Origin of the sequence: Microcoleus sp. FACHB-1515, assembly GCF_014696105.1 — a bacterium.
In the GTDB taxonomy this organism is placed as follows: Bacteria; Cyanobacteriota; Cyanobacteriia; order Elainellales; family Elainellaceae; genus JAAUTJ01.
Genome location: NZ_JACJPO010000064.1, coordinates 1 through 89,685, shown reverse-complemented (window position 1 = coordinate 89,685; position 89,685 = coordinate 1). Strand labels below are relative to the sequence as shown.

Annotated in this window: 84 protein-coding genes, 1 tRNA gene and 2 pseudogenes; 44 read left to right on the top strand and 43 right to left on the bottom strand. The window is 52.3% G+C overall.

Translation table 11 applies throughout. From position 1 onward, the window contains the following. Positions 1 to 592: 592 nt before the first annotated feature. Positions 593 to 663 (bottom strand) — tRNA-Cys (locus H6F67_RS22150). A gap of 437 nt (positions 664 to 1,100) precedes the next feature. Between H6F67_RS22150 and H6F67_RS22145 the strand changes: the two genes are divergently transcribed. The 4 genes from H6F67_RS22145 to H6F67_RS22130 all read left to right on the top strand — a co-directional run bounded on the left by H6F67_RS22145 (position 1,101) and on the right by H6F67_RS22130 (position 5,183). After that, entirely contained in the window at positions 1,101 to 2,360 is a 1,260-nt protein-coding gene (locus H6F67_RS22145; protein WP_190768815.1) for an ABC transporter substrate-binding protein, read from the top strand. Positions 2,361 to 2,465: 105 nt separating this feature from the next. Then, positions 2,466 to 3,464 (top strand): ABC transporter ATP-binding protein, encoded by a 999-nt coding sequence (locus H6F67_RS22140; protein ID WP_199304572.1) that lies wholly within the window; start codon positions 2,466 to 2,468, stop codon positions 3,462 to 3,464. Continuing rightward, a complete protein-coding gene (locus tag H6F67_RS22135) occupies positions 3,461 to 4,393 on the top strand; it encodes an ABC transporter permease (protein WP_190768814.1) in 933 nt (310 codons plus the stop codon). The genes H6F67_RS22140 and H6F67_RS22135 overlap by 4 nt, the downstream gene beginning before the upstream one ends. Further along, positions 4,383 to 5,183 carry an ABC transporter permease gene (locus tag H6F67_RS22130; protein WP_190768813.1) on the top strand — a complete coding sequence of 267 codons (801 nt, stop codon included), beginning with the start codon at positions 4,383 to 4,385 and terminating at the stop codon, positions 5,181 to 5,183. The genes H6F67_RS22135 and H6F67_RS22130 overlap by 11 nt, the downstream gene beginning before the upstream one ends. Here H6F67_RS22130 and recF read toward each other — a convergent pair whose 3' ends face one another. From recF to H6F67_RS22110, 4 genes are all read right to left on the bottom strand, one after another. After that, on the bottom strand, positions 5,184 to 6,317 hold the full coding sequence (gene recF, locus H6F67_RS22125) for a DNA replication/repair protein RecF (RefSeq protein WP_190768812.1): 1,134 nt from the start codon (positions 6,315 to 6,317) through the stop codon (positions 5,184 to 5,186). It lies immediately after the preceding gene. An 87-nt stretch (positions 6,318 to 6,404) separates the two neighbouring features. Further along, the gene (locus tag H6F67_RS22120; RefSeq protein WP_190768811.1) at positions 6,405 to 7,589 is read right to left on the bottom strand and encodes a GUN4 domain-containing protein; all 1,185 of its coding nucleotides are present in this window, start codon (positions 7,587 to 7,589) and stop codon (positions 6,405 to 6,407) included. A gap of 2 nt (positions 7,590 to 7,591) precedes the next feature. Beyond that, a complete protein-coding gene (locus H6F67_RS22115) occupies positions 7,592 to 7,960 on the bottom strand; it encodes a hypothetical protein (protein WP_190768810.1) in 369 nt (122 codons plus the stop codon). An 88-nt stretch (positions 7,961 to 8,048) separates the two neighbouring features. Beyond that, the gene (locus H6F67_RS22110) at positions 8,049 to 10,856 is read right to left on the bottom strand and encodes a cation-translocating P-type ATPase (RefSeq protein ID WP_190768809.1); all 2,808 of its coding nucleotides are present in this window, start codon (positions 10,854 to 10,856) and stop codon (positions 8,049 to 8,051) included. A 470-nt stretch (positions 10,857 to 11,326) separates the two neighbouring features. Between H6F67_RS22110 and H6F67_RS22105 the strand changes: the two genes are divergently transcribed. After that, the gene (locus H6F67_RS22105; protein ID WP_190768808.1) at positions 11,327 to 12,487 is read left to right on the top strand and encodes an AI-2E family transporter; all 1,161 of its coding nucleotides are present in this window, start codon (positions 11,327 to 11,329) and stop codon (positions 12,485 to 12,487) included. 42 nt (positions 12,488 to 12,529) lie between these two features. Here the strand turns inward: H6F67_RS22105 and H6F67_RS22100 are convergent, their stop codons facing one another. Then, positions 12,530 to 13,120 (bottom strand): peptidase C15, encoded by a 591-nt coding sequence (locus H6F67_RS22100; RefSeq protein WP_190768807.1) that lies wholly within the window; start codon positions 13,118 to 13,120, stop codon positions 12,530 to 12,532. A gap of 145 nt (positions 13,121 to 13,265) precedes the next feature. Here H6F67_RS22100 and H6F67_RS22095 point away from each other — a divergent pair, with 145 nt between their 5' ends. Continuing rightward, positions 13,266 to 13,526 (top strand): DUF3146 family protein, encoded by a 261-nt coding sequence (locus H6F67_RS22095; RefSeq protein ID WP_190768806.1) that lies wholly within the window; start codon positions 13,266 to 13,268, stop codon positions 13,524 to 13,526. 26 nt (positions 13,527 to 13,552) lie between these two features. Here H6F67_RS22095 and H6F67_RS22090 read toward each other — a convergent pair whose 3' ends face one another. Beyond that, positions 13,553 to 14,734, bottom strand: a complete 1,182-nt coding sequence (locus tag H6F67_RS22090; RefSeq protein ID WP_190768805.1) for an aldo/keto reductase — start codon at positions 14,732 to 14,734, stop codon at positions 13,553 to 13,555. Positions 14,735 to 15,012: 278 nt separating this feature from the next. On the opposite strand from H6F67_RS22090, the gene H6F67_RS22085 reads away from it, so the two are divergent. Beyond that, entirely contained in the window at positions 15,013 to 16,053 is a 1,041-nt protein-coding gene (locus tag H6F67_RS22085) for a DUF2325 domain-containing protein (protein ID WP_190768804.1), read from the top strand. A 159-nt stretch (positions 16,054 to 16,212) separates the two neighbouring features. Here H6F67_RS22085 and H6F67_RS22080 read toward each other — a convergent pair whose 3' ends face one another. Both H6F67_RS22080 and H6F67_RS22075 read right to left on the bottom strand, forming a co-directional pair. After that, positions 16,213 to 16,662 carry a hypothetical protein gene (locus tag H6F67_RS22080; protein WP_190768803.1) on the bottom strand — a complete coding sequence of 150 codons (450 nt, stop codon included), beginning with the start codon at positions 16,660 to 16,662 and terminating at the stop codon, positions 16,213 to 16,215. 183 nt (positions 16,663 to 16,845) lie between these two features. Beyond that, positions 16,846 to 17,469, bottom strand: a complete 624-nt coding sequence (locus tag H6F67_RS22075; RefSeq protein ID WP_190768822.1) for a precorrin-8X methylmutase — start codon at positions 17,467 to 17,469, stop codon at positions 16,846 to 16,848. Between the two features lie 307 nt (positions 17,470 to 17,776). Between H6F67_RS22075 and H6F67_RS22070 the strand changes: the two genes are divergently transcribed. After that, positions 17,777 to 17,968 (top strand): hypothetical protein, encoded by a 192-nt coding sequence (locus H6F67_RS22070; protein WP_190768802.1) that lies wholly within the window; start codon positions 17,777 to 17,779, stop codon positions 17,966 to 17,968. Between the two features lie 131 nt (positions 17,969 to 18,099). Here the strand turns inward: H6F67_RS22070 and H6F67_RS22065 are convergent, their stop codons facing one another. The 4 genes from H6F67_RS22065 to H6F67_RS22050 all read right to left on the bottom strand — a co-directional run bounded on the left by H6F67_RS22065 (position 18,100) and on the right by H6F67_RS22050 (position 22,609). After that, the gene (locus H6F67_RS22065; RefSeq protein WP_190768801.1) at positions 18,100 to 20,571 is read right to left on the bottom strand and encodes a CHAT domain-containing protein; all 2,472 of its coding nucleotides are present in this window, start codon (positions 20,569 to 20,571) and stop codon (positions 18,100 to 18,102) included. Between the two features lie 112 nt (positions 20,572 to 20,683). Beyond that, positions 20,684 to 21,085: a hypothetical protein gene (locus tag H6F67_RS22060; RefSeq protein WP_190768800.1), complete on the bottom strand. Its 402-nt coding sequence runs from the start codon at positions 21,083 to 21,085 to the stop codon at positions 20,684 to 20,686. Next, the gene (locus H6F67_RS22055) at positions 21,082 to 22,371 is read right to left on the bottom strand and encodes a PrsW family intramembrane metalloprotease (RefSeq protein ID WP_199304571.1); all 1,290 of its coding nucleotides are present in this window, start codon (positions 22,369 to 22,371) and stop codon (positions 21,082 to 21,084) included. The genes H6F67_RS22060 and H6F67_RS22055 overlap by 4 nt, the downstream gene beginning before the upstream one ends. 13 nt (positions 22,372 to 22,384) lie before the next feature. Next, positions 22,385 to 22,609 carry a hypothetical protein gene (locus tag H6F67_RS22050; RefSeq protein WP_190768799.1) on the bottom strand — a complete coding sequence of 75 codons (225 nt, stop codon included), beginning with the start codon at positions 22,607 to 22,609 and terminating at the stop codon, positions 22,385 to 22,387. A 179-nt stretch (positions 22,610 to 22,788) separates the two neighbouring features. Between H6F67_RS22050 and H6F67_RS22045 the strand changes: the two genes are divergently transcribed. The 8 genes from H6F67_RS22045 (at position 22,789) to fba (ending at position 33,315) form a co-directional block, all read left to right on the top strand. Further along, entirely contained in the window at positions 22,789 to 23,688 is a 900-nt protein-coding gene (locus H6F67_RS22045; RefSeq protein ID WP_190768798.1) for a hypothetical protein, read from the top strand. A gap of 26 nt (positions 23,689 to 23,714) precedes the next feature. Beyond that, complete coding sequence (locus tag H6F67_RS22040; protein ID WP_190768797.1) at positions 23,715 to 24,629, top strand: DUF1822 family protein; 915 nt, start codon at positions 23,715 to 23,717, stop codon at positions 24,627 to 24,629. A 32-nt stretch (positions 24,630 to 24,661) separates the two neighbouring features. Then, entirely contained in the window at positions 24,662 to 25,282 is a 621-nt protein-coding gene (locus tag H6F67_RS22035; protein ID WP_199304570.1) for a hypothetical protein, read from the top strand. A 72-nt stretch (positions 25,283 to 25,354) separates the two neighbouring features. Beyond that, complete coding sequence (locus H6F67_RS22030) at positions 25,355 to 27,682, top strand: CHASE2 domain-containing protein (protein ID WP_190768796.1); 2,328 nt, start codon at positions 25,355 to 25,357, stop codon at positions 27,680 to 27,682. A gap of 2 nt (positions 27,683 to 27,684) precedes the next feature. Further along, entirely contained in the window at positions 27,685 to 28,476 is a 792-nt protein-coding gene (locus H6F67_RS22025; RefSeq protein ID WP_190768795.1) for a DUF928 domain-containing protein, read from the top strand. A gap of 410 nt (positions 28,477 to 28,886) precedes the next feature. After that, a complete protein-coding gene (locus tag H6F67_RS22020) occupies positions 28,887 to 30,050 on the top strand; it encodes a serine/threonine-protein kinase (protein WP_190768794.1) in 1,164 nt (387 codons plus the stop codon). Between the two features lie 82 nt (positions 30,051 to 30,132). Then, positions 30,133 to 32,034, top strand: a complete 1,902-nt coding sequence (locus tag H6F67_RS22015; RefSeq protein WP_190768793.1) for a serine/threonine-protein kinase — start codon at positions 30,133 to 30,135, stop codon at positions 32,032 to 32,034. Between the two features lie 201 nt (positions 32,035 to 32,235). After that, entirely contained in the window at positions 32,236 to 33,315 is a 1,080-nt protein-coding gene (gene fba, locus H6F67_RS22010) for a class II fructose-bisphosphate aldolase (protein WP_190768792.1), read from the top strand. A gap of 125 nt (positions 33,316 to 33,440) precedes the next feature. On the opposite strand, the gene H6F67_RS22005 is transcribed toward fba, so the two are convergent. The 3 genes from H6F67_RS22005 to H6F67_RS21995 form a co-directional block, all read right to left on the bottom strand. Next, positions 33,441 to 33,983: a response regulator gene (locus tag H6F67_RS22005; protein WP_190768791.1), complete on the bottom strand. Its 543-nt coding sequence runs from the start codon at positions 33,981 to 33,983 to the stop codon at positions 33,441 to 33,443. Between the two features lie 88 nt (positions 33,984 to 34,071). Continuing rightward, positions 34,072 to 34,500, bottom strand: coding sequence for a heavy metal-responsive transcriptional regulator (locus H6F67_RS22000; RefSeq protein ID WP_190768790.1), 429 nt, complete (start codon positions 34,498 to 34,500; stop codon positions 34,072 to 34,074). Between the two features lie 12 nt (positions 34,501 to 34,512). Next, positions 34,513 to 34,794 (bottom strand): hypothetical protein, encoded by a 282-nt coding sequence (locus tag H6F67_RS21995; RefSeq protein WP_190768789.1) that lies wholly within the window; start codon positions 34,792 to 34,794, stop codon positions 34,513 to 34,515. A gap of 332 nt (positions 34,795 to 35,126) precedes the next feature. Here H6F67_RS21995 and H6F67_RS21990 point away from each other — a divergent pair, with 332 nt between their 5' ends. The 5 genes from H6F67_RS21990 to H6F67_RS21970 are packed head-to-tail and all read left to right on the top strand — an operon-like array spanning position 35,127 to position 38,335. Beyond that, the gene (locus tag H6F67_RS21990; RefSeq protein WP_190768788.1) at positions 35,127 to 36,041 is read left to right on the top strand and encodes a hypothetical protein; all 915 of its coding nucleotides are present in this window, start codon (positions 35,127 to 35,129) and stop codon (positions 36,039 to 36,041) included. Positions 36,042 to 36,056: 15 nt separating this feature from the next. After that, positions 36,057 to 36,473: a hypothetical protein gene (locus H6F67_RS21985; protein ID WP_190768787.1), complete on the top strand. Its 417-nt coding sequence runs from the start codon at positions 36,057 to 36,059 to the stop codon at positions 36,471 to 36,473. 16 nt (positions 36,474 to 36,489) lie between these two features. Beyond that, positions 36,490 to 36,900: a hypothetical protein gene (locus tag H6F67_RS21980; RefSeq protein ID WP_190768786.1), complete on the top strand. Its 411-nt coding sequence runs from the start codon at positions 36,490 to 36,492 to the stop codon at positions 36,898 to 36,900. Further along, positions 36,897 to 37,361: a GNAT family N-acetyltransferase gene (locus H6F67_RS21975; protein ID WP_190768785.1), complete on the top strand. Its 465-nt coding sequence runs from the start codon at positions 36,897 to 36,899 to the stop codon at positions 37,359 to 37,361. The genes H6F67_RS21980 and H6F67_RS21975 overlap by 4 nt, the downstream gene beginning before the upstream one ends. After that, positions 37,358 to 38,335: a hypothetical protein gene (locus H6F67_RS21970; protein WP_190768784.1), complete on the top strand. Its 978-nt coding sequence runs from the start codon at positions 37,358 to 37,360 to the stop codon at positions 38,333 to 38,335. Before H6F67_RS21975 ends, H6F67_RS21970 begins: the two co-directional genes overlap by 4 nt. On the opposite strand, the gene H6F67_RS21965 is transcribed toward H6F67_RS21970, so the two are convergent. From H6F67_RS21965 to H6F67_RS21950, 4 genes are all read right to left on the bottom strand, one after another. Next, the gene (locus tag H6F67_RS21965) at positions 38,332 to 38,946 is read right to left on the bottom strand and encodes a DUF924 family protein (RefSeq protein ID WP_313926907.1); all 615 of its coding nucleotides are present in this window, start codon (positions 38,944 to 38,946) and stop codon (positions 38,332 to 38,334) included. The two genes, H6F67_RS21970 and H6F67_RS21965, sit on opposite strands and share 4 nt — an antisense overlap. 124 nt (positions 38,947 to 39,070) lie before the next feature. Then, the gene (gene crtO, locus H6F67_RS21960) at positions 39,071 to 40,783 is read right to left on the bottom strand and encodes a beta-carotene ketolase CrtO (RefSeq protein ID WP_190768783.1); all 1,713 of its coding nucleotides are present in this window, start codon (positions 40,781 to 40,783) and stop codon (positions 39,071 to 39,073) included. A gap of 20 nt (positions 40,784 to 40,803) precedes the next feature. Further along, positions 40,804 to 41,973 carry a zinc-dependent alcohol dehydrogenase gene (locus tag H6F67_RS21955; protein ID WP_190768782.1) on the bottom strand — a complete coding sequence of 390 codons (1,170 nt, stop codon included), beginning with the start codon at positions 41,971 to 41,973 and terminating at the stop codon, positions 40,804 to 40,806. Positions 41,974 to 42,158: 185 nt separating this feature from the next. Further along, positions 42,159 to 42,350: a hypothetical protein gene (locus H6F67_RS21950; RefSeq protein WP_190768781.1), complete on the bottom strand. Its 192-nt coding sequence runs from the start codon at positions 42,348 to 42,350 to the stop codon at positions 42,159 to 42,161. A gap of 251 nt (positions 42,351 to 42,601) precedes the next feature. Here H6F67_RS21950 and H6F67_RS21945 point away from each other — a divergent pair, with 251 nt between their 5' ends. Continuing rightward, complete coding sequence (locus tag H6F67_RS21945; protein ID WP_190768780.1) at positions 42,602 to 42,868, top strand: hypothetical protein; 267 nt, start codon at positions 42,602 to 42,604, stop codon at positions 42,866 to 42,868. Between the two features lie 66 nt (positions 42,869 to 42,934). Here the strand turns inward: H6F67_RS21945 and H6F67_RS21940 are convergent. Beyond that, positions 42,935 to 43,183, bottom strand: a pseudogene (locus H6F67_RS21940) (aspartate aminotransferase family protein); the annotation flags it as partial. Positions 43,184 to 43,295: 112 nt separating this feature from the next. Between H6F67_RS21940 and H6F67_RS21935 the strand changes: the two are divergent. After that, positions 43,296 to 44,108 carry a hypothetical protein gene (locus tag H6F67_RS21935; RefSeq protein ID WP_190768779.1) on the top strand — a complete coding sequence of 271 codons (813 nt, stop codon included), beginning with the start codon at positions 43,296 to 43,298 and terminating at the stop codon, positions 44,106 to 44,108. On the opposite strand, the gene H6F67_RS21930 is transcribed toward H6F67_RS21935, so the two are convergent. The 4 genes from H6F67_RS21930 to H6F67_RS21915 all read right to left on the bottom strand — a co-directional run bounded on the left by H6F67_RS21930 (position 44,109) and on the right by H6F67_RS21915 (position 49,452). Next, positions 44,109 to 45,482 carry a DNA methyltransferase gene (locus tag H6F67_RS21930; protein ID WP_190768778.1) on the bottom strand — a complete coding sequence of 458 codons (1,374 nt, stop codon included), beginning with the start codon at positions 45,480 to 45,482 and terminating at the stop codon, positions 44,109 to 44,111. It lies immediately after the preceding gene. Between the two features lie 153 nt (positions 45,483 to 45,635). Then, positions 45,636 to 46,997, bottom strand: a complete 1,362-nt coding sequence (gene hemL, locus H6F67_RS21925) for a glutamate-1-semialdehyde 2,1-aminomutase (RefSeq protein WP_396798745.1) — start codon at positions 46,995 to 46,997, stop codon at positions 45,636 to 45,638. 85 nt (positions 46,998 to 47,082) lie between these two features. After that, entirely contained in the window at positions 47,083 to 48,522 is a 1,440-nt protein-coding gene (locus H6F67_RS21920; RefSeq protein ID WP_190768777.1) for a glycoside hydrolase family 13 protein, read from the bottom strand. Between the two features lie 84 nt (positions 48,523 to 48,606). Continuing rightward, complete coding sequence (locus tag H6F67_RS21915; RefSeq protein ID WP_190768776.1) at positions 48,607 to 49,452, bottom strand: neutral zinc metallopeptidase; 846 nt, start codon at positions 49,450 to 49,452, stop codon at positions 48,607 to 48,609. Positions 49,453 to 49,752: 300 nt separating this feature from the next. Here H6F67_RS21915 and H6F67_RS21910 point away from each other — a divergent pair, with 300 nt between their 5' ends. Continuing rightward, entirely contained in the window at positions 49,753 to 50,970 is a 1,218-nt protein-coding gene (locus tag H6F67_RS21910; RefSeq protein ID WP_190768775.1) for a family 10 glycosylhydrolase, read from the top strand. On the opposite strand, the gene prmC is transcribed toward H6F67_RS21910, so the two are convergent. Both prmC and H6F67_RS21900 read right to left on the bottom strand, forming a co-directional pair. Next, positions 50,967 to 51,848: a peptide chain release factor N(5)-glutamine methyltransferase gene (gene prmC, locus H6F67_RS21905; protein ID WP_190768774.1), complete on the bottom strand. Its 882-nt coding sequence runs from the start codon at positions 51,846 to 51,848 to the stop codon at positions 50,967 to 50,969. The two genes, H6F67_RS21910 and prmC, sit on opposite strands and share 4 nt — an antisense overlap. Further along, positions 51,848 to 52,612 (bottom strand): Tic22 family protein, encoded by a 765-nt coding sequence (locus H6F67_RS21900; RefSeq protein WP_242020751.1) that lies wholly within the window; start codon positions 52,610 to 52,612, stop codon positions 51,848 to 51,850. Before H6F67_RS21900 ends, prmC begins: the two co-directional genes overlap by 1 nt. 484 nt (positions 52,613 to 53,096) lie before the next feature. Here H6F67_RS21900 and H6F67_RS21895 point away from each other — a divergent pair, with 484 nt between their 5' ends. After that, entirely contained in the window at positions 53,097 to 54,419 is a 1,323-nt protein-coding gene (locus H6F67_RS21895; RefSeq protein WP_190768773.1) for an ABC transporter substrate-binding protein, read from the top strand. 55 nt (positions 54,420 to 54,474) lie between these two features. On the opposite strand, the gene H6F67_RS21890 is transcribed toward H6F67_RS21895, so the two are convergent. Then, a complete protein-coding gene (locus tag H6F67_RS21890) occupies positions 54,475 to 55,977 on the bottom strand; it encodes a cryptochrome/photolyase family protein (protein ID WP_190768772.1) in 1,503 nt (500 codons plus the stop codon). Between the two features lie 109 nt (positions 55,978 to 56,086). Between H6F67_RS21890 and H6F67_RS21885 the strand changes: the two genes are divergently transcribed. Then, the gene (locus tag H6F67_RS21885) at positions 56,087 to 56,461 is read left to right on the top strand and encodes a hypothetical protein (RefSeq protein WP_190768771.1); all 375 of its coding nucleotides are present in this window, start codon (positions 56,087 to 56,089) and stop codon (positions 56,459 to 56,461) included. On the opposite strand, the gene H6F67_RS21880 is transcribed toward H6F67_RS21885, so the two are convergent. The 3 genes from H6F67_RS21880 to H6F67_RS21870 are packed head-to-tail and all read right to left on the bottom strand — an operon-like array spanning position 56,452 to position 57,310. Further along, positions 56,452 to 56,622, bottom strand: coding sequence for a hypothetical protein (locus H6F67_RS21880; protein ID WP_190768770.1), 171 nt, complete (start codon positions 56,620 to 56,622; stop codon positions 56,452 to 56,454). The genes H6F67_RS21885 and H6F67_RS21880 overlap by 10 nt on opposite strands. Positions 56,623 to 56,664: 42 nt before the next feature. Next, on the bottom strand, positions 56,665 to 56,862 hold the full coding sequence (locus tag H6F67_RS21875; RefSeq protein WP_190768769.1) for a hypothetical protein: 198 nt from the start codon (positions 56,860 to 56,862) through the stop codon (positions 56,665 to 56,667). A 46-nt stretch (positions 56,863 to 56,908) separates the two neighbouring features. Next, a complete protein-coding gene (locus H6F67_RS21870) occupies positions 56,909 to 57,310 on the bottom strand; it encodes a hypothetical protein (RefSeq protein WP_190768768.1) in 402 nt (133 codons plus the stop codon). Positions 57,311 to 57,486: 176 nt separating this feature from the next. On the opposite strand from H6F67_RS21870, the gene thrC reads away from it, so the two are divergent. The 7 genes from thrC to argB all read left to right on the top strand — a co-directional run bounded on the left by thrC (position 57,487) and on the right by argB (position 65,157). Beyond that, entirely contained in the window at positions 57,487 to 58,776 is a 1,290-nt protein-coding gene (thrC, locus tag H6F67_RS21865) for a threonine synthase (RefSeq protein WP_190768767.1), read from the top strand. Positions 58,777 to 58,817: 41 nt separating this feature from the next. Further along, a complete protein-coding gene (locus H6F67_RS21860; RefSeq protein WP_190768766.1) occupies positions 58,818 to 59,093 on the top strand; it encodes a ubiquitin-like small modifier protein 1 in 276 nt (91 codons plus the stop codon). Between the two features lie 110 nt (positions 59,094 to 59,203). After that, positions 59,204 to 59,938 (top strand): DUF2996 domain-containing protein, encoded by a 735-nt coding sequence (locus H6F67_RS21855; RefSeq protein WP_190768765.1) that lies wholly within the window; start codon positions 59,204 to 59,206, stop codon positions 59,936 to 59,938. Between the two features lie 177 nt (positions 59,939 to 60,115). Further along, positions 60,116 to 60,601 (top strand): hypothetical protein, encoded by a 486-nt coding sequence (locus tag H6F67_RS21850; protein ID WP_190768764.1) that lies wholly within the window; start codon positions 60,116 to 60,118, stop codon positions 60,599 to 60,601. A 34-nt stretch (positions 60,602 to 60,635) separates the two neighbouring features. Beyond that, positions 60,636 to 62,648, top strand: a complete 2,013-nt coding sequence (locus tag H6F67_RS21845) for a pentapeptide repeat-containing protein (RefSeq protein ID WP_190768763.1) — start codon at positions 60,636 to 60,638, stop codon at positions 62,646 to 62,648. A 158-nt stretch (positions 62,649 to 62,806) separates the two neighbouring features. Next, positions 62,807 to 64,096, top strand: a complete 1,290-nt coding sequence (locus H6F67_RS21840) for a glucose-1-phosphate adenylyltransferase (RefSeq protein ID WP_190768762.1) — start codon at positions 62,807 to 62,809, stop codon at positions 64,094 to 64,096. Positions 64,097 to 64,263: 167 nt separating this feature from the next. Further along, on the top strand, positions 64,264 to 65,157 hold the full coding sequence (gene argB / locus H6F67_RS21835; protein ID WP_190768761.1) for an acetylglutamate kinase: 894 nt from the start codon (positions 64,264 to 64,266) through the stop codon (positions 65,155 to 65,157). A gap of 306 nt (positions 65,158 to 65,463) precedes the next feature. Here the strand turns inward: argB and H6F67_RS21830 are convergent, their stop codons facing one another. Further along, positions 65,464 to 66,057: a hypothetical protein gene (locus H6F67_RS21830; RefSeq protein ID WP_190768760.1), complete on the bottom strand. Its 594-nt coding sequence runs from the start codon at positions 66,055 to 66,057 to the stop codon at positions 65,464 to 65,466. Between the two features lie 234 nt (positions 66,058 to 66,291). Then, positions 66,292 to 67,050 carry a HEAT repeat domain-containing protein gene (locus tag H6F67_RS21825; RefSeq protein WP_190768759.1) on the bottom strand — a complete coding sequence of 253 codons (759 nt, stop codon included), beginning with the start codon at positions 67,048 to 67,050 and terminating at the stop codon, positions 66,292 to 66,294. Positions 67,051 to 67,396: 346 nt separating this feature from the next. Between H6F67_RS21825 and H6F67_RS21820 the strand changes: the two genes are divergently transcribed. Beyond that, on the top strand, positions 67,397 to 69,391 hold the full coding sequence (locus H6F67_RS21820) for a DICT sensory domain-containing protein (RefSeq protein ID WP_190768758.1): 1,995 nt from the start codon (positions 67,397 to 67,399) through the stop codon (positions 69,389 to 69,391). 50 nt (positions 69,392 to 69,441) lie between these two features. Here the strand turns inward: H6F67_RS21820 and H6F67_RS21815 are convergent, their stop codons facing one another. Together H6F67_RS21815 and H6F67_RS21810 are read right to left on the bottom strand one after the other, a co-directional pair. Continuing rightward, positions 69,442 to 70,806, bottom strand: a complete 1,365-nt coding sequence (locus H6F67_RS21815; protein WP_190768757.1) for a cytochrome P450 — start codon at positions 70,804 to 70,806, stop codon at positions 69,442 to 69,444. 12 nt (positions 70,807 to 70,818) lie between these two features. Further along, positions 70,819 to 71,556 carry an ROK family protein gene (locus H6F67_RS21810; protein ID WP_190768756.1) on the bottom strand — a complete coding sequence of 246 codons (738 nt, stop codon included), beginning with the start codon at positions 71,554 to 71,556 and terminating at the stop codon, positions 70,819 to 70,821. Between the two features lie 104 nt (positions 71,557 to 71,660). Between H6F67_RS21810 and H6F67_RS21805 the strand changes: the two genes are divergently transcribed. After that, positions 71,661 to 72,077: a hypothetical protein gene (locus H6F67_RS21805; RefSeq protein WP_190768755.1), complete on the top strand. Its 417-nt coding sequence runs from the start codon at positions 71,661 to 71,663 to the stop codon at positions 72,075 to 72,077. Here H6F67_RS21805 and H6F67_RS21800 read toward each other — a convergent pair. Beyond that, complete coding sequence (locus H6F67_RS21800) at positions 72,074 to 72,307, bottom strand: hypothetical protein (protein ID WP_190768754.1); 234 nt, start codon at positions 72,305 to 72,307, stop codon at positions 72,074 to 72,076. The two genes, H6F67_RS21805 and H6F67_RS21800, sit on opposite strands and share 4 nt — an antisense overlap. 129 nt (positions 72,308 to 72,436) lie before the next feature. On the opposite strand from H6F67_RS21800, the gene H6F67_RS21795 reads away from it, so the two are divergent. Beyond that, positions 72,437 to 74,518 carry an NAD(P)/FAD-dependent oxidoreductase gene (locus H6F67_RS21795; RefSeq protein ID WP_190768753.1) on the top strand — a complete coding sequence of 694 codons (2,082 nt, stop codon included), beginning with the start codon at positions 72,437 to 72,439 and terminating at the stop codon, positions 74,516 to 74,518. 120 nt (positions 74,519 to 74,638) lie between these two features. Here the strand turns inward: H6F67_RS21795 and H6F67_RS21790 are convergent, their stop codons facing one another. Next, positions 74,639 to 77,398: an AAA family ATPase gene (locus H6F67_RS21790; protein WP_190768752.1), complete on the bottom strand. Its 2,760-nt coding sequence runs from the start codon at positions 77,396 to 77,398 to the stop codon at positions 74,639 to 74,641. 321 nt (positions 77,399 to 77,719) lie between these two features. Between H6F67_RS21790 and H6F67_RS21785 the strand changes: the two genes are divergently transcribed. Continuing rightward, complete coding sequence (locus H6F67_RS21785) at positions 77,720 to 78,523, top strand: tryptophan-rich sensory protein (RefSeq protein WP_190768751.1); 804 nt, start codon at positions 77,720 to 77,722, stop codon at positions 78,521 to 78,523. Here the strand turns inward: H6F67_RS21785 and mraY are convergent. After that, entirely contained in the window at positions 78,477 to 79,568 is a 1,092-nt protein-coding gene (mraY, locus tag H6F67_RS21780; protein WP_190768750.1) for a phospho-N-acetylmuramoyl-pentapeptide-transferase, read from the bottom strand. The two genes, H6F67_RS21785 and mraY, sit on opposite strands and share 47 nt — an antisense overlap. 62 nt (positions 79,569 to 79,630) lie before the next feature. Continuing rightward, complete coding sequence (locus H6F67_RS21775) at positions 79,631 to 79,873, bottom strand: DUF3134 domain-containing protein (RefSeq protein WP_190768749.1); 243 nt, start codon at positions 79,871 to 79,873, stop codon at positions 79,631 to 79,633. A gap of 241 nt (positions 79,874 to 80,114) precedes the next feature. Between H6F67_RS21775 and H6F67_RS21770 the strand changes: the two genes are divergently transcribed. The 6 genes from H6F67_RS21770 (at position 80,115) to H6F67_RS28210 (ending at position 85,430) form a co-directional block, all read left to right on the top strand. Beyond that, a complete protein-coding gene (locus tag H6F67_RS21770) occupies positions 80,115 to 80,702 on the top strand; it encodes a PAP/fibrillin family protein (protein WP_190768748.1) in 588 nt (195 codons plus the stop codon). A 22-nt stretch (positions 80,703 to 80,724) separates the two neighbouring features. Further along, positions 80,725 to 81,480, top strand: coding sequence for a PD-(D/E)XK nuclease family protein (locus tag H6F67_RS21765; RefSeq protein ID WP_190768747.1), 756 nt, complete (start codon positions 80,725 to 80,727; stop codon positions 81,478 to 81,480). 521 nt (positions 81,481 to 82,001) lie between these two features. After that, positions 82,002 to 83,210 (top strand): sodium-dependent bicarbonate transport family permease, encoded by a 1,209-nt coding sequence (locus H6F67_RS21760; protein WP_190768746.1) that lies wholly within the window; start codon positions 82,002 to 82,004, stop codon positions 83,208 to 83,210. A 78-nt stretch (positions 83,211 to 83,288) separates the two neighbouring features. Next, on the top strand, positions 83,289 to 83,621 hold the full coding sequence (locus tag H6F67_RS21755) for a P-II family nitrogen regulator (protein WP_190768745.1): 333 nt from the start codon (positions 83,289 to 83,291) through the stop codon (positions 83,619 to 83,621). A gap of 205 nt (positions 83,622 to 83,826) precedes the next feature. Beyond that, a complete protein-coding gene (locus H6F67_RS21750; protein ID WP_190768744.1) occupies positions 83,827 to 85,236 on the top strand; it encodes a cation:proton antiporter in 1,410 nt (469 codons plus the stop codon). Positions 85,237 to 85,295: 59 nt separating this feature from the next. Continuing rightward, positions 85,296 to 85,430 carry a hypothetical protein gene (locus H6F67_RS28210; protein ID WP_277874621.1) on the top strand — a complete coding sequence of 45 codons (135 nt, stop codon included), beginning with the start codon at positions 85,296 to 85,298 and terminating at the stop codon, positions 85,428 to 85,430. A 33-nt stretch (positions 85,431 to 85,463) separates the two neighbouring features. On the opposite strand, the gene H6F67_RS21745 is transcribed toward H6F67_RS28210, so the two are convergent. Further along, positions 85,464 to 85,913: a hypothetical protein gene (locus H6F67_RS21745; protein WP_190768743.1), complete on the bottom strand. Its 450-nt coding sequence runs from the start codon at positions 85,911 to 85,913 to the stop codon at positions 85,464 to 85,466. Between the two features lie 220 nt (positions 85,914 to 86,133). Between H6F67_RS21745 and hisC the strand changes: the two genes are divergently transcribed. Next, entirely contained in the window at positions 86,134 to 87,252 is a 1,119-nt protein-coding gene (hisC, locus tag H6F67_RS21740; RefSeq protein ID WP_242020750.1) for a histidinol-phosphate transaminase, read from the top strand. Positions 87,253 to 87,320: 68 nt separating this feature from the next. Here the strand turns inward: hisC and H6F67_RS21735 are convergent, their stop codons facing one another. From H6F67_RS21735 to H6F67_RS21725, 3 genes and pseudogenes are all read right to left on the bottom strand, one after another. Continuing rightward, complete coding sequence (locus tag H6F67_RS21735) at positions 87,321 to 87,740, bottom strand: photosystem I reaction center subunit II PsaD (RefSeq protein ID WP_190768742.1); 420 nt, start codon at positions 87,738 to 87,740, stop codon at positions 87,321 to 87,323. Positions 87,741 to 87,913: 173 nt separating this feature from the next. Further along, entirely contained in the window at positions 87,914 to 88,924 is a 1,011-nt protein-coding gene (locus tag H6F67_RS21730) for a YdcF family protein (protein WP_190768741.1), read from the bottom strand. Positions 88,925 to 89,544: 620 nt separating this feature from the next. Continuing rightward, positions 89,545 to 89,685, bottom strand: a pseudogene (locus H6F67_RS21725) (photosystem II protein D2); the annotation flags it as partial.

The window sequence follows — 89,685 nt, the reverse complement described above, 5'->3', positions numbered from 1 at the left end:
ATGGACGATGCCGATTCGAGACTGGAAGCCTGCACTCAATCGATTTGCGATCGAGTTTGAAGGCAGGTTTCCCCTCTAACTTTTACCCTTGACACAAAAAGATTGACATATCCCCAAATTAGATTTTGGCGACTGGTACGCGCTTAACACTAGGTTGAGTGCGTATCACTTTTTGAGGCTGCACTCGCTTGGCGTAACAATCCACGCTGTCAAAGCTGGCTTCACGCTTAAAGAAACAAATCTTGATCCAACTTCTGGATTGCGCCATCAATTTGCTAATCCATCAAAATTTGCGTCATCAATTTGCTAATTGCTAAATTAACGCCATCAATTTGCTCAAAACTTAGGTTACTAGGAATACCAATAACTGGCTTTGCGCCTGACTTTGAACACAGTAGGTTCAGGTATCAAACAAGGTCGATTATGATCGCGCCACTGATTTTCTAATCTAGCCCACACTGATCTCAGCATTCCCCAACGCGGCAAAATGAACGCAAAATGGCGATCGCGCCACCAATTTGCTCATCGCGCCATATTATTTGCTCACCCACATTTGCTCACCCACATAAATCGTGCGATCGTACATCTGTAAAGGCGGCACCCAGATTCGAACTGGGGGTGAAGGTTTTGCAGACCTCTGCCTTACCACTTGGCTATGCCGCCTAGCCTTGCGCTTTCTCAATCTCCTGTCTCACTATATCAGCTTCTACTCTTTCTTGAGATATGAGAAGCATGAGGTAGCAGAGCAAAGGCATGGAACTGAGAGCCGACGATCGAGCCATCCTGCCCCTGCCTATCTATGTTTGGCTCGAATAATCATTGGGCTTCGATTGCCTCATGCCAACCTATGCAGGGCGATCGATACCTAACCATGCTTATTGCTCATTTTAGTTGTCCACGCAGACAAAGTGAATCGGACTGCTTGCAGCGCTGAGTGGGTTCAGAATGGGCTACCTGTTGACTGAGAGCCGAGAGCCGACGCTCATTTGAAATGCGGTTGCCATTGCCGATCGCTAACTCCCAACACCCGACAGCCGAATTGCTGTGATAAGCTGAAGCATCGAAGCCAGGGACATTCCCGCTTTTGCCCGATCGAGGGGATGCCCTGCACCTCACCCACTACCCCTCAAACGATCGTGATTCGACTTCAGCAATTACAACTGCGCTTCTTCTTTGAGCGAGTCAAACGAATTTGTTCAGCCGCCTTCTTAAGTGCCATTCTGCTGCTGACAACAAGCTGTGCCGCCTCGACCGCAACAACGCCGAGCGTGGTTCAGCCGCTTGCGGAACTGGGTGAAGGAGAAGGTGAACTGGCGATCGTCTCGTGGCCAGGATACATTGAGCGCGGTGAAACCGATCCGGCTTATGACTGGGTGACGAAATACGAGCAGGAAACAAGCTGCAAGGTCAACATCAAAACGGCTGCCACGTCTGACGAGATGGTGGCGCTGATGAACCAAGGTGGCTTTGACCTGGTAACGGCGAGCGGTGATGCTTCTTTGCGACTGGTGGCAGGTGGCAAAGTGCAGCCAGTTAATCTGGATTTGATTCCGAGTTGGGGGACGATCGACCCCCGTCTGCAAAATGCGCCTTGGCACACCGTCAACGGCCAGCACTACGGCGTTCCCTACCAGTGGGGATCAAACGTGCTGCTCTACAACACGCGAACCTTCAAGACTGCGCCGACAAGCTGGAACGTCGTGTTTGAAGAGCAAATCTTGCCTGACGGCCAATCGAACAAAGGCCGAGTCCAAGCGTATGACGGTGCGATCTACATTGCCGACGCTGCGCTTTACCTGAAGGAACATCAGCCGGAACTGGGCATCGACGATCCGTATGAACTGAACCGCGAGCAATTTGACGCCGCCGTTGCCTTGCTGAAGCAGCAGCGTCAACTGGTCAGCCGCTACTGGCACGACGCCAACGTGCAGGTGGATGACTTCACGAATGAAGGCGTGGTTGCCTCTAGCGCATGGCCGTTCCAGGTGAATTTGCTCAAGGCCAACCATCAGCCTGTGGATAGCGTGATTCCAGTTGAAGGCGCAACGGGCTGGGCAGACACGACGATGCTGCATGTCAACGCGCCGCATCCGAACTGCGCTTATTTGTGGATGGAGCATTCCATTTCGCCCAAGGTGCAAGGCGACATTGCCGCTTGGTTTGGTTCAGTTCCCACCGTTCCCGCCGCCTGCGAAGGCAACGAACTCCTGGGTGCGGACGGCTGCAAAACCAACGGAGCCGACAACTTCGGGAAAATTCGCTTCTGGCGCACTCCGGTTGCTGCCTGTGGCGATGGCAAGGAGTGCGTTCCGTATTCGGAATGGAGTTCTAACTATCTGGCGATTATCGGCGGGCAGTAGGAGTTTGGGTGTTGGGAATCAGCGAAAGGCAGCATTCCCACACCGCCGTCTTGAAACTCACTCTGCCGCTTTCCCTGCTATGCCGACACCCGACACCCGACACTCATGATTCCTGCTGTCGAATTCCTTAACGTAACGCGCCACTTTGACGAAGTACGAGCCGTCGATGACCTCAGCTTTACGATCGATCCGGGCGAATTTTTCTCGCTGCTGGGACCATCCGGATCAGGAAAAACCACCTGTCTGCGCTTGATTGCCGGATTCGATCAGCCGACATCGGGCAGCATTCGCCTCTCAGGTCGCGAAGCCGCGCAACTGCCGCCCTACGATCGCGACGTGAACACGGTCTTCCAAGACTACGCTTTGTTTCCGCACATGAGCGTCGGGCAAAACGTCGGCTACAGCTTGATGTTGAAGAAGGTTCCGAAGGCTGAGCGCGATCGCCGCGTCATGGAAATGCTCGATTTGGTGCAGTTGGGCAATTTGGTCGATCGCCGTCCCAGTCAGCTTTCGGGCGGACAGCGGCAACGAGTCGCCTTGGCGCGTGCCCTGATCAATCAGCCAAAGGTGCTGCTGCTCGATGAACCGCTGGGCGCGTTGGATTTGAAGCTCCGGCAGCAGATGCAGACGGAACTCAAGGCGATTCAGCAACGGTTGGGGATCACGTTCATTTATGTGACGCATGACCAAGAGGAAGCCTTGACGATGAGCGATCGCATGGCCGTCTTTAACCTGGGCAAAATCGAACAGGTCGGCTCTCCGATCGAAATCTACGAGCATCCCAAAACGCCGTTTGTCGCAAATTTTGTTGGCGTCTCCAATTTGATTCAGGGATCGCTGGCCGAGCGCTTGACCGGATCACCTCAGCCGATCGCCCTGCGGCCAGAAAAAATTCAACTGCATTCGATCGACGCTGAGGACGGCGTAATCGGCAAAATTCAAGAACTCCTCTATCTGGGAATGTACACGCGCTATCGCGTCCAGCTTGATCCCGCAGGCGAACTCATTGTGGTTGAGCAAAATTTAACAACGCCACGCTTTCAAACTGGCGATCGCGTCCGCCTCACCTGGCAGTCGCAGCATATTTCTCCGGTGGCGTCATGACCCTACAAAATGAACAAGTTGGGATTGTGCGATCGATCGCTACCTACCTCTATCAGCGTCCGCGCCTCGTTCTTGTGCTGCTGCTGACTCCGCCTTTGGTGTGGTTTGGTGGCGTCTATGTGGGATCGCTGGCAACGCTGCTGATTCAAAGCTTTTTTCACCTGGATGATTTCACGGGGCAGGTGGTTCGAGCATTCACGCTGCAAACCTATCGCCAACTGCTGACACCTGCGAGTTTGCGAATTGTGCTGCGGACAGTGACGATGGCCGCATGCGTGACGGTGACATCGATCGCCCTTGCCCTACCGCTGGCCTACTACATGGCTCGCTATGCGACGGCTCGGATTAAGGCAATTCTCTATCTCGCCGTCGTCCTGCCGCTGTGGGCAAACTATCTGGTGCGCGTGTATGCCTGGAAGCTCATTTTGGCGAAAGAAGGAATTTTGACCTGGTTTATCCGTCAGCTTCATCTGGAATGGCTGCTCGATCGCGTCCTGCAACTGCCGATCGTCGGGGGATCGTCCTTGTCCGTGTCTGCGATCGGCATGTTTCTCGCGTTTGTCTATCTCTGGCTGCCCTACATGATTTTGCCGATCGAAGCGGCTCTAGAGCGCGTCCCCGCGTCGCTGATTGAAGCCTCTGCGGACTTGGGCGGACGACCCTGGAAGACGTTTCGTAATGTAACGCTGCCGCTGGCTTTTCCCGGCATCGTGGCGGGATCGATCTTCACCTTTTCGCTCACTCTGGGAGACTTCATCACGCCGAGCATTTTGGGAAATTCCAGTCCGTTTATTGGGCAAGCGGCGTATGTGTTGCAGGGCACGGCAGGCAATATTCCGCTCGCGGCGGCGTTTACGGTTGTGCCGATCGCGATCATGACCGTCTACCTGCTCGTCGCAAAGCGGCTAGGAGCGTTCGATGCGATCTAAAGCACCTTTTTCACTCAAGCTGGCCGTCGGCGGCGTCTTATTTTTCCTCTACTTTCCCTTCGCCGTGATTTTGCTGTATGCCTTCACGATCGAAGATGCCGCTTTCACCTTTCCGCCGCCCGGACTGACGCTGAACTGGTTTCACGTCGCTTGGCAGCGGCAAGATTTGTGGCGGGCGCTTTGGCTGTCGGTTCGCGTCGCCAGCATTGCAACGGCGATCGCGCTGATTTTTGGAACTTTGGCGGCGGCAGCGGTGTATCGGACGCGCTTTTTTGGTCGTGAGACGATTTCGTTTCTGCTGCTGCTGCCGATCGCGCTGCCGGGAATTGTCACGGGGATCGCCCTGCGATCGGCCATCAGCCTTTTCGGACTGCCGTTTAATTTTTGGACGATCGTGATTGGACACGCCACCTTTTGCATCGTTCTGGTTTACAACAATGTGCTGGCGCGATTTCGACGGACGGCGCGATCGCAAACCGAAGCCTCGATGGACTTGGGAGCCGACACATTCCAAACCTTTCGCTACATTCTTTTGCCCACCCTTTCAACTGCGCTTTTGGCAGGTGGAATGCTCGCGTTCGCCTTGTCGTTTGACGAGGTGATTGTCACCGTATTTACAGCTGGACAGCAGCGGACATTGCCAATTTGGATTCTCGATCAGCTGACGAAACCGCGCCAGCGTCCGGTCACAAATGTGGTTGCCGTGTTTGTAGTTGGCCTAACGTTTGTGCCAATTCTGGTGGCGAACTGGCTGACGAATGATGAGGCGATGAGCGATCGCGCCCGCTAATTACAGTTGAATTTTTCCCGATTCAACCGTCAAAATCTGCGACGACTTGAGCCACTGATTATCAAACGCGCCTAAGTGCGTCGTCGTGATAATCGTTTGGAAACGGTCTTGAATTGTTTCGAGCAGTTTATCTTGGCGGTTGAGGTCGAGTTCGGCCAAAACATCATCGAGCAGCAAGAGCGGCGGTTCCCCGATCACGGCTTCAATCAGCTTCAGTTCGGCCAGCTTCAGGGCAAGCACCAATGTCCGCTGCTGACCTTGTGAACCATATTGACGAGCGGGCGTTTCGTTGATCGTGAATTCCACTTCGTCGCGATGGGGGCCAACTAGTGTTGTGTGCTGCATCTGTTCCGCGATCGCCCGCTGCTGAATTTTCTCCAAAAACGCCTGCTGCACGATCGCGGGATCGTCCTGCTCGATCGGCACGTTGGGCGCATAGCGGACGGTCAGGACTTCGCGACTGTTGCTAATCGACTGATGCCAATGTTGCGCGTAAGGGGCGAGGCGATCGAGGACGCGGGCGCGGCGGCGAATCACTCGCGCTCCCAAGGCGGCCAGTTGCGAATCCCAAATCGCAAGCTGTTCCGGGTCAAGTTCGGCGTCGGGCGATCCTGTTTCGGGAGCGCTGCGCCGCTGCTTGAGAAGGGCGTTGCGCTGTCGCAAAACGACGTTGTACTGCTGCAAAATATGCGCGTAAACAGGTTCAAGCTGCGTCAGGAGCGTATCGAGCCAGTTGCGTCGTTCGCTGGGTGCGCCGCGTACCAAGTCCAGATCGAGGCTGGAGAACTGCACGGCGTTCATCGTTCCTAAAAAATCAAGCTGGCGGCGCAAGGCTTCGTGGTTGATCGAAACCGTGCGCCGTCCGCTGCTGCGAAAGGTGATTCCCAAATCGACGATTCCGGTTTCGCGCTCCAGCACAGCCGTAATTTGGCTGGCGGCTTCTCCGTCGAGAACCAGTTCGCGATCGCGCACGGCTCGATGCGATCGCAGCGTTGCCAGCAGTTCAACGGCTTCAAGCAAGTTCGATTTGCCCTGCGCGTTATCGCCCACCAAGATCGTCTTGGGAGCCAAAAACTCCACCTGCTGATCTTGGTAGTTGCGAAAGTAGCGCAGATGCAGCGACTTGAGGTACATCAATACTCAGTCACTATAGATAGTGACTTGATTAGTAACTTGCAATCACAAATAGTTAAATTCTACAAAATCCTACACTACATCAGTTCAAGAGTTGTATTGACGAGTAATAAAGATACGGAAGATGTCTTTATCTAAACTGAAGCGATTTGGCAACTGAGACGAGTGCGATAGCATTACCTTTGCAGGCAGGTGTCCTACCTTCGCTCTACTTGAATAGTTAATGTCAGCACGATATATCCATCTGTTATTTACATACCAGCCAACAGCCTCACCAAAAGCTTCAAGAGCCTCGTCATCCATGTCATCATTTTCAGGAAGTAGATTATACGCAAAATCATTTTCTTCCACGTATTCAAAAATCTGCTTCTGTACACTAAAGCCAAACCGCCCACCACTATAGACAACCCAAAGGTTATCAATGATACTTAAATTTTTCCTTGAAATGTTGACAATATCGTCAGCAGTCAAATTATCTGAAATATAACTGCCAAATACAGTTCTATTATCGAAATTCAAAGCCTCTTTTCCACAGAGACTTGCAATAATTGATTCTGTCTCTTCATCTGCTTCCTGCCATTGATTCGCCTTAAGCAAGTCACGTAGTCTCTCATAACCTTCTGGAATTGCTGATGTTGGCTCGCCCAACATAGCTTCGGAGGAAGCAGCAAATTCAATGACCGCTCTAGCCATTTCAAATTCATCAGATTGGGTAGGAATTTGATCTAACAAAGCCTTCCACCTAAATAGACTATTTTTAAGATCAGAAGCATCATGGGCTTGACTCGCTAGATCTCTTGAGATACGACTCACTGCATCTCGTGTGTTGTATCCCTGCTCTAGTAGATGAGCTAATACTTCTTCGATCTCATGGACTGCGGCGGCTAGTTCGTTATCTAAAATTGAATAATTATAGTGATTGTCAATATCGTCACCTTGTACATATCGTTGAACAAACTCATTGTAGTTTCCGCTAGCTAAGTTGATATGGCGATCGCCTTGGCTAGAACTATCTTGAATGGTTGTTCTATGAGTATTAGCTTCTCCACTTTTAGAGCTTAAATGTCCAAAATAAAGGCCGACTGCAATCAATCCACAACCAAGAAACAAACTTGCTAATCCGAAAATCCAGAATCTAATAATAAGAATGCCGATTACGCCCAGTACTAAACCAAGGAAATAGTATTTCAGCAGTGTTCTACCCGATAGCCATCGGCTTAAGAAATTGAACATTTCTTTCCACTCTTGCTTTTGTGAGTTCTGCTCCCACATTCCTAGAAAAATTGAATGCCCAACATGCCTAAAGTAAGCTTGATAACTTCTACTGCTACCTCTCCAACAGCACCGTTCGCAGCAGCATCAGCTAAATATTTAGCTCCTCTGACCAGAGTGTTTCTGAACTTGAAGTCATTTCTTGCGAGATTTGCCAGAGCGACTGCCTTTTCCTGAGTAGTATTCTTACCCTGTACTTCAAGTTTCTGAATTTGAGATACAATCTCACTCAAATCTTGATTCAAGTTTGTATTGTTTCCCTGAATGTATGTGCCTTGATTGTTCTGAACATAGTTGCCTTGTACATAATTACCTTGGTTGTTCTCGATGTAATTACCTGTGCCCATATTAATGTTGCGGTTGCCACTCATAATATCTTCCTAAGGAAAAGCGCTGGACGTATAAACTATAACATCCAGCGCTTTTTAGTGTAGCTATTACTTTGAGAAAGTTATCTATTTACCGATTTCGGTAGAAGAAGCGGAAGAAAATTTTCTCCAGTTCAATCCACACGAACATTAAGGAACTGAAGCCAAAGCAAATGGCAAGTTCGGTTCCCGTCAGGTAGTGCGTTCCGAAGAAGTTCCGCAGGGGTTCCACGTAGATCAGCAGCAGTTGCAAAATCGTGGTCAGCCCGACAGCGGCAATGATGTAGGGATTCGAGAACGGGTTGAGTTCGATCGTCAGTCGGCTGTTCGATCGAATTGCCAAAGCATGACCCATCTGCGCCAAACACAGCGTCGTAAACACCATTGTCTTCCAGCGATCGGGACCACCAGGAGCCTCCACAGTCTGCGCGTAGTTGAACGACCAAACCATCAGTGAGATTGCGATAATCGCCAGCACAATCCCGATGCGAATCATGTACAAGCCCAAACCACGAGCAAAAATGCTTTCGCCCGGATCGTGCGGCGGACGGTTCATCACGTTCGGCTCGGCAGGTTCAACCGCCAAGGCCAGCGCGGGCAAACCGTCTGTCACCAAGTTCATCCACAGAATTTGCAGCGGCGTCAGGGGAACGCCACCCGCACCCACCACGATCGGGGAGGCGGCGATCGTCAAGACTTCCCCGATATTCGAGCCGAGGATGTACTTGATGAAGCGGCGAATGTTCGTGTAGACGGTGCGGCCTTCTTCGGCAGCAGCGACGATCGTGGCGAAGTTGTCATCCAGCAGCACCATATCGCTGGCTTCTTTGCTCACGTCCGTTCCCGTAATTCCCATTGCAATGCCGATGTCGGCTTGCTTCAGGGCGGGCGCATCGTTCACGCCGTCTCCGGTCATGCCAACGACACGGCCTTGGTTTTGCAAGGCTTGGACGATTCGCAGTTTGTGTTCCGGCGCAACGCGAGCGTAGATGCTGACCTCGTTGACCTCGCGCTGCAAGTCTTCCGGCGAGAATTTTTCCAGTTCTCTTCCGGTGAGGACGCGATCGCCGTCTCTGGCAATTCCGAGATCTTGGGCGATCGCCTTGGCCGTCAACTGGTGATCCCCGGTAATCATGACCGGACGAATGCCCGCCGTTTTGCAGCGAGCAACCGCATCGCGGACTTCCGGGCGCGGCGCATCCAGCATATCCACCAGCCCGATCCAGACGAGATCGCGCTCATACTGATCGTCCGCGCCCTCTGGCGGCTGTTCGTTCAGCGGACGATAGGCAAACCCAAGGACGCGCAGACCGTTTCCAGCCAGTTCGTTATTTTTGTCCAAAATTTGCTGGCGGTGCGCTTCGGTAATCGGCTGGGGCGACTCTCCGATTTGAATTTGCGAACAGCGCTCCAGCACCAGTTCGGGCGAACCTTTGGAAAACAGCATGAACGGCGCGGTAGGCAAAAAGTTGAGCTTGTCGCCGCCCTGCACAATCACACTCATTCGCTTGCGCTCAGACGAAAAGGGAAACTCACCGACACGCGGCAGATCGATCGCCCACTGGTCGCCGCGAATGTCCGCTTTGGCCGCGACAACCAGCAACGCGCCCTCGGTTGGATCGCCCAGAATTGCCCACTGGCCGTTTTCCTTCTGGAGAACCGAGTCATTACAGAGCGCACAGGCAACAAGGAGAGTTTTTAGTTCGGGATTGGCGATCGCCTCCACAGGCTGATTGTCTTTGCGAAATTCACCTTCGGGAACGTAGCCTTCTCCAGTGACAGCGATCGAGCCGCTCGGCGGATGCACGGACTGCACGACCATTTTGTTTTGGGTCAAAGTTCCGGTTTTGTCGGAGCAAATCGTTGTCACCGATCCCAAGGTTTCCACAGCAGGCAGCTTGCGGATTAAAGCGTTGCGTCGCACCATCCGCTGCGTTCCCAACGCCAGCGTCACCGTAATTACAGCAGGCAGACCTTCCGGCACAACCGCAACGGCCATACTCAGCGCCACTTCCAAAAGCTGCTCTAGCGGCGAAAAGTTGCCAGCCCGCAGCACGCCGCCGATCACCACGAGGGCGACGAGCGCCAGCGATCCCGCGACCAGCACATTGCCCAACTGCGTCATCCGCTGCTGAAGCGGCGTCGGTTCCGACTCGACCGCTTGCAGCATTTCGGCAATCCGGCCAATTTCGGTTTTCATTCCCGTACTGGTCACTTCCACCGTACCGCGACCCTGCACGACTTCCGTACCTTGAAACACCATGTTGATGCGATCGCCCAGCGGCGCATCTTCGGGTAATTTCGCCTTTGCACTTTTATCAACCGCTTGCGCTTCTCCGGTCAGGGCAGCTTCGCGCACCTGCAAATTCGCTTCTTCCAGCAGGCGACCGTCAGCGGCGATTTGCACTCCGGCCTCCAGCAGCATCACATCGCCGGGAACCAGTTCTTTGGAATCGACTTCGCTAATTCTGCCGTCGCGAATTACGCGCACCTTCGGCGAAGAGAGTTTCTTGAGCGCCGCCAGCGCTTTTTCCGCCCGACTTTCCTGAATGTAGCCGAGTGCGCCATTGAGAATCACGATCGCAAAAATCGAAATTGCATCTTTGGGAAACGGCGTTTCGCCGCTTGCCAGCGCTCCACGAATATCGATAAATGCCGAAATAATCGCAACGGCAATCAGCATGATCAGCATGATGTTCTTAAACTGATCGAGCAAAATTGCCCAACTGCTGCGTCCTGCTCCTTCCTCTAGCTCATTGAGTCCATAGCGTTCTCGCCGTTCGCGCACCTGATCATTTGTGAGTCCCCGCTGGCGATCGCTTTGCAGGATCTCCAAGGCTTTCTCAGGTTCAATACTGTGCCATGCCGTCGCCGTTGAATCTGCCGCAGAATAAGCCATGCACTCACCAGAAAACACGCAATCTATTTTTACAGCCTTCGATCATAGAGCTTAATCTAGATCGCAGAACACTAGCCAAGGGAAGGGTTGTTAGGCATTCGGCATTGAGCATCGGATATTGGGTTGTTGGCAAAGGCTGAAGGGGAAGCAAGCCACACAATCATCGCGGACAACCACCAATGCCAAGACCACATCGACAATTACCAGATATGCCTTTTGGGAGTTTCAGAGTGGAACCCTCTGAGTAGGGTTGGAAGGGTGTGGGTAGTCCTACCCTCGATCGGCTCGAAAACCGAAAGAAAATTAAGCCTGAGAAAATTTTCAGGCGATCGCTTCTTCCACTTCCAACAGAATCCGTCAATATCGGTAGAGACGAACCTCCCGCCACTCCTTAAAATGACCTGATGCAATCTCTTGTCGATCGATCGCTGTTCGATCTAACGTTGAGCATGTCTTGAGGAGTTCGCACGGTGAAATTTGGGCAGTGGCTCGGCTTATTTGCGCTAATCGTTTCGCTCGTTATTTTGTGGCAGTTCCGACAAACCCTACTGCTACTTTTTACCGCTGTTGTACTCGCAACCGCCTTCAACCGTGTTGCACAACGCCTGCAAAAATCCGGCGCCAAACGCGGAATTGCCCTGCTGCTCACGCTGAGCATCATCTTTTTCATCAGCCTGTTCATCATCTTGCTAATTGTGCCGCCCTTCGTCGGACAATTCGTACAGCTCATTAGCCTTGTTCCCGCAGGAGCCGCCCAAGTCCTCGAACAGCTACAAATTCTCAACGCAAATCTACCTCCTTGGTTTCCTCGCTTCGCCATTCCGGATTTCAGCGACTTTCAAACGCTTGAGCCAATTTTGCGGAACTTTCTCAATCAGTTCTTTGGCTTTTTTGGCAACTCAATCAATACGCTGATTAGCTCACTTGCCATTCCCCTACAAGGATTGCTCGTGCTGGTCTTGACGATTATGATGCTTGTCAATCCTTCGGCGTATCGGCGCGTATTTCTGCTGCTATTTCCCTCGTTTTATCGCAGGCGAGCCGATGAAATTTTAACCCGCTGTGAGCAGGATCTCGGCAATTGGGCAGGCGGCGTTTTAGTCAGTTCACTATGCATTGCGCTGTTGAGCGGCATTGGCTTGTGGATACTGCGAATTAAGCTGGTTTTAGCTCAGGCACTTTTGGCTGGACTGCTAAATATTATTCCTAACATTGGCCCAACGCTGAGCTTAATCTTTCCAGTGACGGTTTCCTTAATTGACGAAAACGGTGTGTTTAAAGCGATCGCCGCCGTCATTCTCTACATCATCATTCAGCAGCTTGAAAGCTATTTGATTACGCCAACAATCATGGCAAATCAGGTGTCTTTGCTGCCTGCGTTGACCTTGGTTTGTCAGCTATTTTTTGCAAGCCTTTTTGGTTTCTTGGGCTTGGTGCTGGCGCTGCCGTTAACGATCGTATTTCGTGCCTGGATTGAAGAAGCTTTGGTCAAAGATGTCCTCAATCATTGGGACAATGATGCGACTCGCGCTGAGCTAGTCACGGCTCCGATTTTGGCGATCGAACCTGCTGACCCAACCGCCCTGCCAACCGAAACAAAACCGCAAGAGCCGCAAGATTCAGATGAATAATTTGGAGCGATCGAATTGTCGGTTCATCTAGTCGTTCGACACTTAGAATAAGTTGGAAATTCGCTGCAAGAGCGTCGCAAAATCGCTGACGATCGCTTCGCAATTTGCCTCAGTCAAAATTGGCACATGTACAAACAAACCCAGACCAGATGAATGCTGCAAATGTTCTAAAACAGCGAAATATGTTGCATTGCAGACAAAGCGGCCTGCATCATGACTAATTTCAGTCAACGGTAATCCGTTCACAAGCTGAGGCAAATCAAAGCGTGTTTTAAGAATGCGATCGCTCTGCGCTCCCAGTACGGTATCGCTCTGCGCTCCCGGTACGGTATTGCTGATTACCGCTTGCGATTCAACGCTGAGTTTCGATCGCGATTCCGCCATGCCGCAGCAAACCACAGCTTGCGGTTGAAGCGTTTGGATGCAGGCGATCGTCTGCTGTGGAGCCAGCATAAAATCGACGGGTAAATGTCGCAGAACTTGAAGATCGATCGACGGCTTCCGCTGCAAAAATTCCACCAGCAAATCATCGGCTGAGTTCGATTTTTGATGGGGAAGCCAGGTTGAAAATGAAGTCAGAAGTAGTTGATGGGGAAGCCAGGTTGAAAATGAAGTCAGAAGTAGTTGAGTCATTGCAGGAGATTCAGCCGCAAATCAGGAAAATGTCTGTAGAAAGGCGGGTGGATGGATCATCGAATCTTCGCTAGAGTCACAATAAGCTGGCGCGGCGAGTTTTGGCTGGGCGGCACAAGGCAAGGTAGGAAAGAAGCAGCGACCCGTGAGTAAGCGTTTACCCGTCACCACCGCCCATGTGCGGATTACGCATCAGTCTTGGCAGCAAGGCCGCATTGAAGGCGAAGTGCAAGCCAACGGCTACGAATGGCGCTTTCAGTGGCGCTTTCGGCAAGGCGATTTGGCGATCGAACCCACACTCGGTCGGGCGCTGATTAAAGAACCACTCAGCCGCTTCCTCGAACGCAGCGACTATCAGCTTGAGCCGGGTGGCGATTATTCGTTTACGATTCGAGCGGAACTTTGAAGGGGCGATCGCATCCCACAAACGATCTACTGCTGCGACAGTCGCTTCACCGCCTGACCGCCAAGCAGTTCATGCGCTTCCAGCAGGAGTTGCGGAATGCGATCGCGATTTGGACTTTGAGCTAAACAAGCGCTTAGATCGAGTCGTGAGGCGCGATCGCCCTTTTCACCCGGAACCCAGTGGCCGCTGTTGCCCAGCATGTTGTAGCGCGTTCTTGAATATTCCATCAGGTCAAACGCAAGAGCAAGATTTCGCAGCAGCAAAATCAGGCGAATGTTGATGCGTCCGGGCGTATTTTCCACGTCTGGTAAGCCTTGACTCCAAGTTTTCCACCAGGTTTCGCCCAGAATGCGGATCGCTTCATTTTCGAGGCGGGCGAGGATCGGCGGCAAAATTTCGTCGGGGCGATCGATGGACTCCAACGTTTTGAGATGTTCATCAAAATCGCTGGGTTTCGCTGCCCCAACGCTGAGCGTATGCACCTGCGGATGGCTAAGGCAAAACAGATTGTTGAAAACGATCGGGCTGAGCGGCTGACACAGCCTGACAAGCTTGGCAGGTGGCTTGTAGAGCATTCCGCCCTTGTCGGTTGGACTGATGATGAAGACGCCCATGTCGTGCGCTTGGGCAGCGGCGATCGCAGGCCAGTTCGTCTGATTGACGTAGTACCAGTGCAAATTGACGTAATCAAACTGATCGGTTTCGATCGCCTTGACAATGACATCCGTTGGCCCATGCGTCGAAAAGCCGATGAAGCGAATTTTGCCTGCTGCTTGCAGTTTGCGGGCCACATCGAGACAGCCGCCCGGACGAATGCTTTGATGCAGAAGTTCCGGCGTGTTGATGCCGTGCAGACCCAGCAGATCAATGTAGTCCAGCTTGAGCAGGGACAGGGATTTTTCGATCGTCTGCCCAAACGAGCGTGAATCGGCACTGGGACTCACCTTGGTTTGGACGATGATGCGATCGCGAGGCAGAGTCGGTAAAATTCGGCCTAATTGCGCTTCAGACGAGCCATAGCCTCTGGCCGTTTCAATGTGGTTGATGCCGACTTCGATCGCCCGCCGAATTGTCGCTTCAAGATTGGCCTGATTTGCCTGCGGAATTTCCGACTGCGGAACATCTTGCCATTTGTACTGATACCGCATTCCTCCACAAGAGAAAATGGGCATCGCTAATTGAGTACGTCCAAAACGCCGATAATGCATAGGATAGAGAAATCGCGAAACGCAAAAAACAGGCGGCTACTGCACTGATACACACCATAGCAATTTCGAGCGATTCGATCGCAGGTTGGGAAATCTCTACCTGGTGGATTGTAAAACGCTGTCGTAGTGTGATTGGATAGTACGCCATAGAGACTTTTACGTTTCGCCGCTTTCTTTTGATCGACTGGTAATTCACTCGATCGCCTTTTCAGTTAAATGCGTTAGTTCCTGGGAACAATCTTCCTATCCACTTCAAGCAATATTTCTGGATGATTTTTATGGATTTTAATGAACTCGACCAGCTAGAAAATTCCGTTCAAGATTTACTCGCACTGGCGAAAATTGAACGCGAAGAAAAGCGCTTGCTTCAGCAGCGTGAAGAACAAATTCAAAAAGCCCTGGTTGAAATTGAACAGCGCCTAAAGCCGTTACTTGCCCAGATTGAAGCAACACTGGCTGACTTACCGCCTGAAGATTTTGTTGATAGCATTACACGCCGCAAGCTCGAAGAAAAAGCTGCTGATCTGCGGCAAAAACTGGCAGACGCACCGCTACTGGCTGCACAAACGGTCGATCGCCAAATGATTCTCAACGAAGAAAGATTGCTCGACGAGCGGATTGCCGAACAAACCAATCGCTGGCGACAAGGACTCAAAGCGGACTTGCTGGAAATGATTTCTGAGCAGCAAAATTTTTATAGCGCTACGGATGCTGCTGTTGCCGTTCGCGGCCATGTGCAAGACCTCAAGGCGATCGGTGCCCTCGAAGAAGTCGTGGAAGCGTTAATCGCCCAAATCAACGCCACCAGCGAAGACGGCCAGCCTGCCCGCCTGAGAGGAACGCACGAGCAAACGCTGACGTTCATCTACAACAAAGCGCTGGAAAATCGTGCCAGAGTCGATCGTGCCACTGAAGTACAGCCGCGCATCCGCCACCGCACAACCGAAAAGCGCCCCAACCCCTACAGCCAGCTTGAAGGTAAGGTGGTGATCTTTGGCGGACACGATCGCCTCGAAACCGCGATTCGCAACCGCCTCCGCGACTCTCGCGTCACCCTGGTTTGGTGTACGGCTCAATCTGGCCCGCAAATTGCCGAACAAGCGGAAAGCCACGTCGCTTCCGCCGATCTCGTTTTGATCATCACAGGCTACACCAGCCACAAACTGACGGACAAAGCGACTCAAGCCGCTCAGCGCAACGGCAAAAACATCGAAATGATCAATACAACGGGCATGGTGCGCGTGCTGGAAGCGATCGAATATGGCCTCAAGTCAAAGCTGCTCGTTCGGCATTTAAATCAGCTTTCACGACCTGCCTAGGAGTTAGGTTTGGGGTTTTTAAGGTTTGCCGAATCTCTAGGGTAAGTTTTAACAGGCTGCGATCCTCCCCCGCCCTCCTTAAAAAGGAGGGCGTCGCCCCCAAATCCCCCTTTCTAAGGGGGATTTGGGGGGATCTGTCACTGCCTGGCCTCAAGCTCTTTACTCGCGATCATCGGTACGATTTTGCAAAATATCGAGAATGCGGCGATTTTCGGTTTGGAGTCCGCGCACTTCTGACTGCATCTCGCGAATATCCGCCTGCATGATTCGCATCTCGGTACGGATGTCGATTGCTTCGGTGGCGATCGTCTGCATGATGTCGGCAATGCTGGCGCGGGTTTCAGCGGCGGATGCTCGCTGCTGAGCGACTAGCTGGTCGATCGCGAGAAATACCGTATTGGCGCGAGCATTCGCAGTCGCGATCGATTCATCGAGCAGCCGTTGGGTCGCTTCAATACGAGCAGTCGCCGCCGCACTTGATTCATCGAGCAACCGTTGGGTACGGTTAATCTGCTGCTGTGTTGCCGCGGCGCGAGCATCGGCAGCAGCGATCGATTCGTCGAGCAATCGCTGCGTATGGTTGGCAGCAGCGATCGATTCATCGAGCAACCGCTGCTCTGCTGCTGTGTGGCAACCTGGCGATCGCCCAGTTCACTGAGGAGAATTTCGAGGCGATCGAGTCTAGAAGATTCATTCGTCGTCATTGCCCTGTTGCTCCTTTGCTCGCTTCTGCCCTCTCTTGAAAGCCACACTGGTCAAATCAAGCTTGTGCTGCTGGTCTACAAGATTCGGTCAACCGCCATTTCCTTCTTTACCGTAAGCTTGCCAGGCAAGATCGACCAAGCTGTTGACGATCGCCGCTGCCACGACTGCATTTCCCTTGCGGCCTTCAATGCGGATGTGCGGGATGAGCGAATCTTTGAGGCGATCGACCGCATCCGTCCCCACAAATCCCGCAGGTGTGCCAATCACCAAAGCGGGGCGAATTTCTTCTTGCTCGATCAGGTCTACCAGGACGCTCAGAGCGGTTTGTGCTTGGCCGATGACGAAGATGCCTTCCGGATAGCGGCGGGCGAGCGTTTCGATGCCCCAAGCGACGCGAGATTTTTCGCGCTGCGGGCGGGTGAGCGCTTCCATGCTGCAATAAACCGGATTGGCAAAGGTTTCCTGAATAATCGGCGTGATGCCGACCTGCACCATTGGCACATCAACGACGATCGTGCTGCGGGCGGCAAGGGCAGCGGCTCCGGCCTGCAATGCCTGGTCGGAAAAGCGAATCAACGATTTGTAGTCAAAATCGGCTGTGGCGTAAATTACGCGCCGCACAATTTCATACTCCGAAGGCGAAAAGACGTGATCGCCAATTTCGCGATCGATAATTCGTAGGCTTTGCGCGTCGGTGATGTGCCACTCCATGCTGTCAAGCGATCGCTGGTCTAATGTGCGTCTTCGGTTTTTAATCGTGGCACATTCTGGCACATTGGGGCAAAAGCGTTCGGATTTTGGTGTTCGAGAGGTGGTGATCGATCGGAGCATCAATGTGCGTCAGATCACATCCTAGGAGAGATTCGACTATCCGTACTAGGTAGGAGTGGATGGATGAGTTCAATTTTTTAAGATTGAACTATCAGAAACAAACCAGACTATCTGGCGTCTTCGATAGGGTGACTACTTTAACTATCTTTTTTCTTCCATAAACTCTTTTTTTTTAACATCTTGCAAAATGAACATCGAGAACAAAAAGCTGCTTTCGTGCGGCCAACAGCGCTGTCTAGTCATTCCCCTCGGTGACGGCATCAAAGTTCAACATCCGGTTCTTGATGAACTGGACGCGATCGAAATCTATTCCTACTACTCGCAACTACACCCGCATCTCCGGTTTCAATATGAACCGCAGCTTGCAACGGCTCAATAGAAATTCAACTCAGTTCAGTAAAGTCCCGCTTTCATTCAGGAGGTGGGACTTTGTTGTAATAACTTGTTCGATCGCCTATTCCAAATGAATAAAGCGACGCTTTAACTTGACCGCAGCAGTCGGCAGCGGGTTCAGCGTGGCGTTCCGATCAGCGTAAAAGCCGCCCAGTCCTTCGGATGTGAATGTTGCTTCATGGTTTCAAGCATCGCCTGCCGTAGCGCTTGAGCTTTGTCAGGATTTTGCTCAAGCTGACGATAAAATTGCGTCATGAGATCGGAAGTCGGAATATCTGCCGCCGCCCACAGCGAGACGATCAGACTGGGTACGCCTGCGGCCAACAGCGATCGAGACAGCCCCACGACGCCATCTCCGGTAATGCGTCCACGCCCGGTATCGCAGGCGCTCAGTACCACCAGTTGGGCGTTCAGATTCAGGTTAAGAATTTCGCTGGCGGTGAGCAGTCCGTCATCGGTGGCCGACGGTGCCAAGGCGATCGCGCCGGGTGTATCCAAAATGCCGTATTCGTCCGGCTGTCCATACTGCAACAAGCCATGTGTCGCCAGATGAACAATGCGGGCAGTTGCCATCTGCTCTACAACAGCGGTTTCAGTCGCTTGAGTGCCAACGAGTGCTTCCGTATCGAAAAACTCAGCGATCGCTTTAGCTTCCTGCTCGGCTCCGGGCAAAGCGGCCAAGGCTTGAGCAGGTTCTCCAGACAGCGTAGGCAAAGTTGGCATCGTGGGATTGCCGACAATCAAGGCGCGATCGCCAAGGGAAGATTGTGATGCGCGGCGCTGCTCCGCCAGATCGAGGACTTGAATGGAAGGGGCGATCGAGAGCGTGTGCCGCTCAATGAGGTATTCACCTGAAGCCGTTTGCAGGGCGGGAAACGGAACTAAAAACAGACTGCCTTGGGGAATCAAAATGAGGCGATCGTTTGGTTCAGTCGGCAGCAGATCTTGAATCGGCTCGATCAGCAGTTGATGAAGCTGACGCAACCGCCAGCTTTGCGTCAAATCAATCCGATCGCCTGCTTCTCGATCGGCAATTACCGCTCCGCGTGTGGCCGAAACGAGCGCATCGATCGCAGTGGCGTTTGGCTGATGGTTGGTTGCAGCCAGAGCGGGTCGAGCATCAAGTTGAAAATGAGTGAAGTTCGTTTGACGAAAGGCAATTTCGCCAGAAGGCTTAACGACCCAAATGAACAGCTTTTGATCGTCGATGATCGAGTATTCAATCAGCGTGGCGTTTTGCTGGCGAGCGATGCGTTGAATATCTGCGATCGAAAGGGGATTCGATCGAACCTGTCGCTCGTCCTCAGGCGATCGCTCAGCGGTCAAATGGCGAGCGAGCAGTTCCGTAAATGCTTGGGCACGTCCGCGTTCTGCCACCTCAAGCGCGGCTTCCGGCTGATTTTGCATGATTAGAGCGTTCTGCAAATTCTCGTAGGCATAAGCTTGAGTGTCGATCAGGGCAATGCGATCGCGGTTGTCCTCCAGGCCAGTTCGCAGCGATTCCAAAATTTCGATCGACTCATGCAACAGCGATTCTGCTTGTTGCGGACGATTTGCCATCAGCAGCGCATAAGCATAATTGCTGAGACTGATTGCTTCCCCCTGGCGATCGCCAAGCTCGCGCTTGATCGCGATCGACTGCTGATAGGCCGCAATCGCCTGAGTGAAATTTCCTAGTTCGCGATGGGCGTAACCCAAATTTCCCCAGGCGATTGCTTCTCCTTGGCGATCGCCAATTTCCTGCGCGAGGTCGAGCGATTGTTGAAAAACGCTTTGGGCGCGTTGCGGCTGACCTCCTGTGAGGTAAGCACCGCCCAGATTCAGCAGCGCTCGCGCTTGAATTTGGCGATCGCCAATCGCCTGCGCCAAATTCAGCCCCTGCTGCAAGCTGGCGATCGCTTGCGGAAATTGCTGTTGGGCGGTGTAGGCAATACCCAAATTCACCAGCGCCCCAGCCTCTGCCTGTCGCCACGCCTGTTCCAATCGGGCATCCGGCAATGAGGATCGCAGCCGCGCTAAGGCTTGCTCAAACAGATGTACGGCTCGCTCGTACTGCCCGATGGTGCGGTAGGCATCGCCCAAGCTGACCAAGCTGGTTGCGGCCAGCAAGGGCTGATTGCTCGTTTCGCCCAGGGTTCGCGCCTGCTGAAGCGACTGGATCGATCGCGCATACTCTCCCAAATACTGATAGGACAATCCCAAATTGATCAGCGTCACCATTTGCATCTCTAAATTCGGCTCGGTTGCCGTTTGCATTAACGCCAATGCCCGCTGAGACATCTCGATCGATTGGTGATATTGCCCAAGCTGAAAATAAGTTGCGCCCAAGCTGTTGACCGCCATTAACTCACCGGGTCGATCGCCAATTTCCTGATGGATTTGCAGCGCAGTTTGGAGAGATTGCAACGCCTGCTGATAGTCGCTATTTTGAAGCTGTGAAACGCCTTGAGTCAGGAGTTGATTCGCTTGGGCTTTGCGATCTTCCGCTGAACGAATTGGCGTATCAGGAAGCGTGGCGATCGCTTCGATCGAAGCAAATGGGGGAAGCAGCAAAATCGCGCTGGTGACAGCGGCAAGCCAAACGCGCATACAAAATGGCTCAAAGCAACTTCCCCACTTTATCAATCGCGCTAGCTGCGGCTCATCACCCGATCGAGACATCTAGCCTGAGTGTTTTGAATCTCAGGCCTTGCAGCAATTTTCATGATTTCGATCGAGCTGCTCGCTGAGCAGATTGAAAGGCTTTGATCTCTGGCGATCGCAATAAAATCCAGCTAGTTGCTAGATAAACTGCGCCCATAACCAGCAGCCAAATCGCACCCAAAAACGAAGCGTTCAGCACCAGCAACGCAGCTGGAATTGACAAAAATCCACCCAGCGCAAGCAAAATACCTAACACCCATTTTGCCCAGCCTTGTCCTTGATAAAGGAAATAGCACAAGGCGATCGTCAGCACAAAGCGAATGCCATCTTTGACAATTTCACTTGCAGGTTGAGCGGGAATCAGAGCATTCGTGATTAATCCATTTACGACTGATACTGCAATAACAACCCCGATGATTGTGGTCACCAATGTTTTTCCTTTTTGAACGGCTGAATTCATGATTTTCCTCCGAGTAAATCTGATTGAGTTGAAGATTTGTATTCCAACTCGGCCTGCGCCATTTCTTCCACCATTTGCTTACTACGGTTGAGATAGGCCACAAACAGCAAAATCGAAAAGACTAGAATCGGCAGCGCCAAAATGTGACCCGCAAACGTGTTGTAAAGTCCGTGCAAAGTGGCAGCGATCGCAATTCCAATCACCATAATCGGCTGTTGTCGAGATGGATTGATCGCCGCCAAACCGAGAAAATAGCCGCTGATTCCCGCCCAAATTGCATGAAAGAGCGGGGTTGAAATAAATCGCAGCGTGTTGAGCAAAACATAGCCACCTAAATCTACGTCTTGCTGTACCAGGGCAAAGGCATACAGCATCGAGTAGTTGGCACCTTCCGCGATCGCAAAGCCCAATCCAGACATCGATCCATAAAATGCCGCCGTGAGCGGATCGCTGAGTTTTCCAGGCCGCAACAGCAGTAGATAAACTGGCAGCGCTTTACACAGTTCTTCTAAAATGCCAACGCCAAAGATAAACCCAAACAGTTGCAGCACCTGTGAGGATTGATCGCTGGCAAGATAAAGCAATCTGAAAAACGGAATTTGCTGCACAATCAGCAAAATCGGGATGCCGATGAAGGCAGTAAATGCCACGCACTTGAGCGTATTTCCCCAGGAAAATTGGCGCGGCTTAATCAGCGATCGCAGCACAATTCCCCAAATTGAAGCATAGTAAATTCCCAAAATCCAAGCAGTTCTTTCGAGTCCGGCATTTGCAACCACAAATCGCATTGCCCAAGGAAATAAGCTGAAAAACAACAACAATCGAACAATGCCGCTGTTGTATAGCTCCGGATTGATTGCCTCTTTGTAAGGAATAACCGAAGCAAAGCGGAATGTTTTCAAAGAAGCGAGAAACTGCGATCGCGCAAATGATTTTTCCTCTGATGAATGATTGGTCGAATCAGCAATTTGAGAAGTTGAATCAACAGCGATTGGCTCTAGCTCCAGCGATTGCTGCCATTGCGGAACCGCCGCTGCTGGCTGCTGTCCATAGACAGTAATTGTGGAGACAGACTGAGGCTGAAAGTTGGCGAGCTTCTCGCGCACAAAAACGAGCATTTCGGCTTGATTGGAAACAGGATCGGACTCAAGCACCAGATTCAAATTATCCGCTGCAACAGCAGTTCTTGCGGTAATGCCGATCGATTTCAACTCTTGATTGAGTAGGTTGGCGATCGCAATTGCATCTTCCTGCCGAGCGAGTTGAACGCGCTGAAATTCACTCATAATATTGTTTGAATTATCGGTTGACTGCCCGCCTCAGCAATCCCAGCGTCAAAATGATACTGCTGCCAATTACCCAACGATTCAAAACGGCCTGACCGAATGAAATGCTGTTTTGAGTGAATCGCTTAATCAGGTAGTAGCTTCCTCCAATGATGAGGATGAAAATCAACGGCGTCAAAATCATGTTCAGCATGTAGCCGATTTGGTATCCAACAGTGTAGGCGGTTAATAGAATCATGGCGACACCGTTAAGAGTGGACTGAAGGCGATCGGTGTTTCTATCTTGTACTCAAGCGAAAAAATTCCCTTTTATGCAAAATCGCGAAAATAAAGTTTTGTGAAAATGCATAATTGCTGCGATAAGTGGCAGAGTTACCAGTAGAAATCGCTCAAAGGAGATAAGTTTAGGTCAGCCCCATGAACTCGCTAGAACCGCTTATTCAAGCTGCACGATCGCCCTCCGACTCGAATTCACCATCTCAACTGATTCGTTTGGCAGAAGAAATTTTGCGATCGCGAAAGGTCGGTCGTGCCCCCAGAGGTCGATCGCTATTTGGAGTTCATCAGGAGATTTATGAACGAGCAAAACAACAGCTTCTCGCTGATTTAAAACAAGACTTGTGCCAATACAATCCTCAACAAATGACGGCAAGAGATTGGGCAAACATGGTGCGCGATCGCACATTTCTCAAAATTCTCGATGATGCTCAACTCAAACGGTTAGCGATCGAAGCCCAACAGCATCCATCCAGAACCGAACTGCGTCAGCATACACTCAGTCAACTGGTTGAAGCTATTCGGCTCTCAGGTCAGCTTGCTCGCCCACATCAAGCCAAGTTTTCCGCTCAGTTCTACTGCTTAATTTACGAGGAAGCTGTGAATCGAACGTTGACGTATGTTTGTCGCAGCATCGATCGATACGATCCCGATCGCGGCCAGAACAAAAAGTTCATGAACTGGGTAAATTTTCGCCTCGATCGCGTCATTCTCGAATGCCGCAGTGAGTTCAACGAAAGCAATACTCAAGAACTACCAGCCCTAGCTGATTTAGAAGCTTTGCCGCAACCAGATTCCCCTTCGATCGCAGTAGATTTACGCGAATATATCGAACAAGATGCTGATGAAATTTTGAGAAGTGCCCATATTAAAAATCGACCAGAAGCGAATTTTCGATCGATCGCCTTAGCCCGATATATTGATGAAAAAAGCTGGGCGGAAATTTCTCAGGAATTTGGCATTTCTATTCCAACGCTAAGTAGTTTCTTTCAACGTCGCTGCCAAGAATTTTTGCCACTCTTTGAACAATATTTATCTTAATTACCACACAGCATTCATGCAGGCCAATGACAAACCCTGAACTCGAACCGATCGCCGTTACGATTCCACTTACGCTTTCTGCTCATGCGAGAGCCACTCAATTTCGCCAACAACATCTTCAAAAAAGTTCGCAAGTTTATCTCAACAGCCTCGCCGTTTCTGCCGTTGAAATTTATCTTCAGCGCTTAGAGTTTGATACCAATTTTGCTGCGAGTGCCAGCGCCAACCCGCTGATGCGGGCGTTGATGGACGTGGCAGATTTAGCGATCGATCATCACGGCGTTTTAGAATGTCGTCCTGTCTTACCTAACGCACGTGATGTCTTGATTCCCGCAGAAGTTTGGAGCGATCGAATTGGCTTTGTTGCAGTGCAGCTTGACTCAGGTTTGCAGACAGCAACGCTGTTAGGATTTGTCGAGACGGTAACAACTGAAAAAGTTGCGTTGAGCGAACTTCGATCGATCGAGTTTCTTCCCAGCTATCTCAATTCAATTCGGCAAAAACCTGCTTCCGTGCATTTAACTCAGTGGCTCCAAAATCAAGTTGATTCTACTTGGCAAACGATCGAAGAACTGTTGGGATTGCAGCAACCCGCTTGGCAATATCGTGGCAACCAATCTGCTTCGACGCAATTAATCAGCAGAGGCAAACTGTTGGATTTCGACCGTTCAGGCGAAGCGATCGCCCTCGTTGTCGAAGTAGCTCCCAAAGACGCATTGAAGGTGAACATTGCTGTTAAGCTTTGTCCGACTGGAAGCCGCGCTCATTTGCCACCGGATCTTGAACTGATGGTGTTAGATGAAGCCGGGATTGCTGTGATTCAAGCACAGGCAAGAACAACGGAAATGATCAACGTTGAATTCAGCGGTGAGGTGGGCGATCGCTTCAGCATCAAAGCGGTAATGAACGGCATCAGTGCGATCGATCAGTTTGTGATTTAGTACAGAAAATTAACAGAATCAGGAGAAAAATCATGAAGAACTCTAGTGGAATTGGTTCAACGATTTCTTTCACGATGTCTGCTCTCGCGCTGGTGGTGAGTGGATTCACGGCCTATCAGGTCATGAACCTAAAATCCTCGAATGCTTTGAATGCCAGCAGCAATGCAGTTAGCGTTCCGTCTGCTCCAGTTTCGCAAACTCCGGCACCCAATAATTCTTTTCAAACTGTTAACCCACCTGCCGCTGCACCAACGACAGCCGCCGCTGCAATCGCGCCCGGTCAATTTGTTAAACCTGCGTTTGGAACAAGCGCCGAAGTCGAATTGCTATCCGTCAAGCGCATCCGAGACCCGCAGACGGAAAGGCCAGAAATTGTCAATGTTCAATTCCGTTTGCGTCGCCTCAGTCACGATTTGCCTTCGGGTTTTCCGACCTTGTCCGCAACTTCAACCAGTGCTCGCAATCCTGAAACCAGTGAAACTTATGACATTGCAGAGTTCGATCGCGCTACCAGTTCAATCGCGCTGACGACGATTCAGCCTGGAGCCTCGGTTGATGGCTACGTTTGGCTGCGGATTCCCGAAGGCGTCAGCACGATCGATCTGTTTTTGGAAAACACCCAGGCATTTCAAAATGTGCCGATTGCTAATTAATATCGGCGGAAGAAATCTCAAATCAAGTACGCTAAAAGTTACAGCCTTTTGCAACGCAATTCGATCGCAGCTATGGGAAAGCGAGTCGTTCTTAAACTTGATGGCGACTTTGAGCAGCAAGGCTTTCGAGTCGCGCTGGAAATTGCCGCACTCGATCGATTGAACCACCCTGCGATCGAAGTCACAGGCTATCTGCCGCCCAATCGAGAATTGATGATTCAGTTGGAGCAGTGGCAGCAAAACTATCGGCGGTTGCTACCCTCCACGCGATCGATTAAGCCGCATCGCGTCACTTACGGCGGTTCGATTAATCCGGTCGATTCCTGTCGTCGATCGGCACAAACATTAGAGCATCAGTTGCAAAACTGGTTGAAGTCAGAATCGTTTCAGAACGTGAATTTGCGGCTGCGAGAAGCGCTGAATCCACAAGAGCCAATTCAGGTGTTAATTCGATCGCAAGATTCACGTTTAAGCCAGCTTCCCTGGCACAAATGGGACTTCATCGATCGCTATTCCCAAGCGGAAATTGCTTTTAGTTCGCCGGACTTTGAGCAGATTACTTCTGCGACAATTGTGACGGCTGCAAAAGTTAAGATTCTCGCGATTTTAGGAAACAGCCTGAACATCGATACGCAGATTGATCGCCAGTTTCTTGAAAGCTTGCCAAATGCAGACGTAACGTTTTTAGTGGAACCGGAACGGCAGCAAATTAACGATCGACTTTGGGAACAACCTTGGGACATTTTGTTTTTTGCCGGACATAGTTCAAGTCAAGACAGTGTGCAGGCGGGTCGAATTTTTATTAACGCTTGGGATAGCTTGTCGATCGAAGATTTGCGCTATGGATTGAAGCGAGCGATCGCGCAGGGTTTGCAGCTTGCGATCTTCAACTCTTGTGATGGATTGGGGTTGGCGCGATCGCTGGCCGACCTGCACATTCCGCACCTGATTGTGATGCGTGAACCTGTGCCGGATCGCGTTGCACAACAGTTTTTGCTGTACTTTTTGAACGCTTTTGCCGGAAATCAATCGTTTCATCTTGCCGTTCGAGCCGCACGAGAACGCTTGCAGGGCTTGGAAGACCATTTCCCATGTGCAAGCTGGTTGCCCGTCATTTATCAAACACCGACTGCCCCAGAACTCACTTGGCGATCGCTCCTTCAACCGTCCGCCCGTTTGCGCTGCCACCACACTCCGCCCCGATTCGCCTTTGCCCTCAGCGGCCTATTCGTCTGTGTTGCTCTCCTTGCAAGACTTTCAGGCGTCCTACAACCGCTAGAGTTGAGCGCGTTTGATCAGTTGATGCGGCTGCGTCCCGATCGAGGCCAAGACGACCGCCTCTTAATCGTCACGATCACTGAGGCCGATGTTGCCGCCCAGCCTTCTGAGCAGCGGCGGGGTGCATCCTTGAGCGATCGCAACCTCGATCAGTTGCTCCAGCGGCTCCAGTCCTATCGGCCACGTGCGATCGGACTCGACTTATATCGCGACTTTGCGGCGGACGCGCCTCCCCTGGCAAAGCGATTGCAAGACGATCGCCTTATCACCCTTTGCAGCTTTGGCAAAACGCAGGGCAATCTTGGCATTGCGCCACCGCCAGAAATTCCCGCCGCTCGGCAATTGGGCAGCGTGGGCTTTAGCAGCACACCACCTGACTTTGACGATCGCATTCGTCGCCATCTGCTGATGCAGTCGCCGCCTGCCAACTCAATTTGTCCGGCGAACTACTCGTTTGGCTTGCTCACTGCCTTGCGCTATCTCGAAGATGAAGGCATCCACCTGGAGTGGACAGCCGAAGAATTGCCCCGCCTCAAAATTGGCGACACTCTGTTCACGCCGCTTGAAGGCAACAGCGGCGGCTATCGATCGATCGATGCGAGAGGCCATCAAATTTTGCTCAACTATCGTCCTGCTCAAGATGGCGTGGCGCGAACCGTCACCTTGGCGCAGGTGCTTCAGGGCGCGATCGATCCCGCCTGGGTAAAAGACCGCATCGTTCTAATTGGCAATACTGACGCCAGCTTCCGCGATGTTCACCTGACGCCCTACAGCCGCGACAGCCGCGAAAAAATGCCCGGAGTCGAAATTCAAGCGCACATGATCAGCCAAATTCTCAGCGTTGTGCTGGATAAACAGCCGTTACTGCAACCTTGGTCAGCGGCGGGTGATCTCGTTTGGATTATGGTTTGGTCGATCGCAGGCGGCGCAATCGTTTGGCGGTTCACCTCTGCCAAACAATTGCTGATCGGAAGTGGCGCGATCGTCTTGCTGATCGGCGGCTGCTATGTGCTGCTGCTGCGGGGCAATTGGGTTCCCCTCGTTCCGGCTGCTTTCGCCCTAAGCGGAACAATTGCAGCCGGATCGATCGTCCAACGCTACAGTCACAAATTGAAGGATTGAAAATGTGGCATAGCAGTTTGCGACGCTCGATCGCCCTTAGGCGGATTCACGGTTTGCTGTTACACGCTTCGCTCACCGTAGGTACTGCCAGCTTGCTGATCGCCCCTGCCGTCCTTGCCACGCCGCAACCGCTTCACTACGTCGCCCCACCGCCACCACCCGGATCAGATCGAGGCAGTCCCACCCGCCAAATCGACATGGGAACGCGATCGCCCTGCGGCAATTTTGCTGCTGTCAATCAGTTTCTCACCGCTTTAATTCCCAAGTCACAACCCGTCTTCACCGTTTCAGAACGTCCGACTTTTTGGGTGTATATTCCCTACACCAGCAGCGAGGTTGAGTCGATCAACTTTTCGCTGGGGCGGGATGGATCTGCAACTTTGATTGGGTTGAGGCCACCAGATCGACCGGGAATTATTTCGATCGCCTTGCCGAATGACGCTCCACCGCTGGAAATCGGCCAAACCTATCAATGGTCGGTCTCCGTCTCATGTCAAAGCAATCCGTCGGAGCCACTGTTTGTGGAAGGCTCGATTCAGCGAGTGGCGATCGATCCAACTCTTGCTGGCTCACTTGCAGCAGCATCACCGCATGAACAAGCCCAGCTCTATGCCGAAAATGGCATCTGGTACGACGCTCTGACCACGCTGGGCAATCTGTATCGAACTGAGCCTGTTAATGCTGAACTAGCGAGCGACTGGGCAAGTTTATTGTCCGCGTTGGAGATTGATTTGCGCGATCGCGGCATTGATTTTGACACCCGTAACATTGTGGCTAGCCCAATCGTGAATTGAACCATGACCGTTGCCATCATTGGCTGAACTATCAGGCGGGGATCGATCGTGGTGTGCAGGTGAAGACGGTGCGTTTGTCAGGGCAACTGGCGATCGCATCTAGGCAGCGGGTCTTCCACCCACATCAAGCTCGCCGATCGCAAAGGAAACAAAGCAAGCGAAAATTTATCCGGCTTTTTCTGGGTCTTGTTAGCCTTCACGTCAGAGACAAGCTGTCGAAAGGGAGCCGAACTAACCGCTCAAAGTTCCCCTTGCTGAGGAGAATTGAGCGGGATCGATTCCTGCGGACAGCGCTTCGCAATCGCACACCCTCTACTCCTGCGATCGGTATTACTAAATATTTGTTACGAGCCATCCGGATCTCTGGGAATTGCCATGAAGGGTCGAATGAAGCTCGTTTTTTAGCCCACATGAGCTATTGTCTCAATCCTGCCTGTTCCTCACCCCAAAATGCAGACAGTTCTGAATTTTGTCGGTGCGGAGCGCGATTGCGACTAGGAAATCGCTACATGGCGCTTCGGCCAATTGGTCAGGGCGGCTTTGGCCGGACATTTCTTGCTGTTGATAGAGCAACGGAATCGAAGCCCCTGTGCGTGATTAAGCAGTTTTTTCCGGCTGTTCAAGCCAATACAAAAGCCTCCGAACTGTTTCGCCAGGAAGCCCTGCGGCTCAAACAACTCGGCCATCATCCCCAAATTCCAAACTTGCTCGATTATTTGGAACAAGACGGACAGCAATATCTGATTCAAGAATTTATTGACGGGCAAAACTTAGAGCAGGAACTGAACGATCGCGGCACATTTAGCGAACTCGAAATTCGTCAGCTTTTGCTGGATTTGCTGCCTGTCGTTCAGTTTATGCACGATCACAAAGTAATTCATCGCGACATCAAACCCGCTAACATCATCCGCCGCGAAACAGACAATAAATTGGTGCTGGTGGATATGGGAGCCGCTAAATATGCTACTGGAACGGCGATCGCCAAAACTGGAACCGTGATCGGCAGCGCAGAATATACCGCACCTGAACAAACTAGAGGCAAAGCGGTTTTTGCCAGTGATATCTACAGTTTGGGCGCAACTTGCATTCATTTACTCACCCAAATGTCGCCGTTTGACTTATTCGACGGCAGCGACGATCGCTGGATTTGGCGTTACTATCTTGACCAGCCTGTTAGCAACTCAATTGCTGCTGTTCTCGATCGAATGCTGCAAAGTGCCACCAAACGGCGCTATCGATCGGCAAATGAAGTTTTGCAAGATTTCTATCACACCAATCAAGCAAAAGCGAGTGCAAATCGTCAGGACTTTCCTCAAGCACGATCGCCTATATTTGCAGATGTGCAACCGATTTCTGCTTACCCAAGTTGGAACTTTGAGCAGCGCGGCAAATTGTCGGTTGCCAGCAAGCGATCGCAACCTGCCAAAGTATCACGCTCTCAGCGAATTTGGGTGTGGGCAGCCGCATTTGTTGTGATTAGTTTGATATTTCCCATTGTGGCAATTCATCTATTGTCGTTGGAGCCAAAACAGCCGGAGCGATCGCCTGTAACAACTCCTTCTACGTCTTCTTAAATCATCTGCAACAAAACTTATCAATCTTCGCAATCTGCTCGATCGCTGCTGTAGATTGGAAAAACCATCTGCCAGTTTGTCTATGAGCTATTGTCTCAATCCTCGCTGCACTTCGCCGCAAAATGCAGACGATACGGAAGTTTGTCAGTGTGGAGCAAAATTGCAGTTGGGCGCGAGTGAAGCTCCCGGAGCGGCTCGCTACAGAGCATTGAGGCCGCTCGGTCAAGGTGGATTTGGTCGCACGTTTCTCGCAGTTGGTTTGGCAAAACCTGACAAGCCGCTATGTGTAATTAAGCAGTTTTTTCCAAATGTAGGGATCGATCGCCCGAAAGCATCTGAACTGTTTCGTGAAGAAGCTGAACGTCTGAGCCAATTGAGCGCCCATCCGCAGATTCCAAATTTGCTCGATTATCTAGAGCAAGATGGACAACAATATTTGATTCAAGAATTTATCGAGGGGCAAAACTTAGAGCAGGAGCTAAGAACACAAAGCGCATTGAGCGAAAGTCAAATTCGTCAGCTTTTGCTGGATTTGCTGCCTGTCGTTCAGTTCATGCACGATCGCCAAGTGATTCATCGCGACATTAAGCCTGCTAATATTATTCGCCGTGCTTCTGATCAAAAGTTGGTATTGGTAGATTTGGGTGCGGCGAAATATGCAACGGGAACCGCTTTATTAAGGACTGGAACAACGATCGGCAGTGCGGAATATACGGCTCCCGAACAGGTTCGAGGTCGAGCAGTTTTTGCCAGTGATATTTATAGTTTGGGCGCGACTTGTGTTCATTTGCTGACGCAGATGTCACCGTTTGATTTATTCGATACGAGTGACGATCGCTGGGTGTGGCGCGACTATCTAATTCATCCGGTGAGCGATTCACTAGCTCAAGTTCTCGATCGAATGCTGCAAAATGCGACGAGTCGGCGCTATCAATTTGCCGATCAAGTGCTAACAGATCTGCGGCAACCTGAGCTAGCGATCGCAACTTCCACTCGCAAGCAAGAGGCTTACTTTCTGTCAGGAACGGCAAGACCGTTATTGACGCGACACAGCCTTGGCTTGCCTCGAATTGCCGAAGATCAATCGATTTGTACGCTGAGTGCCGTTGGCGAAGTGGTTTCGATCGCCCTGAGTCCGGATGGCAAAATGCTGGTGAGCAGCAGTGCTTCTCGCAAAGCGCACGACAACGCTGTCAACGTTTGGAATTTGCAAACCAGAGAGATGATCCATCAGTTTCAGCAAACCGCCTGGATGAATGCGATCGCGATTCGCCCCGATGGGCGCGTTTTGGTGGGTGGTGGCACAAACGGAACGCTGAATTTTTGGAGTTTGCAGACAGGCGAACTGATGGGCAGCATTCATGCTCATGCAGGGCAGGTGAGTTCTCTGGCGATTTGTTCGGCAGGAGATACGCTGGTAACTAGCGGCACAGACGGCATGATCAACTTGTGGAATTTAACGACAGGCCGATTGATTCGGAATTTGAACGCACAATCAAAGCGCATTCCAGCGATCGCAATCAGTCCCGATCGCCAATTTCTCGCTAGCAGCAACTATGGCGCAACGATTAGCCTGTGGGAATTTGGCACAGGAAGGAAACTGCAAACGCTGCGCGGTGAAGCGACGCATGGATACAGTTCGATCGCCATCAGTCCCAATGGCAGAATCATCGCCTGTGGCAGTTCTGCGTCTAAAAATGGCGCGATTCAAACCTGGGATTTTGTCGATCGCCATCTGACCGGAAGCGCCAGCTTTGATGTTCACGTTGGCCTCGTTCAGGCGGTGGCCGTCAGCCCAGATGGAAAACTGCTGGCAAGCGGCAGTCGCGACATGACGGTGAAGCTGTGGAATCTGCACACGGGCGCACTCGTTCGCCATTTTCAAGGACATCTCAGCCCGATTTTCTCGGTAGCTTTTAGTTCAAACGAATTTTTGGTTTCAGGAGATGGCGAAGGAGTGATCAAAGTCTGGGCGCTGCCTTAACTCGATTGCAATTGGTGCAGCTAGGGATTTATACTTAACATAAAGCAAGCTGAAGCGGTGAGTCGATTCATCAAGCGTGACTGACCGAGAAGATCGATCGATACACTTCACCAGCGGTGAAAAGTATCTTAAGATTGTTGTAACAATTTAGCTTGTCTAAATCATCCGACAGAATTTTTTGACATCCTCAGGAGGATATCTATGGCGCTCGTTCCTATGCGGCTAATGCTCGATCACGCAGCAGAGAACGGCTACGGCATTCCAGCATTTAATGTCAACAACATGGAGCAGATCCAAGCGATCATGCAGGCTGCCCATGAAACCGACAGCCCTGTGATTCTGCAAGCTTCGCGTGGCGCACGCAAATACGCTGGCGAAAACTTTTTGCGTCACCTAATTCTGGCAGCGGTCGAAACCTACCCGCATATTCCGATCGTGATGCACCAAGATCACGGAAACGAGCCTGCCACCTGCTACTCCGCCATCAAAAACGGCTTCACCAGCGTCATGATGGATGGTTCGCTGGAAGCCGACGCCAAAACGCCTTCGAGCTATGAATACAACGTTAACGTCACCCGCGAAGTGGTGAAAGTGGCTCACGCGATCGGTGCTTCGGTCGAAGGTGAACTGGGCTGCTTGGGATCGCTGGAAACCGGAAAGGGCGAAGCCGAAGACGGACACGGCTTTGAAGGCGAACTCGACCACTCGATGCTGCTCACCGACCCCGACGAAGCCGTTGACTTTGTGGAGAAAACGCAGGTTGACGCGCTCGCAGTGGCGATCGGAACCAGTCACGGCGCTTACAAGTTCACCCGCAAGCCGACGGGCGAAATCTTGGCAATCAGCCGCATCGAAGAAATTCACCGCCGCCTGCCGAATACGCACCTGGTCATGCACGGTTCGTCCTCGGTTCCCGAAGATCTGCTCGCCCTGATCAACCAGTACGGCGGCGCAATTCCGGAAACCTACGGCGTTCCCGTCGAAGAAATTCAAAAGGGCATCAAGAGCGGCGTTCGCAAAATCAACATCGACACCGACTGTCGCTTGGCAATCACCGCAGCCGTCCGGGAAGCGCTGTTCTCGAATCCGAAAGAATTCGACCCCCGCTTCTTCCTGAAGCCGTCGATCAAGTACATGCAAAAAGTGTGCGCCGATCGCTACCAGCAGTTCGGCACCGCAGGCCAAGCCAGCAAGATCAAGCAGGTTTCGCTGGATGACTTCGCTGCCAAATATGCCAAGGGCGAACTGAACGCCGTTGCGAAGAAAGCCGTCACTGCTTAATTTGCCTGAGTTCAAACTAAATGAGAGGGTGCGACAAATCGCATCCTCTTTCGTGGCGCGGCGTGCTGACGGGTTGCGATCGCAGCGGATGAGAGGCACGACCACCTATAGGAGCACGATCGCTCCTACTTCAGCTTTTGGCGCACAAATGCGACTAACTGCGCCATCTGCTTCTTCAAGCCATCGACTTCGGCTTGCAGTTTGATGTTGTGCTGCTGAAGTTTTGCCACCGTTGCTTTGAGCGTTTGCAGATCATCGGCTCCTGTTGCAGGTTTGGCGGCAGGCTGACGGCTTTTGGCTTTGGTCATGGCCGATCGAATCGCTTCCATCAAGCTGCGCTGCTCAAACGGCTTGCTGACAAACTCAAAATACTGGAATAGCTCTGGGGCAGTTTGCTCCACTTCTTCTTTGCGACCGGACATCATCACGATCGGAATTGCCTGAAGCTGCGGCTGGGCTTGAATTTTCTGCACAACTTCCCAGCCGTTCATGCGCGGCATGAAAAAATCGAGCAGAACAAGGCTCGGCTGCTGCTGGCGAATCAGGTCGAGTCCTTCCAAGCCGTCTTTGGCTTCAAGAATCTCAAACCGACCGATCGGCAGCATGTCCTTGACCTGCATCCGAATCGTTTTGCTGTCATCGACAATCAAAACCTTTTGATTTGCCATTGCTGCCCCTCGTCAAGTTCTGATTCAGACCAGAATACTTTACCTGCGCCAGTTTTCCCAGCGAGTCAGCAAGTTTTGCAAAGAGCCACTATTTTGTCTGCAAATTCGGGCAAATCACCGGAATGCGATCGCGAGCTTGCGGCACGGTATCGGGCTGATCTTGCCAGCCAGACAGCAAGCCTTGCAGTTCATTTTGCAGCAGTTGCAGCGATCGAATCTGTTCGGCAATCTGCTCGACTTTCTTTTCCAGATGCGATCGCACTTCGCCGCAGGGCAACTGGCCTTGATCGTACACGGCGAGAATCTGCTGAATTTCATTCAGGCTGAGGCCAAGATGCTGCGCTCGCTTGATGAAGGCCAGCCGATCGAAAATCTGCGGCGTGAACAGGCGATAGCCCGTGTCCGATCGCTCGACGGTCGGCGCCAGCAGGCCAATCTCTTCGTAGTAGCGGACGGTTTTGACGGGTAGGCCGCTACTGGTTGCCACTTCACCTATTTTGAGCAGGGTTGCGCTCATATTCAAGCCAAGTTAGCGAGAGGGTTTGCGATCGCTGAGCATCGGCAGCGAAGGCCGCGACGATCGATCGGGCAGATAGAGAACCGGTGAACCTGTCGGCAGTTCGACGCGATTGCGTTGAGCGAGCCACCACCGGAGGGCGATCGCTGCGCCTGCCGTCGCCAGTCCAAGCGTCAGCAGCGTCCAATGACTATCGACGCCGCCGATGACCGCATCGACCAGGCCGATCGTCAACAGAAAGCTGGAAATCGGCTCTTTCCGATAGGCTGACTTGATAAATCGGGGGCCAATCATCAGTGTGGGTTTCCTGGAGGTGTTTCTATTAAGCAAATACAGGCTGCTTTCTTCTAATTTAGCTTGCCTGTCAAGCAAACCGATTAGCCGTCATTATAGTGTCGCGTTTCGCTGCAAAAAAGTTCGATCGAATGATTTTAGAAAATTTTTGGAAAAGAAATATCGATCGTCCACAGGAATACGGTGATGCTGCGCCCTGACAAAAATTCACGTCGCTGAAAACATAAACTCGATCGCGCTTGCATCTTCAACATTTTGCTAGTACACTTGTACCATTCCTCTTGAATGTGTCGTTCCCCACACGTTCTCCAGCAGAGATTCAGGAGCCAGCGATGAAAGAGTCCCAGATCGAGATTCAGGCAATTCAGGCAAAATTGCAAGCCCTGCAAATGGGGCGAACCGCCATGCGTCAGCCTACCCCCACTGAAGATCCGCCCGCGAGCGAAGCGATCGACTGGGCAGACGCTTCTCCAATGCAAATTCGCTCGTCCACCCCGCCAGAGCGATATCGTTCCATTAAAACTGCGATCGAGCCGCGACGCCTTTCCAGCCGCGAAACCGAGGCGCTGCTGCGCCAGCTTCATCTGCCGGAGACCGCGACGCTGCCCGGAGAAGCGACGCCCAGAGGCGAAGCTCTCGCTCGGCTGGAAGCGCAAATCGACCAGATTCACGATTTGGCGATCGCGCAAGAAGCCGCCCTGCTTGAACTAAAAAATTTGGCAGAAGCAGTCGATCGCGATCGCAAGCTTGATCCAGACAGCGACGATTTGCCGACCTGCGAATTTCTGGCGGCTGCGGTTCCCCTGATTGAGCGCGATCGCGACGGGGTGATTGTCATCAGCAGCCGCCCGATCGATTTGTTCCGAGCCGAATGGGAAGCCGTCTCAATTGCAAAAAGTTTGCGATCGCGCCAGCCGTCCCGCCATCGTCGCCGCCAGCCATCCCTGGGGGACAAACTGGTTGCGCTCTTGGATGCGCCCGATCGCCCTTCGCGCCAGCCTGCGCCGCCCAATCTGACGATCGCGGATGCGGCGATTTGGATTATCGGTGCGACGGTGCTGCGCGTCGGGCTAGATCTGCTGCTGTCTTCGTTTCCGCATCTGTGGCTTCCCGTTGCCGGACTGATTGTTTTGCCTGCGGCGATCGCCATTTACCGCACCACGTTCACGCCGGAAACCGGATTCACCTGGGGCTATCGTTTGTTTTTGGCAATGATCGGCTTGCTGCTAGGCGGCAGATTTTATTAAACCAAGGAAAAGATCATGAGAGAATCGCACCAAACTGTGGAAAGGCGATATCGTGCCGAGCCGCCGCGATCGACCGTGAAGCCGCTCTTGGCGGGCGGATTGATGTTTGCCTTGGTGGGATTGCTGATGGATGTGCATGGCGCAGCAACTCCGGCCAAAGCAACGCGATCGATTTGTCAGGGCGATGTAAAGGCGGGCGTGGTTGTGTCGCGGCAGCAACTCGCGCAGCTATTGGCCGTGCCGGAGCGCGATCGCAAATCAAAAGTCGAAGCCATTCTCAAAGAACCGTACTGCCAGCTTCCCAGCCTCGAAGTGCGGGCGGGCGTGGCTGCCGATCGCGTTGCGTATCCGCTGGCGTTCGATCCGCAAAGCTGGCTGGTGGTTCTCTACGAAGGCGACGAATATGCGGGTTACGAGTTTCGCGTGCAGTAGTGTCTGGCTGTTAGGAATGTTTCTAACAGGGTGCAGTCAGCCCACCGAACTGGGGCGATCGCTGCCGATCGAACAGCGGTGGCAGTTGCAGCCCGGAAGTGCGATCGCGGGACATCGCGTCGCGGGCGGCTTGGGCGATATTTCGATCGAACTGAATGGCGATGCGGTTTATGCGCCCGCCGATGGTCGCGTCCAGCCTGTGCAGTCGAATCCAATTTGCGTCGTGTTTGAAGCCCCGGAAATTCCGGCCTATCTGTTTCGGCTGTGTGGAATTCGCAGTCCGAAGCTTGGGGAAGTGCAGCAGGGAGAAGCGATCGGCAAAGCAGACGCACTGCAATTTGCTGCCTTGCGCCGTCAGCCCGATGGCAAATGGGCAATGGTCGAACCCTCCCGGCAAATTCTAGAGCAAACGCTGAAACCGTTATGATCCGTCCTTACGCGCCCGCCGACCTCGACACGCTGCGCCAGCTTTTTCAAGAGACGGTGAGTACCGTCAATCGTCGCGACTACACGCAGGCGCAGGTCGAAGCTTGGGCATCTGGAGCGCAAGATCGATCGCGCTGGATCGATCGCCTCGCCGCCCATCACTTCGTCGCCGTTGCCGAACTCGATTCGCAGATCGTTGGGTTTGCCGAACTCGAAGCCGACGGTCACATCGACTGCTTCTACTGTCACAAAGATTTTCAAAACCAAGGCATCGGAACGAAACTGCTCAATCGCCTCGAAGCCGAAGCGCGGTCGATTTCCCTGCCGCAGCTTTTCACCGAAGCCAGCATCACGGCCAAACCTTTCTTCGAGCGGCGCGGCTTTCAAGTCGTGCGATCGCAGCAGGTCGAACGACTTGGACAAACTTTCACCAATTTCCAAATGACCAAATCGCTGTCATGACCATTTCTTCTAACTGCTGGTGGCTGCTGAAACTGGCCGGACATGCAATCACCGCTTGGCTCGCGCTCAGTTTGACTGCGTTTGCTGCTGAGCCAATGGGTCTTGATTTTGAATTGGCAGCGGATCTGCCTGCGGATTTGCCTGCGGAAAGTGAGCCTGTTCGATTGATGACGCTTCCCGTTGTCGGACAAGCTCCGATCGGCAGCGAGACACCCGAAGCCTTACCGCCGCCACCGGAGCCGGAGCGATCGCCATCCGTGCAACCCGCTGAAAGTCCGGCTACTCTTCCACCAACGGACAATTCCCCAGAGATCGCGCCTGCTGCTCAACCTGCCAAATTACCCGCCGAGAATTTAGATTTCACTCTGGCTGAAAGCTCAACGGTTGTCAACGTACCGATCGCGCCGCCTCGGAATGAGCGCGATCGCCCTTCGGTTTCGCCCGATTTGTTTGCTGGCGGTTCTGAGTCGCTGGTGGCAAAGGCGATCGGCAGCGCGGAAGGAACCCGGACGCCGACAGGCGGCTACACCTGGGCATATCGCGGTCATGTCGATCCGGGAAATAGCGCGTGGAATTTGGGCAGTTTTTCCTACCAGCACGGCGCAACTTCACCGCAGGAGGCCGATCGCAAACAGCTTGCCCGACTGCAAACTCAGGCTGAAACCTTGCGTCAGCAGGCCGATCGCTACCAAATGACCTTAACCCTGGCCGAAACGCTCAACGGGCTTGACCTCGCCAACCAATCGCCGCGTGCGGCTTTGAGTCGTGGCGGCTACATCGATCGCCTCCACCAAGCGCACGAGATGGGCTTGCGAGATGCCGACGCAATTTTGTGGGCACGGACTCGCGCCTTCCTCGACCCCGACACATCGCGCTGGAACGCCCCCGGACTCGGCAACAACGTCCACAGCATCACGGCAGATCAAGACCGCCGCAGACGTGCGATCGAACGGGCGATTGCCAGTCACAACTAGAACGACGATCCGGGCTGCTGCAAAAATTCCTGCTCCTCGATCGTGCTGGGGCGATGCAAAATCTCGTTGCGGTGCGGAAACCGACCAAAGCGATCGATCACGTCCTTGTGCTTGTGGGCGTAATCCAGCACGTCCGCTAATTCCGGTGCTTCGGCCTGAAGCTGCGTGAACAACTCGACCGATCGCTGCTGCCGCGCTTGATCTTCGGAATGCTCCAGCGGCAAATAGAAAAACATTCGCATCAGCGGCGGCACGGCGCGATCGAATCCTTGCGCGATCGAGGCTTCTGCGATCGCCAACGCTTGCGGATCAGTCGCGAAGGCTTGCGGCGTGTCGCGAAACAGATTGCGCGAAAACTGGTCGAGCAGCAGCAGAAGGGCTAAAGCACCCGGCGGCGAAGATTGCCAGTCGGCCAGTTCACCTGCTGCCGCCTGTTGATGCAAGGGCAAAAAGCGGTCGCGAATCTCGTTATCAACAGCGGAATTTTTGCCAAACCACAGCTTGCGGCGATCGGCATAGGTTGCGCTCTTGGCTTCGGGATCGCCAAACCAAAAGGTGAAAATTTCAGCGATCGCTTGGCGTTCCGGTAGCGGGATGAATTCCAGATTCACAAATGAGATTCAGTTGAAATTACACTTCATTCTAAGCTCAATTCAACTCAGGTTGATCCACAGGCAAAAAGCGATCGCGAAACCTCGTAAAAGTCGGTTTGCGATCGCTTCTGTTAAAAATTAGCTAGCTCTTAGAATCGGGTTTGAGCAGATCGAATGTGGATTTTGCCGCAGAAACAACGGTGTTTCCGGCATCTTTAATCGTCTGGGCGATCGGATGTTTGTGCTGCAAAAACACTCGCGCACAGTTGCGTCCCGGCAAACCGGAAATTGAGCCGCCCGGATGCGTTCCGGCTCCGGTCAGATAGAAGTTTTCGATCGGTGTTCCGTAGTTTGCCAGTTCCGGCAGTGGACGAAAGCACATCATCTGATCCAGCGTCATGTCGAGATGATAGTAATTGCCTTTAACCACGCCGATTCTTTCTTCAAGTTCCGGTGGACTTTCGAGATGGCGAGCGATGATTGCGTCTTTGACGTTGGGCGCATAGTCCGCCAGCTTATTGATAACGCGATCGGCCACTTTGTTCTTCAGTTCTTCTGTCCAACCCGTACCTTTAATTCCCGTTCCTTTTGCGCCTGCAATATCATAAGGAACAAAGAATTCAATCCACAACGTATGTTTTCCTTCCGGCGCTAAAGTCGGATCGGTAGCAGAAGGAACCACCGCATACATCGACGGGTTTTCATCAGGAATTCGGCCAATTTCTGGGTCGGTGTGTGCGAGTTCGACGTGATCCATTGAATCGGCAATCAAAACCGATCCATGCAGAAATTCATCTTGATGATTGTGATGAATAAAGCGGGGAGCTTCAGACAGGGCACAGTCGATTTTTAAGATGGCTTCGTTGTGGCAGGCGATGCGGCGATCGACCCGTTCCCTTAATTTAGAATCGGCGCGATCGACATCCGCAGCATCAATCAGGTGAAGGAACGATCGCTTGGCATCCAAACTGGAGATCACGCCTTCTTTCGCGCGATATTCCTGTCCGTTTGCCAATCGAACGCCAACCGCTTTACCCTCATCAATTAAGATTTGTTTGACCGATCGCTCGGTGAGAATTTTGCCACCTAAATCCTGTACGCAGCGAACGAGGGCTTCGCTTAATGCTCCGGTTCCGCCTTTTGGTCTTGCCATGCCGGGGTTGTGTCGCAGCGCCATCATCATCGCGCCAAAAGAAGCGGCTTTTTGCGACGGTGGATTGCTCAATTCTCCCGACAATCTTGCTAGCGGAGCCTTCAAGAATTCTGAATCAAAGTATTCGTTAATCTGGTCACGCGGACTGGTTAGAGCGGTGCGAATCAGATCGAGTGTTTCGTTGGCAGGTCCCAACAGCGACAGCATGTTTTTGAAGTTGTTGCCGTTGAAATTTCCGGCCATGTCAACCAGCGACTTGGGCGGCGAATTAAAGATTGGAACCACCATGCTGACAAAGCGCTGCCAGAAGTCCATGTATTCGGCATATTTCTCAGCATCGCGAGTGCTGTATCGAGCGATTTCCTGACAGGTTTGCTCGATCGATCGCCGCCCCAGAAAATATTTGCCGTCCGGATGTGGACAAAACACGACCGGATCGCACCAGATATATTCAAGACCGTACTTTTCAAGCTGCAATTCTTCAACCACTGGCCCCAAATGAATGAAGATGTGGTTGATGGCACAAGGACTGAATTTGAAGCCCGGAGCTTCATCAGGCAGCAGTTCCTCGGTTGTCGCGGCTCCACCAGGAATCGACCGCTTTTCTAAGAGCAAAACGCTGTAGCCTGCTTTGAGCAAATAGGCAGCACAAACTAGAGCATTGTGGCCTGCGCCGATGAGAATAATGTCGTAACTTTCCATGCGATCGAACAAATTTGAGGTTAAGGTTTCAGCAGAATTTTGACGCAGTTGTCTTCTTTGTGTTTGAACATTTCATAGGCTTGTTTCGCTTCATCCAGCGGCAGGTGATGCGTAAACACAACTGAAGGATCAACTTCGCCATTGATGACGCGCTCGACCAGCATCGGCATATATTTCTGGCCGTGCATCTGCCCCATTTTGAAAGTCAACCCTTTGTTAAAAGCTGCGCCCATCGGCACTTTATCAACGAAGCCACCATAGACGCCCATGATTGAAAGAATGCCGCCTTTTCGACAAGCTAAAATCATTTGTCGGACGACATGAAAGCGATCGGTTTCCAGCCGAACTGCCTGTTTTACTTTGTCAAATGCGCCCATTGGTCCCATGCCGTGCGCTTCGAGGCCAACCGCATCAATGCAGGCATCGGGACCGCGTCCGCCCGTCATTTCTTTGAGAATTTCACCCGGATCAACTTCTTCATAATTGATCGTTTCTGCTTTGGCAAAATCTCGCGCCAGTTGCAGTCGTTCAGGGATGCGATCGAGCGCGATTACGCGCTCGGCTCCGAGCATGTAGGCGCTTTTCATGGCAAACAATCCAACCGGACCCGCACCCCAAACGGCGATCGTATCTCCGGGCTGAATTTCACACATATCTGCGCCCATGTATCCAGTTGGAAAAGCATCAGAAATCGGCAAAATTTGCTCATCAGTTAGTTCTTTCGGAACCTTGACCGCGCCAAAATCGGCAAAGGGAACACGAATGTATTCCGCTTGCGAACCTGCTAGACCACCAAACAAATGCGAATAGCCAAAAATGGCAGATGTGCCAAAGCCAAAAATCGGTTCTTGCAGTCGTCCGCTGGGGTTTGAATTGTCACAAAGCGACCAGCTTTGATTCTGACAGAAATAACAGCTTCCGCAGCCAACAATAGAGGAAACAACGACGCGATCGCCGACTTTTAGCTTCTTAATTTCAGAACCAATTTCAACGACTTCGCCCATGAATTCATGACCGATAATGTCGCCCGGCTGCATCGAGGGAATGAAGCCATCATAAATGTGTAGATCAGAACCACAAATTGTTGTTGCGGTGACTTTGATGATGGCATCGCGCGGATTAATAATTTTTGGATCGGGAACGGTTTCCACTGTTACGCTGTTCGCGCCCTGCCAGCAAACTGCTTTCATTAAAATCTCCTGATTAACGGGTAAAGCTGCTTTGAGAAACGATGAGCGATCGCCAAGTCAACAGCAGAACTTAGCCTAATTTTTGAATGAAATTTCTATGGGAATGATGACTTAAATTTGCTCAGCATCTTTTTGATGGTAGCTCTACAGCGTTGGATGCTGTTATCCATCTGGAGGTATAAACCTTATGGAAGCAATACGGATAGAAATTGCGATCGAAAATCGGCAAGTTCCACAACCGCACTTTGCAGCAGCAGTTCGCCGAAAATGTCATCTTCGCTACAAAGTTTTGAAACGATCGATTCCCGGAAACGTGCGAAAGCCGCAATTTTGCGATCGCGCTTCAATTTCCAGAAGAAAATTACTTGACAGGGCAAAATCCTTCCGCTACTTTTTGCCTTAACGCTGCTCCCAGCGTTGTGCCCAAAAGCTGAGCCGACGCGACCCGAAGTTGTGTCCAGCAACAACGGATCGCTAACCCGTCAAACTGATCACGCCAGTCCGAGCGGGCTACGGAGATTTTACTCTCCCAGCCGCCCTGATTGTCTTGTCTTGACATTGGGGTCGGCTGAGTTTTTGGGTTTTCCTGCCCGCTTACAAAAGGAAAACCCAGATGAGAAACGACTTCATGTCGCGACCCAACGAGCGCGGCGACACTCCGCTGCTGCAAATTCCGTCTGCCTTTCGCTTCCCAGAAGATTCGCGCTATGTGGTCAAGCACGTCCTGATCGGTCAGCCGATCGCAGTCGATCGCACGATTTTGCATCTGCAACAACTGCGCTATGCGGATGCAACCACTTGGGCAAGACCGCTGGCGGTTGGGGAACCGCTGCTGATTACGCCCGCTCCGGGGGATGTGATTAGCGTGCTGACGCGCTACTTGCGAATCGAATAGGGACGATCGTGCAAACAAAAACCGTAGAGAGGGTTCCCCTCTACGGTTTCTGATAACTCACGCGAATTACAGTCCGGCCATCACCTCACGGGCAGCGGCGATCGTGCAATCGATGTCCTCATCGGTATGTGCCAGCGAGGTGAATCCGGCCTCGAATTGCGAGGGAGCCAGGTAAACGCCGCGCTCTAACATGCCGCGATGGAAGCGGGCAAACTTGCTGAGGTCTGAGTGTTTGGCGTCTTCGTAGCTGTGGACAGGACCTGCGGTGAAGAAGAAGCCGAACATGCCGCTGATGTTGCCGCCGCAGGCTGCGTATGATACACAACAAGCCTTGTAGAGTGCGATTGAACTGCTCGATAATGAGTTGAAATTAGAAGGTGGGGGACTGAGCTAAAATGGCGTGAAGCAGAAATGGTTGAGGTTGCAAGTGGTAGAAATTCAAGTTGCCAACCCAGGTAGCACATTAGGTGAAGCCATCGGCGCGTTAATTGAGCGCGAAGTCAACAGAATTTTACGTCCTATTGCTGAAGAAAATAATTGTGTATATGTTTCAGCAGGCCGCCCCAACCCACGAACTGGAAAAGCAACGAAGTTACTGCTGAAAGATACAGCAGGTAATAGCTACAACATTGACTCTGTAATTGCAAATCAGCAAATGCAGCCTTTAGTTCTCATTGAATCAAAATACATTCGCTACAAAAAGCATAACCGAGACAAAGGAAGCTGGATTTGCACTGCCCATTACAGTTTAAGACGTACTTTTCCTACTGTCCGAAAATCAATCGCTGTTTTAGCAGGTAGCTGGAGCGGTAGTTCTAAAGCAATGATGCAGAGCTTTGATGTCAGTCTTTTTGAGATTGGATTCCAGAAGATTGTTGAGACGTTAGCCTTCTACGAAATTATATTCAATTGGGGAGAGAAAGAAAGAGATAAAGCAATCGCTGCTTGGCAAAGATGGCAGCAGTTGAGTGAAGACCAGTATGCTGAAATTGCTTGTTCGTTGCTCACTGATATTGAACCTCAGTTGCGCCTTGCTTTAGGAGAAACGCTGGACACCACAATTCCGCGATCGATTCAAGAAGTTGAAGTTACGATCGAAACAAATTTAGGTGAGTCAAGACGCTATATGTTTGGCTCTATCGCAGAAGCAGTAGATTTTTTAGAAAGCTTTGATGAAGAAGTAATCTTGAGTGATGAAAGCGGCCTTGCTCTTTGGCTCATTGAAGAAGATCAGCAATAGCTAGTTCTTTGACAATGTTACAATGCACTCTTTTAGAGCCACATCATGACGCTGTGGGTTGTCTTTCCACTTGCCTCCGCGTATGCGTAGATTTTCTATTTTATACGAAGCGAAGCCAATAGCTCTACCAATCTCACCAAGGTAAACATCTGTAGGAATGTAGATTCCATAGGGTGCAGAATCGCCAAGAATCATGATAAAAGTGCTACTGGGGCGAAGAACACGGTAGGTCTCTCTCATAACACGCAACATATCATTGAAATATCCAGCAACCATGATGTCGTAGCTTTTTTTTCCGCCTTTCAATAGGCGAAGTTTGGAAAGCTCAGCAATTTTAGGCTGTAACTCCGCAGCAACTTCGGGCGCAATCTGGCAAAGATCATCACTCAACAGTTTTTCCAGGTTGTAGTCCGATCGGTTAATCTGTGTAGTGGCGCTCATCATCAATCGATCGCGCACTTTTCTTGTAATATCCCCCCAACTACTCGCTTCGCCCCAAAAATACATCTCCAACCGAGTACGATCTGCGTAATCGTAATTGTTGAGGTAAGGTGGTGAAGTGAATGCTAAATCTACCGTTTCGTCATCTATAAGGTTTTGTTTTTGACGAGAATCACCAGAGATTAATACTGCATTTCCTCTGATAGAACTGCCCGTCTGCACTTGATACAAATCATCACGCATTTTATAAAGTTGAATTCTGTAAGCTTCAACAACGTTCAAGCTTTGAGTAGTTTTTGTGATTTTTCTTGCCTTCTGAGGAGCAATATAAGGCCATCCTGTAGCAACGTCCGCGATCGAGCGTAATAGATTCGTAAGTCCTAACCTAGCAAAGTTTTGAAAAGGATTTACAGGCAAAGCAGCGATCGCTTCTCGACAAAGATAAAGCTGCGCTAGCTTTTGATGGCTATAGCATTTACACACTAGCTCAGGAAAAATTTTGCTTACGCAAATATCAAGTAGGTTTGCGTCAGAAATAGAATTTTCAATTTGACTGATCAGCTTATCGATTTCAGAAGAGAGCGTGGAAAAATCAAATTCCCAAAATAGTTTTGTTTGAGCCACAAACTGAATAAAGGGATGCGCTTCTACGCCGAAAGAACTTATGCCCTTTCGCTTAGCTACAACATTTGTTGTGCCCGTTCCAGCAAAAGGATCGTAGACTATCATGCCTGGCCGGATGTTGTAAATTCTTAATGCTTCTTCTACTGCTTTGAAGGAAAATCCCGCAGGATAAGTGAACCAGCGATGAATGGGTGCGCGAAGAGAATCTTTGAATGTCCCCAAGTCGGCGCGATCGAACTTAATATTTTGATTATTGAAAACCTCGAGCGAGGAGTATGGAAATAAATTGAGTGTTAGTTGATTATTCAAGGAAATTTGCTTGTGATTCATCCCACAAAAGATATCACAATTTCCATAGCATCCAAAGCATATAACTGTAACCTACCGTGCCTAGTGAACAGTGGAAAAAACCGTAGAAGAGCGATCGCCCCCTCTACGGTTTTCTGTTAATTCGTCAGCAAATTACAGTCCGGCCATCACCTCACGGGCAGCGGCGATCGTGCAATCGATGTCCTCATTGGTATGTGCCAGCGAGGTAAATCCGGCCTCGAATTGCGAGGGAGCCAGGTAAACGCCGCGCTCTAACATGCCGCGATGGAAGCGAGCGAATTTGTTAAGGTCTGAGTGTTTGGCGTCTTCGTAGCTGTGGACAGGACCTGCGGTGAAGAAGAAGCCGAACATGCCGCTGATGTTGCCGCCGCAGGCTGCGTGTCCCGTCTCTTTTGCCGCTCGCAGCAGACCGTCCGCGAGCTTTTTGGTGATGCGATCGAGTTGTTCGTAAGTTCCGGGACGCTGCAACAGTTCCAGCGTTTTGATTCCCGCCGTCATCGCCAGCGGATTGCCCGACAGCGTTCCCGCCTGATACATCGGACCTGCGGGAGCCACCATCGACATAATGTCGCGCCGTCCGCCGTATGCGCCGACAGGCAAACCGCCGCCGATGATTTTGCCCAATGTCGTCAGGTCGGGCGTGACGCCGAATTTTTGCTGTGCGCCGCCGTAAGCGATGCGAAATCCGGTCATCACTTCATCAAACACGAGGAGTGCGCCATATTCGCGAGTCAGTTCGCGCAGACCTTCGAGAAATCCGGCGTCGGGCGGAATAAATCCGGCATTGCCGACGATCGGTTCCAAAATCACGCCCGACACCTGATCGGGATTTTCCTCAAACAGCGCTTTCACGGCCTGCAAATCGTTGTACGGCGCGGTTAGCGTATTGGCCGTTGTCGATTTCGGTACTCCGGGCGAGTCCGGCAGTCCCAGTGTAGCGACGCCCGATCCGGCCTTGACCAAGAACATATCGGCGTGACCGTGATAGCAGCCTTCAAACTTGATTACCTTGTCGCGTCCGGTAAACGCTCGCATCAAGCGCAACACGGCCATGCAAGCTTCGGTTCCCGAATTGACGAACCGCACCATTTCAATGCTCGGCACGGCGTCGATCACCATTTCGGCCAAAACGTTTTCCAGGTAGCAGGGTGCACCGAAGCTCGTGCCTTTTTCGAGGACTTCGTGCAAAGCTTGCGTCACTTCCGGGTGCGCGTGGCCGCAAATTGCGGGTCCCCAAGAGCCGATGTAGTCAATATATTCGTTGCCGTCTACGTCCCAAATGTGCGATCCTTTGACGCGATCGAACACGATCGGCTGTCCGCCCACCGACTTGAACGCCCGCACCGGGGAATTCACGCCTCCGGGCATCAATTTTTGGGCAGCGGCAAAAATTTCTTCTGATCGGGTGGTTTTTAACGTTGCAGTGTTGACCAAAACACGCTCCTCAGTTAGGTGTTGACGACGGCGAAGTGCATCGGTTCGCCAAAGTTGCATCCTTCATTATCCTAGCGAGGGAGGGCGATCGACGTGTTGTGTTGTAAAGCTTCAGGTTTGGGTCGATCGCCCTGTTCAGCATGTATCAACCCAGAATCAAACCGCTGCGGGCAGGCAGTTCGATCGCCAAAGTCGAATCATCCCAGCGAAATTCCCCATCGCTATACAGCTTTTCCTGCGCTTTGAGCGAATCTACTTCAAAGCTCACCTTCATCTCCGCCGTTCCCACATTTACAACTACAATCACCACATCACTATCAAGAACTCGCGCAAACGCATAAACTGTTCCTTCGGCATACAAAACGCGATAGTCTCCGGTGCGTAAAGCAGGCCGTTTGTGACGCAAATCAATGAGATCGCGGTGATACAAAAACACCTCTTGATCCCACTGCGCTTCGAGCGGAAAACCGCGCCGTGAATCGGGATCGAGCGCTCCAGGCAAACCGACTTCATCGCCGTAATAAATGCTCGGTGCGCCCGGAAATGTGAGCAGTAAAAGCGTTGCGAGTTTGACGGAATCTCGATCGCCCCCCGCAATACTCAACAGCCTTGCTGTGTCGTGACTCGCCAGCAAATTAAGCTGCGTCAGTTGAATTTCCCAGGGATAAAGCGCGAGTAATTCTTGAATTTGTTCAGCATATTCTTTGGCGAAAATTGGCGGATAGGGCGTGTAGGAACGGCTTTCAACTTGTGAAATATCAACGCGATCGCCCGCCGTAAATGCGATCGTCGGAGCCGTAAATAAATAGTTCATCACGCCGTCAAACTGTGTGCCGTCCAGCCATTGCCGCGAATCTGTCCAGACTTCTCCCACGATGTAGGCTTCAGGATTGATCGCTTTGACGCGATCGCGAAATTCCTGCCAAAAGCCTTCTGCGCTAATTTCAAACGGCACATCCAATCGCCAGCCGTCAATGCCAAATTGAATCCAATATTCGGCAATTTCCATAATGTATTCGCGTACTTCTGGATTTTCGTGATTAAACACGGGCAGAGCGCGATTATTATCCCAGCCGCGATAGTTTGCCGGATATTCGCCGTTATAAGGTGACAAAGGCCAGCCTTCAATGTGGAACCAATCGAGCCAAGGGGAATGCGGCCCATTTTCGAGAATATCGTGAAAGAAAAAGAAGCCGCGACTGGCATGATTGAACACGCCATCTAGAACAACTTTGATGTTGCGATCGTGCGCCGCATTCAGCAATTCTTTGAATGCCGGATTGCCGCCTAACATCGGATCAACCTGATAGTAATCGTGCGTGTGGTAGCGGTGATTGCTAGCAGATTGAAAGATCGGCGTGAAATAAACGGCTGTAATTCCTAAGTCCTGCAAATAGTCGAGCTTGTCGATCACGCCCCACAAATCTCCGCCCTTGTAGCCTTGCAGCGTTGGCATTGATTCCCACGCTTCCCAACTGGCATTTTTGAGCAGTTTCTTGTGCGGATGTTCGCTGCGGGCAAATCGATCGGGAAAAATTTGGTAGAAAACAGCGTGCTTTACCCAGTCCGGCGTTTGAATCTGCATAGGGGCTACAACATTTGCAAATCTTTACAGCCGTCGATTTTAGCGATCGCACCACTCGATAACGTCTGTCTTTGGGTGCGATCGCTACAGCGTCCGCGCTGAGAACGTATCGCACTGGCTCGGATCACCTGTCTGTAAACCGCGTGCAAACCACCGCGCCCGCTGCTCGGAACTGCCGTGCGAAAACGATTCGGGATCAACATAGCCTCTGGTTTTCTGTTGAATGTTATCGTCTCCGATCGCGCTAGCAGCATTGATCGCTTCTTCGATGTCGCCCTGTTCCAGGATTTGGCGCGATCGATCGGCGTGGTGCCCCCACACTCCGGCGTAGCAGTCGGCCTGAAGTTCCAGCCGCACCGAAAGTTCATTGGATCTGGCTTCGCTCGATCGCTGCCGCAGCGAATTAACTTGACTCAGAGTTCCGGTGATGTTTTGAACGTGATGCCCGACTTCATGCGCGATCACGTATGCCTGAGCAAAATCGCCGGGAGCCTGAAAGCGATTTCGCAGTTCTCGATAAAATTCCAGGTCGATGTAGACCGTTTGGTCGCGAGAGCAGTAAAACGGCCCTGCTGACGACTGCGCGACGCCGCAGCCAGATTGAACCGCATCCGAAAAGATCACCAGCTTCGGCTCAACATACCTTTCACCGTTTTGAGCGAAAATTTCGCCCCAAGTGTCTTCGGTATCTCCCAGCACCGCGCTGACAAACTCCACCATCTGATCGTCTTGGGGCGATCGATTTTGCGGCGCTTGAATTTGGGGATTTTGGGCAGCCTGGTCAAACACCACGCTTGGATCGCCGCCCAGAAACGCCACAATCAGCGCAATCACGATCGTGCCCAGCCCGCCACCGACAACGGGTGCAGACAACCCAGAACCCCGCCGATCTTCGACATTGGTGCTTCTGCGACTTCTCCGCCAGTCCATGCTCAACAGCCCCCCAAAAGTAAAGTTTTCCGCAAAGCGCGATCGCCATCCAAACTGATCAATAAGCTAATCATTTGGCAAGCTCAGTGCTTCTACCCAAGAGCTTAGCTTTGCTGCACGATCGAAAGATTTTCTTTTCGCTTCCCTTCAGATTTTCAAATTGTGAACGGCCAGTGTGAATTTGCAAACGAATCCTGCTGGCGAACGCATTCTCTGGTAGATAAATAAAGACTTGCATTGCTCACGGAACAAATTGAGCGATCGCGCCCCTCCTGAATTGTTCACTTTTTCACCCAGCCGATGAAACTCTTGATTCGACGTTGGCATCGATCGCTCCGCTACTTACTGTTGATTGGCTTGACGCTGATGGCGATCGGGGCAAGCCAGTGGCCTGCGGCGATCGCCCAATCTGCCCTACCGGAAATTCGCGGCGTTTGGATGACGACGAACGACACGGACATTCTGCGTGACCAAACCAAGCTGCAAGAATCCGTCAGTCAGTTGGCACGATTGAACTTCAACACGATCTATCCGGTTGTGTGGAATTCGGGCTATGTGCTGTATCCGAGTGCTGTTGCTCAGCGAACAGGCATTCAGCCGTTTGTGCGGCGCGGCTTGCAGGGGCAAGACCCGCTGGCCGATCTGGTGACGCAGGCACATCGCCGCAATCTGTTGGTTGTGCCCTGGCTGGAGTTTGGCTTTATGACTCCGCCAATGTCGGAATTGGCAATGGCGCATCCTGACTGGCTGACGCAGCGTCGCGACGGCAGCCAAACCTGGATTGGGGCGGCGGGCGAAGTCGTGTGGCTCAATCCGTTTCATCCGCAGGTGCAGCAGTTGATCACCAGCTTGGCGATCGAAGTGATGACGCAATATGGCGCGGACGGCGTTCAGTTTGACGACCACACCAGCTTGCCGAACGAATTTGGCTACGATCGCTACACGCAAGCGCTCTACAAGCAGGAAACCGAAAAAGACCCGCCCGCCAATCCACAAGACCCGGAGTGGGTGCGCTGGCGAGCCGACAAGATCACCGCCTTCATGACGCAGCTACATCAGGCAGTGAAGGCGCGAAAGCCAAATGCGATTTTTTCGATCGCCCCCAATCCCTACGTTTCCGCTTACAACAGTTCATTGCAAGACTGGCTCACCTGGCTGCGTCGCGATTTGATTGATGAGTTAATCGTGCAAATCTATCGCCCGGATCTGCAAAGCTTTGTCGAGCAAATCAGCCGCCCGGAAATTCAAGAAGCGCGGCAAAAAATTCCGACCGGGGCGGGCATTCTCACCGGACTCAGAAATCGTCCCGTTGCGATGCCGTTTGTGCAGGCCAAGGTGCGAGCCGCTCGCGATCGCGGTCTGGGCATGTGCTTCTTTTTCTACGAAAGCCTGTGGGACAACGGCCAGGAACCGCCTGCTGAGCGGCAATCGGCGTTTCAAGCAATGTTCTATCGTCCTGCTGCGCGATCGCTTCCGGTTGCGCCGCTCCGTCCCACACCCACGCAAACCGGAGTCTAGGACGATCGGGTAAACGCTAAGGCAAATCGATCGATTCCCGCTAAATCAGAATGAATTTCAATCTGCTGATAGCCGTGCTGCTGCAACAAATCGCGCACGGCTTCAGCTTGACCAGACATCATTTCGATTAGCCACAGGCCATTCGATCGCAAATATTTGGGCGCTTCGATCGCGAGATGCCGAATGGCTGAAAGTCCATCTGTGCCACCGTCGAGCGCGAGTTGCGGTTCATGCAGGCGCACTTCCGGCTGGAGGTCGGCCAGCATTGCAGTCGGAATGTAAGGTGGGTTGGAAACGATCGCACTCAGTTGGCCTTGCCAAGGCGCAAGCGGTTCAAACCAGCGACCGTGATGAAACTGAATGCGATCGAAGTGCAGAGCCGTTGCGTTTGCCTGCGCGATCGCCAGAGCTTCCGAACTGATATCGACGGCGTGAATTGTCGCTTCGGGAAGCGCGGCAGCCAGACCGATCGCGATCGCGCCGCTCCCTGTTCCCAGATCTGCCCAATCGCCCCTCATCAGATCAGCGGATTTCGCAGCTTGAACGGCTAGATCGATCAGTAGTTCCGTTTCGGGACGGGGAATCAAAACAGCGGGCGAAACTTGAAGGGAAAACTGTCGCCAGGGTGTGGACTGCGCGAGGTACTGAACCGGGACGCGATCGCCAATTCGACGCTGCCATAAGGCTTCGAGTTCCCTCAGGTCGAACGGTAGCTCGATCGCCTCCGGAAGCGAATTTAAGCGGAGACTGAGGCGATCGAGTCCGGTCAGCGCTTGCAGCAGCCAATCGACCTCGGCAGGTGAAATGGCTGCGGCGATCGCTTGCTGCTGAGCGGTTTGCCGCCACTGGGCGATCGCTGCCGCGCTGACCCAAACCATTACTGCTGCGGCTGCGGTTGAGGTTGCCCCTGCTGCGGCTGAAGCTGGCGGATGTAGTCGATCGATTCGCGGGGTGGCACGAGCAGAATTTGGCTGGCGGCGGCGTCTTCACTTTCGCGCAACTGTTCGATGATGCCTTCCAAGCTGGTGACTTGAATGGTCATTTGGCTGGCGACATCCGGCTGCTCTTGCTGGAGTCGATCGATCGTGGCCTGCAAATCTTCGCGCTTGAAAAACAGCAGCACGGCAGCTTGCTCGCCCTGTTGAATGCTGAGGTAGCGATCGCCTTCGTTCGACAATCGCGCCATAAACAGCGGCACACTGTTGAATTCCTGAACGTTTTGGCCGCTTTGCTGCAACAGCGTCACGGCAGTTTGCACTTGCGGCTGCATCGGCACAAACTGAAAGCGCAAATCCGAATCTTCGCTGCGGCGAGCAAGCTGATAAACTTCGGCTAGCGAAACCGGAGACACCTGCACCGACTGCCCAAGCTGCGGATTGTTTTGTCTCAAGCTGGTGAGAAAGTTGGCGGCGTCTTGCTGGCTGATGAATACGCCCGTCACGGATTGGTCTTGGCCTTCAGCCCTCGCTTCGAGCGGTGCGCCGCGCTGGTCGGTGAGCATGAAAACTGGAACGCCTCGAAGCTGCTCCATCACCTGCTCGTCAGTCAAAGCAAACGCTCGCTGAATGCCAACTTGCAGCGTCGTCAGCATGACGCCACCCATTAAGCCTAAAGCGGCACTCCATCGCAACAAAGACTTCATAAACTGCTCCTGGGATTGCTCCAGAAAAACGTCAAATCGAAAGGGCGACTGCCAAAGATGCAACTTCGGCAGAAAAACATCAAAACAGATACGGTCAGGGAATCAGCAATGTAAATTGATAGCGATCGATCGCAACCATTCAACATCGCTTCTTGAAGCAGTTTATAATCTCCTGCCGATCCTTAACTTCACAGTTATTCACATTTCGGAAAATACAAGCAAAGCAGCTTGTCGCGTGAATCCGCAAATCTTGACTTGATCGCCTACAAATAGTTCCACCGCTCGGCCAGCTTTCAAATTGCGCTATTGTGGCAACTGATATAGTCGAAGAAATGATTTGACCTCTAACCGCAGGTCGATTGTTGGCTACCTGAGCGGAGCTTGGCGATCGATGCGGTGTACTTGTTGATTCAGCAAGCAGAGGTTTGTTTGCATTCCTTAAAAATTCTGTCTGCGCTGCCCTTTTCACTTCTAAATCCTCACAATGAAACGCAATTTCCATCAATTCGTAACGCGCCCGCTGACCGCTGGAGTTTCGCTGCTGCTGCTGCTGTCAGCTTGCCAATCTGCCCCGAACAGCGGTGGTGAATCAACCAGCGGTGAAGCCAGCAGTCCTGCTGCCGAAGGAGGAGATGGTGCACTCAAACTTGGAACCGTGCTGCCAATTACCGGAGATTTGGCGCAGTATGGCGGGCCAATGCAAGATTCGGCCAGCTTGCTCGTGGAAACGGTGAATGCCTGCGGCGGCGCACTTGGTCAGCCTGTGCAGCTTATTTCGGAAGATGACCAAACTGAGCCGTCTGCCGGAGCCGCAGGGATGACCAAATTGGCGGAGGTCGATCGCGTCGGTGGCGTGGTGGGCGCGGCGGCAAGTTCGGTTTCGAGTGCGATCGTCGATATCGCCGTCCGCAACCAGGTGATGCAGATTTCTCCTGCCAGCACCAGCCCCGTCTTCACCGAACGAGCGGAAAAAGGTGACTTTGATGGCTTCTGGGCGCGGACGGCTCCGCCCGACACCTATCAGGGCGATGCGCTGGCGCAATTGGCGCAGCAGCAAGGCTTCAAGAATGTAGCGATTCTGGCGATCAACAACGACTATGGCAACGGCCTAACGCAGTCGTTCACCGCTGCATTTGAAAAATTGGGCGGCACGGTCGTCAACAAATCTGATCCGGTGAGCTACGCACCCGATGCCACCACGTTCGATTCGGAAGTCACCTCGGCTTTTAGCCAAAAGCCAGATGCCGTGATGATCGTGGCGTACCCTGAAACAGGCAGCATCATCTTGAAAGCGGCTCAAGAGCAAGGCTTGCTCGACGGCAATACCAAAATTTTGCTCACCGACGGCATGAAAACCAACGATCTCGCCAACCTCGTCGGCAAAACGGGTGACGGTGGTTTTATCGCAGCAGGTGTTCTCGGTACGGCTCCCAGCGCAGGCGGCCCCGGATTCGAGCAGTTCAACCAGGTGTATCGCGCCAAGTTCGATCGCGCTCCTGCCGTCTACGACCCGAACACCTGGGACGCCACCGCCCTGCTGGTTCTTGCTGCCGAAGCTGCCAAATCCAACACGGGCGAAGCCATTCGCGACAAGCTGCGCGAAGTTGCCAGCGGCGGTGAGAAAGTGACCGATGTTTGTCAAGCACTGGAACGGGTTCGCGCAGGCCAAGACATTGATTTTGACGGCGCTAGCGGTTCACTTGACCTGAACGAAAATGGCGACGTGACGGGCACGTATGATGTCTGGACGATCGCAGACGACGGCAGCTTGAAGGTGCAGAGCAAGATTACGGTTGGTGGATCGTAGAGGGGTGTCGGGGATCGGGTGTTTTGCTGACACCTAACACCCGATCCCCGATCGCCTACTCCTGCCAATCGATCGCCTCCTGCCGAACTGCCGCCAGTTCCTCATCGGAAAAGCGCTCCAGGCTTCGCAGAATCAGGCTGATGCGGCCTTGGTCTTTCAGCCGGACGCGATGGCGATCGAGGAAGTTCCAGTAGAAAAAGTTGAACGGACAGGCGCGATCGCCCGTTCGCACTTTGGGGCTGTAGGTGCAGTTGCGGCAGTAGTTGCTCATGTTGTTGATGTAGTTGGCGCTGGCGGCGTAGGGCTTGGAGGCGAGCAGGCCACCGTCCGCATATTGCCCCATGCCGATTACGTTCGTTTGCATCACCCAGTCATACGCATCAACAAAGGCGGCGTGAAACCAAGATTCGATTTCTTGGGGCGAAATGCCTGAGATCAAAGCGAAGTTGTTCAGCACCATCAAGCGCTGAATGTGATGGGCGTATCCGGTTTCGCGGACTTGCGAAATGATCTGATGCAGGCAGTTCATTTCGGTTTCGCCTGTCCAGAAAAAGCCGGGGAGGGGGCGATCGTGCCCGAACCAGTTGCGATCGCGATAGTCATCATCGGCATACACATAAACGCCGTGCATATATTCGCGCCAGCCCATCACCTGCCGCACAAATCCTTCGACGCTGCTCAAGTCCCAGTGGGAATTCGTTTCATAAGCAGTCGCAGCGGCTTCCACCACTTCCAAGGGATGCAGCAAACCGATGTTGAGATAGGGCGAGAGCATCGCGTGCCACATGGTTTGCTCGCCCGTCACCATCGCGTCTTGATAGGGGCCAAAATCTGAAAGTCTGGTTTCGATGAAAAATTCCAAAACCTGTAGCGCTTGCTTGCGGGTCACGCCCCAGCGGAACGGCTCGATCGACCAGTATTCCTGACTTTTGGCAAATCGATCGTCGTTCTTAATCCAGTCGATCACCTCTTGCGTGATTTTGTCCGGCTCAAACCACAGCGCTTCCGGTAGAGTGAGCTTACCTTTCGGCGGCTTGCGGTTGTCGCGATCGAAATTCCACTTGCCGCCCTTCGGCTGATCCCCGACCATCAGAATATTGAAGCGGCGGCGACCTTCGCGGTAGAAATCCTCCATAATCAATCGTTTGCGCGATTTTGCCCAATTCACAAACTCGTCGTCCTGCCAGATGTAGCGGTTGCTGGGCACGATCGACACCTTGCAGGGCAGTTCCCACGCTTGCAGCATTTGCTGAAACGGGCGATCGACAGGCTGCATAATTCGCAGTTCGGTGATTTGTCGGGCGCGAATCCACTGAATCAGCGGAGCCTCGAAGCTTTCTTCGATCGCGTAATCCACCTGCCAGCCTTGCGATCGCAGTTCTTCGGCAAAGTGGCGCATCGCTGACCACACCAGGACGATTTTTTGCAGGTGAAACGGTCGCTCTTGGGCATGGGCGATCGATTCGATCATCAAGACGGGCGTATGGCGATCGCAAGCTTGCAGCGCGGCCTGTCCTGTCCAAAGCTGATCGCCCAAAACCCAAACGCCAACGCTCATCGATCGATCCTCTACTGAAAACTTTCAGGATAGAACATTCGATCGAGTGTGATTCAGGTAGGTCTTTTTGGAATACTAGTAGGTCTTTTAGCAGTATTTGTAGTAGGCTTTGAAAAACACTGGGCAAACGCTGATGGAGCTACAAATTAAGCTAGATTCGATCGAACTGGATTTTGTGACAACGGCAGCAGCGACTTTCGGAACAAACGGATTGTCCGACTATGCAAAAGCCGTCACGATCGCGGCAAGCGAAATCGTGATCGTCAATCGAATTGATCAACTGCGACCGCTGGCTGAGAGCCTGCCGGATGCGAAAGCGAGTCTAGAAACGCTGACTCGTGCGCTTGAAACGGCTTGGGCGATCGGTTTGCCGGAGGTAAATTTGCAAGTCGGAGAAGATTTAACCGATGTCGATGAACTGATTGCCCGTCTGCGAGATCTGCTGTCAGATCTGCAAGCGTTCCTCAGACGGCATCACTCTTGATCGTCGTCTTCGATCAAGCTGGGATAAGCATTAATCGTTGCCTGTAACATCAGTTGGCTGACTGGCATTCCCCGCTGTTTCGCGATCTTCTTCATACGATCGGCGATCGGACGCGGAACCGTGACTTTGATTTGAATTGATTTTTCTGGATCTAGCGTCATCACTGGCAAGGCAACCTGTGCGCCTTCATTGTATGGCTTGCACTACACCTGTTCGTCTTCCAGCAAACTCGGATGCGCGTTGATGGTTGCCTGTAGCATCAGTTGACTGACTGGCATTCCCCGCTGTTTCGCGATCTTTCTCATGCGATCGGCGATCGGCTTTGAAACCGTCACTTTAATTTGAATCGCTTTGCTGGGGTCTGAAGGCATCGCTTTGAGGGCAACCTGTGCGCTTTTCATTGTATGCCTTCATGCGCCGCTACTTTGAGGCGCATAGCTGCTTCCGTTATCGGCAGGTTGCCCGTCCCCAGCGACCGTCATAGCCGATCGAGACTTGATCGCCAGATTGCACGGGGCGATCGGAGAGATGCACGAGAACAACATCCGCCGCAGCAGCCACCGCGCCGCGCCAGATGCCTTGTCCTCGCGTATTTTTGCCGCTGTATCTCAGGTTTGAGGTGAGAACGTTGGTAGAAGTGCGGGGACGAAATTCGACACGATTAAAGCCGCCCTCGCGAGTATAGAACGCCGTGAAATCCACTGAATTTTGAATGGTGCCGCGACAGGTCAGCGACAAAGTGCCCAGATTGGGTTCAACGGGCTGAGAAATTGCACGGTTGCTGATCAGATTGGTGAACAGCAGGCCAGACGCGATCGCAAACAAAGCGGTCTTTTGCAAAATTAGCATCACGAGTTTCCTCACAACTGATATTTCAGAAGTAACACGCTGACCGATCGCCCCCTGACCCGTTTCAAAAACTTAAACCCGATAAAAATAGTCGGGTATATTTGACGGTGATTGTAGCTCGTGCTACCGTCAGTTTCATCAATGAGAAAAGCAATTTTACCCAGTCGATTCAATCTATGACTCAGGCAACCCACAGCACAACCGCAGCAACCGCGCTCACCTGCAAAGAATGCGGAGCGGAATACGAACTCAAGGCCACGCACGTCTGCGAATACTGTTTTGGCCCCCTCGAAGTCAGCTACGACTACAGCCAGCTTCAGCGGACGGTGACACGGCAGACGATCGAAGCTGGCCCCAACTCAATTTGGCGCTATCGTCCGTTCCTTCCCGTCCAAACCGACAACTATATTGATGTCGGCACCGGAATGACCCCGCTGTTGCAGGCCAATCGCTTAGCTCGCCGCCTGGGTCTGAAGCGCCTGTTCATCAAAAACGATGCGGTCAACATGCCGACCTTGAGCTTCAAAGATCGCGTCGTCTCGGTTGCGCTCAGCCGCGCTCGCGAACTGGGTTTCTCGACTGTTTCTTGCGCCAGCACGGGCAATTTGGCAAACTCGACGGCAGCGATCGCCGCTCATGCCGGACTCGACTGCTGCGTGTTCATTCCCGCCGATCTGGAAGCCGGAAAAGTGTTGGGAACCTTAATCTACAGCCCAACCGTGATGGCCGTGCAGGGCAACTACGATCAGGTGAACCGCTTGTGCTGCGAAGTCGCCAACACGCACGGCTGGGGCTTCGTCAACATTAACCTGCGTCCGTACTACTCGGAAGGCTCGAAAACCTTAGGCTACGAAGTGGCCGAACAGCTTGGCTGGCAACTGCCCGATCACATCGTTGCGCCTCTGGCATCCGGATCGCTGTTCAGCAAAATCTATAAAGGCTTCCAGGAATTCATCAAAGTGGGTCTGGTGGACGAAAAAGCCGTCCGCTTCAGCGGCGCACAGGCTGACGGCTGCTCCCCGATCGCCCAAGCCTTTGCCGAAGGTCGCGACTTCATCAATCCGGTCAAGCCCAACACGATCGCCAAATCGATCGCGATCGGCAATCCGGCTGATGGCGTCTACGCGCTCGAAATCGCCCGCAAAACAAACGGCAACATCGCCTCGGTCAGTGATGCCGAAATCATCGACGGCATCAAGCTTCTGGCCGAAACTGAAGGCATCTTTACGGAAACCGCCGGAGGCACGACGATCGCCGTTCTCAAAAAGCTGGTCGAAGCCGGAAAGATCGATCCCGACGAAACCACAGTCGCCTACATCACCGGAAACGGCCTGAAAACCCAAGAAGCCGTCCAAGGCTACATCGGTGAACCGCTCACCATTGAACCCAAACTCGACAGCTTTGAACGCGCTTGGGAACGGGCGCAAACGCTCGATCGCCTTGAATGGCAGCAAGTTTTGGTTTAGATTCGCAAACAACGACCCGACTCTCTCAATTGCCAACTCTCATGACTGTCAAAGTTCTCATCCCTACACCGCTGCAAAAATTCACGCAGGATAAAGCCACCGTCGAATGTGATGGCGGCACGATCAACGAACTGCTCGATTCGCTTGAGCAGAACTGTCCCGGCATCAAAGCCCGACTGTGTGACGACCAAGGACAACTGCGCCGCTTCGTCAACTTCTACGTCAACAGCGAAGACATCCGCTTTCTCGATGGCGCAAATACCGCTTTGAAAGAAGGCGATGAAGTCAGTATCGTTCCGGCTGTGGCAGGCGGCTAAGCTGACCTGATTGCTCTCATTGAAAGATTCAAGGGTTGATTTGCCGATCGATCGTGTTCTGCGGCGAGTCAACCCTTTACTATTAGGAATGTTGCGCTTATCGTTTCGCCATGCCAGAAGAAGAGAATCAGTCTCCCAATAGCTCTGAGTCGGCTGCTCCCACCCCCAGCACTGAGGGAACCGTGCCTCCCGATCCGGCTCAAGAAAACCGCAAGCGCAAAGAAGACGACACCGAAACGGTCATCCAGGAAAACATCAACAGCATTTCCGAAGCAACGGCTAGCTCGCTGCCCTCAGCCAACAAACCTGACCAAGAAGCGACAGGTCCCGCAGGTCGCGCTCCGTCTCGCGCTGCCAAAGCAGGCAAATCCGAAGTCGAAGGCGATCCAGCAGGCATCGAAACCGCTTCAACTGAGGACAAACCTGCCAAAGCGCCAAAAGCCGCCGCCAAAGCGAAAAAAGAACGTCCGCCCGCAGTGGAAGACAAGCCGTTTGCGGAATTTATCAATCAAGACTTTTTGCCCAGCCTGACCAAAACCCTGTCGAATCAGGGCATCACAGACCTGAAGCTGGAACTGGTGAAGAAAAAATTGCCTGTGCGTGGTGTTGACGATACCGACATTTGGCAGGTGATCGGCTTTTGGAACAACGGCCAGCGGCAGTTTATCATCGGCTTCCTCAAAGAAGACATCAACGCCCAAAAAGTCTTTTGCTGTGCCGAATACGGAGCCAGACCAAGCCTGCTGGAGTCGTTCATGATCGACGAGCGCAAAGTTTCGCTCGATCTGATGCTGCTCTACACCTTGCAGCGACTCAACGGCCAAAAGTGGCTGGTGATGAATTAGCGGACAATCAAATTAGCTTCGATCGACTCCAGCCGAGCCTCAGCTTTGCTGGAGTTTTTTGCGTCCTTCTGTCTATCTGTTACGAAAGATTATCCTTCAATTAAATTTTTCGGTAATTTCCGGGGTGGGTTGGGAAGGAGAGGTAGTATCGACTTGTAAACCAGCAGGAAAAACAGAATGGCTACAGGAAATCTTAGCTTTCGCCTACAAGAGCTATCTGAGGAAAGGACAGAACTGCTACTTCACAAGGTATCAGGTGTTTCAATTGATGTTGTTCAAAAGCTAAAAACATTTGTACCTTTTGAGGAGATTACGCCTGATTTACTAGCTGATGTGGTGAGTCTTGCAAAAGCCCTAGAAGTGCCTGCTACAAGCCTACTTGTCTCTGAAGAATTGAAAATCGCGTTAGCAGACAAAATCGTAGAACTACTACGTCAACGGGGGGTATCTCATCCGGTTCTTGAAACAGAGGTTGATGTAGCTCCAGAAAGGCGTGAAAGGCCAGAAGCCGAAGCGCCTGCCGCTGAAGGTAGAGACTTCAATATTGAAATTGAAGGTACTACTGCACTTCGTGACCGCTTGCTTGCTACGGAGGACTTCGTTAGATGTTCTGCTTGTGTTCTGATTCGCCCTCCTCAAGATTGTACTGAAGAATGTTCATAAAGAATTTGATTTAAGCGATGCATTGACCGCAAAGATGACAGCTACTAAAAGAAGTATCAGAGGTAAGCGATTTAGAGAAGTAAAACAAAATTTTGAGAATGTACAGGCGGGTCATAAATTTCATCAAAAATTTCTACTTTTCCTCTTTGGAATTTTTGGCATATGTATAAGTAGCCTTTTGCCCTTTACTGCGGCTGAAGGTCTTATTGGACTTATCATCAAACCAACATTCAACAATGAGTTTGACGTTTTTATCTCGTTTTTCGAGATTTCTGCGTTTGTAGTAACACTCATATTGACTGTTCTTTATGGGCTAGAGTTCAAGTTCATTGTGTTTTTGATAATTCTGACAGTAGTATGCAGCTCTTTTACTGCTTTGCTACCAGGGTTAATAAGTGTTTGGGTAGATATCATCGAATTTCTACTAAGTATTATTTTTACCTGGAGTGGTTGCGTTGTTATTGCTACGGTTATTACTTTTGTTTCACTGATCAGCAATCAGCTTGGTCAGTCTGCCGCTATTGCAACTGCCACTTGTTCAATAGTAGTAATGTTTATGTATTCAGACTTGCCAAGTATTTTCTCAAAAGCAACAGCTACAGTTATTGCATTAACAATCGTTCTTGCTTCTATTGTAATCTGCAAGAAAGCAATCAATTACGCACCCAAATTTAAATGGATTACCAGTAAAGCATTCTTTTGGTCATCAATAGGAGCAACTTCATTTTATGGACTAGATTTAAGCGGCATTCGTTTTGACAATTCAGACTTAAGCTACACAGACTTGAGAAAAACAAATCTTACACGATCGAGCTTTTCAGGTGTAGTAGGATTAGAGCTTGCTCGTACTGAGGGAACAATTCTCGAAGATCCCAAAATTAGAAAGCTTTTAACAACTAAAGATAGTGGTTATGCAGAAGATTTCACAGATGCAAATCTACGTGGTGCAGATCTACGAGGAGCCGATCTAAGAGAAGCCATTTTAGTGAGAGCGCAACTGCTTGATGCCGATCTATCTGGCGCAAATCTTACCGACGCCTGCATTCAAGATTGGAATATCAATCACAACACTCGATTTACTAAAGTTGAGTGTAAAAGAGTCTATCTAAAGCGTAGTCCCAGTGGACATTTTCTAGAGCCAAAACCGGACAGCGGTGAATTTTTGCCAGGAGAATTTGAGAAGTGGGTGACGGATATTCGAGACACGATCGATCTCATTTTCCAAAATGGTCTCAACTGGCGAGCCTTTGCTTTTTCACTCACGCAAACCGCGATCGATCACGAAGGGCTTGATCTTGCAGTTCGCAGCATTGAAAACAAAGGCGATGGCGTGGTAGTTGCCAAAGTTGGCGTGTCCTTGGAGACGAATAAAACAGCAATTCATCAGCAGATGACCGGACACTATCAAGAAGCAATGCTGGCGATCGAATCGGGATATGAACTTGTTTTGAGAGCGAAAGACGAAGAGATCAATCGACTCACGCAGTTTCGCGACCAGCAGCAGAAATTTATTCAAGGATTGGTGACGGGAATTGCGGAAACCAAAGGCCAAGTTTTGATTCAAGGAGAAGGCAATCGCATTTACCTCATGGATCAAGCAGGCGACATTATGGAAAACAGCAATCAGAACGTCAGCGCAGGCGGCAACGTCGATATGTCGAGCGGCGGGCGCGTCAGCATCGGCGGCGGCATGACGGGTTCAAGCGTGACTTTGGGTGATTTGAGCGGACAGGTGAGCAATACGATTCAGCAGTTGCACGATATCAAAACGACAGAGGCACAAGAACTCGTGCAGATCTTGGCAAAGCTGCAAACGGCGATCGAGAGCGATCGCGTCCTCACGCCTGACCAGAAACAGCAAGCCCTCGAAGCCGTTTCCACCTTGGCCGAGGAAGGCAGCAAACCACCGGAAAAGCGCGCCACGAAATTTTGCACAATGGCCGTGAATGCCCTCAAAGGCTTGGCGAGCAGCCTCACCAATGCCAGTCAGCTTGCGGAAGCAATGAAAACCTTGCTGCCTGCTTTGACCGGAATCTTTGCGCTTTGATCGTCTGCTGTTAACCTCTTGCCTGGATAATGAAGTCGGGTGCGGGTGAGCGATCGCCAAATCAGACAGTCAAATTGCTTTTTCTGTCTTTGGTCGCTTGCAAACGGGAGCACGGCGTTCGACACTGGTGATGAGAAGCAATAGGCAGGCAGGTTGTAGTGAAAAGGGTACTATCGATCATTTTGGGCGGCGGTGCAGGCACAAGACTGTATCCGCTCACGAAGCTGAGGGCAAAACCTGCTGTCCCGCTGGCAGGCAAATATCGCCTGATCGATATTCCTGTTAGCAACTGCATCAACTCTGAGATTTACAAAATCTACGTCCTGACGCAGTTCAACTCCGCCTCACTCAATCGCCACATCTCGCGCACCTACAGCTTTGCTGGATTTAGCGAAGGCTTTGTGGAAGTGCTGGCCGCGCAGCAAACGCCCGAAAATCCCAACTGGTTTCAGGGAACAGCGGATGCCGTCCGTCAGTACTTGTGGCTGTTTGAAGAGTGGGACGTGGATGAATATCTAATTCTCTCTGGCGATCACCTGTATCGCATGGACTACAAGCAGTTTGTCGATCGCCACCGCGAAACGAATGCCGACATTACAATCTCGGTCGTGCCGATGGACGAAAAACGCGCCTCGGACTTTGGCCTAATGAAAATTGACGGTTCCGGGCGCGTCGTTGACTTTAGCGAAAAGCCAAAGGGTGATGCGCTTCGGGAAATGGCGGTCGATACAACCGTCTTAGGACTCTCGGCAGACCAAGCTCAGCAGATGCCCTACATTGCCTCAATGGGCATCTACGTTTTCAAAAAGCAAGTCCTCAAAGATCTGCTGCAAGCCGCACCCGACAAAACCGACTTCGGCAAAGAAATTATTCCCGCTAGCGCCCAAGACCTCAACGTCCAAGCCTACCTGTTTGGGGGCTATTGGGAAGATATTGGAACAATCGAAGCCTTCTACGATGCCAACCTTGCCCTGACGCATCAGCCGCGACCCGAATTTAGCTTCTACGACGAAAAAGCGCCGATCTACACGCGATCGCGCTATCTGCCGCCGACGAAGCTGCTGGATTCGCACGTCACCGAATCGATGATCAGTGAAGGCTGCATCCTCAAAAACTGTCAGGTGCACCATTCGGTTTTGGGCATCCGCACCCGCATCGAAGCCGGATGCATGATTCAAGATGCGCTGATTATGGGCGCAGACTATTACAGCCCGTTTGCCGAACGCGCCACCGATTGCAGCAGCCCAGAAATTCCGATCGGCATCGGCGCAAACACCACAATTCGGCGGGCGATCGTCGATAAAAATGCCCGCATCGGCTGCGATGTGCAAATCATCAACAAAGACCGGACCGAAGAAGCCGAACGCGAAAATCTTGGTTTCTACATTCGCAGCGGCATCGTGGTGATCATCAAGGGCGCAACGATTCCAGACGGCACAATTATCTAAGAAATGAATTGCAGTGAGCCGCACGATCGCCTCCGCGAGCAATGCGGCTCTTGTTTGTTGTGCGTTTTATTCAAACCCAGAGCTGTACGGATATCGATCGAACAGTTTTTGCGATCTACACCTGTTACACTGCACAAGAACAATTTTTGTATTCTTTGCCTGAGCGGATGGACACCACGAGCGAATATATTCGGAAGGCCGAAGCGACCAGAGTGCGCGTGTTGAGCGAAGCACTCCCCTACATTCAGCAGTTTGCCGGACGCACGATCGTCGTTAAATACGGCGGCGCAGCGATGAAAGACAGCAGCCTCAAAGCCACCGTCATGCGCGACATTGTGTTTCTCGCCTGCGTTGGCCTGCGTCCGATCGTCGTTCACGGCGGCGGTCCCGAAATCAATGCGTGGCTGGGCAAGTTGGGCATTGAAGCGCAATTTAAGAACGGCCTGCGCGTCACCGATGCTCCGACAATGGACGTGGTGGAAATGGTTTTGGTCGGGCGCGTCAACAAGGAAATTGTCGAACTGATCAATCAGGCGGGCGGGTCTGCGATCGGGCTGTGCGGCAAAGACGGCAATCTGCTCAAGGCGCGTCCTGCCGGACAAGAAGGGATCGGCTTTGTGGGCGAAGTGACGAGCGTGGATGCCAACATCTTGAGCACCCTAGTCACAAACAACTATATTCCCGTTGTCTCAAGCGTGGCGGCAGACGAAACCGGACAAGCCTACAACATCAACGCCGACATCGTGGCGGGTGAGCTGGCTGCCGCTTTGGGAGCCGAGAAGCTAATTCTGATGACGGACACAGCGGGAATTTTGCACGACTATCGCGACCCGACCACGCTGATCTCCACGCTCGATATCAGTCAGGCTCGCAACTTGATCGATTCAGGTGTCGTTGGTGGCGGCATGATTCCGAAAGTGAACTGCTGCGTGCGATCGCTCGCCCAAGGAGTCCGCGCTGCCCACATCATCGACGGACGCATTCCCCACGCGCTTTTGCTGGAAATTTTCACCGATGCGGGGATTGGCTCGAAACTGGTCGCCTCGGAATTCACGATTTGAAGCAGAGCGATTCGATCGCACCTTGCGATCAAATCTCCTAGCCGCCACCGCGACCAACTTAGAAATTCACCGCGCCAGAAACGATCGATTCACTGGTGATTTGTGCTGATCGGAAGCTGATTTGTTTGAGGGGGAGAGGTTGCGATCGCTGCTCTTTGCATCCTCACCAACAGCTTTCAACAGTCCGCTCCGACCGGGTTTATCTTATGCCGCTTTGCTGAACTTGTGTTGCTAAACTGCTCAAGCAATGTTCTTTTTTCCATATCTACCAATTCCAAGTTTTTCACAGTACTGCTTGAACTCAACTTATAAAAGTTTATTGTTGAAATATTGTTTCATCATTCTTCTAAAAATTTGTAGATATATCGTGAGACCAAGAAAAGATATTAATGCATAGAGTATTGCATAAAAAATATTTGAGTAACACAAAATCACAAATGGTAACAAAGTCACAACAGAGAACCCTGACAGTAGCGTTGCTTTGAATGCTAAACGATAAGATGCTGTAACAAATTTTGCTTCTTCTTTGCCAATATTGAAACTAAAAACTTGTGAATTTTCTCCTTCACCTAACTCCTTTTTGATCTCTATCTCATAAGCTTGTAAGTTGCGAACAAAGTACCATGCATAAGACTGCTTAATCAAATTTGAGAATAAAATCAGTCCTAGAACTGCTAACAAGCTTAAGAAGCCTAAAAGTAGGAAAAGAGTGGAATCAAACTTTGGAATTGCGGGCAAGACGACTTCAGAAACTGGTTTCCAAATGATGATGACTGCTCCTACTACTCCAAGTAACTTGAAATCATCATATGCACTTTTTATCACTTCTTCTGCTTTATCACTCAGTCTTGCATACTCTTTGTAAAGGTATTCTAATCTTGGGCTAGGTTCTGCATCCATTTGTGACACTCCACCAGCAAACTGAGAGCATCATCTCACAGACAGCCTCGAAGCACTCAACTTTGGTTATCAACAGATAAACTTCGAGTACTGTTTCTCCCGATCGCCCTGCGGCATAACAATTCATTATGCCGAAAATTTCCGCATAGCGTCCCGGAATAGGTGAATATGCAGAAAGTTTCCATGTAACATCCCGGAATGCAAAATTCGATCGCCCCCAAGAACCATCAATTCCTACAGCAAACCGTCCCGCTCGATTTCTTCAATTACCTGTAAGCCTCGCGGATCGCCGACTTTGAGCATGGCGGTTCGGGCATCTTCGCGAACGCCAAGTTCTTCATCTTCGGCAAATGCTTCGATCAAGGCATCGATCGCCGTCGCATAAACAACATTGGAAGGCAGTTCGCGGCAGAGCTGGCCGATCGACCACGCACAATTGCTTCGCACGGCGGCTTCCGGGTCTTGTCGTAGCGCTTCGATCAGCGGCGGCATCGCCACAATAATCGTTTCGTAGCCGACGTTTGCCATTTGTGCGAGGGCACTTGCAGCCCAAAGGCGGACAGCAGAAATATCGGTTTTGAGGGCGTCGATGAGGGGAGGCAGGGAGCGGCGATCGCGGCAGTTGCCCAACGCCCAGACGATGCCTTTTCGCACATAGCCGTTCCAGTCGCGACCCAGTTGCGCGATCAGCGGTTCGACCGCATCCGCGCTGGGATTGCGTCCCAAACCGTAAGCGGCACTGACGCGAATTAGCGGGCAAACATCGCTCAGCAGGCGAATCAGGGCAGGAATGGCGCGATCGTCTTCGAGTTCGCAAAAAGCCCGCGCCGCCAGCATCCGCTGCTGATTTTGCGGAGCATCGAGCAACAGCAGCATTGCATCCGGGTCAGGCTGAGCAGTTTCTTCTTCCTCGCTCAGCGCTTCCATGTGGTCGAGCGGGCTGCCAGCCTCAATTTCGGCTTCTAGAACTGTGAAGTCATCATCGTCATACATACTGTCAACTTTACAGCAAAGGTTTTCCCCCTGTGGCGCGTGGCGGCGAAGAATCCGCCAGAAGGAGTGTCAAAAATCGATCGCGGCAGCAGGCAAAAGCGAGGACAGCAGGAAAGCGACTGTTTGGATTGACCGACCGCCAACCCCTGATCCCTAACACTCGATCGCAAACTTTGCCTTCAAACCAGCCGATTTTGCTTGAGAATAGGAAGGGGATGTAAAAGCAGTCAACTTCAATCTGCAACTGTTTTTGCTCCGGGACGATCGCCCGTCCTCAACGAATGGCGAATGCTTCGCAGTTTTTCCTCGCGAGGCGCACTTCAAATCGGACGATATAACACGCTCGATGACACTTCCTTCTGTTTTAGAAGAGTTGCTGCAAGCCTTGCCTCGGTTGCGATCGCAGCTTTACTTCAAGTCTTCCCTCACGGCTTTGTCGCACGCGATGGAAGATCAGGTGCTTGCAGGCACGACGCAGCCGCTCGTGATTGCTAACTTTCAGCAGGAGCGATTTTATCGTCAAGAAGCGCATCGCTATTTGCGGATCGCAGAAGTGACGCCGCAAGTGTATGTCTTGGCTGCACCCGAAACGAATTTTCAAAACGCATCCGGCGACTATGAAACGATCGCCTTCGACCCCAGCGACGCGCTCAGCCAAGAATGGCACCTGGTTGTGATCGGCCAGCAATATTCCGCCTGTTTAATTTGCCGGGAACGCTTAATGCCAGAAGAAGCAAGCGGATTGCCCGCCGACCAAATTCGCCGCTTTGAGGGCATCTGGACGTTCGATCGCCAAGTCGCTCAAACCGCCGCGAATTTGCTGCTCGATCGCGTTTTGGCTTACCGTCCAGAACTTGCCGCCAAAGTTGGCGAGGCGAAAATGCAGTTTTTGGTCGATTTGCCTGCGGGCGTGCGCGAAGTCGATACTGACCCGTTCGCCCAACGGCTGATCACCTATTTGCAGGCTGGACAGTACAAGCTGCTAAAAGCCTACCGATCGATCGCTGCCCAAGAGCGCAAAGAGCGCTTGGTGAACTCGATCGCAACGGCAATTCGGCGATCGCTTGACCCGCAAGAAATCCTGAAAGTGGCGGTGCGCGAATTGGGTCAGGCCATGCAGGTGTGCCGCACCCTCGTCTATCGCTGTCATGCCGACGATGACACGGCGATCGTTGCCGAAGAATATGTCAAGAATGACAGCATTTCCAGCCTGGCCGGACAAACCTGGCCGCTGATTGAAAATCCGCTCTTTCAAACGATCGCCCAGCGGCAAGAACTAATTGCGATTGCCGACACGCAAAACAGCGAGTACGATTTGACTGCCGTTCAGCCCTTACTCGATCGCTGGCAAATTCACGCTTGGGTGCTGGCTCCGGTCATCTATCAGGGACGGCTGTTGGGCATGGTGGAACTGCAAAGCTGCGCGGGCGCTCATGCTTGGCCTGAAGACGATCTGGAGATTATCGAAGCAATCGCTACTCAGCTTGGTGTCGCTTTGATTCAGGCCGAATCCTACGCCAACTTGGAAGACCTCAACTCGCAGCTTGAAGCGCTCGATCGCACCCGCAGCAATTTAATTGCAATTACCGGACACGAACTGCGGACGCCGCTTTCCACCATTCAAGTGTGCCTAGAAAGTTTGGCGGCAGAACCCGACATGCCGATCGAGTTGCAGCAGGTGATGCTCAGCACCGCGCTGGCCGATGCCGAACGAATGCGAAAGCTGGTTCAAGACTTCATCACGCTGTCGCGGCTGGAAAGCGGTCGCGTGGAATGGCATCTGGAGGCGATCGCCCTGGATGAATGCGTTGATCTGGCGCTTAGCAGCCTCCGCGCTCGCCAAAACGGAAGCGACCTGCCGCGAATTTCCGCGCAGATTCCGCCCAGCCTGCCGCCCGCTCGTGCTGATGGCGAATGGCTCGTCGAAGTCTTGTCCAAACTGCTCGACAACGCCTGCAAATTCACCGCCCCCGCAGGCGAAGTGATCATCGAAGCTCACCCAAACAGCGGCACAATGCTCGAAGTCACCATTCGCGACACCGGGCGCGGCATTGAACCGAATCGCCTCGAAGCCGTGTTCGATCGCTTCTATCAAGAAGAAGGCTCGCTGCGGCGCACAGTCGGCGGAACAGGACTCGGCCTCGCCATCTGTCGCCAAATCATCCTCGGACTCGGCGGCCAAATTTGGGCAGAATCCGACGGACGCGATCGCGGCAGTCGCTTTCACTTCACCTTGCCGATCGCTCAAGACGCTCCGCCAAAAGCCGCCCAAGATGGCGATCGGGTCTCGTTGCCCGCCCGCAAACGGCGATCGACGCGCAACCAAGCAACGCTGAGCTAGAAAGTCGGAAGGCTATTTTCTGCCCGCTGGCTGCTGCCTGAATCGACGCCTCAATCAACAAGCGATCGAGCAACCGGAGCGGACAGCGATCGCTTCTTCATCGCTAACCGAAAGCGGCTTGGCGGCACAAAGGTAATTCCGCGTCGAGTCGGGCGAGCAGGCGGCAAAGGCTCGATCGCCTCCAGTTCCACGTTTCGCAACACCGTCGCCAGCATCAATTTCATTTCAAACAGGGCTAACGCTGCGCCGATGCAGCTCCGCGCCCCGCCGCCAAACGGCAAGTATTCGTAAGCCGACAGTTTGCCCGTCAGGAAGCGATCGGGCTGAAATTGCGCTGGGCTGGCGTAGGTTGCGGCGCGACGATGCGCGAGGTAAATGCAGGGCACAAGCACCGCACCCGGATCGAACATATAGCCAGCCAGTTCGATCGACTGCTTAACCACGCGAGGCTGCGAGATCAAGGCGATCGGATAGACACGCAACGCTTCCTTGCAAACTGCGGTTAGATAAGGCTGCTGAGCAAGCTGGGCAGGCGGTTGGTTTGATGCGTCAAGTTCGGCCAGCAAGCAATCGCGCACGTCCAAATTCTGACAGAGCCAGTAGAAAATCCAGGCCAATCCGGAAGCAGTCGTTTCATGCCCCAACAGAAGCAGCGTCATGAGTTGGTCGCGCAGTTCCACGTCGCTGAGCGGTTCGCCCGATCGATCGCGAGCGGTCAAGAGCATCGAGAGAATGTCGGCTCGATCGCGCTCTTGGCGGCGGCGATCGGCAATTTCGGCGTAGATGAGTTCGTCAATTTGCTGTCGCAGGCGGACAAATTTTCCCCAGGGACTCCACGCGCCCAAATCTTGCTGAAGCGGCGGCAAAAAGAACTGCACAGAATACAAAGGCGAGTTGATGTCTTCCATCAGGCGATGCAGGAGCAGCTTCAGCCGCTGAGCGCGATCGCCCGGTTCGATGCCAAACACAACGCGCACAATAATTTCTAGCGAAATGTCGAGCATCGACGCTTGCAGATTAATTTCACCGGGCTGCCAGCGATCGATCACATCTTGGGTTATGTCGCAAATTAATTGCCCACACTGCAACAGGCGATCGCCGTGCATCGCAGGCATCAACATCTGCCGCTGCTGCTGATGGCGCACTCCATCCTGCATGATCAGCGATTCGTTACCGACAAGGGGACGAAAGACATGCGTTACTTTACCGAGTTCCAAGCGATCGCTGAGTCTGGTAAAAATTGCTTCGATCGCATCGGGATCGCTGAAAAACACAACAGGCGGTTCTTTGCCTAAAACCCTGAGCGTAAACGAATCACCATAGCGACGGGCGCAATCATCGAGAAAGCCAGTCGGGTCAGCAATCAGGCGCAGAATTTGCGCGATCGAAGGAAGCGGCGAACCAGGAGGCAGCATGAGCAGAGCAAATTAATTTTGAGCGTTGGGGCTAGCGAGCGTTTCAACCTGTTCATCGTGCCACAGCGCAATTCCGCCGAGCAGTCCAAGGACATTAGGAACGATCGAAACTTTCTGGTTCAGGTCGATCGAGACCTTGCGAGCCTCGCCGCCACCCAAATACAGGCGATCGAAATTAAACAAGCGATCGAGCTGAGCGATCGCTTTTTCCAGCCTGCGATTCCAGCGCTGTTTGCCGATTTCTTCGAGGGCAGCGCGTCCCAACTGTTCTTCGTAGGTTTCGCCTTTGCGAAAGGGATGATGCCCCATTTCCAAATTCGGAACCAGCTTGCCCTCCACAAACAAGGCAGAACCAAGTCCGGTTCCCAACGTCAACACCAGTTCAACGCCTTGCCCGGAGATTGCGCCCAAGCCTTGAATGTCGGCATCGTTGGCAGCACGAACAGGCTTGCCAAGCTGTTTAGACAGGGCAGAAGCAAGATCAAACTCAATCCAAGCGGGGTCTAAATTTGCGGCAGTGTAGACTACGCCGTTTCGCACCACACCCGGAAAGCCGACCGAAACGCGATCGAATTCGCTTTGGGTGGCCGCCAGTTCATCAATCGCCGCCAAAATTTTTTCGGGAACAGGCGGCTGCGGCGTATCGACACGAGCGCGATCGGTGAGTGGTTCACCTTGTTCGTTCAGCACCAGCAGTTTGACGCCACTGCCACCAATGTCAATCGATAGCGTTTTGCGCTCGTGAGCCATATTTCTTTCTCTTGGCGGGAACAAATGCCTCTTCGATCCTGCCACACGATCGCAGTCCTGAAGAATGCCAAAATCAAGTTCTGTGCTTTAGAAAGATGGAAGAAATGATGAATTTGAATCGATCGAGCAGATTGAGCAGAATCGCGACGCTTGCAACGCTGCTTGCCAGTGCCACCAGTCTTGCGATCGCTCTTTCCACCCGCGCCCAAACTTCGCCCGAACGCCTTGATCCCTGCATCGAAATCGTGCAGGAAAGCAGCTTGATGACTCGTCCGAAGCTGCGGCAGTTTAGTCAGGTGGCACGAGGATCAGCTAGAGCCGAAGCGATCGCGGTTTTGGGCGACCCTTACTGCCGTCTCCAACCGCTAGAGGTCGAATTACCGGACGGCAGCATGGCGACGGTGCAGCGCGAAGCGTATCCGTTCGAGTTTGCCCCGCATATCTGGTATGTGGTGATGTATGCCGGAGATCGATACTTGACGTTTGACTACAGCTTTCCTGATTCGGGGCGATCGAATTAGGCCAAGACCTGCCAAGCGTCTGAAACAATTTCGCTCAGGCGGCGGCGCGATTCAAAATCGAGTACGCCTTCGTCGGCCAGGACTTCCGCCTTGAGGTCTTCAAGCGATCGCCCCTGAGAGCGCGTGATCTGCACGACGCCCGCGATCGCAGCGGCAATCAATTCTTCGTCGATTGGCTGTTGGCGCAGGGCGACTATTTCTTGGGGGCTGTCGGGAATGGGATAATTCATAGGAGTGTGTTTCTTAAAATTCTGAGAGGCTTGTAAAGTTTTTTATTTGAACGTATCGGCAGTTTATCGCACTTTGATCCCCGTTGACTCTGTACTGGCAGGTAGTTTGCCCAATTCACGATCGCTCTGATGAAAGAAATCCTCTATATCGAAATTCCTACTTTTGAAACAGCCGCCGTCCTCACTTGGCTGCACCAAAAATACACGCCGATCGCCGGGCAAAAACGCCCTACGCCCGATGGCTGCTGCTTGAGCTTTGACACTACATCTGGATCTAATCGGGTTTCGGAAGAACTCTCGATTTTCCTGTGGTCGGTGCAGCGATCGACCTACCTGAAAGTGTTTCGCTGGGGCAATCCCGTCCAGTCTGAAAAGGCGATTTTGCAGCAGCTTCAGCGCGAGTTGCGGCAAGCATTTCCGCATCAATATCCTGAACCGCCTGCCTTGAACGGGCGATCGGTTTTTGAGGCACTGGCCGATCGCTACCCGCTGACGGTGCGCTATTTCCAAAAGATGCCCAATGGCGAATATAGCCTCGATCGCGTCTACTGGTGGGAACAGCGCTGGCGCGAAAGTGTCCGCCGTCCGCAAACGCCCAAGCAGGTGATTTTTCAGCAAGATGATTCTGAAGCGAATTCCGCTCCGATTTCCTACGATTTGATCTATGTCGGTGGCGCGTTGGGCGTGATTCATGCGACTGTGATGGCGCGATTGGGCTATCGCGTCTTGCTGATCGAGCGCTTGCCCTACGGCTATATGAATCGTGAATGGAACATTTCGCGCGATGAATTTCAAAGCGTAATTTCGCTGGGTTTGTTCACAGTGGCCGAGTTTGAAGGCTTGATCGCCCGTGAATATGTCGATGGATTCAGCAAGTTTTTTGATGCAAACAATCCCGCTGTGGCGAAAGCTCCGGTTCTGCATACGCCTCAGGTGTTGAACGTGGCGATTGATGCCGAAAAACTTCTACATCTGTGCGGCGAAAAGTTCAAGGCGGCAGGCGGCGAAATCTGGGATGAAACGGAATTTGAGCGGGCAGACATTGGTGGCGATCGCGTCACGATTCACACAACGCATCTACCGACAGAGCGCGATCGATCCGCACAAGGGCGACTGCTAATCGATGCGATGGGCACGGCTTCTCCGATCGCGTGGCAGCTCAACGGCGGGCGAGCGTTCGACAGTGTGTGTCCCACTGTGGGTGCGGTGATCAAGCGCGGCTTTGAGCCGGAAGTGTGGGATTCACAGTATGGCGATGTGCTGTTCACGCACGGCGACATTTCACGCGGACGACAGCTCATTTGGGAACTGTTTCCCGGTCGCGATCAGGAATTGGCGATCTATCTGTTCCACTACCATCAGGTGAATCCCGAAAATCCCGGTTCGCTTTTGGAAATGTATGAAGATTTTTTCAGCATTCTGCCGGAATATCGTCGCTGCGACATGGACGCCCTGGAGTGGAAAAAGCCGACCTTCGGCTATATTCCAGGTCACTTCAGCACGAGTGGAACCGATCGCCGTGTCGCGTTCGATCGCCTCCTTGCCATTGGAGATGCTGCTTCACTTCAGTCACCCTTGGTTTTCACAGGCTTCGGCTCGCTGGTGCGAAATCTGCCGCGCTTAACCGATTTGCTCGATACAGCTTTGCGGCATGATTTGCTGAAAGCGCATCATCTCGATCGCATTCGTGCCTATCAAAGCAATGTCGCAGTCACGTGGATGTTCTCGAAAGGCATGATGGTTCCGACCGGAAAATTTATGCAGCCGCAAAAGGTGAATGCGATGCTAAACACGTTTTTTGGCATTTTGGCGGCTGAAGATCCGCAAGTGGCCGATCGCTTCATTAAAGACCGAGCGGGTTGGATTCCGTTCAACCGCATGGCACTCAAGGCAGCGAGCAAAAATCCGGCTTTGCTGCTGTGGATCTGGCAGCTTGCCGGAACGAAAGATTTGGTGCGCTGGCTGGGCAGCTACTTCAGCTTTACGATCGAGGCACTTTTAAGCTGGCTGTTCGGCTGGCTTCCGGCTTGGGCGCGATCGAATCAAGCCTGGATCGAAGCTCGCTCTCCGCAACTTTGGTTTTGGCTTTTGGCTCGCAGCTATGCGCTCACGTATGGCGTGGGGCAACCGAGTCAGCAGTGGGTGCGGCTGGAGCGGCGATCGAATCAGACAAACAGCTTGGCAGAAAAAGGAGTCGGCGTTCGAGATTAGGCAGCAACCGGATTTGCGGTTTGAATGGTGCTGGGTCTTCCGCGCCGCTCTGAAGATAGGGCATTTGTCATCCTGCTGTGGTCGATACGCGATCGCGGCTTGTCCGAACGGTGTCGTCTTCTACACTTCGCGAGTCACCAAAATCACGTTTTCCGTCACTTTCTCAAAGGTATCGTCATGGCTGATCACAAAAATTTGGCGGAAGGTTCTGATATTGGCGATTGCTTCGGCCAAGCTGTCGCGACGTGGGCGATCCATGTTCGTCGTCGGTTCATCAAAGAAAGCAACATCCAAATCCGCGAGAACACGCAGCAGCGCAAGCCGGACGGCCAAGGCCGCACACATCTGTTCACCACCTGATAGATTCACAAAGCGGCGCGTGTGTGCGCCTTCTTGCAGGATGATTTCGTAGTCGCGTGTCCATTCGAGGGCGATGTTGGGACGGTTCATCAGTTCGCGGAACAGCCTGTCAGCTTCGCGAGAGATGGACTGCACATAGCGCTCGGTGATGCGGGGGCCAGCATCTTTGTAGGCTTTGCGGGCAAAAGCGATGAATTTGCGGACTTGTTCGCGCTGCTTGAGGTCGCTGCGGGCGGAATCCCGCTGTTCGGCCACTGACTGCAAACGGCTCAGCCGTGCGTCGAGTTCGGCTAATAGTGCTTGCTGCTGCGGCAAACTGCCAACCAGTCGATCGCAGGCCGATCGCACTTCTCCCCATTCCGTTTCAACCTGCTCATACTGCTGGGGATTGTACTGTTGACTTTGTGCGGCGTACTGCTGCTCTAGTTCGCGCTGCTGAATTTCAAGGGTTTGCAGTTGCGCGATCGCGCCCTGCATCTGCGCTTCTAGTTCGCCTAAACTGTTTGCATCCTTTTGATGCTCCAGATAAATCAGGTAGTCGCTTTGGTGCTGCTGCCGAATCGCCTGTTGCGCTTCGATCTGCTCATCCAAACTGGCAAAGGCGGCAAGCTGAAGCGCGATCGAATCGATCGCCTGCTGCATCGGCTCCAAGGTTTGCTGAACAAAGTTGAAATTCTGCTGAAGCTGGAATCGCTGCTCTAGCTGCTGTCCCAAAAGCTGACTGCGACCTCTCGGATCATTAAGCTGATTGAGCGCAGTCGTGAGGAGCGATCGCTGCTCTTGCCAGTAAGATTCCTTCGTCAGCGCGGCTTTGAGTTCTTGCAGGCGTTTGTCGAGGGCGATCGCCTGATCGCGCAAATCGTTTTCTTGCTCTTGGCGAGCCGTCAGCGTAGCGACTTCGGCCTGCTGCTTCTGGGCGGTTTCAATTTGGCGCTTAACGGTCTGGAGTTGGGCTTGAAGCTGATCGATCGCCGTTTGCTGATTCAAATCGGCCAAGATGCCTTGCAGCGATTGCAGCAGCGTATTGTTCAGATTCACCTCAGATTGCAGCGTCGTCATCACCGTGTCGAACGCACTGCTGGCCTGCGGAAATTGCTGCCGTAGCTGCCACAGAATCGTTGCGGCTTGGCTGGCGGCATCCGCTTGGCGATCGCGCTGATCCTTCGCAGACGTAAAAAGCTGGCTTAATTCGCTTTCAAACTGGCGGGCAGCTTCCACGCGAGTAATTTGGGCTTGCAGGCGATCGCGCTGCTGCTCCAAATGCGGCAACTGCTCCACTTGCGCTTCAAGCTGCTCGATGCGGCTGATTTCTTTCGTCAGTCGATCGAGGTCTTTCTGAATTTTGCTGAACTGTTTGGCGGCGGTTTGCTGTTCGCGCTGAAAGGTTTGAAGCTGCTGGAGTTCTGCGATCGCGCCCTGCTGCTTTTGCTCCAAATCTTGCTGGCGATCGATCTGCGGCTTCAGCGTCTCAATTTCCGCTTCGGCTTCAATCAGTCGATCGAGTTGCAGGGAAAGCTTGGTGAGTTCCGCTTGGCGATCGCGCAACGCTTGTTGCTGAACGTCCCGCGATTTTTGCAACTGCTGCCGCTGTTTGATCTGCTCATCGAGCGATTTCAAGGCGGTTTCGGCCTGCTGGAAAGCCTGATAGCTGCTGCGTTTGGCCGTGCAGATGGCGACGGCTTGCTGAGCGCGATCGACCGACTGCCTGAGAACTTGATTCGCCTGCCGTTTGCCTTCTGCTTGCGCGATCGCCTTTTGCACGTTTGCCTGAAGCTGCTGGACAACTTGCGCTTGCGTGGCGAGTCGGTCTTTTTCCGCTTGAAGCTGTGTGAGTTTGGTTTGCAGTTGGGCGAGGTTTGCTTGGTTTTGGGTGATTTCGCTGTGGACGATCGATCGCCGCTCCTTCAGCGCATCCCATTCCTGCAACGCTTCTTCGCACTCGGTAATTTTGCGATCGAGCTGTTCAACTTCTGCCTTTGCCAAATCTTCCAGCGGCTTTAGATCGCGATGCAGCGATTTGTATTCTTCGACTTTGAGGATGGAATCGAAGACTTTGCGGCGATTTTCGGTCGTTTCCAGAAATGCCGCTGTGAACGTGCCTTGCGGGACGCCGATCGTATTGGCGAACAGTCGTGCCAAATCCGTTCCCGGTGCGACGTTGAACTGCTGCCGCAGCCAAGGCATCACTTCCTCGTTAATCAGCTTGTAGTCAAGTTTGACGTTAAGCTGCGGGTCGTAGAGCGTGTAGCCTTTCGTCGTGCAGCGCTGCACTTCGTAGGTGCGGCCATCGCGATTGCTGACAAACCGAACTGTCACCTGTGCGCTACTCGCGCCATTGCGAATCAAATCTTCTTTGTTGTAAGCGCCTGTGTGGTTGAACAGCGTCCAGGCGATCGCTTCCAAAATGCTGCTTTTTCCGGCTCCGTTTTCGCCGCAAATCGCGTTCGTCCCGGCCTGAAACTGAAATTCGCGATCGCTGTGCGACTTAAAGTTTTTGAGCGCAACCGAAAGAATCTGCATAACTCACCTGCGCCCGAAGGCAGCGTAGCGTATCGCCAATCCGTTCTAATGTAGAACAAATGCACCTCGAAAGCGCAGCGGATCACCGAAGTTGAATCGATCGGATTTGCGCCCGCTCCACATTATTCCGCATCTTTGTGAAAATCTCCCAAATCTTGCGAGGTCAATGCTTTTTGCAATTAAGCGCAGTTGCCAAGAAATAATTTTCCTGGTGTGGGTGTTGCTACTTTTGCGGGGATCAGCCCTGCTTTGGTTGCGAGAATGCGGCAACTGCAAGAAACTGAGTAGCGAAGTCTTCATTACCCCTCGATCGCTCGCGCCATGAAATCTTCTCGCGCCGACTCGGTTCGATCGCTTGTCACCTTGATCGCCATTTTGGGAACGTTGGCCGTCAACACCCTCTCAAATCTCTATCCGCCGAACGGGTTGAACATTGGCGAGATTGCCAACACGCGATTTCAAAATTTGCTCGTTTTGCCCGCCAACTACGCCTTTGCAATCTGGGGCGTGATTTATCTGGGGCTAATTGGCCTGGGCGTTTATCAAGTCTTGATGTCGCACAATGGCCGTTTGCGGCGGATGGAATATTGGCTGGCGATCGCCTGCGTTGCTCAAATTGCCTGGGTGCTACTGTTTCAGGCAGAACAGTTTTGGGCTTCGGTGATTGCGATCGTCGGAATTTTGCTGCCGCTGATCGTCGTGTATGTGCGGTTGCGGACGATCGACAATCGCAACTGGTTCGCCCGAATGCAGCGCGTTTCGCGGCTGGAGCGCTGGCTGGTGGATATTCCGATTAGCGTTTATCTGGCGTGGATTTGCGTCGCGACGATCGTCAATGTCGCCTCTGCGCTTGACAGTAGCGGCTGGAACGGCGGCGGTTTCAGTCCGACCGTTTGGGCGATCGTCATGCTGATCATCGGAGCCATTCTTGCAGCAAACGCCGTCCTACAGCAGCAGGATACGGCGTTTGCGATCGTGTTTGTGTGGGCGTATGTGGCGATCGCGGTTCGCCATTTCGATCAGCGGCCTGTAGCGATCGTGGCGGGGATTTTGGCGATCGGACTTGCGGGGTTGGCGCTTAGGAATACAAGAACAGGCAGACCGCAGCTAGGATCGCGGCGATGAGATAGAAGCGGGCGACGACTTGCGTTTCCGTCCAGCCTGTCAGTTCCAAATGATGATGCAGCGGAGCCATTTTGAACAGGCGCTTGCCGATGCCGTTGCTGTCCTTCGTGGCCTTGTAGTAGCCCACTTGCGCGATCACAGACAGCGTTTCCACCAGAAACAAACCACTCAAAATCAGCAGACCAAACAGCGTATTGCTCAGCAGGGCAACAGCGGCCAGTGCGCCACCCATCGCCAGCGAACCCGTGTCGCCCATGAAGACGGAAGCCGGATTGCGATTGTGCAGCAGAAATCCGAGACAGCCGCCGCTCATGCAAGCACAGAAGACCATCAGTTCCGGGTGAGCAGGCGCGACGATCGCACCCAATCCCAAAAAGGCGATCGCACCCGTGCCGCCTGCAAGTCCATCCAAACCATCCGTCAGATTCGTTGCATTGCTTTCGGCAACCAGAACGAAGCCTGCCAGCGGTGCAAACAGCCAGCCCAGCGGTAAGGCAAGACCCAAGGGAAGGGCGATCGTGGTCAGCGTCGTCGGCTGCGTCATCAGCCACGCGCAAAATAACGCGCCGAAACCGATTTGGAGAGCCAGTTTCGTGCGGGGAGAAATGCCTTTATTCGATTTGCGGCGCAAAATCTGCCAGTCGTCCAGCCAGCCGATCGCGGCATAAGCGATCGTCAGGGCAGAAACGGCGATCGCGCTCGGTGCAAATCCCGTTAGAACAAGGGCGATCGCAACCACTGTCGGCACAAAGAAAATCCCGCCCATCGTCGGCGTTCCGGCTTTTTGCAGATGCGCCTGCGGGCCGTCTTCGCGAATCACCTGACCCATTTTTAGCTGCCGCAGTAGGGGAACGACCCAGAAGCCGATCGCGCCCGTTGCGACTGCCGAAATCAGCAGCGGCAGGGCAAGCGAAAAATTATTGAGTGCCCGTCCCGCCAGCCAGTCAATCAGAAAAGCGGCACTGCCCAGACCCACCCCGAGCGCGAGCAGTAGATTTGTGCCGGACAGTCCCAGCGATCGATCTGTGTAAAACTTTGCGTCCACAATTGGTTATCTCACTCCACACACACCACACCGTACCAAAAGCCGCGATCGGCTTCATCCCTCTAGTCGTCTAGATCGAGGTCATCATCATCGTCATCATCAACATCAAAGCCGCCATCGTCGCCGCCCAAGAATTCGCTGATTTCCTCTTCGTTTTCGTCGAGGCCAGGAACCTCTTGCACTTCGCGATCGAGCAGGCGACCTGTGCTTTCCAGCCAATCGAGCATCGATGCATCGCGCTGAAGCGGAATGACAGCGGCGGGCTGATTGCGAGGCGTTTCTCTTAAAGCAGGATTGTGAACCATTGCAACTGCGCTTAACTCAAAAAGTAGTATTTCCGAACCACTTGCGGCTTTAGAATAAGGCAAAGCAGCGATCGCCACCTTGTCCTATAGCATCACCACAACAACTCGCGAATCCGGATGAGACTAGCCCAAATTTCACAGCACGTCAAGGCGCTTGTCAACCCCTTGCGTAAAGAATTTGTAGCAAGTTGAATTTCCAGACTCAATGTCTACCTACCAGTGTATTCGGAGATAAGCAATTATGCTGGGAAAATCAACGCTTTTGGAAGCGATCGCCGGGAAAAATCGCGGTCTCCTTGCCACCGCAGCCGATCAGCAAGCCATTCTCGCCAAAATCGCCGATCTTGAAGACCGCAATCCCACGCCGCAACCCTTGAGCGCGATCGATAAACTCGACGGCAACTGGCGATTGCTCTACACGACCAGCCGCGATCTGCTGCGAATCGAGCAGGTTCCCTTATTGAAACTCGGCCAAATCTACCAGTTCATTCGTGCCCCCGAAGCCCGCATTTACAACATTGCCGAAGTCGTCGGACTGCCTTATCTTGAAGGCTTGGTCAGCGTTGCCGCTCGATTTACCCCGGTGAACGATCGCCGCGTCCAAGTCAAATTTGAGCGATCGATCATCGGTCTGCAACGACTCGTGGGCTATCAGTCCCCCGATGATTTTGTTCAGCAGATCGAATCCGGCCAAAAGTTTGCAGCGATCGACTTTAATATTGGCGATCGCGACCAGCAAGGCTGGCTGGATGTGACGTATCTCGATGACGATTTGCGAATCGGGCGCGGCAACGAAGGCAGCGTCTTTGTCTTAACCAAAGCGTCTTAATCCAAGCGTGAGGAAACCGCTGATGATGCGACTGTCGCAAACCCAGCTCAATCTGATTGAAGCCTGTCCCCGCCGCTTCCAGCACAGCTTCCTAGAGCAGTTGGGATCACCGCTGACGGCTGAGCAGCAGGCGCGACTCGGTTGGGGCACAAAGTTTCACCGCATGGTGCAGCAGTACGCGATCGGTCTGCCCGTCACGACGCTGGACGCGATCGATCCGGAAGTCGCGCAATTGCAATCCTGTGTGCGATCGCTCGTCAGTGCCGCCCCCGCCGTCTTCACCACCGATGTCTATTCTCACAGCGAATATCGCCGCACCTGGGAATTTCAAGGGTATTTATTCACGGTTATCTATGATCTGCTGCTGATGGGCGACGAAGCGCAAATTTTCGACTGGAAAACCTACGGGCGTCCGGTGCGATCGAACCAGCTTGCCGAAAATTGGCAAACGCGCCTCTATCCGCTCGTTCTCACAATGACGACGCACTACGCACCCGAACAAGTCGCGATGACCTATTGGTTTGTGCAGCCCGAAGAAACGAGCGAACCGCAAAGCTTGACCTTTCGCTATAGCGTTGCTCAGCGCGATCGCGATTTGCAAGCATTAGCTGGGCTGCTCGATCGATTGGCAACCTGGCTGCAAACCTACGCCCAAGGCCATCCGTTTCCCCAAACTACTGCCCATTCTGCCTGTCACGGCTGTAGCTTCGTTCGCCGCTGTCAGCGTGAAGACGCTTCGGTGCAAAGCTGGAATGAAGTGCAGGAAGTTGGGTTGTGAGCGATTTGAGTGGAAGGGCGATCGACCACATAAATCTTTCACCGTTCTTACGCTTTGACCTTCAAGCTAACGTCGAGATCGTGCGGCGGCTAGCGACTTACTGATTCCTGACAGTAACCTTAACCTTAATGTTGCCGCTGCAACGACCTGTTGGGCTGCTGCTCGCGATCGCTGGCTTCACGTCCAGTGATCTAAAAATCATAGAAATCTTTCTATGCAAACAAGAAAATCTTTTTTGATTACTTAATAAGTATTAGTACCCGGAGTAACGTACAGTTAAAAACATCCAAATAATTTAACTATCACGATCTAGTTTTTCGGGGCTTGAAGTCGCTCAGCAATCATTCTCGGCAATTTGTTGTTGAGACTTCTTTGAGCGCGATCGCAGACGCCAGATTCCATTCCCCAGCCGATTTTATCTATAGCGATTCTTTCTATGAAATGGGTCGCTTCTAGTTAGTTTGATCTGCCGTTCATTGTATTGCAATACTCCTCATCCGAGGAGGCACAAGGAGGTATTCGTGGATTTTTTGTCCTTTTTTGTAATGGACTTCATCAAACAGTTGCAGTCGCCAACACTCAGCTTTTTGATTGCTGGTATGGTCATTGCCGCTTTCGGTAGCCAATTGGTAATCCCAGAGGCAATTTGTCAGATCATTGTCTTCATGCTGCTCGCCAGAATTGGTCTGAGTGGTGGGATTGAGATTCGCAATTCCAACCTAGCGGAAATGATTTTACCCGCAGCTTTTTCGATCACAGTCGGAATTCTGGTTGTCTTCATCGCCCGCTTCACGTTGGCGAAACTGCCGAAGGTCAAGACTGTAGATGCGATCGCGACCGGGGGATTGTTTGGTGCCGTGAGTGGCTCTACGATGGCCGCCGCCCTGACGCTACTGGATGAGCAAAACATCGGATACGAGGCATGGGCTGGCGCACTCTATCCCTTTATGGATATCCCAGCACTCGTGACTGCGATTGTGGTAGCCAACATTTATCTCAACAACAAGCAGAAGCGTAAGGCAGCAGGCGAGTATATCAGCAAGCAGGAGTATCCCAGTCCCGCAGAAGAATATACCAGTCCCGCAACTGCGTCTCTCAGCACCGCAGGCGCACCTCTCCCCGCAGGCACCTCTTTCAGCACCACAGGTGATCATCCCGGTTCCGCAGGTGATTATCCCAGCACGCGACAAGAGTATCGCAGCAAGAAGAAGGAGCCTGTGGATAATCGGGTCAAGATCTGGCCGATCGTGCAGGAAAGCCTCCAGGGACCTGCCCTGTCAGCCATGTTGCTTGGTGTTGCCATTGGTCTGTTCGCCCGACCCGAAAGTGTCTACGAAAACTTCTACGATCCCCTCTTTCGGGGTCTGCTTTCGATCTTGATGCTGGTCATGGGCATGGAAGCTTGGTCAAGAATTGGTGAATTGCGTAAGGTGGCTCAGTGGTACGTCGTGTATAGCGTGGTGGCACCGTTTGTGCATGGTCTGATCGCCTTCGGTCTCGGCATGATTGCCCACTACGCGACAGGATTCAGCATGGGCGGCGTCGTGATCTTGGCCGTCATCGCCGCCTCCAGTTCAGACATCTCAGGTCCGCCCACGCTGCGAGCCGGGATTCCCTCGGCCAATCCCTCCGCGTACATCGGCGCGTCCACAGCGATCGGTACACCCATTGCGATCGGCTTGTGCATCCCGTTCTTCGTCGGGCTAGCCCAGGCGATCGGCGGACTCTAATGCCAGATGGGTCTGCTGGGCAAGGCAACACCAGCAGACCCAGTAGACTAAATGTACAGAGGTAAGGAGGTAATCAACATGGCTAAGCCAGCCAACAAACTCGTCATCATCACGGAAAAGATTCTGCTGAAAAAGATTGCCAAGATCGTCGATGAAGCCGGGGCAAAAGGATATACGGTGATGGAAACTGGCGGTAAAGGTAGTCGCAACGTGCGCTCTTCCGGGCAACCCAGCACTTCCGACGCCTTCTCGAATGTGAAGTTCGAGATACTGACCGAAAATCGGCAGATGGCCGAGGATATTGCGGATAAAGTCGCAATCAAGTACTTCAATGATTATGCGGGCATTGCCTATATCTGCTCCGCAGAGGTGCTGTATGGACACAGTTTTTGTGGACCAGAGGGCTGTTGAATCGAGACGACGCAGATCCAAAAAGCCGGAGTCGTAACCCCGGCTTTTTGATGGCCATTACTCAAACCGTGAGTCGATCGAGATGATGCCCAAGCGGAGAAGCTGACTATATCGAGGCAACCGCATCTAAAACATCACCGTCGATCGATTCCTTCACAACTCCGCATTCCGTCTCCCCCAAACCCTCAATCTTCATCGATTTATCATGATTTTGTCCAACATTTTGCCTCATTTCAGTGAGGGGATAGCCGTCAGCGCTCCGATTCCATTTCTGGCAACCGTTGTTGCTGAGGATTCACCGATTATTCTGTCTGGCGTCTTGCTGACGCTGGTGGTGATTTATCTGGCGAGCAAGTTCGGCGCAGAAGTCGCGAGGCGATTGGAATTTCCGCCTGTCCTGGGGGAACTGGTCGCGGGTGTGATTGTCGGCGTTTCGGCGCTGCACCTGGTGATCTTTCCCGAAGGGGGGCTGTCTGCCTCTGACTCGGTGATTATGGGGGCACTGCAAGGATTGAACCAACTGGCACCGGATGCGCTGACCCGAATCTTTGAGTCGCAAAGTGAAGTAATTTCGGTTCTAGCTGAAATCGGCGTAATTATTCTGCTGTTTGAGATTGGACTGGAATCTGATCTGCGGCAACTGAAGGAAGTGGGAATTCAAGCTACAGTTGTTGCCTGTGTCGGAGTTGCCGCCCCGTTTGCGGCGGGCACGGCAGGGTTAATGATGCTCTTTCATGTCGCTGCCATTCCAGCAATTTTTGCAGGAGCGGCGCTAACGGCAACCAGTATCGGCATTACCTCGAAAGTGCTGTCAGAGTTAGGGCAACTCAAATCCAAAGAAGGGCAAATCATTGTTGGCGCGGCGGTGATTGATGATGTCTTGGGCATTATTGTCCTGGCTGTCGTCGCCAGTTTAGCCAAAACCGGGGAAATCGATGTTGCCAATGTCATCTACTTAATTGTCAGCGCGACGGCATTTTTGCTGGGAGCGATTTTGCTGGGCGGTATCTTTAACAAAAGTTTTGTGGCGATCGTCGATCAACTCAAAACTCGCGGCAACGTCGTCATGCCCGCCTTCATCTTTGCTTTCTTCATGGCATTTTTGGGCAACGCGATTCATCTCGAAGCAATTTTGGGTGCTTTTGCAGCGGGTTTGGTACTCGATGAAACCGATGCTCGGAACGAGCTAGATGAACTCATCAAACCGATCGCCGATCTACTAGTACCCATCTTTTTTGTGACGGTAGGAGCACGGGCTGACTTAGGTGTTTTGAACCCGACCGTACCGGAGAATCGGGCGGGACTATTGATCGCTGTCTTTTTAGTAGGGGTGGCGATCGCTGGCAAACTAGTGACGGGCTGGGCAGCGTTTGGACTACCCGGAATCAATCGCCTCGCGATCGGGGTGGGGATGATCCCGCGTGGTGAGGTGGGTCTAGTGTTTGCTGGCATCGGCTCAGCAAGCGGCATTCTGGATAAGCCGCTGGAAGTGTCGATCATCATCATGGTGATTCTGACAACTTTTCTGGCTCCGCCTTTTCTGCGGGTCGCCTTTGGTTCATCCACGAATCCCATTCCAGAACCTACCGCTCCTGTAGAAGCAGCGAGTGAGTAACGATTCTGCAACGTTAAATCTGCTTACTCAATGGATGATTGCGGTACGAGGTTCGGTCAATGCCAATGACCTCGTACTTATTTGACCTAGATACCGACAGTGTATCTGTCGGTTACGTCCTCACCAATAGCTCAGGCCGCTCAACGGTCGCGCTCACCGGACGCAGATTACTGCAACTCAACCAGAAATATTGATACGTTCCAGTGCAGCGGGGTTGTTAGGCTTTGCTACACAATGGTTTCTGAGCTTTTGCCTTGATTCTTCTCAAGATCAATTCGTTCTTGGGGTTTACGAACAGTGAGCAAAACTGATGCTATGGATTCGGGGACAAGCGCGGCAATGGCAGTAAGCTTGAGCGACCAGGTTTCGACTTCATTAAATAGCCCTGCTACACCACTCAGATGTGCAGATATGATATCAGTCACATCAATGGCGATACAGGCAAACAAAAGTGTTTTCACAGTACTTCTGTTTGCAGAAGCAACAAGCACAGCAAGCACAGTGTCTCTAATCGCCCAAACACGAACAATGTAGGGCATTTGAACATTTGAACTTACAGGAATGCTAAGCTGCTGCATCAACGAATATGGGGCAACATAGCCAACAGCACTGAGACTAAACCGAACAATGCACATCAGTCCAATTAGAAGAGCAATGTACCAGATCTGACCTCGCATCTCACTCCTCCACAAGGGCGTTGCCACAACTTAAATAGGCATTAGGATATACTGCCTTGGCAGATTACTCAAGAAGCCTAATGATTACTGGGCAGAAGGTTTCCGCCTAAGATTCCGCAGCGGGTGATTAAGCCGAACTCTTCCGCATAATACGCTGCTGAGGCTAAATAGGCCGAATCTTTTATGGATCTATAGTTTCTCGATTTGGATCTATAGTTTCTTGATTTGGCTGAGTGCGATCGCCGCTGCAATTCCGTACTACGATCGACTCTTGCTTGATTCATCCGTCATGACTTCTTTTTTCCGTCCCAATATCGATACGATGGCTGGCTACACGCCGGGAGAGCAGCCAAAGCCCGGAACGCCAATCATCAAGCTCAACACGAATGAAAATCCCTATCCGCCTGCACCGGGCGCGATCGCCGTTCTCCGCAATCTTGATAGCGAATGGCTGCGGCGCTATCCTGACCCGTATGCAAACGAATTTCGGCAGGCGGTCAGCGAAGCGATCGGCGTGCCGCGTGACTGGGTGATTGTCGGCAATGGCAGCGACGAGCTTTTGAACGTGCTGATGCGGGCTTGTGTCGAGGGCGATCGCAAAGTTGCCTATCCGATGCCGACCTATGTGCTGTATCGGACGTTGAGCGAAATGCAGCCTGCAAAGGTAATCGAAATTCCCTACAGCGCGGATTTTCGCTTGCCGACCGCCGCTTTGCTTCAAGAAAATGCTGCTCTCACCTGCATCGCCACGCCGAACAGTCCCTCTGGTCATGCCGTGCCGCTAGCTGAACTGCGACAATTGGCGGCGGGGTTGACGGGCGTGTTGGCGATCGATGAAGCCTACGTGGATTTTGCCGACGAGACGGCGTTGCCGCTGGTGGAGGAATTCGAGCATGTGATCATCATTCGCACCTTGTCAAAAGGCTACTCGCTCGCCGGATTGCGGCTCGGCTTTGGAATTGCTCAGCCAAAGCTGTTAGCGGGACTGTTTAAGGTGAAGGACAGCTACAACATCGATGCGATCGCCTGTCATGTCGGCGCGGCGGCCATGCGCGATCAAGCTTACAAAAATGCTTGCGCTCAGAAGGTGAAGGAGGCGCGATCGCAACTGCTGATTGATCTGAAAAATCTCAGCTTTCGCGTTTGGAATTCACAGGCAAATTTTCTCTTGGCGCAGCCGCCGCAAAACAACGCTGAAGCGCTTTATCTCGCCCTGAAAGAGCGCGGCATTTTGGTTCGCTACTTCAAGCAGCCCGGCCTGGATGATAAATTGCGAATTACGATCGGCACAGAAGAACAGAATCGCCTGTTAGTCGAAGCGCTGATTCATTTGGTGTAAGTGATTTGGCTTCCAGTAAAAAACCCCGATCGAATCGATCGGGGTTTGCAAGATTCACAAGGCCAGCCTTACGGATCGAAGGTTTTGCGATCGCTGAATTTGATCGTGGCGGGTTCGGGGTTGCTGCCGATGTTGCGCGGCACGCTGCCCACCTGCGGACGACCGGGATTCACCTTCTCAGGGAAGACGCCATCCTTGGGATGCAGATATTGAATTTCGCCGCTGGGGAAAACGCGATAGATCTTGTAGTTGGTGATCTTTTTGGTACGCAACTGAGCGCCCAGCGCGATGCACTGCTCTTTGCGAGCGAAGTAGAACAAATTGTCGCCTTCGCGCATCGTGGCCGAACCGCCGATCGGCATTTCAAACACCTGTTGCTTGGGGCTGTTCCAGGTGATGGCGTATTTCTCTTCGCGCTCAGCCTTGGCAAGCAGGCCGCCCGTGCTGCCCAAATAGAAAGGAGTTTGTCCGGTAAGAGTCTCTGCCATGAATTTATCTGGAGATCATTTTCACAGCATCCTATCACCGCGCCTGGTACAGATTTCTGCTTCGTGAGGAACTGTTACACAACTTTAGAAGCAGGGTCGAGGATCGGCATTCGGCTTGGCAAGTTGCGATCGCAGCCGCTAATGCGAGGCTGCTTGCTGACACCTGACACCCCCTACAGTCCTCCGGGAGCTACCAGCCAGCCGCGCAGGAAATAGTAGATTGACGACAAATATTCCTCAAACACGCGAGTCGTCAAGGCTAGGGCATCCACGCTGGGAATGAGATCTTGCAGCAGAAGTAGGCGATTGTTTGGCAGGTTCGGAAAGCCCACGAGATCGGTTGGCCGGGGCACAGCATCAACACCAAGCTGAGCAAAAGTCGAAACGGCACGACGAATATTGAGTGCGGAAGCGACGACGACAATATCATCACCACCCTGGAAGCCGCGATCGCGCAATAATCGCTCGACCTCGACCGCGCTGGTGCGGACGTTTGCACCGTTGGTATCAACCAAAATGCGATCGGCGGGCACGCCGCCACTGGTTAACGTACTGCGAATCGCTTGGCTTTGGCTGTCGTCATTTTCCTGACGGGGTGGTCCGGTGCTGACAATCACCAGCGGATTGTTGCCCTGATCGGCTTGTTCACGATAAAGCTGGGCGGCAAAATTAAGCCGTGACGTTTCGGCTGCATCGACGCCTGCTTGTGCAGTAGTCACCTGCGATCGCGTGCCAAATGACGACTCAGTATTGTCGCTGATCACCACAATGGCTTTCACGGTTGCAGGATCGGCAGGTCGATCGCCTTGCGCTTGAATTGACTGAAAGACCGTTTGCTGGCTTTGATTCGTCAGCCAAAAGGCGACGATCGGCGTACTCGAGAGTAGCAGAACGAGCAGCGCAGCGAGAACTAAATTGCCTGTGGCTTTCTTCACGCCGTCACGCAAAGCAATCAGCAAGAGAAAAATCGTTAAGCCCAACGGACGTAAAGGCAACGACAAAATATTCCAGACAATGCTTGTGGTGCGATCGGTCGGGTCAAAGAAGGCCAAAATAATAAACGATAAGACCAGCAGTCCGCCCAGCCAAGTCAGATAGACTCTGGGAATGAACTGGATGAAGATGTACCAGAGTGCGCCAAAAATCAGCAGCCAAAGCAAAATCCGACTTAGCAGTTCAAACATCCTTACTCCTCGCCCGCTCGAAAATTCGTCTACCCCTGATGTCAAACATGCGCCTATACTTTCCGGGAAAGTTTCGTTTCACAAATGTACTCAAGTGTACTCAAAAGCCGCTGTTTAAACACAAAAATTCTTGCCCAATCAATTAAGATTTCACGAAAGTTAAGCGGTTCAGGATAGACAAAGCAATCAAATTTGCCGATTGTGGGCGATCGCTCCTGCTAGAGGTCAGATTGCTGACCGCTTCACTCAGGGCACTAGAGACAGGGGAAGTGGCTCAAGCCGATCAGCAGCAAGACTTGCAAATGGTGAGCGGTTCGATCGACAAACACTCTGTAAAAGTTGTCTGACTAGCTTGACTGATCACGGCGATCGCTTCTTGCTTTGGAAAATTCTGCCTTTGCATTCGCACGAGTTCTAGTCGGCTGCTAGCTTGCTGATGCAAATCTCACGAAGAGAGGTCGTAAAATTCATCGAACAGATCAGGAAGATCGGTGGCTAAAATTGCCAAGGCGATCGATTCGCCTTCCTCGGCAATGGCTGATTGAAGTTGACTCGATCGTGCAAGAAAAAGCGCCCAAGGCGCGAAACCCTGGACGCTTTTAAGAGAAGCAAAATTTGTTTTACAGAGCGTTACCGCGAGGCAGCACTTCTTCAGGGAAGACAAAGTTTTCGTGCGGCTGGTCTTGCGGCGCCATCCACGCCCGGATGCCCTCGTTGAGCAAGATGTTCTTGGTGTAGAACGTTTCAAACTCCGGGTCTTC

Excerpts from the sequence above, each read along its gene's own strand:
- H6F67_RS22145 (WP_190768815.1), top strand. The coding sequence starts at position 1,101 with ATGCCCTGCACCTCACCCACTACCCCTCAAACGATCGTGATTCGACTT.
- H6F67_RS22140 (WP_199304572.1), top strand. The coding sequence starts at position 2,466 with ATGATTCCTGCTGTCGAATTCCTTAACGTAACGCGCCACTTTGACGAA.
- H6F67_RS22135 (WP_190768814.1), top strand. The coding sequence starts at position 3,461 with ATGACCCTACAAAATGAACAAGTTGGGATTGTGCGATCGATCGCTACC.
- H6F67_RS22130 (WP_190768813.1), top strand. The coding sequence starts at position 4,383 with ATGCGATCTAAAGCACCTTTTTCACTCAAGCTGGCCGTCGGCGGCGTC.
- recF (WP_190768812.1), bottom strand. The coding sequence starts at position 6,317 with ATGTACCTCAAGTCGCTGCATCTGCGCTACTTTCGCAACTACCAAGAT.
- H6F67_RS22120 (WP_190768811.1), bottom strand. The coding sequence starts at position 7,589 with ATGTGGGAGCAGAACTCACAAAAGCAAGAGTGGAAAGAAATGTTCAAT.
- H6F67_RS22115 (WP_190768810.1), bottom strand. The coding sequence starts at position 7,960 with ATGAGTGGCAACCGCAACATTAATATGGGCACAGGTAATTACATCGAG.
- H6F67_RS22110 (WP_190768809.1), bottom strand. The coding sequence starts at position 10,856 with ATGGCTTATTCTGCGGCAGATTCAACGGCGACGGCATGGCACAGTATT.
- H6F67_RS22100 (WP_190768807.1), bottom strand. The coding sequence starts at position 13,120 with ATGACTCAACTACTTCTGACTTCATTTTCAACCTGGCTTCCCCATCAA.
- H6F67_RS22090 (WP_190768805.1), bottom strand. The coding sequence starts at position 14,734 with ATGCATTATCGGCGTTTTGGACGTACTCAATTAGCGATGCCCATTTTC.
- H6F67_RS22085 (WP_190768804.1), top strand. The coding sequence starts at position 15,013 with ATGGATTTTAATGAACTCGACCAGCTAGAAAATTCCGTTCAAGATTTA.
- H6F67_RS22075 (WP_190768822.1), bottom strand. The coding sequence starts at position 17,469 with ATGGAGTGGCACATCACCGACGCGCAAAGCCTACGAATTATCGATCGC.
- H6F67_RS22070 (WP_190768802.1), top strand. The coding sequence starts at position 17,777 with ATGAACATCGAGAACAAAAAGCTGCTTTCGTGCGGCCAACAGCGCTGT.
- H6F67_RS22065 (WP_190768801.1), bottom strand. The coding sequence starts at position 20,571 with ATGCGCGTTTGGCTTGCCGCTGTCACCAGCGCGATTTTGCTGCTTCCC.
- H6F67_RS22060 (WP_190768800.1), bottom strand. The coding sequence starts at position 21,085 with ATGAATTCAGCCGTTCAAAAAGGAAAAACATTGGTGACCACAATCATC.
- H6F67_RS22055 (WP_199304571.1), bottom strand. The coding sequence starts at position 22,371 with ATGAGTGAATTTCAGCGCGTTCAACTCGCTCGGCAGGAAGATGCAATT.
- H6F67_RS22050 (WP_190768799.1), bottom strand. The coding sequence starts at position 22,609 with ATGATTCTATTAACCGCCTACACTGTTGGATACCAAATCGGCTACATG.
- H6F67_RS22045 (WP_190768798.1), top strand. The coding sequence starts at position 22,789 with ATGAACTCGCTAGAACCGCTTATTCAAGCTGCACGATCGCCCTCCGAC.
- H6F67_RS22040 (WP_190768797.1), top strand. The coding sequence starts at position 23,715 with ATGACAAACCCTGAACTCGAACCGATCGCCGTTACGATTCCACTTACG.
- H6F67_RS22035 (WP_199304570.1), top strand. The coding sequence starts at position 24,662 with ATGAAGAACTCTAGTGGAATTGGTTCAACGATTTCTTTCACGATGTCT.
- H6F67_RS22030 (WP_190768796.1), top strand. The coding sequence starts at position 25,355 with ATGGGAAAGCGAGTCGTTCTTAAACTTGATGGCGACTTTGAGCAGCAA.
- H6F67_RS22025 (WP_190768795.1), top strand. The coding sequence starts at position 27,685 with ATGTGGCATAGCAGTTTGCGACGCTCGATCGCCCTTAGGCGGATTCAC.
- H6F67_RS22020 (WP_190768794.1), top strand. The coding sequence starts at position 28,887 with ATGAGCTATTGTCTCAATCCTGCCTGTTCCTCACCCCAAAATGCAGAC.
- H6F67_RS22015 (WP_190768793.1), top strand. The coding sequence starts at position 30,133 with ATGAGCTATTGTCTCAATCCTCGCTGCACTTCGCCGCAAAATGCAGAC.
- fba (WP_190768792.1), top strand. The coding sequence starts at position 32,236 with ATGGCGCTCGTTCCTATGCGGCTAATGCTCGATCACGCAGCAGAGAAC.
- H6F67_RS22005 (WP_190768791.1), bottom strand. The coding sequence starts at position 33,983 with ATGGCAAATCAAAAGGTTTTGATTGTCGATGACAGCAAAACGATTCGG.
- H6F67_RS22000 (WP_190768790.1), bottom strand. The coding sequence starts at position 34,500 with ATGAGCGCAACCCTGCTCAAAATAGGTGAAGTGGCAACCAGTAGCGGC.
- H6F67_RS21995 (WP_190768789.1), bottom strand. The coding sequence starts at position 34,794 with ATGATTGGCCCCCGATTTATCAAGTCAGCCTATCGGAAAGAGCCGATT.
- H6F67_RS21990 (WP_190768788.1), top strand. The coding sequence starts at position 35,127 with ATGAAAGAGTCCCAGATCGAGATTCAGGCAATTCAGGCAAAATTGCAA.
- H6F67_RS21985 (WP_190768787.1), top strand. The coding sequence starts at position 36,057 with ATGAGAGAATCGCACCAAACTGTGGAAAGGCGATATCGTGCCGAGCCG.
- H6F67_RS21980 (WP_190768786.1), top strand. The coding sequence starts at position 36,490 with ATGTTTCTAACAGGGTGCAGTCAGCCCACCGAACTGGGGCGATCGCTG.
- H6F67_RS21975 (WP_190768785.1), top strand. The coding sequence starts at position 36,897 with ATGATCCGTCCTTACGCGCCCGCCGACCTCGACACGCTGCGCCAGCTT.
- H6F67_RS21970 (WP_190768784.1), top strand. The coding sequence starts at position 37,358 with ATGACCATTTCTTCTAACTGCTGGTGGCTGCTGAAACTGGCCGGACAT.
- crtO (WP_190768783.1), bottom strand. The coding sequence starts at position 40,783 with ATGGAAAGTTACGACATTATTCTCATCGGCGCAGGCCACAATGCTCTA.
- H6F67_RS21955 (WP_190768782.1), bottom strand. The coding sequence starts at position 41,973 with ATGAAAGCAGTTTGCTGGCAGGGCGCGAACAGCGTAACAGTGGAAACC.
- H6F67_RS21945 (WP_190768780.1), top strand. The coding sequence starts at position 42,602 with ATGTCGCGACCCAACGAGCGCGGCGACACTCCGCTGCTGCAAATTCCG.
- hemL (WP_396798745.1), bottom strand. The coding sequence starts at position 46,997 with ATGCAACTTTGGCGAACCGATGCACTTCGCCGTCGTCAACACCTAACT.
- H6F67_RS21920 (WP_190768777.1), bottom strand. The coding sequence starts at position 48,522 with ATGCAGATTCAAACGCCGGACTGGGTAAAGCACGCTGTTTTCTACCAA.
- H6F67_RS21915 (WP_190768776.1), bottom strand. The coding sequence starts at position 49,452 with ATGGACTGGCGGAGAAGTCGCAGAAGCACCAATGTCGAAGATCGGCGG.
- H6F67_RS21910 (WP_190768775.1), top strand. The coding sequence starts at position 49,753 with ATGAAACTCTTGATTCGACGTTGGCATCGATCGCTCCGCTACTTACTG.
- prmC (WP_190768774.1), bottom strand. The coding sequence starts at position 51,848 with ATGGTTTGGGTCAGCGCGGCAGCGATCGCCCAGTGGCGGCAAACCGCT.
- H6F67_RS21900 (WP_242020751.1), bottom strand. The coding sequence starts at position 52,612 with ATGAAGTCTTTGTTGCGATGGAGTGCCGCTTTAGGCTTAATGGGTGGC.
- H6F67_RS21895 (WP_190768773.1), top strand. The coding sequence starts at position 53,097 with ATGAAACGCAATTTCCATCAATTCGTAACGCGCCCGCTGACCGCTGGA.
- H6F67_RS21890 (WP_190768772.1), bottom strand. The coding sequence starts at position 55,977 with ATGAGCGTTGGCGTTTGGGTTTTGGGCGATCAGCTTTGGACAGGACAG.
- H6F67_RS21880 (WP_190768770.1), bottom strand. The coding sequence starts at position 56,622 with ATGACGCTAGATCCAGAAAAATCAATTCAAATCAAAGTCACGGTTCCG.
- H6F67_RS21875 (WP_190768769.1), bottom strand. The coding sequence starts at position 56,862 with ATGAAAAGCGCACAGGTTGCCCTCAAAGCGATGCCTTCAGACCCCAGC.
- H6F67_RS21870 (WP_190768768.1), bottom strand. The coding sequence starts at position 57,310 with ATGCTAATTTTGCAAAAGACCGCTTTGTTTGCGATCGCGTCTGGCCTG.
- thrC (WP_190768767.1), top strand. The coding sequence starts at position 57,487 with ATGACTCAGGCAACCCACAGCACAACCGCAGCAACCGCGCTCACCTGC.
- H6F67_RS21860 (WP_190768766.1), top strand. The coding sequence starts at position 58,818 with ATGACTGTCAAAGTTCTCATCCCTACACCGCTGCAAAAATTCACGCAG.
- H6F67_RS21855 (WP_190768765.1), top strand. The coding sequence starts at position 59,204 with ATGCCAGAAGAAGAGAATCAGTCTCCCAATAGCTCTGAGTCGGCTGCT.
- H6F67_RS21850 (WP_190768764.1), top strand. The coding sequence starts at position 60,116 with ATGGCTACAGGAAATCTTAGCTTTCGCCTACAAGAGCTATCTGAGGAA.
- H6F67_RS21845 (WP_190768763.1), top strand. The coding sequence starts at position 60,636 with ATGACAGCTACTAAAAGAAGTATCAGAGGTAAGCGATTTAGAGAAGTA.
- argB (WP_190768761.1), top strand. The coding sequence starts at position 64,264 with ATGGACACCACGAGCGAATATATTCGGAAGGCCGAAGCGACCAGAGTG.
- H6F67_RS21830 (WP_190768760.1), bottom strand. The coding sequence starts at position 66,057 with ATGGATGCAGAACCTAGCCCAAGATTAGAATACCTTTACAAAGAGTAT.
- H6F67_RS21825 (WP_190768759.1), bottom strand. The coding sequence starts at position 67,050 with ATGTATGACGATGATGACTTCACAGTTCTAGAAGCCGAAATTGAGGCT.
- H6F67_RS21820 (WP_190768758.1), top strand. The coding sequence starts at position 67,397 with ATGACACTTCCTTCTGTTTTAGAAGAGTTGCTGCAAGCCTTGCCTCGG.
- H6F67_RS21815 (WP_190768757.1), bottom strand. The coding sequence starts at position 70,806 with ATGCTGCCTCCTGGTTCGCCGCTTCCTTCGATCGCGCAAATTCTGCGC.
- H6F67_RS21810 (WP_190768756.1), bottom strand. The coding sequence starts at position 71,556 with ATGGCTCACGAGCGCAAAACGCTATCGATTGACATTGGTGGCAGTGGC.
- H6F67_RS21805 (WP_190768755.1), top strand. The coding sequence starts at position 71,661 with ATGATGAATTTGAATCGATCGAGCAGATTGAGCAGAATCGCGACGCTT.
- H6F67_RS21800 (WP_190768754.1), bottom strand. The coding sequence starts at position 72,307 with ATGAATTATCCCATTCCCGACAGCCCCCAAGAAATAGTCGCCCTGCGC.
- H6F67_RS21795 (WP_190768753.1), top strand. The coding sequence starts at position 72,437 with ATGAAAGAAATCCTCTATATCGAAATTCCTACTTTTGAAACAGCCGCC.
- H6F67_RS21790 (WP_190768752.1), bottom strand. The coding sequence starts at position 77,398 with ATGCAGATTCTTTCGGTTGCGCTCAAAAACTTTAAGTCGCACAGCGAT.
- H6F67_RS21785 (WP_190768751.1), top strand. The coding sequence starts at position 77,720 with ATGAAATCTTCTCGCGCCGACTCGGTTCGATCGCTTGTCACCTTGATC.
- H6F67_RS21775 (WP_190768749.1), bottom strand. The coding sequence starts at position 79,873 with ATGGTTCACAATCCTGCTTTAAGAGAAACGCCTCGCAATCAGCCCGCC.
- H6F67_RS21770 (WP_190768748.1), top strand. The coding sequence starts at position 80,115 with ATGCTGGGAAAATCAACGCTTTTGGAAGCGATCGCCGGGAAAAATCGC.
- H6F67_RS21765 (WP_190768747.1), top strand. The coding sequence starts at position 80,725 with ATGATGCGACTGTCGCAAACCCAGCTCAATCTGATTGAAGCCTGTCCC.
- H6F67_RS21755 (WP_190768745.1), top strand. The coding sequence starts at position 83,289 with ATGGCTAAGCCAGCCAACAAACTCGTCATCATCACGGAAAAGATTCTG.
- H6F67_RS21750 (WP_190768744.1), top strand. The coding sequence starts at position 83,827 with ATGATTTTGTCCAACATTTTGCCTCATTTCAGTGAGGGGATAGCCGTC.
- H6F67_RS28210 (WP_277874621.1), top strand. The coding sequence starts at position 85,296 with ATGCCAATGACCTCGTACTTATTTGACCTAGATACCGACAGTGTATCT.
- H6F67_RS21745 (WP_190768743.1), bottom strand. The coding sequence starts at position 85,913 with ATGCGAGGTCAGATCTGGTACATTGCTCTTCTAATTGGACTGATGTGC.
- H6F67_RS21735 (WP_190768742.1), bottom strand. The coding sequence starts at position 87,740 with ATGGCAGAGACTCTTACCGGACAAACTCCTTTCTATTTGGGCAGCACG.
- H6F67_RS21730 (WP_190768741.1), bottom strand. The coding sequence starts at position 88,924 with ATGTTTGAACTGCTAAGTCGGATTTTGCTTTGGCTGCTGATTTTTGGC.